This is a genomic window from Lysobacter sp. OAE881, from assembly GCF_040546665.1.
Lineage (GTDB): Bacteria > Pseudomonadota > Gammaproteobacteria > Xanthomonadales > Xanthomonadaceae > Lysobacter_J > Lysobacter_J soli.
Genome location: NZ_JBEPOG010000001.1, coordinates 4095157 through 4209963, shown reverse-complemented (window position 1 = coordinate 4209963; position 114807 = coordinate 4095157). Strand labels below are relative to the sequence as shown.

The 114807-nt window shown below is 68.4% G+C and carries 93 protein-coding genes (1 of these 93 only partly in view); 46 read left to right on the top strand and 47 right to left on the bottom strand.

All coding sequences use genetic code 11. The features are described from left to right. Window positions 1–202: 202 nt before the first annotated feature. From ABIE51_RS19285 to ABIE51_RS19270, 4 genes are all read right to left on the bottom strand, one after another. Window positions 203–931 (bottom strand): 2OG-Fe dioxygenase family protein, encoded by a 729-nt coding sequence (locus ABIE51_RS19285; RefSeq protein ID WP_192632884.1) that lies wholly within the window; start codon window positions 929–931, stop codon window positions 203–205. Window positions 932–959: 28 nt separating this feature from the next. Continuing rightward, window positions 960–1358, bottom strand: coding sequence for an MAPEG family protein (locus tag ABIE51_RS19280; protein WP_115842062.1), 399 nt, complete (start codon window positions 1356–1358; stop codon window positions 960–962). Window positions 1359–1450: 92 nt separating this feature from the next. Continuing rightward, window positions 1451–3208 (bottom strand): M28 family metallopeptidase, encoded by a 1758-nt coding sequence (locus ABIE51_RS19275; RefSeq protein ID WP_192632626.1) that lies wholly within the window; start codon window positions 3206–3208, stop codon window positions 1451–1453. A 424-nt stretch (window positions 3209–3632) separates the two neighbouring features. Further along, window positions 3633–4295 carry a DUF4097 family beta strand repeat-containing protein gene (locus ABIE51_RS19270; RefSeq protein WP_157031365.1) on the bottom strand — a complete coding sequence of 221 codons (663 nt, stop codon included), beginning with the start codon at window positions 4293–4295 and terminating at the stop codon, window positions 3633–3635. A gap of 150 nt (window positions 4296–4445) precedes the next feature. Here ABIE51_RS19270 and gpmI point away from each other — a divergent pair, with 150 nt between their 5' ends. The 3 genes from gpmI to ABIE51_RS19255 all read left to right on the top strand — a co-directional run bounded on the left by gpmI (window position 4446) and on the right by ABIE51_RS19255 (window position 8687). Then, the gene (gpmI, locus tag ABIE51_RS19265; protein ID WP_502913315.1) at window positions 4446–5984 is read left to right on the top strand and encodes a 2,3-bisphosphoglycerate-independent phosphoglycerate mutase; all 1539 of its coding nucleotides are present in this window, start codon (window positions 4446–4448) and stop codon (window positions 5982–5984) included. A 4-nt stretch (window positions 5985–5988) separates the two neighbouring features. Beyond that, on the top strand, window positions 5989–7218 hold the full coding sequence (locus tag ABIE51_RS19260; protein WP_192632628.1) for a murein hydrolase activator EnvC family protein: 1230 nt from the start codon (window positions 5989–5991) through the stop codon (window positions 7216–7218). Window positions 7219–7352: 134 nt separating this feature from the next. Further along, the gene (locus ABIE51_RS19255; RefSeq protein ID WP_192632629.1) at window positions 7353–8687 is read left to right on the top strand and encodes a S41 family peptidase; all 1335 of its coding nucleotides are present in this window, start codon (window positions 7353–7355) and stop codon (window positions 8685–8687) included. A 15-nt stretch (window positions 8688–8702) separates the two neighbouring features. On the opposite strand, the gene ABIE51_RS19250 is transcribed toward ABIE51_RS19255, so the two are convergent. The 3 genes from ABIE51_RS19250 to ABIE51_RS19240 all read right to left on the bottom strand — a co-directional run bounded on the left by ABIE51_RS19250 (window position 8703) and on the right by ABIE51_RS19240 (window position 10337). Continuing rightward, a complete protein-coding gene (locus ABIE51_RS19250) occupies window positions 8703–9233 on the bottom strand; it encodes a hypothetical protein (protein WP_192632630.1) in 531 nt (176 codons plus the stop codon). An 8-nt stretch (window positions 9234–9241) separates the two neighbouring features. Further along, window positions 9242–9562 (bottom strand): DUF1820 family protein, encoded by a 321-nt coding sequence (locus ABIE51_RS19245; RefSeq protein WP_157031361.1) that lies wholly within the window; start codon window positions 9560–9562, stop codon window positions 9242–9244. An 82-nt stretch (window positions 9563–9644) separates the two neighbouring features. Next, window positions 9645–10337, bottom strand: coding sequence for a rhomboid family intramembrane serine protease (locus ABIE51_RS19240; RefSeq protein ID WP_115842054.1), 693 nt, complete (start codon window positions 10335–10337; stop codon window positions 9645–9647). A 246-nt stretch (window positions 10338–10583) separates the two neighbouring features. On the opposite strand from ABIE51_RS19240, the gene ABIE51_RS19235 reads away from it, so the two are divergent. Beyond that, window positions 10584–11936 carry an OmpP1/FadL family transporter gene (locus ABIE51_RS19235; protein WP_115842053.1) on the top strand — a complete coding sequence of 451 codons (1353 nt, stop codon included), beginning with the start codon at window positions 10584–10586 and terminating at the stop codon, window positions 11934–11936. A gap of 58 nt (window positions 11937–11994) precedes the next feature. Here the strand turns inward: ABIE51_RS19235 and ABIE51_RS19230 are convergent, their stop codons facing one another. The 4 genes from ABIE51_RS19230 to putA all read right to left on the bottom strand — a co-directional run bounded on the left by ABIE51_RS19230 (window position 11995) and on the right by putA (window position 21557). Further along, window positions 11995–12645, bottom strand: coding sequence for a winged helix-turn-helix domain-containing protein (locus ABIE51_RS19230; RefSeq protein WP_192632631.1), 651 nt, complete (start codon window positions 12643–12645; stop codon window positions 11995–11997). 256 nt (window positions 12646–12901) lie between these two features. After that, the gene (locus ABIE51_RS19225) at window positions 12902–14674 is read right to left on the bottom strand and encodes a S8 family peptidase (protein ID WP_192632632.1); all 1773 of its coding nucleotides are present in this window, start codon (window positions 14672–14674) and stop codon (window positions 12902–12904) included. A gap of 70 nt (window positions 14675–14744) precedes the next feature. Next, the gene (locus ABIE51_RS19220) at window positions 14745–18047 is read right to left on the bottom strand and encodes a YadA-like family protein (RefSeq protein WP_192632633.1); all 3303 of its coding nucleotides are present in this window, start codon (window positions 18045–18047) and stop codon (window positions 14745–14747) included. Window positions 18048–18335: 288 nt separating this feature from the next. Then, window positions 18336–21557 carry a bifunctional proline dehydrogenase/L-glutamate gamma-semialdehyde dehydrogenase PutA gene (gene putA / locus ABIE51_RS19215; RefSeq protein ID WP_192632634.1) on the bottom strand — a complete coding sequence of 1074 codons (3222 nt, stop codon included), beginning with the start codon at window positions 21555–21557 and terminating at the stop codon, window positions 18336–18338. 353 nt (window positions 21558–21910) lie between these two features. Between putA and coxB the strand changes: the two genes are divergently transcribed. From coxB to ABIE51_RS19190, 5 genes are all read left to right on the top strand, one after another. After that, the gene (gene coxB, locus ABIE51_RS19210; protein ID WP_115842048.1) at window positions 21911–22849 is read left to right on the top strand and encodes a cytochrome c oxidase subunit II; all 939 of its coding nucleotides are present in this window, start codon (window positions 21911–21913) and stop codon (window positions 22847–22849) included. Window positions 22850–22872: 23 nt separating this feature from the next. Beyond that, the gene (gene ctaD / locus ABIE51_RS19205; RefSeq protein ID WP_115842047.1) at window positions 22873–24489 is read left to right on the top strand and encodes a cytochrome c oxidase subunit I; all 1617 of its coding nucleotides are present in this window, start codon (window positions 22873–22875) and stop codon (window positions 24487–24489) included. Window positions 24490–24558: 69 nt separating this feature from the next. Beyond that, window positions 24559–24693 (top strand): hypothetical protein, encoded by a 135-nt coding sequence (locus tag ABIE51_RS19200; protein WP_267896508.1) that lies wholly within the window; start codon window positions 24559–24561, stop codon window positions 24691–24693. Beyond that, window positions 24690–25304: a cytochrome c oxidase assembly protein gene (locus tag ABIE51_RS19195; RefSeq protein WP_277803374.1), complete on the top strand. Its 615-nt coding sequence runs from the start codon at window positions 24690–24692 to the stop codon at window positions 25302–25304. The genes ABIE51_RS19200 and ABIE51_RS19195 overlap by 4 nt, the downstream gene beginning before the upstream one ends. A 39-nt stretch (window positions 25305–25343) precedes the next feature. Beyond that, a complete protein-coding gene (locus ABIE51_RS19190; RefSeq protein WP_192632635.1) occupies window positions 25344–26222 on the top strand; it encodes a cytochrome c oxidase subunit 3 in 879 nt (292 codons plus the stop codon). A gap of 147 nt (window positions 26223–26369) precedes the next feature. Here the strand turns inward: ABIE51_RS19190 and ABIE51_RS19185 are convergent, their stop codons facing one another. Further along, window positions 26370–26585, bottom strand: a complete 216-nt coding sequence (locus ABIE51_RS19185) for a twin transmembrane helix small protein (protein ID WP_115842045.1) — start codon at window positions 26583–26585, stop codon at window positions 26370–26372. 66 nt (window positions 26586–26651) lie between these two features. Between ABIE51_RS19185 and ABIE51_RS19180 the strand changes: the two genes are divergently transcribed. Genes ABIE51_RS19180 through ABIE51_RS19160 form a run of 5 tightly spaced genes read left to right on the top strand, consistent with a single transcriptional unit; the run spans window position 26652 to window position 31515 of the window. Next, window positions 26652–27374 (top strand): SURF1 family protein, encoded by a 723-nt coding sequence (locus ABIE51_RS19180; RefSeq protein WP_192632636.1) that lies wholly within the window; start codon window positions 26652–26654, stop codon window positions 27372–27374. Between the two features lie 9 nt (window positions 27375–27383). Further along, complete coding sequence (locus tag ABIE51_RS19175; RefSeq protein WP_192632637.1) at window positions 27384–28016, top strand: redox-active disulfide-containing membrane protein; 633 nt, start codon at window positions 27384–27386, stop codon at window positions 28014–28016. Window positions 28017–28059: 43 nt separating this feature from the next. Continuing rightward, the gene (locus tag ABIE51_RS19170; RefSeq protein WP_354504915.1) at window positions 28060–29226 is read left to right on the top strand and encodes a COX15/CtaA family protein; all 1167 of its coding nucleotides are present in this window, start codon (window positions 28060–28062) and stop codon (window positions 29224–29226) included. A gap of 11 nt (window positions 29227–29237) precedes the next feature. Then, window positions 29238–30161: a heme o synthase gene (locus tag ABIE51_RS19165; protein ID WP_425477920.1), complete on the top strand. Its 924-nt coding sequence runs from the start codon at window positions 29238–29240 to the stop codon at window positions 30159–30161. Between the two features lie 28 nt (window positions 30162–30189). Further along, window positions 30190–31515 (top strand): Xaa-Pro dipeptidase, encoded by a 1326-nt coding sequence (locus ABIE51_RS19160; protein ID WP_354504748.1) that lies wholly within the window; start codon window positions 30190–30192, stop codon window positions 31513–31515. A gap of 128 nt (window positions 31516–31643) precedes the next feature. On the opposite strand, the gene ABIE51_RS19155 is transcribed toward ABIE51_RS19160, so the two are convergent. The 6 genes from ABIE51_RS19155 to rpsU form a co-directional block, all read right to left on the bottom strand. Further along, window positions 31644–32207, bottom strand: coding sequence for a COG3650 family protein (locus ABIE51_RS19155; protein ID WP_192632638.1), 564 nt, complete (start codon window positions 32205–32207; stop codon window positions 31644–31646). 250 nt (window positions 32208–32457) lie between these two features. Further along, the gene (locus tag ABIE51_RS19150) at window positions 32458–34428 is read right to left on the bottom strand and encodes a S9 family peptidase (RefSeq protein ID WP_192632639.1); all 1971 of its coding nucleotides are present in this window, start codon (window positions 34426–34428) and stop codon (window positions 32458–32460) included. A gap of 99 nt (window positions 34429–34527) precedes the next feature. Beyond that, window positions 34528–35037 (bottom strand): hypothetical protein, encoded by a 510-nt coding sequence (locus tag ABIE51_RS19145; RefSeq protein ID WP_192632640.1) that lies wholly within the window; start codon window positions 35035–35037, stop codon window positions 34528–34530. 97 nt (window positions 35038–35134) lie between these two features. Beyond that, window positions 35135–36907: a DNA primase gene (gene dnaG / locus ABIE51_RS19140; RefSeq protein WP_192632641.1), complete on the bottom strand. Its 1773-nt coding sequence runs from the start codon at window positions 36905–36907 to the stop codon at window positions 35135–35137. A gap of 127 nt (window positions 36908–37034) precedes the next feature. Next, window positions 37035–37481 (bottom strand): GatB/YqeY domain-containing protein, encoded by a 447-nt coding sequence (locus ABIE51_RS19135; RefSeq protein WP_192632642.1) that lies wholly within the window; start codon window positions 37479–37481, stop codon window positions 37035–37037. A 210-nt stretch (window positions 37482–37691) separates the two neighbouring features. Continuing rightward, complete coding sequence (rpsU, locus tag ABIE51_RS19130; protein WP_031371286.1) at window positions 37692–37907, bottom strand: 30S ribosomal protein S21; 216 nt, start codon at window positions 37905–37907, stop codon at window positions 37692–37694. A 170-nt stretch (window positions 37908–38077) separates the two neighbouring features. Here rpsU and tsaD point away from each other — a divergent pair, with 170 nt between their 5' ends. The 4 genes from tsaD (at window position 38078) to ABIE51_RS19110 (ending at window position 40990) form a co-directional block, all read left to right on the top strand. Then, window positions 38078–39109: a tRNA (adenosine(37)-N6)-threonylcarbamoyltransferase complex transferase subunit TsaD gene (gene tsaD, locus ABIE51_RS19125; RefSeq protein WP_192632643.1), complete on the top strand. Its 1032-nt coding sequence runs from the start codon at window positions 38078–38080 to the stop codon at window positions 39107–39109. Window positions 39110–39201: 92 nt separating this feature from the next. After that, on the top strand, window positions 39202–39555 hold the full coding sequence (gene folB, locus ABIE51_RS19120; RefSeq protein ID WP_192632644.1) for a dihydroneopterin aldolase: 354 nt from the start codon (window positions 39202–39204) through the stop codon (window positions 39553–39555). Between the two features lie 19 nt (window positions 39556–39574). Beyond that, complete coding sequence (gene folK, locus ABIE51_RS19115; protein ID WP_115842035.1) at window positions 39575–40057, top strand: 2-amino-4-hydroxy-6-hydroxymethyldihydropteridine diphosphokinase; 483 nt, start codon at window positions 39575–39577, stop codon at window positions 40055–40057. Between the two features lie 108 nt (window positions 40058–40165). Continuing rightward, entirely contained in the window at window positions 40166–40990 is an 825-nt protein-coding gene (locus ABIE51_RS19110) for a DUF6159 family protein (RefSeq protein WP_192632645.1), read from the top strand. Window positions 40991–41084: 94 nt separating this feature from the next. Here the strand turns inward: ABIE51_RS19110 and ABIE51_RS19105 are convergent, their stop codons facing one another. Next, window positions 41085–41834, bottom strand: a complete 750-nt coding sequence (locus ABIE51_RS19105) for a pteridine reductase (protein WP_192632646.1) — start codon at window positions 41832–41834, stop codon at window positions 41085–41087. A gap of 74 nt (window positions 41835–41908) precedes the next feature. On the opposite strand from ABIE51_RS19105, the gene ABIE51_RS19100 reads away from it, so the two are divergent. The 3 genes from ABIE51_RS19100 (at window position 41909) to ABIE51_RS19090 (ending at window position 46432) form a co-directional block, all read left to right on the top strand. Then, window positions 41909–43141, top strand: coding sequence for a class I SAM-dependent methyltransferase (locus tag ABIE51_RS19100; RefSeq protein ID WP_157031346.1), 1233 nt, complete (start codon window positions 41909–41911; stop codon window positions 43139–43141). After that, window positions 43138–43557: a VanZ family protein gene (locus tag ABIE51_RS19095; RefSeq protein WP_354504743.1), complete on the top strand. Its 420-nt coding sequence runs from the start codon at window positions 43138–43140 to the stop codon at window positions 43555–43557. Before ABIE51_RS19100 ends, ABIE51_RS19095 begins: the two co-directional genes overlap by 4 nt. 247 nt (window positions 43558–43804) lie before the next feature. After that, the gene (locus ABIE51_RS19090; protein WP_192632647.1) at window positions 43805–46432 is read left to right on the top strand and encodes a TonB-dependent receptor plug domain-containing protein; all 2628 of its coding nucleotides are present in this window, start codon (window positions 43805–43807) and stop codon (window positions 46430–46432) included. A 413-nt stretch (window positions 46433–46845) separates the two neighbouring features. Here ABIE51_RS19090 and ABIE51_RS19085 read toward each other — a convergent pair whose 3' ends face one another. From ABIE51_RS19085 to ABIE51_RS19070, 4 genes are all read right to left on the bottom strand, one after another. Next, entirely contained in the window at window positions 46846–48072 is a 1227-nt protein-coding gene (locus tag ABIE51_RS19085; RefSeq protein WP_192632648.1) for a multifunctional CCA addition/repair protein, read from the bottom strand. A gap of 13 nt (window positions 48073–48085) precedes the next feature. Continuing rightward, window positions 48086–48463: a PH domain-containing protein gene (locus tag ABIE51_RS19080; protein WP_192632649.1), complete on the bottom strand. Its 378-nt coding sequence runs from the start codon at window positions 48461–48463 to the stop codon at window positions 48086–48088. Between the two features lie 70 nt (window positions 48464–48533). After that, entirely contained in the window at window positions 48534–49433 is a 900-nt protein-coding gene (locus ABIE51_RS19075) for a complex I NDUFA9 subunit family protein (RefSeq protein ID WP_192632650.1), read from the bottom strand. A 26-nt stretch (window positions 49434–49459) separates the two neighbouring features. Next, complete coding sequence (locus tag ABIE51_RS19070) at window positions 49460–51508, bottom strand: transglycosylase SLT domain-containing protein (RefSeq protein WP_192632651.1); 2049 nt, start codon at window positions 51506–51508, stop codon at window positions 49460–49462. Between the two features lie 194 nt (window positions 51509–51702). Between ABIE51_RS19070 and ABIE51_RS19065 the strand changes: the two genes are divergently transcribed. After that, on the top strand, window positions 51703–52503 hold the full coding sequence (locus ABIE51_RS19065) for a sulfite exporter TauE/SafE family protein (protein ID WP_354504740.1): 801 nt from the start codon (window positions 51703–51705) through the stop codon (window positions 52501–52503). Between the two features lie 8 nt (window positions 52504–52511). Here ABIE51_RS19065 and ABIE51_RS19060 read toward each other — a convergent pair whose 3' ends face one another. Then, complete coding sequence (locus ABIE51_RS19060) at window positions 52512–56852, bottom strand: ATP-binding protein (protein ID WP_192632652.1); 4341 nt, start codon at window positions 56850–56852, stop codon at window positions 52512–52514. A 475-nt stretch (window positions 56853–57327) separates the two neighbouring features. Between ABIE51_RS19060 and ABIE51_RS19055 the strand changes: the two genes are divergently transcribed. The 5 genes from ABIE51_RS19055 to ABIE51_RS19035 all read left to right on the top strand — a co-directional run bounded on the left by ABIE51_RS19055 (window position 57328) and on the right by ABIE51_RS19035 (window position 65720). Then, window positions 57328–57894 carry a fimbrial protein gene (locus ABIE51_RS19055; protein WP_192632653.1) on the top strand — a complete coding sequence of 189 codons (567 nt, stop codon included), beginning with the start codon at window positions 57328–57330 and terminating at the stop codon, window positions 57892–57894. A 69-nt stretch (window positions 57895–57963) separates the two neighbouring features. After that, a complete protein-coding gene (locus ABIE51_RS19050; protein ID WP_192632654.1) occupies window positions 57964–58695 on the top strand; it encodes a fimbrial biogenesis chaperone in 732 nt (243 codons plus the stop codon). A gap of 181 nt (window positions 58696–58876) precedes the next feature. After that, the gene (locus ABIE51_RS19045) at window positions 58877–61462 is read left to right on the top strand and encodes a fimbria/pilus outer membrane usher protein (RefSeq protein ID WP_192632655.1); all 2586 of its coding nucleotides are present in this window, start codon (window positions 58877–58879) and stop codon (window positions 61460–61462) included. Then, entirely contained in the window at window positions 61459–62565 is a 1107-nt protein-coding gene (locus ABIE51_RS19040; protein WP_192632656.1) for a fimbrial protein, read from the top strand. Before ABIE51_RS19045 ends, ABIE51_RS19040 begins: the two co-directional genes overlap by 4 nt. Before the next feature lie 302 nt (window positions 62566–62867). Next, on the top strand, window positions 62868–65720 hold the full coding sequence (locus ABIE51_RS19035; protein WP_502913314.1) for a TonB-dependent receptor: 2853 nt from the start codon (window positions 62868–62870) through the stop codon (window positions 65718–65720). A gap of 107 nt (window positions 65721–65827) precedes the next feature. On the opposite strand, the gene ABIE51_RS19030 is transcribed toward ABIE51_RS19035, so the two are convergent. The 4 genes from ABIE51_RS19030 to ABIE51_RS19015 form a co-directional block, all read right to left on the bottom strand. Then, a complete protein-coding gene (locus ABIE51_RS19030) occupies window positions 65828–66586 on the bottom strand; it encodes an endonuclease/exonuclease/phosphatase family protein (protein ID WP_115842020.1) in 759 nt (252 codons plus the stop codon). A gap of 16 nt (window positions 66587–66602) precedes the next feature. Continuing rightward, window positions 66603–67430 (bottom strand): thiol:disulfide interchange protein DsbA/DsbL, encoded by an 828-nt coding sequence (locus ABIE51_RS19025; RefSeq protein WP_192632658.1) that lies wholly within the window; start codon window positions 67428–67430, stop codon window positions 66603–66605. Between the two features lie 106 nt (window positions 67431–67536). After that, a complete protein-coding gene (locus ABIE51_RS19020) occupies window positions 67537–68202 on the bottom strand; it encodes a thiol:disulfide interchange protein DsbA/DsbL (protein WP_192632659.1) in 666 nt (221 codons plus the stop codon). A 117-nt stretch (window positions 68203–68319) separates the two neighbouring features. Further along, window positions 68320–69195: a c-type cytochrome gene (locus ABIE51_RS19015; protein ID WP_192632660.1), complete on the bottom strand. Its 876-nt coding sequence runs from the start codon at window positions 69193–69195 to the stop codon at window positions 68320–68322. Between the two features lie 205 nt (window positions 69196–69400). On the opposite strand from ABIE51_RS19015, the gene yihA reads away from it, so the two are divergent. After that, window positions 69401–70021 carry a ribosome biogenesis GTP-binding protein YihA/YsxC gene (yihA, locus tag ABIE51_RS19010; RefSeq protein ID WP_115842091.1) on the top strand — a complete coding sequence of 207 codons (621 nt, stop codon included), beginning with the start codon at window positions 69401–69403 and terminating at the stop codon, window positions 70019–70021. A 457-nt stretch (window positions 70022–70478) separates the two neighbouring features. On the opposite strand, the gene ABIE51_RS19005 is transcribed toward yihA, so the two are convergent. The 3 genes from ABIE51_RS19005 to ABIE51_RS18995 form a co-directional block, all read right to left on the bottom strand. After that, window positions 70479–73256: a TonB-dependent receptor gene (locus ABIE51_RS19005; protein ID WP_192632661.1), complete on the bottom strand. Its 2778-nt coding sequence runs from the start codon at window positions 73254–73256 to the stop codon at window positions 70479–70481. 274 nt (window positions 73257–73530) lie between these two features. Next, complete coding sequence (locus ABIE51_RS19000; protein ID WP_192632662.1) at window positions 73531–75306, bottom strand: alpha/beta hydrolase-fold protein; 1776 nt, start codon at window positions 75304–75306, stop codon at window positions 73531–73533. A gap of 6 nt (window positions 75307–75312) precedes the next feature. Continuing rightward, a complete protein-coding gene (locus ABIE51_RS18995; RefSeq protein WP_192632663.1) occupies window positions 75313–76953 on the bottom strand; it encodes an alpha-glucosidase family protein in 1641 nt (546 codons plus the stop codon). A gap of 212 nt (window positions 76954–77165) precedes the next feature. On the opposite strand from ABIE51_RS18995, the gene ABIE51_RS18990 reads away from it, so the two are divergent. The 3 genes from ABIE51_RS18990 to ABIE51_RS18980 are packed head-to-tail and all read left to right on the top strand — an operon-like array spanning window position 77166 to window position 82659. Next, window positions 77166–79460: a glucosidase family protein gene (locus ABIE51_RS18990; protein ID WP_354504733.1), complete on the top strand. Its 2295-nt coding sequence runs from the start codon at window positions 77166–77168 to the stop codon at window positions 79458–79460. Next, window positions 79457–80947: an MFS transporter gene (locus tag ABIE51_RS18985; protein WP_192632664.1), complete on the top strand. Its 1491-nt coding sequence runs from the start codon at window positions 79457–79459 to the stop codon at window positions 80945–80947. Before ABIE51_RS18990 ends, ABIE51_RS18985 begins: the two co-directional genes overlap by 4 nt. Before the next feature lie 11 nt (window positions 80948–80958). Then, entirely contained in the window at window positions 80959–82659 is a 1701-nt protein-coding gene (locus ABIE51_RS18980; RefSeq protein ID WP_192632665.1) for an alpha-amylase family glycosyl hydrolase, read from the top strand. Window positions 82660–82666: 7 nt separating this feature from the next. Here the strand turns inward: ABIE51_RS18980 and ABIE51_RS18975 are convergent, their stop codons facing one another. Beyond that, complete coding sequence (locus ABIE51_RS18975; protein ID WP_157031328.1) at window positions 82667–83719, bottom strand: LacI family DNA-binding transcriptional regulator; 1053 nt, start codon at window positions 83717–83719, stop codon at window positions 82667–82669. A gap of 274 nt (window positions 83720–83993) precedes the next feature. Here ABIE51_RS18975 and ABIE51_RS18970 point away from each other — a divergent pair, with 274 nt between their 5' ends. Continuing rightward, a complete protein-coding gene (locus ABIE51_RS18970) occupies window positions 83994–85358 on the top strand; it encodes a glutamate--cysteine ligase (protein ID WP_192632666.1) in 1365 nt (454 codons plus the stop codon). Between the two features lie 154 nt (window positions 85359–85512). Here ABIE51_RS18970 and ppc read toward each other — a convergent pair whose 3' ends face one another. Further along, window positions 85513–88254 (bottom strand): phosphoenolpyruvate carboxylase, encoded by a 2742-nt coding sequence (gene ppc, locus ABIE51_RS18965; protein WP_192632667.1) that lies wholly within the window; start codon window positions 88252–88254, stop codon window positions 85513–85515. 126 nt (window positions 88255–88380) lie between these two features. Here ppc and ABIE51_RS18960 point away from each other — a divergent pair, with 126 nt between their 5' ends. Then, window positions 88381–90036, top strand: coding sequence for a tetratricopeptide repeat protein (locus tag ABIE51_RS18960; protein WP_192632668.1), 1656 nt, complete (start codon window positions 88381–88383; stop codon window positions 90034–90036). Window positions 90037–90117: 81 nt separating this feature from the next. Next, window positions 90118–90855 carry a tetratricopeptide repeat protein gene (locus tag ABIE51_RS18955; protein ID WP_181902763.1) on the top strand — a complete coding sequence of 246 codons (738 nt, stop codon included), beginning with the start codon at window positions 90118–90120 and terminating at the stop codon, window positions 90853–90855. Between the two features lie 43 nt (window positions 90856–90898). Here ABIE51_RS18955 and ABIE51_RS18950 read toward each other — a convergent pair whose 3' ends face one another. Continuing rightward, on the bottom strand, window positions 90899–91216 hold the full coding sequence (locus tag ABIE51_RS18950) for a hypothetical protein (protein WP_192632669.1): 318 nt from the start codon (window positions 91214–91216) through the stop codon (window positions 90899–90901). Between the two features lie 503 nt (window positions 91217–91719). Here ABIE51_RS18950 and ABIE51_RS18945 point away from each other — a divergent pair. The 6 genes from ABIE51_RS18945 to fghA all read left to right on the top strand — a co-directional run bounded on the left by ABIE51_RS18945 (window position 91720) and on the right by fghA (window position 97151). Beyond that, entirely contained in the window at window positions 91720–92427 is a 708-nt protein-coding gene (locus ABIE51_RS18945) for a response regulator (protein ID WP_115842005.1), read from the top strand. Between the two features lie 10 nt (window positions 92428–92437). Continuing rightward, the gene (locus tag ABIE51_RS18940; protein ID WP_192632670.1) at window positions 92438–93925 is read left to right on the top strand and encodes an ATP-binding protein; all 1488 of its coding nucleotides are present in this window, start codon (window positions 92438–92440) and stop codon (window positions 93923–93925) included. 131 nt (window positions 93926–94056) lie between these two features. Then, a complete protein-coding gene (locus ABIE51_RS18935; RefSeq protein WP_192632671.1) occupies window positions 94057–94620 on the top strand; it encodes a DUF4136 domain-containing protein in 564 nt (187 codons plus the stop codon). Window positions 94621–94736: 116 nt separating this feature from the next. Then, window positions 94737–95012, top strand: a complete 276-nt coding sequence (frmR, locus tag ABIE51_RS18930; protein WP_115842089.1) for a formaldehyde-responsive transcriptional repressor FrmR — start codon at window positions 94737–94739, stop codon at window positions 95010–95012. 28 nt (window positions 95013–95040) lie between these two features. Then, on the top strand, window positions 95041–96150 hold the full coding sequence (locus ABIE51_RS18925) for an S-(hydroxymethyl)glutathione dehydrogenase/class III alcohol dehydrogenase (RefSeq protein ID WP_192632672.1): 1110 nt from the start codon (window positions 95041–95043) through the stop codon (window positions 96148–96150). 170 nt (window positions 96151–96320) lie between these two features. After that, window positions 96321–97151, top strand: a complete 831-nt coding sequence (gene fghA / locus ABIE51_RS18920; protein WP_192632673.1) for an S-formylglutathione hydrolase — start codon at window positions 96321–96323, stop codon at window positions 97149–97151. Between the two features lie 6 nt (window positions 97152–97157). Here fghA and ABIE51_RS18915 read toward each other — a convergent pair whose 3' ends face one another. The 7 genes from ABIE51_RS18915 to ABIE51_RS18885 form a co-directional block, all read right to left on the bottom strand. Beyond that, complete coding sequence (locus ABIE51_RS18915; protein ID WP_192632674.1) at window positions 97158–97826, bottom strand: Dph6-related ATP pyrophosphatase; 669 nt, start codon at window positions 97824–97826, stop codon at window positions 97158–97160. Then, window positions 97823–98167: a hypothetical protein gene (locus ABIE51_RS18910; protein WP_115841999.1), complete on the bottom strand. Its 345-nt coding sequence runs from the start codon at window positions 98165–98167 to the stop codon at window positions 97823–97825. Before ABIE51_RS18910 ends, ABIE51_RS18915 begins: the two co-directional genes overlap by 4 nt. Window positions 98168–98261: 94 nt before the next feature. Further along, window positions 98262–99209, bottom strand: a complete 948-nt coding sequence (locus ABIE51_RS18905) for a DegV family protein (protein ID WP_192632675.1) — start codon at window positions 99207–99209, stop codon at window positions 98262–98264. Between the two features lie 100 nt (window positions 99210–99309). Next, window positions 99310–99954 carry a 2-hydroxychromene-2-carboxylate isomerase gene (locus ABIE51_RS18900; RefSeq protein WP_192632676.1) on the bottom strand — a complete coding sequence of 215 codons (645 nt, stop codon included), beginning with the start codon at window positions 99952–99954 and terminating at the stop codon, window positions 99310–99312. 10 nt (window positions 99955–99964) lie between these two features. Then, window positions 99965–100372: a DUF1761 domain-containing protein gene (locus ABIE51_RS18895; RefSeq protein WP_115841996.1), complete on the bottom strand. Its 408-nt coding sequence runs from the start codon at window positions 100370–100372 to the stop codon at window positions 99965–99967. Window positions 100373–100779: 407 nt separating this feature from the next. Next, a complete protein-coding gene (locus ABIE51_RS18890) occupies window positions 100780–102180 on the bottom strand; it encodes an amidohydrolase family protein (RefSeq protein WP_354504725.1) in 1401 nt (466 codons plus the stop codon). Continuing rightward, entirely contained in the window at window positions 102177–103661 is a 1485-nt protein-coding gene (locus ABIE51_RS18885; RefSeq protein ID WP_192632677.1) for an amidohydrolase, read from the bottom strand. Before ABIE51_RS18885 ends, ABIE51_RS18890 begins: the two co-directional genes overlap by 4 nt. A gap of 165 nt (window positions 103662–103826) precedes the next feature. On the opposite strand from ABIE51_RS18885, the gene ABIE51_RS18880 reads away from it, so the two are divergent. Next, window positions 103827–104603 carry an AMP nucleosidase gene (locus ABIE51_RS18880; protein ID WP_115841994.1) on the top strand — a complete coding sequence of 259 codons (777 nt, stop codon included), beginning with the start codon at window positions 103827–103829 and terminating at the stop codon, window positions 104601–104603. Between the two features lie 82 nt (window positions 104604–104685). On the opposite strand, the gene ABIE51_RS18875 is transcribed toward ABIE51_RS18880, so the two are convergent. After that, window positions 104686–104982 (bottom strand): hypothetical protein, encoded by a 297-nt coding sequence (locus ABIE51_RS18875; protein WP_192632678.1) that lies wholly within the window; start codon window positions 104980–104982, stop codon window positions 104686–104688. A gap of 266 nt (window positions 104983–105248) precedes the next feature. Here ABIE51_RS18875 and ABIE51_RS18870 point away from each other — a divergent pair, with 266 nt between their 5' ends. Together ABIE51_RS18870 and ABIE51_RS18865 are read left to right on the top strand one after the other, a co-directional pair. Next, window positions 105249–105815: a lysozyme inhibitor LprI family protein gene (locus ABIE51_RS18870; protein WP_181902762.1), complete on the top strand. Its 567-nt coding sequence runs from the start codon at window positions 105249–105251 to the stop codon at window positions 105813–105815. Between the two features lie 130 nt (window positions 105816–105945). Continuing rightward, window positions 105946–106491, top strand: a complete 546-nt coding sequence (locus tag ABIE51_RS18865) for a DUF924 family protein (protein ID WP_192632679.1) — start codon at window positions 105946–105948, stop codon at window positions 106489–106491. A 324-nt stretch (window positions 106492–106815) separates the two neighbouring features. Here ABIE51_RS18865 and grxD read toward each other — a convergent pair whose 3' ends face one another. After that, window positions 106816–107742 (bottom strand): Grx4 family monothiol glutaredoxin, encoded by a 927-nt coding sequence (gene grxD / locus ABIE51_RS18860; RefSeq protein WP_192632680.1) that lies wholly within the window; start codon window positions 107740–107742, stop codon window positions 106816–106818. Window positions 107743–108130: 388 nt separating this feature from the next. Here grxD and ABIE51_RS18855 point away from each other — a divergent pair, with 388 nt between their 5' ends. Continuing rightward, a complete protein-coding gene (locus ABIE51_RS18855; protein WP_192632681.1) occupies window positions 108131–108973 on the top strand; it encodes a polysaccharide deacetylase family protein in 843 nt (280 codons plus the stop codon). Here the strand turns inward: ABIE51_RS18855 and ABIE51_RS18850 are convergent. The 3 genes from ABIE51_RS18850 to ABIE51_RS18840 are packed head-to-tail and all read right to left on the bottom strand — an operon-like array spanning window position 108939 to window position 111524. Beyond that, window positions 108939–109616: a class I SAM-dependent methyltransferase gene (locus ABIE51_RS18850; RefSeq protein WP_192632891.1), complete on the bottom strand. Its 678-nt coding sequence runs from the start codon at window positions 109614–109616 to the stop codon at window positions 108939–108941. The two genes, ABIE51_RS18855 and ABIE51_RS18850, sit on opposite strands and share 35 nt — an antisense overlap. Window positions 109617–109644: 28 nt before the next feature. Continuing rightward, window positions 109645–110274 (bottom strand): SGNH/GDSL hydrolase family protein, encoded by a 630-nt coding sequence (locus tag ABIE51_RS18845; RefSeq protein ID WP_192632682.1) that lies wholly within the window; start codon window positions 110272–110274, stop codon window positions 109645–109647. After that, on the bottom strand, window positions 110274–111524 hold the full coding sequence (locus ABIE51_RS18840) for an aminotransferase class I/II-fold pyridoxal phosphate-dependent enzyme (protein ID WP_192632683.1): 1251 nt from the start codon (window positions 111522–111524) through the stop codon (window positions 110274–110276). The genes ABIE51_RS18845 and ABIE51_RS18840 overlap by 1 nt, the downstream gene beginning before the upstream one ends. Before the next feature lie 193 nt (window positions 111525–111717). On the opposite strand from ABIE51_RS18840, the gene rsgA reads away from it, so the two are divergent. Continuing rightward, a complete protein-coding gene (gene rsgA, locus ABIE51_RS18835; RefSeq protein WP_192632684.1) occupies window positions 111718–112848 on the top strand; it encodes a ribosome small subunit-dependent GTPase A in 1131 nt (376 codons plus the stop codon). Between the two features lie 61 nt (window positions 112849–112909). Next, window positions 112910–114172: a flavohemoglobin expression-modulating QEGLA motif protein gene (locus ABIE51_RS18830; protein ID WP_192632685.1), complete on the top strand. Its 1263-nt coding sequence runs from the start codon at window positions 112910–112912 to the stop codon at window positions 114170–114172. A gap of 2 nt (window positions 114173–114174) precedes the next feature. On the opposite strand, the gene ABIE51_RS18825 is transcribed toward ABIE51_RS18830, so the two are convergent. After that, on the bottom strand, window positions 114175–114807 hold the 3' end of the coding sequence (locus ABIE51_RS18825; protein ID WP_192632686.1) for a hypothetical protein. Its footprint extends 687 nt past the window's final position; 633 of the gene's 1320 nt are visible here — the last part of the coding sequence; its start codon lies beyond the right edge, outside the window — the gene reads right to left on this strand; the stop codon is at window positions 114175–114177.

The following is a 114807-nucleotide window of genomic DNA, read 5'->3' as shown; positions in this document are numbered from 1 at the left end:
CATTACGGCCTCGCAGGACAAACGGACGTTCATTTGCGCGGGGCAACCGCAACCGGGCGAGATCAGTAATCGCAGGCGCCGGTGCAAACCGGATTAGTCCACGATCACGCGTATATGCGTCGCTTCGATACACCCAGCTTCGCCGTCAGTAAAGAAGCTTGTTCGACCCAGCGCCTCGCATTCCGCGTACGCCCGTTTCTGACTAAACGCGCCGCCGGAACGTCACCACCAGCACATCCCGATGCGACGCCTGCGCCGGATCTTCCGGTTCCACCGGCGTAACTCCGTGGAAAACGCGCGAGTCGTCGACGAGCGCTGCATCGAGCGCGTGGGTGAGCGTGAAGCTCCCCAGTAGCGAGCCGTCGGCGGCGTGGATCGTGGTGGTTCCGCTGGCGATGTTCATTCGATCGATCAGCAGCACGAGGACGTAATCGACGCCATCGCGATGGACGCCCTCCGGCGTCGGCTGCCCCGGTTCGCCTGCGCGTGCTTCGATACGGAACTGGTGCAGTTCGATGTGCCAGTTCGCCACGTCCGGTGCGAGCCCGCCGAAGAATGAACGGCAGAAGTGCAGGATGCTGTGGAGGCTGGCGCTGTCGGCGACTTCGGGCAGCACCGGCGCGAACCAGCGTTCGATGCCGCCCTGCAGCGTGTTGTAGTCGCGGCTCTGATAGTGCGGTTGATGCGGCTCGCGCGCGATCGTTTCACCGGTCGCCGAAAAGACTGCATGCCGTCGACGACGATGCAAGCCGACGTTCGCGAGATACGCATCCGGCTCCAGCGAGTCCCAACTGCCCGCAAAGTCGCTCCAGTCCGACAGCGGGCCGAAGGTTTCCAGCAGGCCGCGCATCGTGTCGCCTTCGACGAAACGGAAGCCGCCGTTGCGAAGTTCGTCCTGCAATACGGCCGATGGCGGCAGCGTGTGAGGCATCGCGTTCAACCCGGCATTCCCGAAACCATCAGGGCGCGACGTGCAGCGCTGCCTGCACGAGCAGCCAGACCACGCACGCCAGGCCCAGCGCCCAGATCAGCGAACGCAGGTAATGCCGGCCGGCGATGTACACCAGGCCGTGCAGGATGCGCAGCGTGACGAATGCCAGCGACAGCGCCGCGATCTGCGAGTGCGCGACGCCGGCCAGCTGCGCCAGCACCACGCCGGCCGCAAATGGCGCGAACGCCTCGTAACTGTTGAGCTGCGCCGCGTACGCGCGTTGCGCGCGCGGGCTCTGCTGCTTTTCCTGCCAGCGTCGCGGATCGCGATTGTCGTAGCGCTCGCCGCTCGCCTTCGAAATGGCAACCCACAAGTACGGCAGCAACGCGGCGATCAGGACACAGACGTACGCGGTGGTGAGCGTCATGGCAGTTCCATGCGGCCAGGAGAGCCGCCAGCGTAGCCGAAAACGACAACGGCGCCGCATGGGCGCCGTTGCCGGTCGAACCGATCGAAGCGTTACTTCGCCGACTTCATCAGCTTGTCGTGCGCGCCGCGGAAGGCGTTGCCTTCGTACCAGTTCGGCCACTGCTCGTCGCCGGCCAGCGTGCGGCCGACGCCGTACAACGCTTCCAGGTCCTGCACTACGCCGTCCATCTTCCACGACGGATCGAACTGGTCGCCCGGCTTGTGGTAGCGGTTGTCGCGATAGTCGGATTCGGCCTTGCGGCCCCCATCGACGCCGCCTTCGAGCAGGTCGCTGCCTCCCTTGGCGTACAGCGCCGGCACGCCGGCCTTGGCGAAGTTGAAGTGATCGGAGCGGAAGTAGAAGCCGTCTTCCGGCGTCGCCTCGGCGTGCAGCACGCGCTGCTGGCTTTCGGCCTGCGTCTTGAGCAGGTCTTCCAGCTCCGAGCTGCCGAAGCCGACGACCGTCATGTCCTTCGCCTTGCCGATCACCGGCATCGCATCGAGGTTGATCACGGCGACGGTCTTGTTGAGCGGAATGGTCGGGTGCGCGACGTAGTACTTCGAACCCAGCAAGCCCGATTCCTCCAGCGTCACGGCGAGGAACAGCAGCGAGCGATCCGGCGGCGGCGTCTGCTTGCTGAAGGCCTCCGCGATCTCGAGGATGCCCGCCACGCCGCTCGCGTTGTCGATGGCGCCGTTGTAGATCGTGTCGGCATGCGGCTCGCCGCCGCTGGCACCGCCGTGCTCGTCGGCTTCATGGGCGTGGTTGCCCAGGTGGTCCCAGTGCGCCATGTAGACGATCGCCTCGTCGGGACGCTTGGCGCCCGGCAGCAGCGCGACGACGTTGCGCGACGACTTCTCGCTGGTCTTGCTCTTCAGGCCGACCGACAGCTTTCCGTCCAGCGGAATCGCCTTGAAGCCCGGCTTGTTCGCGGCCTTGTAGAGCTCGTCGAGGTTCTGGCCCAGGTCGGCCAGCAGCGAGCGCGCGGCATCGCCGGTGATCCAGCCCTGCACCGGCAGGCGCGGTTCCGGATCGTCCTTCGCCAGCAGGTCGAACTGCGCGCCCGACCAGGAGTTCTTCACCACATCCCAGCCGTAGGACGCGCCTTCGGTGTCGTGGATGATGATCGCCGCTGCGGCGCCCTGGCGGGCGGCTTCCTCGAACTTGTACGTCCAGCGGCCGTAGTACGTCATCCGCTTGCCTTCGAAGAGCTTCGGATCCTGGCTGTGGAAGCCCGGATCGTTGACGAACATGACGACCGTCTTGCCCTTCACGTCGACGCCGGCGTAGTCGTTCCAGTTCTGCTCCGGCGCGTTGACGCCGTAGCCGACGAATACGAGCTGGCTGCCGTCGACCTTCACTTCCTCGCGGCCGGTGCGCGTGCCCACGACCATGTCGTCGCCGAACTTCAGCGTGCGCGGCTTGCCCTTGGCGTCGATGGTCAGCGTGGTCGACTCGTCCGCCGTGGTTTCCACCATCGGCACCGTCTGGAAGTAGCTGTCGCCGTTGCCGGGCTTCAGGCCCATGCGCTTGAACTGCGCTTCCAGGTACTGGACGGTCTTCTCTTCGCCGGCGCTGCCGGGCGCGCGACCCTCGAACTCGTCCGACGCCAGCACCTTCACGTGCTGGGCGAAATCGGCGGCGTTGATCGCGTCGTTGAAGGAATGGTTGTCGGCCGTCGCCGGCGCTGCCGCGGGCGTCTGCGGGGCGGCGGTGCTGGGCGCGTCGGCGGGCTTGGAGCAGGCCGTAAGCGCGAGGGCGCCGACGATGCCGGCTACTGCCGTGCTGAGCAGGGAAACTCGGGACATGGGACCTCCGGAATGGACCAGGCCCCACGGCAGCCCGCGCCGGGCGGGGCCGCCGTGAAGGCGAACCCCATTCTAGGCATGCCGGCCGCGCCGTCACCGTGCATGGTCCGGCAGTTTGCCGGGACCGTCTCGCCGCGGGCCGCGGATCCAGTCCCGGAGCGCGGATCGCCAGTCTTTTCTGCTGGCGCGCCAGTCATTCCGCCTCGATCGTCAGCAATTTCGGCTGGCGCTCCAGTCTTTGCGGCTCGAACGCGAGGCTCAGGAACTGGCGCGCGAGTGAAAAAGACTCGACCGCCCGTCTCCGAGACTGGCGCGCCGGCGCGGAACACTCGCGCGCCACGCAAAAAAACTGGCGCGCCAGGCTCGGAGCCTGACGCGCCAGTCTTCGGAACTCGACGAGGGTTCTTTACGAGATCTGCACTGCTTACTGCCCCGGCGGGGTCGCGCCGTCGAACCGGACCGCGGTCGCGCCGCTGATCTGGCCGACCTTCGCCGTGCTGTGCACGTACAGCTCGACCTTGCGCTCGAAGTTCAGCGGGCCTTCGACGACCGCGTTCGGCCCGATGATGACCTTCGGGTCGCGCTTGTTGAACGAGAACCACGAGCCGCTCGGCTTGGTGTAGTGGATGCCGCCCTTCACGTGCGAATTCACGCCGACGGTCACGTCGCCGTTCACCGTGGTGATGCCGCCGGACAGGTCGGTGTCGACCAGGCCGATCGCGCCGTTCACCGTTTCGATGTCGCCGCGCACGTCGCCACCACGGTCCACGAAGATGCCGCCGTTGACCGTTTCCAGCTTGCTGGACAGCTTGCCGTTGCCCGCCACGCGGATGGAGCCGTTGACCGTCTCCAGTCCTTCGGCCTCGACGTTCTCGGCGACGGTGATGCTGCCGTTGACGGTTTCGGCCTTGCCCGCGCGCGCGCCGGCGCCGATCTTGATGGAGCCGTTGACGGTCTCCAGGTCGCCGACCGTCTGGCCGGCTTCGACGGTGATGCTGCCGTTGACTTTATCGATGTCCTGGGCGGCGAACGCCGGCGCGGACAGCGCCAGGGCGAGCGGCAGGACGCAGAGGGAGCGGATTCGCATCGTTTCGGTTTCCGTGTTGGGACGGGCTTCAATGCATCGGATGCGCTGAAGGCGGAATCGGTTTACACCGCTTCGCTACAATCGCAGCCATCGCCGGCGCCGACCCGTGCCCGAAGTCACCATTGGCCCCTCACTCTGGAATCCCCCGACGTGCCAGCCTCCCCGATGCGCCCCAAACCCGTGGTCCTGCTGATCCTCGACGGCTGGGGGCATCGTGACGACCCGACCGACAACGCGCTGGCCCAGGCCCGGCTTCCGAACTGGGACGCGCTGGTCGCCTCGGCGCCGCACACGCTGATCCACACCGAAGGCCGCCACGTCGGCCTGCCGGACGGGCAGATGGGCAATTCCGAGGTCGGCCACATGAACCTCGGCGCCGGCCGCATCGTCTACCAGGACCTCACGCGCATCGACGCCGCGATCGAGGACGGCACGTTCTTCGGCAACGACGAACTGCGCGCCGCGTGCGCCGCCGCGCAGTCCAACGGCGGCACGCTGCACGTCATGGGGCTGCTGTCGCCCGGCGGCGTGCACAGCCACGAGAACCACATCTTCGCGATGCTCGAACTCGCGCGCGAGGCGGGCGTGTCGAAGGTCGCGGTGCACGCGTTCCTCGACGGCCGCGACATGCCGCCCAAGTCCGCCGAACCGAGCCTGGCCAAGCTGCAGGACGTCTGCCGCAAGCTCGGCAATGCGCGTGTGGCCAGCGTCAGCGGTCGCTACTACGCGATGGACCGCGACCAGCGCTGGGATCGCCTGCGCCGCGCATGGGACGCGATCGTCGAAGCGAAGAGCGAGCACGTCACCACCGGCCCCATCGAAGCGCTGCTGCAGGCGTACGAGCGCGGCGAGACCGACGAGTTCGTCGCGCCGACAGTGATCGAAGGCTCGCTGCCGATGGCCGATGGCGACGCCGTGGTGTTCATGAACTTCCGCGCCGACCGCGCGCGGCAGATCACCGCCGCGTTCGTCTCGCCGACGTTCGCCGGATTCGACGCGCGCAGGCCGAAGCTGTCGCGTTTCGTGTGCCTCACCGAATACGACGCGAAGCTGCCGGCGCCGGTCGCCTTCGGCCCCGACGATCTTCGCCACACGCTCGGTGAAGTGCTCGCCGAAAACGGCCTGACGCAGCTGCGCATCGCCGAAACCGAGAAGTACGCGCACGTGACGTTCTTCTTCAGCGGCGGCCGCGAGGATCCCTACGCCGGCGAAACGCGCATCCTCGTGCCGAGCCCGAAGGTCGCGACCTACGACCTGCAGCCGGAAATGAGCTGCCCCGAACTCACCGAGAAACTCACCGCCGCGATCCGCTCCGGCGAGATCGACGTCGCCATCTGCAACATCGCCAACCCCGACATGGTCGGCCACACGGGCAATATCGCCGCGGCGGTGAAGGCCGCCGAAGCGGTGGACGTCGCGATCGGCGCCATCGCGCAGGCCGTGCGCGACACCGGCGGCGCGCTGCTGGTCACGGCCGACCACGGCAACCTCGAAATGATGCGCGACCCGTCGACGGGCCAGCCGCATACCGCGCACACCGTGGGTCCCGTGCCGTTCGTGTACCTCGGCCCGCGCGCGGCGACGCTGCGCTCCGGCGGCGCGCTGCGCGACGTGGCGCCGACCATCCTCGACCTGCTCGGTTTGCCGAAGCCGGCGGAGATGAGCGGAACGAGCCTGCTCGCAGGCTGACCGCATGCGGCGCGCCGTCGTTGCGGTGAAGTGCGCGATGCTCATCGTCGCCAGCCTGGTGCTGGCGACGCCCGCGTTCGCGCAGAACAGTCGCGAGGCCGAACGCAAGCTGGAGAAGATCCAGCGCGAGCTGAAGTCGGTCGCCGCCGAACGCCGCAAGATCGAAGGCCAGCGCGGCAGCGCGTCGCGCCAGTTGCGCGAGGCCGACGAGAAGGTCGGCGAATCGAACCGCCGTTTGCGCGAGATCGAAACGCGCATGGCGAAGGAGCAGGCCTCGCTCGCCGCGCTGCAGGAGCAACGCTCGCAACTGCAGCAGCGCATGGCTACGCAGCGGCAGGAGCTCGCGCAGCTGCTCCGCGCTGCGTACCTGCAGGGACAGGATGCGCCGCTGAAGCTGCTCCTCGCGCAGGATCGGGTCGCCGACGGCAATCGCATGCTTGCCTACTACGGTTACCTGCAGCGCGATCGCACGCGCCGCATCGCCGAACTCGACGCGCAGCTGCGCGAACTCGACGAGGTGGAGCAGGCGATCGTGCAACGTCGCAGTGAACTGGATCGCACGCGCGAACAACAGCGTTCGCAGCTTGGCAAGCTGCAGAGCGCCCGCAAGGAACGCGCGAGCCTGGTCGCGCAGCTCGACAAGCGTTACGAGGATCGCAGCACGCGCGAGCGCGAACTCGGGCGCGACGCGGCCGGCCTGGAGCAGTTGCTGAAGAAGCTGCGCGCCGCCGCCGCGAAGGCCGAAGCGCAACGCCGCGCCGCCGCCGAACGCGCCGCACGCGAAGCCGCCTCGGCCGGCAAGGACGCACCGCCGCGCCGCAAGCCCGCCGTCGTCGCCAGCGCCCCGGCGCCGCAGGTCGGTGGCCTGGGCTGGCCGGTGTCCGGTGCGTTGCTCGCCGGCTTCGGCGCGACCATGCCAGACGGCCGCGACAGCGACGGCCTGCTGATCGCCGCCGCCGCCGGCACGCCGGTCAAGGCGGTCGCCGACGGGACGGTGGTCTACGCCGAATGGATGACCGGCTACGGCCTGCTGCTGATCGTCGACCACGGCAACGGCTACATGAGCCTGTATGCGCACAACGACGCGCTGCTGAAGGACGTCGGCGACGCGGTGAAGCGTGGCGACTCCGTCGCCACCGTGGGCACCTCCGGCGGTCACGGCCGCGCGGCGCTGTACTTCGAGCTGCGTCGAAACGGGGCTCCGGTCAATCCCGGAACGTGGCTGCGGCGTTGACGCTGAACGGTCGATCCGGTTGCGGGAACGATTAACGAAAGCCTTCCATTGCGCTCCCCCGCCGTGCCCATAATCACGGCACGCCGGGCGGAAGGTCGCCCGCTTCGCCTTACGCACCACCCCGGAGTTGCCGAATGTCCCTGCGTCGCCTCGTCCCGTTCGCCCTGGCCGCTTTCGTCGCCCTGCCGGCCGCCGCGCAGGAGGCCGACGCGCCGCCCGCCGACGCGCCGATCGAGTCGCCCGACGGGGAAACGGCCGAGGCCAAGGTGCCGCTGGACGAAATCCGCCGCTACGTCTCGGTGTACAACGCGGTCAAGCAGGCCTACGTCGAACCGGTGGCGGACCAGAAGCTGATGCACTCGGCCATCCGCGGCCTGCTGTTCGACCTGGACCCGCACAGCGTCTACCTCGACAAGGAAGACGCCGAGAGCTTCGACGAACAATCGCGCGGCGCCTACGACGGCGTCGGCGTGGAACTGATGCGCCAGCCCGACGGTTCGCTGCGCGTGATCGCGCCAATCGACGACACGCCGGCCGCGCGCGCCGGCGTCAAGGCGGGCGACGTCATCACTGCCATCGACGGCAAACCCTTCAAGCCCGACGAAGGCGACCAGTCCGGCCCGCTGCGCGGCGCGCCGGGCAGCAAGGTCACGCTGACGATCGTGCGCGAAGGCAAGGACAAGCCTTTCGATGTCACGCTGACGCGCGAAACCATCCGCGTGGCGAGCGTGAAGAGCCGCATGCTCGAGCCGGGTTACGGCTACGTGCGCATCAGCGCATTCCAGGCCGACACCGCGGCCGATTTCGAAAGCCAGCTCGAGAAGCTCAAGGCGCAGGGCGGCGGCAAGCTGCGCGGCCTGGTCATCGACCTGCGCAGCAATCCGGGCGGCCTGTTGACCTCGGCGGTGCAGATCGCGGACGACCTGCTCAACGAAGGCAAGATCGTTTCCACGCGCGGCCGCATCGCGATCAGCGACGCCGAGTTCGGCGCGACGCCGGGCGATCGCCTCGACGGCGCGCCGGTCGTGGTGCTGGTCGACGCGGGTTCGGCGAGCGCGGCGGAAGTCCTCGCCGGTGCGCTGCGCGACAACAACCGCGCACGCATTGTCGGCAGCCGCACCTTCGGCAAGGGCTCGGTCCAGACCGTGCTGCCGCTGGACAACGGCGATTCGGTGAAGCTCACCACCGCGCGTTATTACACGCCCAGCGGGAAGTCGATCCAGGCGCTGGGCATTTCGCCCGACGTCGTGCTGCAGCCGGGCAAGGACGCCGACAAGAGCATCCGCAACTTCAGCGAAGCCAGCCTGCCGGGCCACCTGCGCGGCGACGGCGAGAAGGACGGCGAGGAAGGCCAGCCCGGCCAGAACGCCGGCGACGTACTCGATGGCGATGCGCCGATCGCGGCGGCGCTGGTGGAACTCAAGAAGCCGGTGGCGAGCGCGGCGACGCCCGCGGCGAAGAAGAAGTGAGGCGCGCGCGCCGCGTCAGCGCGGCGCTTCGCCAATCAACCCGCACGCCAGCCGGATCGGTGCACGCGAGGCGACCGCCAGCGTGTCCTGGAACATCGTGCAATCGAGCAGATTGTCGGGCGACGAACGCCGGCCCGAATAGACGTTGATGTTGACCTGCGGAGCGTCGGGCGCCTCCGTCCAGGCGAGTTGCTTCGCATCGAACGCGGCGGCTGGGAAATGCGCGATGGGCATGCCGTCCAGTTGTGCGCCCTGGAGTTCAACCTGCTTGCGATGCAGCGTCAGCCAGGGGTTTTCGCTGCCCTGCACGTGCTCCGCCTGCGCTTGGGCGCTCGGGTCACCGAAGTAATCGGCGCTGACGATCAGCGATTCGTGCTGTGATACGAGGCGTTCACGCGCGGCGGGCGTCAGCGTAATCTCGACACTGAAGGCGTTCGATGTCGCAGCGGGTGTCGCCTCCTTCGGTGACGACTCCGGCACGCGTTCGCACGCCGCGATCCCTGCGATTGACGCGGCGACCATCCACGCGCGCACGATCGTCCGCATCGATCGCCTCAGCGCGGCTTGCCCGGCAGCGGGAACGGCGTGACGACCTTCTCGCCCGTGGTCGCGTCGCGGATCGCCGACTGCCCTTTGCGCTCGACTTCCTCGATGCGCACGATGCTGTGCATCGGCAGGTGCAGCGCGCGCGTGTTGCCGAACTCGTCGCGCAGGCGTTCTTCGGTGGGATCGATTACCACGCCGTCGTGCACGTCGAACACCAGTTCGCTCACTTCGGTGAAACCCCACAGCGCGCCCGAGGCGACGTTGCGTGCGTAGACCTCGTACACCTTGCCGGCGTTGAGGAAGGTCACCTTGTAGAGCGGCTTGGACATGTCGGACTTCGCGATGGCGGAGCGGGTTGCACGCTGACGATGGGGTCGCGCGCCGCGTCAATCAAGCCGCTGCAGTCCCGCCTCAGAGCCCGCGCCGACGCCGCATGCGCCGCGCGATGCCGGCGCGGGCGATCAGCGCGAAGACGCCACCGAATGCAAAGCCGGCCAGGTGTGCCGACCAGGCGACCGCGCCGAAAGCCGGCCCGATGAAGGTGAAGACGAGTTGCAGCAGCGCCCACACGCCGATCAGCAGCGGCGCGGGCACCTTCACGAACTGCAGGAACAATCCCAGCGGCACCACGACGCCGAGCTTCGCGGCAGGAAACAGCGCCAGATACGCGCCGATCAGCGCCGACACCGCGCCGCTCGCGCCGATGATCAGCCGGTCCGGCGTGCCGATGGCGATCACCGCGGCCAGGTTCGCGACCGCGCCGCCGAGCAGGAACAGCACCAGCAGCCGCCACGGGCCCATCGCGCGTTCTGCCGGCAGCCCGAAGATCAGCAGGAACACCAGGTTGCCGAGCAGGTGCGCCCAGTCGGCATGAAGGAACAGCGCGGTGACCAGCCGCCACAGGCTGCCGGTGCGGATCGACTGCCACCAGGCCTCCGGCGAGGCCAAACCGCCGGAGAGGGCACCCCATTCCATCAGCAGCCGGCGCTGCTCCGCGCCGGGCATCAGCTCGACGGTGATGAAGCTCAGCCACAGCAGGCTGAAGAGGACGGGCGTGGCCCAGCGCAGCGGGATGCGCTCCCGGCCGGGGATCGTCACGAACACCGGAACGGGCCTCCCCCATTCAGCATCCGAACACCGCCCGGACGCGAGAAAAAGCCTGTTTTACAAGTGCGGACGGGCATGCCGCTATTGTTAGCCTCGGGTTAAAAGCCGGGTTATAGTGCATACGGCGTCGTACGTCGGGAGGGGTTTCCGGCGATTTGTGGCGACCGACCGGACCGGCCGGGTCGCCATGTCGATGGCGCGGCCTGAAGAAGACGAAAAAATACTCCATTGGAGACTACACGCATGCAACACGCTTCTCGTTTCATCCAGCTGTCGGCGCTCGCCTTCGGCATCGCCGGCGCGCTGGCCGTTGGCCAGGCACAGGCTTCGGGTTTCCAGCTGAAGGAAAACAGCGTCAAGTCCATGGGCGCTGCGTTCGCCGGTGCGGGCGTCAACGAGACCGACTCCTCGGTCGTCGCCAACAACCCGGCCACGATGGCGCGTTTCAGCGGCACCACGATGCAGGTCGACGTCACCGCGATCGACCTCAGCTACGAATTCAAGGGCACCGGCACCGACGCGCTCGGCCGTCCGATGACCGGCGGTAACGGCGGCGATGCCGGCGACATCGCGGCCGTGCCGGCCCTGTCGGTCATCCACAAGCTCGACAACGGCCTGGCGTTCGGCGCCATGGTCAGCGCGCCGTTCGGCCTGAAGACCGAGTACGACAACGACTGGGTCGGCCGCTACTACGCCCACACCTCCGACGTCGAGATCGTCGACCTGACCCTGGCGGCCGCGCTGGACATCGTGCCGGACCGCTTTTCGGTCGGCGCCGGCATCATCTACTCGCGCGCCGACGTGACGCTGTCGAAGTCGGTCGACTTCGGCTCGCTGCTGTTCTCCAACCCGGCCACCCGCCCGCTGCCGTTCGCGCGTCCGCAGGCCGCTGACGGCTTCGCCGAGATCCAGGGCGACGACACCGGCTTCGGCTGGACCGTGGGCGCCAACCTCAAGCCGACCGACAAGCTGGCCATCGGCGTGAGCTACCGCTCCGAGATCGACTACGAACTGGAAGGCACCGCCGACTGGACCGTGCCGGGCAACGTCGCCGCGGTGTTCGCCGCCAGCCCGACCACGCGTCCGCTGTTCCAGGACGGCGCCGCGCTGGCCAAGCTGACCACGCCGTCGGTGCTGAACGTCGACCTGCGTTACGACTTCACCGACAGCTTCTCGATGATGGCTTCGTACGCCGAGACCGGTTGGGAATCGCTGCGCGAAGTGCGCATCGAGTTCGCGAACCCGGATCCGGATTCGGTCGAGCCGTTCAACTGGAAGGACACGACGTTCGCCTCGCTCGGCGCCGAGTACAAGCTCAACGAATCGTGGACGCTGCGCGGCGGTGTCGCGTACGACGAAACCCCGACGCACATCGAAACCCGCACGCCGCGCCTGCCGGACGCGAACCGCATGTGGTACTCGCTGGGCGCCAGCTGGGCCGCCACGCAGGCGCTGGAAGTGAACTTCGGCTACACCCGCATCGAGCCGAACTCGCCGAAGATCGACCTGCATTCGGAAACCTCGCTCCAGACCCTGGTCGGTCCGTTCGACGGCGCGGCCAACCTGTACGGCGTCTCGGCGCAGTACAAGTTCTGATCCAACGCGTCATGCTGCATCGAAAGGCCCCGCTTCGGCGGGGCTTTTCTTTTGTGCTTCATTCGAAGCGGTTCGTGCGCACCGCAGCCGGCGCGAGTTTGGCGGGCGAGGCGAGGCAGCCGATCGGTTCGGAGTGCGATGTTGCTATCGAGCAGGAGGCCGGCTTGCACTCCTGCGATGCGGTGCGCACGTATGCGCCTTCATCGCAACGCGGTGCGTCCCGCGCGACGGCGGGGCCCTGCACGATCGCGCCGCTTTTCAGCAGGGTCGCGTCGCGTTGCACGGACGCATCCTGTTGTGGCCGCGGAGCCGCGCGCGCGAACAGCCATCCCGAAAACGCTGCCGCACCCGCCAGCATGAGGGCGCCCGACCATCCGAGCCATGTGCGTCGACGGTGTCGGGTAGACGGCGGCGCCGGCGTCGCATAATCCTGGGCGGGCGCGGGCGCGGGCGATGCGCTCGCCGAATCCAATTCCAGTACGGGCGCGATCCACTGGTAACCGAAGCGCGGCACGGTCCGGATCGCGCGCTGCAATGCTCCCGAATCGCCCAGCGCCTTGCGGGCGCGCAGCATCGTTTGCGCGACGACCATGTCGGTGACTTCGACGCGCCCCCACACGGCCGCGATCAGTTCGTCGCGACCCACTGCGCGGTCGCGATGCATGACGAGGTAGGCGAGGCAATCGAACGATTTCGGCGGCAGCGCCACGCGCTCGCCATCGCGGAGCAGGTCGCGCGACGGCGGATCGATCTCGAACTCCTGGAAGCGATACCTCGTGCGTCGCATGCGCCGGTGTCCTGTACATGCACCGATGCGCGATGCCTCGGGCCCGTTCCCGATGCTATGCGAGGCGTTCGTCCGCGAGGCGAGTTGAACGCCGCCTGCACGACGCAAATCGCAAAGAAAAAGTCTCACTAAACGGCGACGGGCGCAATGCAGGCCGCATCGCGCCCATGCCGTTCCATCAATTCGTTCTTGCCCGCACGAGCACGCCCGCCGCGTCGGCCGTGACCACGACCTTGAAGTAGTAGCGCCCCTTCGCGGGCGACGTCACGTTGAGGACCTGGTTCGTGCCGGGTCGTACCGACGCGCCGATGTTCGACGCCGGCATCGGTTCGGATTCGTAGTTGAGGTACGCCGCGAGCGTGCCGCGGCCGCTGTAGCTGGTGAACTCCAGACGGCTCCGGCCTTCGGGAACGTCGATCGCGTAGATCACGCTTTGACCCGCGGCCAGCGGCGGCATCGACTCGACGACGTTGTCGGTCAGCGGCACCGACTGGATCGGCTGGCCGAATCGCTTGGCACGATCCACTGCGGCCGCCGCGTCGACGATGCCCGCGCCGATGGTGCGATCCGGCTTCGTCGGGAACGGACGCGCCGACGACACCAGCAAGCCCTCGACCTGCGCCGGTGTCAGCGGCATAGCGGCCACGCTCTGCATCAGCGCGACGATGCCCGAGACATGCGGCGTTGCCATCGACGTACCGGTCATGCCGACGTAGCGGTCGCCCTCGGGCACGGTCGCGCCGGTGTTGTGCGTCGACCAGATGTAGCCGTTCGGCGAGCCTTCGACGCCCGCGCCGCCCGGCGCGGCAACGTCGACGCCGCTGCCGTAGTTCGAGTAACCCGCGCGCTGTCCGCTGTAACCGGTGGCCCCGACCGCCACCACGCGAGCGCAACTCGCGGGCGAGTGACCGACGACATCGGCGTTGTCGTTGCCCGCCGCAACCACGACCGTGGCGCCAAGCGATACCGCCTTGTCGATCGCCGCCTGCGTGTCGGCATCGCACGCGTGCGAGCCGCCAAGGCTCATGTTGATGACCTCGGCGGGATTCGGGTTGTCCGGCACGCCGTCGATGTGGCCGCCGGCCGCCCACACGATCGCGTCGTTGATGTCGGAGGTGTAACCGCCGCAGCGGCCAAGCACGCGCACCGGCACGACCTTCGCGTCGTAGGCCACGCCCGCGCCGCCGATGCCGTTGTTGGTGACTTCGGCGATGGTTCCCGACACATGCGTGCCGTGCCAGCTGCTGCTGCTCGCGGTCGAGCCCGCGCCGCACTGGCCGGCGACGGTGAAATCGCCCAGGTCCCATCCGCCCGGCACGCGATCGTCGGTAGCGCGCCCCGAGACTTCGTGGTCCGTGATGAAGTCGTAGCCCGGCAGCAGGTTCGCGGCGAGGTCGGCGTGATTCGTCGCGCCGGTATCGAGCACCGCGACCACGACACCCGCGCCGGTCGCACCCGCATTCCACGCGCTCGTGACACGCGCGCCGCCGGCGCCGGTGCCGTAGTGCCACATCTGGTGCGTGGCGAGCATCGGATCGTTCGGCATCGCGGTCGGGCGCATCAGGCGATCGACGCTCACCGATGCGACGTTCGGATCGCTGGCGATCGCGCGCATCAGCGCTTCGGCCTGCGTGCGGTCCAGGCGTTGCGATGCGCGCACGACGCGGCGGCCGGTCGCGGTGGTGCGCAGCGAGTCGATGCGCAAAGCAGCGGCGCCGCGCAGGCCCGCGATACGCGCGCCCATCTGCGGGCGCGCGCGCTCGGCGGCGGCGTTCATCGCGCGCTGGCTTGCGGCCGGCTGCGTGCGTTCGGCGCTGCCGTCGCGATATTTGACGATGAAGCGGGGAGAGACGGTGGCGTCGTCGATCGACGCCAAATCGATCGTGCCTGCGAATGCGGGGACGCAGGCAGCGGCGATCAGGAGGCTCAACAAGGTGCGGCGGAACGTCATGCGGTATTCCTCGAATGGACGTGCGGAAGGACGGCGCCCGCGACGGGCGCCGTTGCGATACGGAGCGGATTTACAGGTCGATGCCGAAGCCGACGCCGGCGGCGTTGTCGTCGCTGCTGAAGGCGCCGCCGATGGAGAACGAGGCGCGGTCGCCGATGGCCTTCGAATAGCCGATCGACAGCGCGCTTTCGCCGTTCTGCCAGCCGGCACCGACGCCGATGCGGCCGCGTGGGCTGCGCGAGTTCGCCGCGTTGATCGACATGTTCATCATCGCCGCGCTCATCGCGCCCTGGCGGTCGATGCGTTCGTCCTGTTTGCCGAGGCGATAACCCACGTCATCGCGCAGCTGCGTGAACTCGTCGCTCATCGCCTGGTAGCGGCTGTCGGTGTACGCATTGGCGCGCGAAAGCGTCTGCGCGTCGCCGGCCTGCACCTGCTGCACGTTGGCGGCGTCGTGTGCGTTGACCCCGTCGGCGACCTGCGTGACGCGGCGTTGCGTCTGCGCGTTGCCGACCGATACGGTGTCGGCCTCGTTCGCGACCGAGCCGTGGCCCAATGCGACGGCATTGTCGGCCGTGGCTGAAGCGCCCTGTCCGATGGCCGTGCCCGATTCGGCGGTGACGCTCGCATCGGCGCCGATGGCGACCGCATTCGCCGCGCGCAGGGTCACCGTGGCGTTGCTGCCCACCGCGGTGCTGCCGTCGGCCTGCACCGATGCACCGGTGCCGATGGCGGTGTCGTTGGCGCTCATCGCGACGCTGCTCTCGCCCACCGGCAAACCTGCGCCGGCGCCCACGGGCACGTCGCTGTGTGCGCCGCCCAGATGATTCTCGACGAAGGTGAGGCGATCGCCGAGGCCGGCGATTCCAGCGTCGATCGCATCGAACGCCTGCGCAACCGTGTGGTACTGCGCGCCGAACAGGTTGAACGTCGGCGCGCTCATCAGCCCGTTGGCGTCGAACGCCGCACCGCCGCCGAAGCCGGCGAGCACGGAGCCGAGCTGCTCGACGTTGACGGCGTCGGTTCCGACGATGCCCGCGCGCAGGTTGGCGATCGTCGTACCGGTCGTGCCGCCGAGCGTGACCTTGTCGCGCGTGGCCGGGTCGTCGTACTTCACCGCCGCGTCGTCGAGCGTGCCGATGGTGTCGTCGAACTGCGCGATCGCCGTGTTGAGCTGCGCGACGTTGACCGCGTCGGTGTCTTCGGTGCCGGCGGCGACGTTGGCGATCTGGCGTTCGTGGCCGGCCGAGCCGACGGATAAGGTGCCGGCGCGATCGGCAATGGCACCGGCGCCGATCGCGACGCTGTCGTCGGCGAGCGCAATCGCGCCGCTGCCGAGCGCGGTGGATCGCGCGGAATCGGCGACGGCGTAGCTGCCGACCGCGGTGCTTTCGATGCCGCCGGCGAACGCGTTGAAGCCCAGCGCGCTGCTTGCGATGTCGGTCGCGAAGGCGTTCGCGCCGACCGCTACGGCGTTGTCGGCTCCGGCGTAGGCATAGGCGCCCGTTGCGGTGGCGTAGTCGCCGAAGGCCTGCGCGCCGTTGCCGACGGCGGCAGCGTTGGTGCCATCGGCCTGTGTCGAGCTGCCGACAGCCAGCGTGCCGATGCCGGCCGCGGACGCATCGTGACCGAAGGCGACCGCGTCGTCGGACATCGCCTCGGCGTTGCTGCCGAAAGCCATCGCGTTGGAAATATCGCCGCCGCCGCTGTTGCCGACGTGCGCGCCCATGCCGATCGCCGTACTGCTCGTGCCACTGCCGCCCCAGACTTCCGCGCCTGCACCGATCGCGATGTCGTTGCGCCAGGTGCTCAGCGCGCCATTGCCGAGCGCAAGGCTGTCGACGCCCCACGCGACGCTGTCGACGCCGATCGCCACGGTGCCGGCATCGCGCGCCAGGCTGCGCAGGCCCAACGCGACGCTGGCGTGGCCTTCGCCGTGCGACAGAAAGCCGACGGCCACCGCGCCGTTGATTTTGGTCGGATCCAGGCTGCGATAGCCACCAATCGCGCTGCCCGGCGCGGGTGGATGATCGCTATCGCGGTCGTTAGTCAGCGCGGCCGGGCCGATGGCCGTGTCGTAGTTTGCGGTCGTGTATGAAGCCGATCCCAGCGCTTGCGAACCCAGTCCCGAGGCGACCGCGCGTCCGTAGGAACTCGTACCGGCCGTCGGCTTCGGGGCGGCGCCGAAGGCCGTATTCCAGTCGAGGTATCCGCCGAGCGCGGTCGAGCCGGACGCGATGGCATACGCCGATGTGCCGACGGCCGTGGACGTCTTGCCGTACGCGATGGCGCTGGCGCCGATGGCGGTGCCGTAGTTGTAGACCGCGGCCGCGCCGGAGCCGATGACGGTGTTGTACTGGTCCCTCACCGGCGCCTCGTAGGTGCGATAGCCGGTGCCGGGTTCGAGGACGTAACGGCCGTCCTCGTCCGTGATGGGCATGATGGTGTCGCCCATCGTCTGCGCGCCGTTGCCGATCACGACGTTGCTGGTGCCCTGCGACGCGGCGCCGGTACCGATCACGGTGGAGTTGGTCGCCGGACCCGGGTCGAACACCACGCCGCGGTCGCCCCAGCCGATGACCAGGCTGGCGACCTTCGCCTCCGCGCGTGCGTTCGCGCCCATCACGATGGTGCCGTTGCCGTTCGCGCGTACGCCGTTGCCGATGGCGATGGCGTTCTGCACCGGAGCCGCAAGCGACGTCTGGACGCGCGTGGTGATGCCGTTGGTGGTCGAGGTCGTGCTGCCGGCGATCACCATTTCCGTGGTCGCGCCGGTGCCGAGGGCGATGTTGTTGGCACCGTTCGTGCGGGCCTGGTTCCCGATGGCGAGGCTGCCGGTCTGGTTACCGCTGGCCGGTGTCGGTGCAGTGGTGGTGGAGGTGGTCGGCGAACCTTGTGTGGTGGTCGTCGTGGTCGTGGTGCGCTGCGCCTGGGTCTGCGACTGGTTGCCGATGGCGATGCTGTTGTCGGGTTTGGCGACCGATCGCACGCCGATGGCGACGGCGCCGTTCCCAAGGGCCTGCGCCGCCGCGCCGATGGCCGTCGCGTTGTCGCCCTTCGCCCACGTGATCTCGTCCGGGTCGACCTGGCCGTCGCCGTCGAGGTCGATCCACGAGCCGATCGCCGTCGCGTTCGTGCCCGAGGCGGTGGTTTCGTCGCCGAGGGCGACCGAGCCGGAACCGGACGCCTTGGCGTCCGGACCACAGGCGAAGGCGTCTGCGCCTGTCGCGGTGCTGTCGATGGGCACCGGATTGTTCGCGTCGTCGTACAGCTGGCAGTTGCCGCCGGCGAAAGCGGGCGTGGCGAGCGCGGACAGGAGCGCGAAGGTCAGGAGGCGGCGTTGCGGTCGGGCGTACGTCGGCATCGGGGGCATGGCGGTACTCGCTGGTAGGAAGGACGCCCGGACGGCGTCGTCCGGGCGAACCCCAACCGTTGCTTCCGCCCCCGTGCTCGGCTTGAAAGCGCCATCACAGGCGGCCTCGCCGGATCACAGACCGTTCAAAAGACCGCGACAGGCCCATCAAATCCTGTAGGAATGCCCGAAGCGCCACACGGAACTTTCCGAACCGCGGGGCAAATCCCCCACAAACGAAAACGGCCCCGGCGTGTGCCGGAGCCGTTCGGACTTCGATGCGGGCGGCCAGAGGCGCGCCCGCGAGGCTCAATCGCCCAGCGTCAGCAGCGAGGCGTTGCCGCCGGCGGCGGTCGTGTTGACGGTGATCGTCTTCTCGGTCGCAAAGCGCGGCAGGTAGTGCGGGCCGCCGGCCTTCGGACCGGTGCCCGACAGGTTCTGGCCGCCGAAGGGCTGCACGCCGACGACCGCGCCGATCTGGTTGCGGTTGACGTAACAGTTGCCGACCTTGATACGCGAGGCGATCTTCTCGATCGTCTCGTCGATGCGCGAATGGATGCCCAGCGTCAGGCCGTAGCCGGTCGCATTGATCTGGTCGATCACCGCGTCGAGCTGGTCGGCCTTCCAGCGGATCACGTGCAGCACCGGCCCGAAGATTTCCTTGTGCAGCTGGTCCAGCGACTTGAGCGTGTACGCGCGCGGGGCGAAGAAGCTGCCGTTCGCGGCGTCGGCATCGAGCGCGACCTCGGCGACCTTCGTCGCTTCACGGTCCATGCGTTCGGCGTGGTCGCGCAGCATCTTCAGCGCATCCTCGTCGATCACCGGGCCGACGTCGGTCGACAGCAGGCCCGGATCGCCGACCTTCAGCTCGGCCATCGCGCCGGCGAGCATGGTGGTGACCTTGTCGGCGATGTCGTCCTGCACGAACAGCACGCGCGCGGCCGAGCAGCGCTGGCCGGCAGAGGTGAACGCCGAGGCGATCGCGTCCTTCACCACCTGTTCCGGCAGCGAGGACGAGTCAGCGATCAGCGCGTTCTGGCCGCCGGTTTCCGCGATGAGCACGCCAATGGCCGCGTCGCGCGCGGCGAGCGCGCGGTTGATCGCGCGCGCGGTGTCGGTCGAACCGGTGAACGCGACGCCGGCGATGCGCGGATCCTTCGTCAGCGCGGCGCCGACGGTGGCGCCGTCGCCCGGCAGGAACTGCACGACCGCTTCCGGCACGCCGGCTTCGCGCAGCAGCTTCACCGCGTAGTAGCCGATCAGGTTGGTCTGCTCGGCGGGCTTGGCGAGCACGCTGTTGCCGGCGGCGAGCGCGGCGGCGACCTGGCCCAGGAAGATCGCCAGCGGGAAGTTCCACGGGCTGATGCAGACGAACACGCCGCGGCCGGACAGCTGCAGCGTGTTGGATTCGCCGGTCGGGCCCGGCAGCGGCTCGATCGCGAACTGCTTGCGCGCCTGCGCGGCGTAGTAGCGCAGGAAGTCGACGGCTTCGCGCACTTCGGCCACGCCATCGGGGATCGACTTGCCGGCCTCGCGCGTGCACAGCGCGATGTACTGCGGCATGCGCTGTTCGAGCAGGTCGGCCGCGTGCTCCAGGATCGCGGCGCGGCTCGCGGCCGGCGTCATGTTCCACGCATCGTGGGCGGCCACCGCGTTCTGCACGGCCTTCTCGACCGTGGCGCTGTCGGCGGCCTTCCACTGCCCGACGACCTGGCGGCGGTCGGCCGGGTTGGTCACGGCGATGTCGGGGCCGGCGGGATTCGCGCCCGGCACGAGCGGCGTGGCGCGCCACTCGCTGCGAGCGGCGGCGTTGACCTGCTCGGCGAGCGTGCGCAGCTGGTCGTCGTTGGCGAGGTTGATGCCCATGGAGTTGGTCCTGTCGATGCCGAAGCTGCGGTACAGATCGAGCGGCTGCGGGATGCGCGGGTGCGCGATGGATTCGAATGCGGAGACGGTGGCGACCGGATCCTGCACGAGGTCATCGATGGCGATGTCCTCGTCGGTGATGCGGTTGACGAAGCTGGAGTTGGCGCCGTTCTCGAGCAGGCGGCGCACCAGGTACGGCAGCAGGTCCTCGTGCGAACCGACCGGCGCGTACACGCGGCACGGCACGTCCAGGCGATCGGCCGGGATCACCTCGGCGTACAGGTCGTCGCCCATGCCGTGGAGCTTCTGGAATTCGAAGTGCTTCGCGCGGCCCATCGACTTCGCGCGCTGGTGGATCGTCGCGATCGTCTGCGCGTTGTGCGTGGCGAACATCGGATAGATGGCATCCGACGCTTCAAGCATGCGGCGCGCGTTGGCGAGGTAGCTCACGTCGGTGTTCGGCTTGCGCGTGAACACCGGGTAGCCAGGCTGGCCTTCGACCTGCGCGCGCTTGACCTCGCTGTCCCAGTAGGCGCCCTTCACCAGGCGCACCGGGATGCGGCGGCCGGTGCGGCGGGCGAGGTCGGCGATGAAGTCGATCGCCTCCGGCGCACGCTTCTGGTACGCCTGGATCGCCAGGCCGTAGCCTTCCCAGCCGTCGAGCGAGGCGTCGGAATACGCGGCGGCGATGACGTCGAGCGACAGCTCCAGACGGTCGGCTTCCTCCGCGTCGACCGTGAAGCCGATGCCGTAGGACCTGGCCATCTGCGCCAGTTCCAGCACGCGCGGCACCAGTTCCGACATCACACGCGCGCGCTTGGCGTGCTCGTAGCGCGGATGCAGCGCCGAAAGCTTCACCGAGATCGAGGGCGCGGCGAAGACGTCCTTGCCCTTGAAGTCGCCGCTCTTGCCGATCGCGTGGATCGCATCGCGATAGGCCTGCAGGTAACGCAGCGCGTCCTTCGTGGTGAGCGCGCCTTCGCCGAGCATGTCGAAGGAGTAGCGGTAGGCGGCGTTGCCGTTCTTCTGCGATCGGGCGAGCGCCTCGCCGATCGTGCGGCCCATCACGAACTGGTGGCCCATGATCTTCATCGCCTGGCGCACGGCCAGGCGGATCACCGGCTCGCCGACGCGGCCGAGCAGGCGCTTGAAGGCGCCGTGCACGTCGCGCTTGGTCTCGTCGGCCAGGTCGACCAGATGGCCGGTCAGCATCAGGCCCCAGGTCGAGGCGTTGACCAGCACCGAGTCCGACTGGCCCATGTGCTTCTTCCAGTCCGCATCGCCGAGCTTGTCGCGGATCAGCTTGTCGGCGGTCTCCTGGTCCGGAATCCGGAGCAGCGCCTCGGCCACGCACATCAGCAGCACGCCTTCCTCGCTGCCCAGGTCGTACTGGCGCATGAAGGCCTCGATCGCGCCCTGGTCCTTGGCGCGCGCGCGGACGCGGCGGACCAGGTCCGCGGCGGTCGCCTGGGCGGCGATGCGGTCGGCTTCGGGCAGGCGGGCGCGGTCGAGCAGGGCGCGCACGTGGCTGGCTTCGTCGCGAACCCAGCCGGCGGTGATCGCGGCACGGGGCGCGGCGGGCGGGGGCGGGAGTTCGGGGCTGATCAGCGCGTGCGGCGCCGGCGGGCCGTCGCTGGCGACGGCGTGGGCGGAATGGATGGTCATCGGGGGCCAGGGACAGCCTTGGGAAGCCCGATAGTCTAGAGCGTTCCGGTCGCCGGAGGCGTTGCGCGCCCGGGCTGCTAGGTTGCGGATGCAAGGGGGAAGATTCGTTACCGCATCGGGCGGGATTGCGAAATTTGCCTACTATTCCGCAAGCTTTGACGGCTGCGGTTGTTGGTGGCGTTCACGGTCGGTAAACTAAGCGGTTCCGCGGGGCGGTTTTTTGGTTCCCTTTCTTGGGTCCCTCCTGGGCTGTGATGCCCGCTGCCTCCGGTCGCGGATGAGCCCGCAAGCCAAGCCGAACGGCTCAGCCAGTCCAGTACATCCAACTCAGCGTCTTTCTGGGGCTCGAACAGATGAAAGCCGGTCGTTTCAAGCAGTGGGGCGCGGGCATCGCCGCGATGGCGCTGCCGGTCCTTGCCAGTGCGCAGGCGGCCGATCCCAAGCGGTGGCAGCTCAACATGGGCCAGGGCGTGACCGTCCAGTCGGCCAACGCCTACAGCGCGCACATGTTCGCCCTGTGGGTGTGCGTGATCATCGGCATCCTGGTGTTCGGCGCCATGGCCTACGCCATGTTCAAGTTCCGCCATTCCAAGGGCGCGGTGCCGGACAAGGACTTCACCCACAGCACCAAGCTGGAAGTCATCTGGACCGTGGTCCCGGTCGTGCTTCTGGTCCTGATGGCGTTCCCCGCCACCAGCAAGCTGATCAAGATGTACGACACCCGCAACGCCGAGATGACCGTCAAGATCACCGGCTACCAGTGGATGTGGAAGTACGACTACCTCGGCGAGAACGTCGGCTTCACCAGCCGCCTGGACCGCAAGAGCGACCAGATCCGCCAGTCCGGCAAGGACGCGCGCGACGCCGACCATCCGCATTACCTGCTCGACGTCGACAACGTCCTGGTGCTGCCGACCGAGACCAAGATCCGCTTCGTGATCACCGCCGACGACGTCATCCACGCGTGGTGGGTGCCGGCGCTGGGCTGGAAGCAGGACGCGATCCCGGGCATCGTCAACGAGGCCTGGACCGACATCAAGGAGCCGGGCATCTACCGCGGCCAGTGCGCGGAACTGTGCGGCAAGGACCACGGCTTCATGCCGATCGTGGTCAAGGCCGTGCCGAAGGCCGAGTACCAGCAGTGGCTCGCAGCGCAGAAGGCGAAGAATGCCCCCGCGCCGGCCCCGGCTCCGGCCGCCACGCCCGCCGCTCCGGCCCAGCCGGAAGCGACCGCCCCGAATACCGACGCCACGGCCGCGACTGCTGAAAAGCAGGCGCCGGTCGCCGGCTGATCGTCCCGAATCCTGAGGTAGCCATGGCCGTCACGCACGCTGACACCCATCACCACGATGACCACGCCCACAAGCAGGGCTTCATCGAGCGTTGGTTCTTCTCGACCAACCACAAGGACATCGGGACGCTGTACCTGATCTTCAGCTTCATCATGTTCATCATCGGCGCAGGCATGTCGGTGGTGATCCGTGCGGAGCTGATGAAGCCGGGCCTGCAGTTCGTCGAACCGATGTTCTTCAACCAGATGACCACCGTGCACGCGCTGGTCATGATCTTCGGTGGCGTCATGCCGGCCTTCGTGGGCCTGGCGAACTGGATGATCCCGCTGCAGATCGGCGCGCCGGACATGGCGCTGCCGCGCATGAACAACTGGTCCTTCTGGATCCTGCCGTTCGCCTTCACGATGCTGCTGCTCACGCTGTTCCTGCCGGGCGGCGCTCCGGCCGGCGGCTGGACGCTCTATCCGCCGCTCTCGCTGCAGGGCGGCAGCAACGTGGCCTTCGCGATCTTCGCCATCCACATGATGGGCATCAGCTCGATCATGGGCGCGATCAACGTCATCGCCACCGTGCTGAACATGCGCGCGCCGGGCATCGACCTGCTGAAGATGCCGATCTTCTGCTGGACCTGGCTGATCACCGCGTTCCTGCTGATCGCCGTGATGCCGGTGCTCGCCGGTGCCGTGACGATGCTGCTGACCGACAAGTTCTTCGCCACCTCGTTCTTCAACGCGGCCGGCGGCGGCGACCCGGTGATGTTCCAGCACATCTTCTGGTTCTTCGGCCACCCCGAGGTCTACATCATGATCCTGCCGGCGTTCGGCGTCGTGTCGGAGATCATCCCGACCTTCAGCCGCAAGCCGCTGTTCGGCTACCAGGCCATGGTGTACGCGACCGCGTCGATCGCGTTCCTCTCGTTCATCGTGTGGGCGCACCACATGTTCACCGTCGGCATGCCGCTCGGTGGCGAGATCTACTTCATGTTCGCCACGATGCTGATCGCCGTGCCGACGGGCGTGAAGGTGTTCAACTGGGTGACCACGATGTGGCGCGGCTCGATCTCGTTCGAGGCGCCGATGCTGTGGGCGATCGCGTTCGTGATCCTGTTCACCATCGGTGGTTTCTCGGGCCTGATGCTCGCCATCGTCCCGGCGGACTTCCAGTACCACGACACCTACTTCGTGGTGGCGCATTTCCACTACGTGCTGGTGACCGGCGCGCTGTTCTCCATCATCGCCGCCACGTACTACTGGTGGCCGAAGTGGACCGGTCGCATGTACAGCGAGGGTGCGGCGAAGTTCCATTTCTGGTGGACGATGATCTTCGTCAACCTGCTGTTCTTCCCGCAGCACTTCCTGGGCCTGGCCGGCATGCCGCGCCGCATCCCGGACTACAACGTCGTGTTCGCGGACTGGAACCTGGTCAGCTCGATCGGCGCGTTCGGCATGTTCGTCACGCCGTTCATGATGGCCTTCATCCTGTGGCGCTCGAAGGCCGTGGGCGTCAAGGCAGAAGCCCGCGCCTGGCCGACCGCGCGTGGCCTGGAGTGGACCGTGCCGAGCCCGGCGCCGCACCACACGTTCTCGACGCCGCCGGTCATCAAGGATGGCGATCTGGCGCACGGCGACATCACGCATTGATGCGTTGAAGGCGCGGAGGTGTTCGGCCGAACGCCGGATCCTCCGCTCCGACACGGACAGGCACCGACCATGAACCAGCCCGCCCACAACCCCGACGAAATCGCAGCGCGCCGAAAGGCCGCGCGTCGCACGGCGCTGTGGGTGGCGGCGATCGCGGTGGCGGTGTACGTGGTGTTCATCGCGATGAACACGGTGGGCAAGTGAACGGCGCGCAGGGCCAGCATGAATCCGCACCGGCAGCACCGGCGCGCAAGAGCGCGGGCCTGGCGAAGATGGTCGTCGTCGCGATCGGCGCGTTTGCACTGACCTTCGCGCTGGTGCCGCTGTACCGCATCGCGTGCGAGAAGGTGTTCGGCATCCGTCTGGAACGCACCGCGTCGGAAGGCGTGCAGGACGCGACCGCCGCCGCGAAGCGCGTGATCACCGTGCAGTTCGACGGCGGCGTCAATTCGAAGCTGCCATGGGACTTCTCGCCCAACCAGGTCACGATGCAGGTCGTGCCGGGCGAGCTGTACGAAACCACGTACCACGCGCGCAACACCTCCGAGCGCACCGTCGTCGGCAGCGCCGTTCCGTCGGTGGCGCCGGCGCGCGCGTCGGGCTACTTCAGCAAGACCGAATGCTTCTGCTTCACCGCCCAGACGCTCAAGGCCGGCGAAGTGCGCGACATGCCGGTGCGCTTCATCGTCGATCCGAACCTGCCGGCCGACGTGAAGACCATCACCCTGTCATATACCTTCTTCAAGAACGACACGCTCACCGCGCAGGCGCAGGGAACGGCACAGGCCGCGCCCGTCCCGCTGTCGGCACCGTGACCCTTTCCTTGCAATCGCATCACTGACTGGAACGCCGACATGGCCCAATCCCACTCGCCGGACGCCAACACCTACTTCGTGCCGCATAGCAGCCGTTGGCCGTTCCTCGGATCGATCGCGCTGTTCACCACCATGGTCGGCATCGCCAGCTGGTTCAACGAGGTCAGCTGGGGCAAGCCGGTGTTCTTCTTCGGCATCGCGCTGATGATCGGCGTGCTGTTCGGCTGGTTCAGCGACGTCGTGCGCGAGTCGGTGCGCGGCAACTACAACAAGCAGGTCGACACCTCGTTCCGCATGGGGATGATCTGGTTCATCTTCTCGGAAGTGATGTTCTTCGGCGCCTTCTTCGGCGCGCTGTTCTACGCCCGCCAGTACGCGATGCCGTGGCTCGGCGGTGAAGGCGACGGCGTGATGACCAACTCGCTGCTGTGGCCGGGCTTCTCGGCCGCGTGGCCGAGCAACGGCCCGGGCGATGTCGGCGGCGTGTACCAGACGATCCCGGCGTGGGGCCTGCCGCTGCTCAACACGATGATCCTGCTCACTTCGGGCATCACCGTCACCGTCGCGCACCACGCGCTGAAGGCCGGTCACCGCAAGCAGCTGCTGGTCTTCCTCGGCCTGACGGTGCTGCTGGGCGCGCTGTTCCTGTACTTCCAGGCGGAGGAGTACATCCACGCCTACACCGAGCTGAACCTGACGCTGGGTTCGGGCATCTACGGCTCGACGTTCTTCATGCTCACCGGTTTCCACGGCGCGCACGTCACGCTCGGCACGATCATGCTGGCGGTGATCTGGTTCCGCTGCCTGAAGGGCCACTTCACCAAGGACAACCACTTCGCGTTCGAAGCGGTCGCCTGGTACTGGCACTTCGTCGACGTGGTCTGGCTGGGCCTGTTCCTGTTCGTCTACGTGCTGTAAGCAGGGATTGGAGATTCGGGATTCGGGATTCGCAAGAACGACAGCCCGGATCTCCAACGCAAAAGGCGACGGCATTGCCGTCGCCCTTTTTGCTTTTGCGAATCCCTAATCTCTAATCATGAATCCCGAATCACGAATCCCGGCGTGTCACGGCCCGCCGTGGAACTTGATCCAGCCCATGTAGTTGGCGAGCACGACCAGCAGGATCAGCGCGACGGACAGCGCGATGCGACGGGTGAGCGCGTTCACCGTGCGCTTGCTCTCGCCCTTGTCCACGAGCATGTAGTAGAGGCCCGCGCCCAGGTTCCAGAGGATGACGATCAGGAAGGCGATGATCAGCAGTGTCTTGAGCGAATCGTTCATGGCGGCCTCGAACGCGCCCCCGTCTGGGGCGTGCCGGCCATTATGGCGCCGCGCGGCGGGGAAGTCGTGAGCCGCACGCGTACGCTCGTCGTCGGCTGGAGCGCGGCGCTGGTCGCGATCGCGCTGTTCGCCAACCTCGGCCTGTGGCAATCGCGCCGCGCCGTCGAGAAGCAGGCGATGCTCGATGCCGCCACCGCGGTGATGGCCGATCGCACGCCGCGTCCGCTGTCGCTCGCCAGCGACCCCATCCGTGCACGCGATTACGACTGGGCCGTCGGGAGCGGCACGTTCGATGCGCGCGATGCCCTGCTGCTCGACAACCAGCAGCGCAACGGCCGCGCCGGCGTCCGCGTCTACCGCATCTTCGTGCCGGCGCAGGGCATGCCGATGCTGGTCGACCTCGGTTGGCTGCCGCTGTCGGGCGATCGCAAGTTGCCGCAGGTGCCGAACCTCGACGGGACGATCGAACTGCGCGGGCTGCTCGTGCCGCCGCCGTCGACCGGCCTCGCGCTCGGCCCGGCGCTGGTGAAGCAGGGCGACGCGTGGCTGATGACGCGCGTCGACCTCGCCGCCATCGCCAGCGAGACCGGCCTCTCCGTGCCGCTCGCGCCCCGCGTGCTGCGCCTGGATCCCGCGCTGCGCATCGGCTACGAGCGCGATCTGGAGCTGCTGCCCAACACGCTTCCGCCGGACCAGCATCGCGGCTATGCGCTGCAGTGGTTCGCGCTCGCCGCCGCGGTGCTCGCGACGGCGCTGATCCTCACTTTCCGCAAGCGCCGTCGGCCATAAGGAGTTCGCATGAGCGACGACACGACCCCGAACGACATCCGCAATCGCAACCGCAACCGCACGCTGTTGCTGCTGCTGTTCGCGATGTTCTTCGGCAGCATGCTGATCGCCGGCGCGCTGCGCTTCTCCGGCTGGCGTCCGTCCGGCACGAAGAACGTCGGCGAACTGCTCGATCCTCCTGGCGATGTCCGTGCGCTGACGCCGCGCCTGCTGTCGGGCGGCGATTACGCATGGAAGGCGAGCGAGCGCACGTGGCGCATTGTGGTCGCGCCGCCGGCCGATTGCGGCACCGAATGCGCCACGCTGGCGCGCGAGATCGAGACCGTCTGGCAGCTGTTCGGCAAGGACGCGGACGACGTGCACGTGCTGTGGCTGTGCCCGACCGACGCCTGCGCCTGGCCTGCCGGCGTGCCGCAACCGGCCACGCTGAAGCTGCTCGCGCCCGACGCCCAGCTGCGCGCCGGCCTGCCTCGCGTGGACGACGCGACCGTCGCGGCCACCAACGCGAGCGCGAGCACCAGCGGCCGCGGCGTTCCGGCCTACGTGATCGACCCCTACGGCTTCGTGATTCTGCGCTACGCTCCCGGCTTCGATCCGTCCGGCCTGCGCACGGACGTCGCCCGGCTGGTCAAGCTGAAGTGACCGGCACGCGACGAAGGAACAACGACAGGTTCTGATGAGCAGCATGACCATGCCCACCGAAGCCCGGGCCGGCTCGCGCCCCGCGGTTTACCGACATTTCCATCGCCTCGCCTGGCTGGCCGTCGCGCTCGCGTTCGGCGTGATCGTGTTCGGCGCGTTCGTGCGCCTGTCCAACGCCGGCCTCAGCTGCCCCGACTGGCCGACCTGCTACGGCCGCGCCGCGTGGCCGACCACTGCGCATCAGGTCGTCGACCACGCCGCCACCGCGATCCGTCCGGTCGAAGTGCACAAGGCGTGGCGCGAGCAGTTCCACCGCATGATCGCCGGCACGCTCGGCGTGCTCGTGCTCGGCCTGGCGCTGCTCGCCGCGCGCCGTCGCAAGTACGGCGTGGTGCAGGTGATCGCCGCGTCGGTGCTGGTCGGCATCGGCATTCCACTGTACATGCACGGCGAGCACGTCGCCGCCTCCGTGCTCGCCATCGCGGGCGAAGCGATCCTGCTGTTCGCCGCGCTGCGCTGGAGCAACGTCGACCTCGCGCGCGTGGCGTCGATCACGCTCGCGGTGATCATCTTCCAGGCGCTGCTGGGCATGTGGACGGTGACGTGGCTGCTCAAGCCCATTGTCGTGATGGGCCATCTGCTCGGCGGCCTGCTGACGTTCTCGCTGATCCTCTGGATGGCCTGGCGCGCGACGCACATCCCGATGCGCCTGGCCGAAGCGCAGCTCGTGCGCCGTCTGGTGATCGCCGGCGTCGTGCTGCTCGGCGTGCAGATCGCGCTCGGCGGCTGGACCAGCGCGAACTACGCCGCGCTCGCGTGCGGCAACGATTTCCCGACCTGCGTCGGCCAGTGGTGGCCGCGGCACGACTTCCGAGAAGCGTTCGTCCTGTGGCGCGGCATCGGCGTGGATTACGAGGGCGGCATCCTCGATGGCGAGGCGCGGATCGCGATCCAGCTCGCGCACCGCATGATGGCGATGGTCGTGTTCGTCTACCTGCTGTGGCTGGCCGTGCGCCTGATCCGCACGCCGGGCATGCGCGGCTGGGCGACGCTGCTGGGCTTGCTGCTGTTCGCGCAGATCGGCCTCGGCATCGCGAACGTGAAGCTCGGCCTGCCGCTGTCGGTCGCGGTGATGCACAACGCCGGCGCGGTGCTGCTGCTGTTCGTGCTGGTGTCGCTGCTGGCGCGCCTGCGCCAGCCGGAGCCGTGATGTCCGCCGCCATGCCGAAGGCCACCGCCAAGCAGTACTGGGACCTCACCAAGCCGCGCGTGGTCGCGCTGATCGTGTTCACTGCGCTGGTGGGCATGTTCCTCGCGGTGCCGGGCCTGCCGCCGCTGCGCGAATCGGTGCTGGGCTTCCTCGGCATCTGGCTCGCGGCGTCGAGTGCGGCGGCAATCAACCAGCTGCTGGACTCGCGCATCGACGCGAAGATGGCACGCACGTCGTGGCGCCCGATCGTCGCAGGACAGATCACGCCCACGCAGGCGCTTGTGTTCGCGCTGATCCTCGCCGCGCTGTCGATGGTCATTCTGGTGGTGTGGGTGAACACCATCACCGCGATCCTCACCTTCGCCTCGCTCATCGGCTACGCGGTGATCTACACCGTGTACCTCAAGCGCGCGACGCCGCAGAACATCGTCATCGGCGGCATCGCCGGTGCCGCGCCGCCGCTGCTGGGCTGGGCCGCGATCACCGGCATGACCGGCGAATGGGACTGGCCGCACGCGCTGCTGCTGGTGCTGATCATCTTCGTCTGGACGCCGCCGCATTTCTGGGCGCTGGCGATCTTCCGCCGCGCCGACTATGCGCGCGCGATGGTGCCGATGCTGCCGGTCACGCACGGCGTGGAATACACGCGCTGGCAGATCCTGTTCTACACGGTGCTGCTCGTCGTGGTGACGATCCTGCCGTGGGCCGCGGGCATGAGCGGGCTGTTCTACCTCGGCGGCGCGCTCGTGCTGGGCGTGGTGTTCCTGGGCTATGCATGGCGCCTGATGAACCCGCCGGACGAGATGTACGCGATGAAGGTCTTCAACTATTCCATCGTGTACTTGATGGCGCTGTTTGCCTTCCTGTTGCTGGACCACTGGCTGATGCCGCTGCTGCAGCCGGCGCCGGTGATGGAGTTCCGGCCGCAACCCTGATTCGAACTTCGAAACACGAGACCGCCGAATGACGCGCAACCGCTTCCGCTCCGCCCTGATGTCGTTGTCCGCCGGCCTCGTCGCCGCCACCTCCGGCGCATTCGCGCAGGCACCACAACTCATCGAACCGGGCGCCCAGGCGGGCGAGGTCGTCGTCACCGCCGATCGCCTGCTCGACGTGCGCACCGGCCGCATGATCGACCACCCGCAGGTGCGTGTTCGCGACGGCCGCATCGTCGAAGTCGCACGCGCCGGCGCCGCATTGCCGCCGAACGCGCGCGTGATCGACCTGCCGGGCATGACGCTCATGCCCGGCCTGATCGACATGCATACGCACCTGGACGCCGATCCCACCTACGGTGGCTACACGGGTCTGCAGTTCAACGACCGCTTCTGGTCGATGATTTCCGTCGGCAACGCCCAGCGCACCCTGCTGTCCGGATTCACCACGATCCGGAACGTCGGCTCGGACGCATGGAACGACGTCGGCCTGCGCCAGGCGATCGACGAAGGGAAGATCACCGGGCCGCGCATCGTCACGGCGGCGTACTCGTTCGGCGCCACCGGTGGCCATTGCGATTCGACCTTCTTCCCGCCGTCGATGAACCAGAAGAGCCCGTACAACGCCGATTCGCCGGAAGAGGCGCGCCAGCGCGTGCGCGAGCTGCGCAAGTACGGCGCGCAGGTGATCAAGATCTGCGCGACCGGCGGCGTGTTCTCGCGCAACACCGAGCCCGGCCAGCAGCAGATGAGCTACGCCGAGATGAAGGCCGTCGCCGACGAAGCGCACCAGTGGGGCCTGAAGGTCGCCGCGCATGCGCACGGCACGGCGGGCATCAAGGACGCGATCCGCGCCGGCGTGGACACCATTGAACACGCGAGCCTGATCGACGACGAAGGCATCCGCCTGGCGAAGCAGCACGGCGCGTGGCTGTCGATGGACATCTACAACACCGACTACACGCAGGCCGAAGGCAAGAAGAACGGCGTGCTCGAGGACAACCTGCGCAAGGATCGCGAGGTCGCCGACATCCAGCGCGAGAACTTCAAGCGCGCGCATGCGGCCGGCGCGAAGATGGTCTTCGGCACCGACGCCGGCATCTATCCGCACGGCGACAACGCGAAGCAGTTCGCGGTGATGGTCCGTTACGGCATGACGGCGCTGCAGGCGATCCAGTCCGCGACGGTGAGCGCTTCGCAGGCGCTCGGGCGAGAGGATGTCGGCGTGGTCGAGGCCAATCGCTGGGCCGACCTCATCGCCGTCGCCGGCGACCCGACGCAGGACGTGACGCTGCTGGAACGCGTGCCGTTCGTGATGAAGGGCGGCGTGGTGGTGAAGCAGGAAGCCCGCTGAGGCATGAAGCCTGAAGCCCCTCTCCCAACGGGAGAGGGGTTGGGGTGAGGCGTAACGAAGGGGCTGCGCTTGAACTCGCGGCGTAGCAAAGCGCTACGCGGCAGCCCGCAAGAGCCGCGCGAAAAGGCTTACTGCGCCGCAATCCTCGGCGACAACTCCGCATCGATGAGCGGCGTGGACGACGGCAGGCGCGTCGGGTCCAGGAGCGCGGCCATCGTCGGATCGGCCGGATAGGCGGTTCCGTCGAACTCCAGCGCGACCGTGCCGGCTTCATCGCCGCTGCCGACATTCACCAGCAGGTCGTGCCAGCCGCGGCTCGTCCGCGCGCCGATGGCGATCGGGGCGCGCACCGACACCGACTGGCCGACGAGCTTGTAACCGTCCTTCCCGCCGTGGAAGACCAGCAGTGTGCAGCCGTCGGCCTGGCACCAGTTCTGGTCGTCGAGCAGCATCAGCAGGTCCTTCTTGCCGTCGCCGTCCAGGTCGGCCATCGCGTCGGTGCGGGCCGGGACCTCACGGATGCTGCGCGACGCGAGGAACGTCTCCAGCGCCTTGTCGGCCCGGGCCTTCTCGTTCAGCGGCGCCGGAAGCGGCGCGGTCGCCTGCGCATCGCTGCGCGCGTTCGTGCTGCAGCCGGCACACGACAGCGCGACCAGGGCAAGCGCCGTGGCCAACGTGAATGGGGTACGCATGATCAGCTCTCCACCGAAGCTGAGGCGAGCTTGCGCCCGCTTGCGTGGTGGCGGAGTGAGCACGGGAAGCGGCTTGGAGCGGCCGCGGACAGCGTGGGAGCTATCCGCCGTCATTCCCGCGAAGGCGGGAATCCATGCGTCTGATCCCGTTCCGCCATTCGAAGACGGTGACGCACGCAAGCATGGATCCCCGCCTTCGCGGGGATGACGGCAGGGGCGGGAACGACGCGCCGCTGCGGACCGCGTCCGATCACTTCCCTAGCAACGCCTGCTCCCAGAACAGCATCGTCGCCGCGTTGAAGTAATCCACGTTGGTCTTCTTCTTGAAGCCGTGGCCTTCGTCGTCGTACAGCAGGTACCAGACCGGCTGGCCGTTCGCGCGCACCGCCTTCACGATCTGCTCGGCTTCCGTGTACGGCACGCGCGGGTCGTTCTTGCCCTGCGCGACGAACAACCTCGACGCGATGCGGTCGGCATGGTTGAGCGGCGAAATCTCGTCGAACACCTTCGCCATCGCCGGATCGCGTTCGTCGCCGTACTCCGCGCGACGCAGGTCGCGGCGATAGCTTTCGGTGTTCTTCAGGAACGTGCCGAAGTGCGAGATGCCCACGATGTCGACGCCGGCCTTGATGCGATCGCTGTAGTGCATCAGCGAGGCGAGCACCATGTAGCCGCCGTAGCTGCCGCCGTACACGCCGACGCGCGAAGCGTCGAGGTCGGGCTGCGTCGCGATCCAGTCCAGCAGCGCGCCGACGTCCTTGACCGAATCCTCGCGTTTCGCCGCATTGTCGAGGCTCAGGTACGTCTTGCCGTAGCCCTCCGAACCGCGCACGTTCGGCAGCAGCATCGCGACGCCGAGTTCGTTCGCCAGGAACTGCGCGGTCGGATTGAACAGCGGCAGCGACTGGCCTTCGGGCCCGCCGTGGATGTTGATCACGACGGGAATCTTCTTTTCTGCCGGGACGTTCGCCGGGCGATAGTAGAACGCGGGAATCTCGCGCGGCTTTCCATCGACGGCGTCGAACGTCGGGTAGTGCACCAGCGTCGGCGCGACGAACTTCGATGCGTCCAGTCCGCCGACTTCGCTCTGCGTCCAGCGCGCGAGCTTCCCGCTGGCCAGGTCGATCACGTACACATCGCTAGGGGAGGTTGCCGAGTTGAGCGTCACTGCCAAGCGTTTGCCGTCAGGCGAGAAGCCCAGGTTCACCACGACGCCGACCGGCAGCTGCGGCAGCTTCACTTCGCGATGCGAGGGCAGCGAGAGCACATGCAACTTGTAGATGCCGTCCTCGTTCGTCGTGTACGCAAGGTGCTTTCCGTCGTCTGCGATCGCCAGATCCGCGACGTCCCACTGCGTCGACGCGGTAAGCACCTCGAACTTCCCGGTCTTCGGATCGTGATGGCGCAGCGTCAGGAACTCCTGCGGCTTGCCGTCCACCGGTTCGTCGGAGATGTAATACACGCCGCGTCCGTCGGGCGCGTACTTGAAGTCCTTCAACGACGCCTTGCCGCCATCGACCGGGAACATCGTCAGCTTGCCGCTGGCCACGTCGACCACGCCCGGATACGACTCGGCAGCGGAGACGTACTTCATCACCAGCAGCTCGCGGCCATCGGGCGAGAAGTCCATCGCGTTCCACTGCCCGCCTTCGGTGACGAGCACGCGCGGCTTGCGCGTGGCGAAATCCATCACCCACACGTCGGTGTCCTTCCCGTTGCGCGCGGTGCTGCTCCACGCGAACTGCCTGCCGTCGTGCGAGAACAGCGGTCCCTGGTTGCGCGCCTTGCCGTCGGTGAGCAGCGTGGTCTCGCGGGATGCTAGATCGAACCAGTGCAACTGCCAGAACTCGTTGCCACCGATGTCCTTGCCGAACACGAAGCCGTCGATGTTCGAACGCGACGGCGCCGCCTCGATCGCCGCGAGCGGTTCGGGATAGAACGTGAGCTGCTCGCGCATGCCCATCGGCGCGCACACGCGATGCGCCTGCGCGGTCTCGGCGAAGCGCGTGCTGATCAGCAGGCAGTCGTCGTTCCAGCCGGCGAACGTCGCGCCGCGCGTGTTCTGGTAGCGGCTCAGGCGTTCGGTCAGTTCGGGCGGAATCGCGGGGATGTTCTCGCTGGTGCGATTGCCGACCTGTTCGCGTGCCACGGCGGGCGGGGCCGTCTTCTTCTGCGCGATGGCCGGCGTGGCGCAGGCGAGGAGCAGGGCGGACAGGAGCATGGAACCACGTGGCGACATGGGCGTTCCCCGGATGGAAAGCCCGAGCTTAGCCCGCGCCGCCTTTGCCGCGCCGGGCCGCTGTCGCGAATGCGGCCGGCGTCAGGCCGGGCGGCGTGAACGCCGCCAGAGCGCGCGGGCGCCGAACCGCACCGCTGCCGAGAGGCCGGCGAACACCAGCGCGACGATCAGCGGCAGCACGCCGCCGAAAGTGAAGGCCATGCCGGCGACGAAGCCGGCGATGCATTCGGCGCGATACACCGGCGCCAGGATCGCCAGGCCGAACAGCCCGAGGAAGAGCGCCTGCGTGATGGCTCCGGCGCCTAGCTTGAAGCCCGTCGCCATCGCCGTGCCGTAGAGGAACGAGACGATCAGGCCGGCCCACATCGCACGCGTGACGCCGCCGAGTCGGCGCGCGCGCCAGCCGAACGCAAGGCCAACCGCCGGCAACGTCAGCAGCCCGAGCCAGTTCGAGATGGCGGGCATGTCCGCGCGGTTGAGCAGGTGGTGGCTCTGCACGCCGCCGCCGGACCATTCAAGCGCCAGCTGCACGCAGGCGTAGAGCAGCCCGACCAGCGCGGGTATGAACAGCAGGCGGGACGAAGACGGCATCGGACACGCTCCCATCAGGATGACGCCACTGTCGCCGTCCGCGATGGCGACGGCCCATGCAGGAAGTGCGGATGACCTTCCGCCCACCCGCGCGTCGTCAGTGGCGACTCAACATCCGTAGCGACAGCAGTTCGCGGAGTTCCTGCTTCTCCGCGTCGACGAGCGACGTCATGCGCGCCTGCAGCGATTCGATGCGCGCCTGCAGCGCCTGCGCATCCAGGCGCGCGATGGCGTCCAGGAACGCCTGCTGCCGGCGATCGGCGTCATCGAGCACGCGCGCATCCAGCGGCGTCGACGCGGTGGTTTCCACCGCGCCGGCCGTGGCGAGTTTGGTCAGCGCCGGCGCTTCGCTTCGATCGGCGAAATGCTCCAGCACCATGCCGGTGGAGATGTCAGGCCGCTGGTGCACCAGTTCGATGATCTCCACCAGCAGGCCGATGCCGGGCTGGTCGAGCGAGGCGAAATGCAGCGACGCCGGCAACGCGAGCGCCACCTGCGGCTGCTGCATCAGCATCGTGATCGCGCTGCGCACGAGCGACGGTTTCGATCCGTGCGGCGCGTTGCCGGCCGCGCGCGCGCGCTGCGCGGGCACGTGAGTTTCCGGCGTGCTCGCGCGTGCGCCGACGCCGGTGAGTTCGGTGAGCCGCTGCTTCATCAGGTCGCCGAATGCGCCGTCGGGAATCTGCGCCAGCAGCGGCTTGGCGCGTTCGGCCAGACGACCCTTGCCTTCGAGCGTGTGCAGGTTCACGTCGCTGGAGAGCGAATCGAAGAAGAACTGCGACAGCGGCGTCGCCTGCTTCAGGTGCGCTTCGAAACCCTCGCGGCCTTCGTTGCGCACCAGCGAATCCGGATCCTCGCCGTCGGGCAGGAACAGGAAGAACGCCTGGCGGCCGTCCTTCATGCGCGGCAGCACCGATTCGACCGCCTTCCATGCGGCGCCGCGACCGGCGCGATCGCCGTCGAAACAGAAGTAGACGTCGGGCGCGTTGCGGAACAGCAGTTCGGCGTGGTCGGGCGTCGTCGCGGTGCCGAGCGTGGCGACCGCGGTCTCGAAGCCGTTCTGGAACAGCGCGATCACGTCCATGTAGCCTTCGACGACGATCAGGCGCTCGATCCTGCTGTTCGCCTGGCGTACCTGCCACAGGCCGTAGAGTTCGCGGCCCTTGTGGAAGAGCTCGGTTTCCGGCGAATTGAGGTACTTCGGACCGTTTTCCTTTTCGAGCACGCGGCCGCCGAACGCGATGGTGCGACCGCGGCGATCGTGGATCGGGAACATCACGCGATCGCGGAACTTGTCGTAGACGTGGCCGCGATCGTTCTTCGAGAACAACCCGCCGCGTTCGAGCAGCTTCATGCGTCGCGGGTCGGTGCCGAGCGCATCGCGCAACGCGTTGAACCCATCGGGCGCATAGCCGAGCGAGAAGCGCGCGCGCGTCTCCGCATCGACGCCGCGGCTGTCGAAATAGCCCAGTGCGCGGCCGTTGTTCGCCAGCTGTTTCTGGAAGAACTTCGACGCCGCATCGAGCGCGCCGTACAGATCCTGGCTGTCGGGATTCGCATTGCGCTGGTGCGTGTCGCGCGGCACTTCCATGCCAAGGCGCTTGGCGAGTTCTTCCACCGCGTCGAGGAACTCGAGGCGGTCGTAGTTCATCAGGAAGCTGATCGCGGTGCCGTGCGCGCCGCAGCCGAAGCAGTGATAGAAGCCCTTCACCGGCGAGACGGTGAAGCTCGGCGAGCGCTCGTCATGGAACGGACAACGCGCCGAGTATTCCTTGCCCTGGCGCTTGAGCTGCACGCGCGAGCCGATCACCTCGACGAGGTCGGTGCGCGCGAGCAGGTCATCGATGAAAGCGTCGGGGATGCGGGCCATTGGACGGTAAGGATGCCATGCGCTCACCCTTCTCCCGCTTGCGGGAGAAGGTGCCCGAAGGGCGGATGAGGGCGGCGGTTGCCCCCACCCAAACCCGCTCCCGCACGCGGGAGAGGGGACAGCGGAATCAGTTCGCCAGACGCCTCTTCACCAGCGCCGACACCTGGCCCATGTCGGCCTGGCCGGCGAGCTTGGCCTTCAGCGGGCCCATGAGCTTGCCCATGTCGGCCGGGCCGGTGGCGCCGGTTTCGGCGATGGCGGCGTCGATCGCGGCCAGGATCTCGGCTTCGCCCATCTTCGCGGGGATGTAGCGCTCGATCACGACGATCTCGTCGCGCTCGACCTGCGCCAGGTCCTCGCGGTTGGCGGCTTCGTACTGGGTGACCGAGTCGCGACGCTGCTTGACCATCTTGTCGAGCACGGCGATGACCGCGGCGTCGTCCAGTTCGATGCGCTCGTCCACTTCCTTCTGCTTGATGGCGGCGTTGATCAGGCGGATCACGGCGAGGCTGTGCTTGTCGCCGCCCTTCATCGCGGCCTTCATGTCGTCGGTGAGTCGCTGCTTGAGGCTCATCGGGCTGCTCCTTGGCTGGGGATCGCGCGGCGGGCGCGCGGAATCGGGGTGATGGGGGCCGGTCCGGGCATCCGGCGATGGCCCGGGTACGGGGCGGTCATCGTCGGAATCCGAAATCCGGAAACACAAAAAGCCGGCAGCGCAGGGCGCGGCCGGCTTGTGTGATGCGTCCGGAAGCAGGTCGCGCGGTGCGCGGACCCGCCAGGGCGATCAGTACAGGCGCTGACGCTTGGTCACGTCGCGCGAGGCGCGGCGCGCCTGGCGCTTCACCGCGGCTGCGGCCTTGCGCTTGCGTTCCTGGGTCGGCTTCTCGTAGAACTCGCGCTTGCGGGTCTCGGCCAGGACACCGGCCTTCTCGCAGGTGCGCTTGAAGCGACGCAGAGCAAACTCAAAAGGCTCGTTTTCGCGGACTTTGACGCTGGGCATACGTAATCTCGTTTCGGTAACCGGCCCGGGCAGGCCGGGGAAGAGCCGCGCATTATAGCGGCGGCCTTCTTGAAGGTGCAACATAGGGCCCTACTTTGGATGCAGGTCCTTGAATCCACACGCTTCCGATCCCCCGGAAGCCGCCCTGCGCCCCCTCGCGGAAGTCCATCTTGAAAGTCCTCGGCATCGAAACCAGCTGCGACGAGACCGGTGTGGCCGTCTACGACACCGAATCCGGCCTGCGCGCGCACGCCCTCTACAGCCAGATCGCCCTGCACGCCGAATACGGCGGCGTGGTGCCCGAACTGGCCAGTCGCGACCACGTCCGCAAGCTGCTGCCGCTGGTCCGCGAAACCCTGCGCGAAGCCGGCATGACCACCTCCGACCTCGACGGCGTGGCCTACACGGCCGGTCCCGGGCTCGTCGGTGCGCTGCTGGTCGGGGCGGGCGTGGCCCGCTCGATGGCCTGGGCGCTGGACGTCCCGGCCATCGGCGTCCATCACATGGAAGGCCACCTGCTGGCGCCGCTGCTGGAGGACGACCCCGAGCGCGGCCGCCCGGAGCCGCCGTTCGTCGCGCTGCTGGTCTCCGGCGGCCACACGCAGCTGGTGCACGTGGAGGCGATCGGCCGCTACCGGCTGCTCGGCGAAACGCTGGATGACGCGGCCGGCGAGGCCTTCGACAAGACCGCCAAGCTGATGGGCCTGCCGTACCCGGGCGGCCCGCAACTCGCCGCGCTGGCCGAGCAGGGACGCCCGGGCGTGTTCAGGTTCGCCCGGCCGATGACCGATCGCCCCGGCCTCGATTTCAGCTTCAGCGGCCTGAAGACGCAGGTCCTGCTGGCATGGAAGGACAGCGACCAGGGCGGCGAGGTCCGCGCCGACATCGCGCGCGGCTTCGAGGATGCGGTGGTCGACACGCTGTCGATCAAGTGCGAACGCGCGCTGGAAGCGGCCGGTTGCGACACGCTCGTCGTCGCCGGTGGCGTCGGCGCGAACAAGCGCCTGCGCGCGAAGCTCGACGAGATGACGCGCAAGCGCGGCGGCCGCGTGAGCTTCCCGCGCCCGCAGTTCTGCACCGACAACGGCGCGATGATCGCCTACGCCGGCGCGCTGCGGCTCGCCGCCGGGCAACATGGCGACCTCGCGGTGCGCGTCACGCCGCGCTGGGACATGGCGACGCTGGAGGCGGTGAATTCGTGAATCGTGAGGCGTGATTCGCGGGCGCAGCCGGTGCGCGCTGTAAGCTTTCGCTTCTGCGAATCCCCAATCACGAATCACGAATCACGGCTCCCATGGACCACGTCTTCATCGAAGGCCTCGAAATCGAGGCGCTGATCGGCATCTACGACTGGGAGCGCCGCGTCCGCCAGCCGCTCGTGTTCGACATCGAGATGGCCTTCGACAACCGCATTCCGGCGGCGACCGACGCGATCGCCGACACGCTCAACTACAAGGCGGTGAGCAACCGCATCGTCGAGTACGTGTCGCAGTCGAGTTTCGAACTCGTCGAAACGCTGGCCGAACGCGTCGCGCAGATCGTGATCACCGAGTTCGGCGTGCAGCGCGTGCGACTGAAGCTGAGCAAGCCCGGCGCGGTGCGCGGCGCGCGCGCGGTCGGCGTGATGATCGAACGTTCCGCGTCCTGACATCGGCACCGCGTTCCGCATGAGCCGCGCCTACCTGAGCCTGGGCAGCAACGTCGATGCCGTAACGCACCTGCGTGCGGCCGTGCGCGCATTGCGCGAGCGTTTCGGCGAGGTCGTGATGTCGCCGGTGTACCGCACGCGCGCGGTGGGTTTCGACGGGCCCGATTTCCACAACGCCGCGGCGATCATCGAGTCCGACCTCGATCCGCACGCGCTCAACGCCTGGCTGCACGCGCTGGAAGACGCGCACGGGCGCGACAGAAGCGGCCCGCGTTACGGCGACCGCACGCTCGACATCGATATCGTGCTGTTCGACGGACTCACGCTCGAAGGCGCCGGCAACCTGCGCATACCGCGTCCCGAGCTGAAACACGCGTTCGTGCTGCGGCCGCTGGCGGAGATCGCGCCCGACGTCGTCGTGCCCGGCACCGGTCGCACGCTCGCGCAGCTGTGGGCCGCCCATCCCGAACACGGCGCGACGCTGGAAACGGCGCCACTCTGAGCGACGCGGACCGCGCCGGCCGTCCGAATTCGCGCGTCTTCCCCTTGCCACCGCGGCCGCACCGGCCCGAGGATGCGCGCTGGTCCATGGGGGACTGGGGAAATTGCGATGTTCGATAAGTTCTCGCGCAGTTGGGAGCTGGTGAAGGCGAGTGCGGCCGTGCTGCGCTCGGACAAGGAGCTGATGGTGTTCCCGGTCGTCTCCGCCATCGCCACGCTGGTGGTGCTGGCGACGTTCCTGGTGCCGATGATTGGCTGGCGCGTTTTCAGCCAGGGCGCGGCATCGAGCGTGATCTGGGTGTTCCTGTTCTATTTCTGCCAGTACACGGTGATCGTGTTCTGCAACAGCGCGCTGGTGGCCGCGGCGATGATCCGCCTGGACGGCGGCGATCCGACGCTGGCCGACGGCTTCAACGCGGCGAAGGCACGCCTGCCGTCGATCCTCGGCTACGCCGCGATCGCGGCGACCGTCGGCGTGCTCCTCAAGCGCATGAAGGACGACGACAACCTGCTGATGCGGCTGGTCGGCGGCGGCCTCGGCGCGGCATGGACGCTGGCGACGTTCCTCGTCGTGCCGGTGCTGGTGCACCAGGAAGTCGGCCCGTTCGAAGCGCTCAAGCGCAGCGCGAACCTGCTCAAGCGCACGTGGGGCGAGAACGCGATCGGCAATGTCGGCATCGGCATGGCGTTCGGCCTGATCTCGTTCGCCATCATCGTGGTGGGCGCGCTGCTGGCGTTCGTGGCCGCGCAGCTGTCGGTGGCGCTGGCGGTGTCGATCGCGGTGTTGTTCGTGATCGGCCTGCTGCTGCTCGGCGTGTACCAGGCAGCGCTGAGCGGCATCTATGCGGCGGCGCTGTACCGCTATGCGATGGAAGGCGAGGCGCCGCCGGCGTTTCGCGCGCTGCAGCTGGAGACGGCGTTCGCGGCGAAGTGATGTCCGGGCGGCGCCGGTGTCACGACCGGCGCCGTCAGTTCTTCCCGGCTGGTGGCGAAGGGCCTGTTCGAGCCGGCAGTTCCAGAAAAAACCGTCATCCCGCCAGCAATCGTCCGCCATCCAGATGCAGCACCTGTCCCGTGCTGTAGTGCGCGTCCTGCAGCAGCCAGCGCACGGCCTCGGCGACTTCCTCCGGCGTTCCGGTTCGGGCCAGCGGCGTGCGCGCAAGCATCGCCTGCTGCGCGGCGGTGTCGCTGCGATTTTCCGGCCACAGGATCGCGCCCGGCGAGACCGCGTTGACGCGCACCTCGGGGCCGAGTTCCAGCGCGAGCGAGCGCGTCATCATCAGCAGCGCGGCCTTCGCCATGCAGTACAGCGTGTGTTCGCGCAGCGGACGCTCGGCGTAGAGGTCGGCGAGATTCACGATCGCGCCACGCGAGGCGCGCAGATGCGGCGCGGCGGCCTGCGCGAGGAAGAACGGCGCGCGCGCGTTGCTGGCGAACAGCGCGTCCCATTGCGCCGGCGTCGCGGTGCCGATCGGCGTCGGCGTGAAGGTCGACGCATTGTTCACCAGCGCATCGAGCCGGCCGAAGCGGCCCACGCATTGCGCGATCAGCTCGGGGAGGCGGTCGAACTCGGCCAAATCGGCCTGAAGCAGCACCGTGCTGCCGGCGCGCGCGCGTTCCAGTTCCGCCGCCAGCGCGTTCGCCTCGTCCGACGAGCCACGGTAATGCAGCGCGATGTCGTAACCCGCGCCGTGCAGGCGACGCACGATCGCGGCGCCGATCCGTCGCGCGGCGCCGGTCACCAGCGCCACGGGCGCGGCGGAGCGGGGCGTGCTCATGAAGATGCGTCCATGACGGGTCTCTCCGGGGCGTGGCGTATCCTGAGCGGCCAGTGTTCCCACGGCGATGCCGCATGTCCACCGATTCCCCTTCGCATCGTCCCGACGCGCAACAGCGCCAGCGCGAAGCCAACGCCCTGCCGACGCCCGACGCCGACGCGCTCGCGCACAGCGCGCGCGTGGACGAGCTGATCCGCGCGCAGATCGCCGGGAACGGCGGCGCGATTCCGTTCTCGCGCTTCATGGAGCTGGCGCTGTACGCGCCGGGGCTCGGCTATTACAGCGCCGGCGCGAGCAAGTTCGGCGAGAGCGGCGATTTCGTCACCGCGCCCGAACTCGGCCCGATCTTCGCCGCATGCGTGGCCGAGAGCGTCGCGCCGGTGTTCCAGCAACTCGGGCCGCAGGCGCGGTTCTTCGAGCTCGGCGGCGGTACGGGCGCGTTCGCCGAAGTCGCGCTGAAGCGGTTGATGGAACTGGACGCGTTGCCCGATCGCTATTGCATCCTCGAGCCAAGCGCGCAGCTGCGGCATCGCCAGCGCGAGCGCCTGCAGGAGCGTCTCGTGCCGCCGCTGTTCGAGCTGGTCGAGTGGCTCGACGGGCCGTTCGACGACGAGTGGGATGGCGTGCTGTTCGCCAACGAAGTGATCGACGCGCTGCCGACGCCGCGCTTCGCCATCGAGGCGGGTGAGGTGTACGAGGAACATGTCGCGGTCGAAGGCGGCGAGCTGAAGCGCGTGCTGCGTCCGGCCGACGCGTTCCTCGGCAACGCCGTGCGCCATCTGGAGCGCCAGCTCGGCCGCGAGTTCGAGCACGGCTACCGCTCCGAAGCGTTGCCGCAGCTGCCGTACTGGGTGCAGGCGGTGTCCGGCGGCATGCGCAATGGCGCGATGCTGTTCGTCGACTACGGCTATTCGCGCGGCGAGTTCTACCTGCCCGAACGCAGCGACGGCACGCTGCGCGCGTTCTATCGCCACCGCATGCATGCCGAGCCCCTGCTGTGGCCGGGCCTGCAGGACCTGACCGCCTCGGTCGACTTCACCGCGCTCGCCGAAGCCGGCGTGGCGGCGGGTTTCGACTTCGCGGGCTACTGCTCGCAGGCGAGCTTCCTGCTCGGCAACGGGCTGGCCGGCGTACTCGAACGCATCGAGCGGATCGCCGACGAAGGCGAGCGCATGAAGCGCACGCAGGAAGTGAAGCGCCTCACGCTGCCCAGCGAGATGGGCGAGCGCTTCCAGGTGATGGGCTTCGAGAAGGGTGTCGAGTTCGGCGCGGCCTTCCTCGTCGGCGACCTGAGCTTCCGCCTGTGAGCGCGACGGCGAGCCGGCGCCCCTGGCTGCGCGAATTCCGCTGGCCCGCGCTGTGGGTGGCGATCTGGATCGCGATGATCGCCGCCGTGGTGGCGTCCTCGCTGCTGCCGGCGCATGACCTGCCCGAGGTGCCCGACGGGTTCGACAAGGTCGAGCACTTCGTCGGCTACCTGATCCTCAGCGCCTGGGCGGTGATGCTGTTCGCGCACCGGCGGGCGCAGGCGATCGCGGCGGTGGGGCTGATCGCGCTCGGGGTCGCGCTGGAATTCGCCCAAGGCGCGTGGACGGTGAGCCGCATGGCCGATTCGGCCGACGCGCTGGCCAATTCGCTGGGCGTGCTGGCGGGGCTGATGCTCGGGCCGACGGCGATCGGCGGGTTGCTGGTCTGGATCGAAGAGAAGATCCGAGGTCGCTAGTGGCGTTTGGCGGCATTCGATCCCGTTTGCACGCGATTCGAAGCCGATGCGCGATGTTCGCGACCGGGACGCGCGCCTGGTGAACAGCGTCCGCCTGAGATGAGATGGCGGTCGCAGTACAAAAGATCGCCATAAAAGCAGATTAGGCAAAGCGACGGTAGGTATTGCGCAAAGGTTAAAGGCCGGTTAAAGCTCGGGGCTGGGCTCGACAGGGGGAGTCCGCCCACCCTGAGTAAGGAAACCGCCAATGCTCGTTGCCAACCGACATCGCCTGACCACGGCCGTCCTCGCCGCGCTGTTCTCGACCGTCGTATCGCCCGCCTTCGCACAGGACACCGCGCAGACGCCTCCGGCCCCCGCCGCGGCGCCCGCCGACCGCCAGGAAGCCGTGGACCTCGACAAGCTCGTGGTCACCGGCACGCGCGTGCAGGGCCGCTCGCCCACCGAATCGATGTCCCCGGTCGATGTCTTCCGGCCGGCGGACCTGGAGAAGCAGGCCTCGGCCGACTTCACCGACCAGCTGGCCAACATCGCGCCGTCCTTCAACACCCAGCGCTTCCCGATCGCCGACGGCACCGCGTTCGTGCGCCCGGCCAACCTGCGCAACCTGCCGCCGGACCAGACGCTGGTGCTGATCAACGGCAAGCGCCGGCATCGCTCGGCGCTGGTGAACCTGCAGGTCGAACCGTTCGGCACCGTGAACCAAGGCTCGCAGGCGGTCGACTACAGCCTGATTCCCTCTGCCGCGATCCAGCGCGTGGAAGTGCTGCGCGACGGCTCGTCCGCGCAGTACGGCTCCGACGCCATCGCCGGCGTGATCAACGTGCTGCTCAACGACTACTCCGACGGCGTCCGCATCGACGGCCAGTACGGCTCGACCTACGAGGGCGACGGCGACCGCTGGCGCACCTCGTTCAACGCCGGCGCCGAACTCGGAGATGGCGGCTTCTTCAACATGACGGTGGAGTACTTCGATTCCGACCACACCTCGCGCGGCATCCCGCGTGCGGACGCGGCGGACGTTGGCGCGGCCGTCGGCACAAACCTGGTGCCGTTCGAAGGTTTGGGCCAGCGCTGGGGCGATCCGGACGGCGAAGGCCTGCGCTCGTTCTTCAACGCCGAATACCCGATCAACGAGAACGTCAGCCTCTATGGCTTCGGCAGCTACGCCGACACCGAGTACGAATCGAGCTTCTTCTACCGCACGCCCGTCGGCGTGCCCGGCGTGACGCCGCGCGGCACGCTGATGGTGGACAGCGACGGCAACGGCGTCGCCGATCCGGTCGAGCAGGCGCTGGTGAACGACATCGTCGCGCGCGGGCTCAATCCCGCCGACTACCTCACCGCCGATGCATCGAGCCCGTCGGGCTGGATCGCGCTCAACCCGATCTACCCGCTGTTCCCGGGCGGCTATACGCCGACCTTCGGCGCGGAGATCACCGACTACGAAGGCGTGTTCGGTGCGAAGGGCGAAACCGCCGGGAGCCTGCGCTGGGACGTCAGCCTGCGCCAGGGCGAGAACCACATGATTTACAAGATGACCAGCTCGATCAATCCGAGCCTGGGCCGCCTGAGCCCGACCAGCTTCGAGCCGGGCGATCTCACCCAGCTCGAGCGCGGCGCCAACGCCGACTTCGTCTGGCCGTGGCAGAACGACGTGTTCGCCACGCCCGTCAACGTCGCCTTCGGCGCCGAGTGGCGCGAGGAGACCTACAAGATCCGCGCGGGCGACACGGCTTCGTGGGAGAACGGCCCGACCGGCGCGCTGTTCGGCGTGGGCTCGGACGGCTTCCAGGGCGACTCGCCGGAAGCGGCGGGCGATTTCAGCCAGTACAGCCGCGCCGCGTACCTCGACCTGGAAACCGACGTGGTCGAAGACTGGACCGTCGGCGTCGCGGGCCGCTACGAGGACACGTCGAAATTCGACAGCACCTTCGACTGGAAGGTCTCCACGCGCTTCGCCTTCACCGACGCCTTCGCCGTGCGCGCCACCGTCAACACCGGCTTCCGCACGCCGACGCCGGGCCAGCTCAACACGCTGGACGTGACCACCACGGCCGACTCGTCGGGCAACCTCGTGCCGCTGGGCACGTTCCCGGTGGCGAGCGAGGCGGCAATCGCGCTCGGCGCCACGCCGGTGACGGCGGAGGAATCGCTGTCGTACTCGGCCGGCTTCGTGTGGGCGCCCAACGACGTCTTCAGCCTCACGCTGGACTACTACAACATCGAGGTCGAAGACCGCATCGCATTGCAGACGATCAACGTCGCCGACGGCTCGCCGCAGCAGCAGGCGCTGATCGACGCCGGCGTGCCGGGCGCGGAACTGCTGCGCCAGGTGTCGTACTTCGTCAACGGCTTCGACAGCACGGTGCAGGGCGTCGACCTCGTCGCGGTCTATCGCGCCGACTTCGGCGGCTGGGGCACCGGCGTGTTCGACTTCCGCCACAGCTACAACAAGCAGGAAGTGGACTCGGTGGCGGTGATCCCGGGCACGACGACGCCGGTCATCGACGCCGAGCGCGTGGCCGACCTGGAGAACCAGCTGCCGAACAACCGCAGCGTCATCACCTTCGACTGGCGCTCGCCGTGGAACGTGAACTTCACCGCCCGCGCGAACTACTACGACAGCTGGGAGGACTTCACCTTCGGCGAGCGGGGCGAGTTCGGCTCGGAATGGCTGTTCGACCTGTCGGCGACCTTCGCCTTCATGGACGACAAGCTGCACGTGACCGTCGGCGGCAACAACGTCTTCGACAACTACCCCGACCGCGAGACGAACACCACGCTGACGTTCCTGGGCGCGAAGTACCCGCTGTCCTCGCCGTTCGGGTTCAACGGCGGCGAGTGGTACGTGAAGGCGAGCTACCAGTTCTGATCGACCGGCCGCGCGGTGCGACCGTGTTCACGGTTGCCCGCGCGGTGCGTTGGCGGGGCGCAGGGGCGTGTGGAATCCTGTGATCGCCGCACGGTTCCTAACGGAAGCTTCACGTATCGTGGCGTCGCGATGCCGCTAAACGGCGGCGCGAAACGCGGACTCCCGGTGCCAGGGGGCGAGGGAGCCGCGGTCAGAGGATCAGGAAACGCCGGGCGACTGGGGAGTCGGCCGGCGTTTTTCTTTGGGCGGCCACGGCGACTCGACTCGTGCGGTACGAGCAACGCTGAAAGCACCGTTGAAAGCCCCGTCATCCCGGCGAAAGCCGGGACCCAGGCCCGTACCGCATGGGCACTCCAACAACGGGGAACCATGTCTCCGCCGTCATTCCAGCAAACGCTGGAATCCACCATGGCCTAAGGCTTCTTCCCCGTAGCCTCCGCAATCGCCCGGATCCGCGCCTTCCTCATCGCCTCGCCGACCTCCGGCCCGCTCAGGCCGCGCGCGACGTCCTCCGCGCGCACCGTCATCGCTGCCGCCAGCGCTGCCTTCAGTGCCTCGCCCTGCGGATAGGGCACGTCCTGGAGGCCGGCGCGGCCGCGCTTGTCGGCTTCGCACACGATCGCCATCTGCGCGATGCGCGCCGGCTTGCGGAACCCGTCGCAGCGCGCGAGCAATTCGTACACCGTGCTCGCGCGCAGTTCGTCGAAACGGTGCACGTTGAGGTGTTCGCGGCACACCGCTTCGGCCAGCTGGCGATGTTCGGTCGGCACCTTCAACCGGTCGCAGAGCCCGCGCAATGGCGCAAGGCCGGCGTGTTCATGGCCGAGGTGCTTGGGCAGCACGTGCGAAGGCGTCAGCGCCTTGCCGAGGTCGTGCGTCATTGCGGCGAAGCCGATCAGGTCGTCGCCGGGCGCCAGGCGCGCGGCCATGTCGCAGACCAGTTCGACATGCACGCCGGTATCGACTTCCGGGTGGTACTCCGCGCGCTGCGGCACGCCGTACAGCGCATCCACTTCCGGCAACACGACGGCCAGCGCCCCTGCGTCGTGCAGCGTCCGCAGGAAGGCCGACGGCGTCTGGCACGCAAGCGCGCGCCGCGTTTCCTGCCACACGCGCTCGGCGGTGAGTTCGGCCAGTTCGCCGGACGCGGCCATCTCGCGCATCAGCGCCATGGTTTCCGGCGCGACGGTGAAACCGAGCGAAGCGAAGCGCGCCATGAACCGCGCCGCGCGCAACACGCGCAGCGGATCCTCCGCGAAGGCAGGGCCGACATGACGCAACACGCGCGCCTCGATGTCGCGCGCGCCGCCGTAGGGGTCGACCAGCGCGCCGTCTTCGTCCTGCGCGATGGCGTTGATGGTGAAATCGCGACGCTGCAGGTCGTCTTCCAGCGTGACCGACGGATCGGCATCCACCACGAACCCGCGATAGCCGCGGCCGCTCTTTCGTTCGGTGCGCGCGAGCGCGTGTTCCTCGCCGCTCTCGGGATCGAGGAACACCGGGAAGTCGCGCCCGACGGCGCGGAATCCCGCGGCTTCCATCGACGCCTGCGTTTCGCCGACGACGACCCAGTCGTTGTCGCCGTGCGACAGGCCGAGCAGGCGGTCGCGCACGGCGCCGCCGACGAGGTATCGCTTCATCCAGCGCTGCCTGTCAGCGCGGTGCGTGCTGGGCGAGCAGGGCGAGGATCTCGCGCACGCCGCTGTCGCGGCCGAGCGTGCGGGAGATCGGCGCCGACTGCCCGGACAGCCAGATGCGCAGTTCGGAATCCATGTCGAAATGCCCGGCCGTTTCGACCGAGAACATCACCACGCTGCGGTACGGGATGCTCAGGTACTGCACCTTGCTGCCGGTGACGCCCTGCTTGTCGACCATGATCATGCGGCGGTCGGTGAACACGATCAGGTCGCGGATGAGCCCGAACGCGCGCTCCAGGGTTTCGCCGGGCGCGAGCAGCGGCGCGAATTCCTCGGCGATCTTCTCCACGGGCTTCTCGCCCGCATGGCCGAGCAGGGTGTCGATCAGGCCCATCTGCGTGTCTCCGGAACGGTGCAGGCGCGATGCTAGCGCACCGGCGCGATGCGCTCCGTGTTCGGGCGCATCAGCAGCCGGCGAGGATCTCCGCCAGCTTCGGTTCCACCGGCGTCGGCGTGAGGTTCAGACGGCGCAGGCCGTCTTCCATGCTCACCGAGTCCAGCTGCAGCGAACGCCAGTTGTCGCGGCTGATCGGCTTGCCGGGTAGCCATTCACCGACTTCGGCCTGCAGCTTGCCGAGCGACGTCGGCAGCCCGAGCACCACGCGGTGCCGCCCCCGACCGCGCGCAGCGAGCTTCACGATCTGCTTCAGCGTCATCACGTCCGGACCGACCAGATCGTAGGACTGGCCAATGCTGCGCGGCTCGTCGAGCGTCTTGGCAAAGGCCTCGACGACGTCGCCGACCCACACCGGCTGGAAACGGGCGTCCGCCCGACCGATCGGCAGCACCGGCGCGAACTTCAGCAGCCCGTCGAAGCGGCAGAACAACCCGTCGCCGGGTCCGGCGATTACCGACGGACGCAGCAGCGTCCAGTCGAGCCCGGACGTGCGAACGTGTTGTTCGGCACGACCGCGCGCCTGCAGGTAGTGGCTTTCGCCGCGCCCCGCATTGAGCGCGCTCATCTGCAGCAGGCGGCGCACGCCCATGCGCTGCATCGCGTCGATCAACGCATCGGTGATGCCGACGAACACGCGCTCGAAGCCGTCGCCGCGATCGCCCTTCTCGTTGAGGATGCCGATGAGGTTCACCACCGCATCGGCGTCGTCGAGCACGGCGGCCAGGAAATCCGCGTCGGCGACGTCGCCTTCGATCAGGCTCGCGCCCTGCGGTTTGAGGCGGCGCTTGGCGGCGTCCGCGCCGCGACTGAGCACGGTCACGCGGTCGCCGCCCTGCAACAGGCGCGCGACCAGATGCCGGCCGACGAAGCCGGTGCCGCCGAGGATCACCACGTGACGTTGTGTCATGGCGAAAGTCTAGGCGAGGCCGGACTTCAACGCTGTGATCGGGAACTGGATTGTGTCGCCGGTGCGGCCGGCGGTGCCGCGGCGGGCGTCGGGCACGTGAAGCGTGTGCGCGCACCATCGGTGCGGCCGATCAGGCGATTGCTCAGGCGCAACGCGTCGCCGTTGAGGCGCCAGTCGTACAGCACGCTGAAGGCCAGCACGCGCGCGACATACTCGCGCGTTTCCTTGTAGCTGATGGTCTCGATCCAGAACGGCGGCTCCATGCCGGGCCGCTGCGACTGCCAGCGCGCGAGCGGCGCCGGGCCCGCGTTGTAGCCGGCGATGACCTGGTACGGCTGGCCGCCGTACTTGTCCATCAGCTGACGCAGGTAGGCGGTGCCCAGGATGATGTTGGTGTCCGGGTCGTACAGGCTCTCCGCGCCGCCCCAGGGCAGGCCGATGCGGCTGGCGACCCCCGAGCCGGTCCCGGGCAGGATCTGCATCAGCCCCATCGCGTTGGCCGACGACCGCGCGCGCGGGTAGAAGATGCTCTCCGCGCGGATCTCCGCCGCGACCCATGCCGGATCGAGGTTGTTCTTCGCCGCCTCGCGCCGGATCGTCGCCTCGTGGTGCAGCGGGAAGCGCAGGCCGTACAGGCGCGACTCGTCGGGATTCTTCCCGAGCGAGAAAACCGCGCGATCGAACCAGCCGTTGCCCTGCGCGACTTCCACCGCGATGCGGCGCTGCTCGTCGTTGAAGCGCGACAGCGCGTCGTCCCATTCGCGCACGGCCCAGCCGATGCGGTCGAGCTGGAACAGGCCCATCGCCCGCACCATCGCCGGATCGCGCGCGATCGCCTGTTGCGCGGCGGAGGTGGTTTCCGGCAGCCACGGGCACAGCGCGTAGGGCAGATCGAGGCGGTCGGCGGCCAGGAATCCATGGAAGTCGGGCTTGTTCGCGGCGTCGCGGAACAACCGCTCGGCCTCGGGCTTGCGGCCGGCGATCTCGTTCAAGCGCGCTTCGAAATACATCCAGCGCGAATCGCTGCGCTGCTTGGCGCCCATCTTCTGGATCGCCGCCAGCGCCGCGGGCCAGTCCGAACGCGACAGCGCTTCGCGCACGCGCCACTCGTGCAGGCGTTCGTCGTACGCCGAGGCGGGCACGGCGTTGAGGCGACGCGCCGATTCGGGCTCGTACGACGCCACGGTCCACAGCGCGATCTGGTACAGCACGCGACCGCGCTGCGCTTCGCTCAGGCCGAGCGCGTCGGCGTACTTCGGCAGGATCGCCTCGGCGCCCGCCGGCGAGGTCTTGCCGTACTTCGCCAGGCCCTGCGATGCGATCTCGCGGCTGCGCTCGGTTTTCGGCCAGTTGAGCGCGCGCTCGTGCGGCGTATCGAGGAAGGCGGCGTAATCGTTGGCGAGCGTCGCCTGATCGGCGGGCAAACCGCGCGCCGCGGCGCGCATCACGCCGGGCTGCCATTCGGCGGCGGCGAGCTCGATGCGTTCCCAGCGCAGCTCCGGCGTGAGTCCGCCCTGCGCCGCGAGCGCCATCATCGGCGCGTCGCAGGCATCGGGCAGCGACTTGCCGGTGCGCCAGATCGACTGCGCATCGCGTGTCCATTGCGCGTCGGCGCGGCCGAGCGCCTGCCGCGCGTCGAGCTCGTTGCAGCGCAGCGCGGTGCTCTTGATCGAGGGACTCCACGCGGCGAGCACGGAGGACCAGTCCTGGCGTCGTGCGGCGGCGGCGATCCACGTCTCGCGGAACGCGTCGGCGACCGCCTTTCCCTGGTTGCGCGACAGGAAGGCCTGCGCGACGGCGGGCGACAGGTTGTCGATATCGCGCCGCAGCGATGCGTACTCGATCCATCCGTACAGCGGATGCTGCGCGAGGTCGGAGAACTGCGCCGCGTCGATCGGGCCGGTTTCGGCGGCCTGCAACGCGGTGCGCACGCGATCGAGCTTCGGATCGGCGAGCGGCTTCGGCAACGGTGGGATGGACACGGCGCGCGCGGCCGCGGGCGTCTGCGCACAGGCAGATGCCGCAAGGGCCACGCTGCACGCAGCGAGTACGATGATGAATGGGCGGGGGACCATTGGCGGGACTATAGCCCAGCATCGTGAAGCGGCCGTCTCCATGATCCGCACTGCGGTCAGGCGTCGTTTCGGGTATGACGCATCGTGTGTGGCGCGACGTTCTGGCCGGACGCGCGTGATGTCTGCATCTGTCGTTCCGCGTGCCGTGTCGACGCGTGGCGTCCCGCAGCGCAGGGTTTCAATCGGGAGCTTCCATGTTGTTGTCACTCTTCGTGTTCCTCGGGCTTGGCGCGATCGCCGGCATCCTCGCCGGACTGCTGGGCGTGGGCGGTGGGCTGGTGCTGGTGGCGGCGCTCGCGTGGCTGCTGCCCGGCATGGGCGTGCCGAAGGAGGCCGCGATGCACGCCGCGCTGGCCAGCTCGCTGGCGAGCATCGTGCTGACGGCCGCAGCGTCGGCACGCGCGCACGCGCGGCGCGGCAGCGTGCTGTGGCCGACGGTGGCCTGGATGGTGCCCGGGCTTCTCGTCGGCGGCTGGGTGGGCAGCGGCATCGCGGTGCACATCGATGACGACGCGCTGCGCTGGATCGTCGCGGGTTACTGCTTCCTCGCCGCGGCGCAGCTGATCTTCGGCGGTTCGCGCGAGGCGCGCGGCACGGAAGTGCCAGCGCCGCGCGGCGTTCCGATGACCGCCGCCGGCGTCGGTATCGGCGCGCTGTCGGCGGTGGTCGGCATTGGCGGCGGGAGCATGACGGTGCCCTTGCTGGTATGGCGCGGGGTGGTGCCGGTGCGGGCCGTCGGCACTTCGTCCGCATGCGGCGTCGCGATCGGACTGGCGGCCGCTATCGGCTACGCGATGCACGCGCCGCCCGGCGCGCTGCCGCAGCATGCGGTCGGTTACGTCTACCTGCCCGCGGCGATCGGCGTAGCGGCCGCGTCGGTGTTCGCCGCGCCGTATGGCACGCGTCTGGCGCATTACCTGCGCGGCGACACGCTCAAGCGCGTGTTCGCCGCATTCCTCGTGCTGGTGGGCACCAGCCTGCTGTTCAGCGGCTGACGGCCGCATCACCCGATCGCGTTGCTGCTCGCATCGCGGAGCGACGAGGCGATGCTGTCGAGTGTCGCGACGATCGCCGCGCGGCGCAGCGCGACATCGCGCGGTGAGTCGTCCGGCGGGGCCATGTGCGCGCCGACCAGCACCAGCGCGCCTTCGATGCGGTGCAGGAGTTCGCGCTGCCGCGCGGGATCGCCCGCGTCGATGGCCTCGTCGAGTTCGGCCAGCTCACGGCGACTGATCGCGAGCAGTTCGCCGAGGACGCGCCGGTAGTCCGATTCGTCCTCGTACACCGTCCGCAGGCGATCCAGCCCCGCGGGTTCGCCTCCGACGAACAACGCGTGCGCCGCGCCCGGCGACAGCAGCAGCGACGAAAGCTTGGCCGCGAGCGCATCCATCTGGATGGGCTTGCCGAGGAAATCGTCCATGCCGGCATCGCGGCAACGCTGGATCTGTTCCGGAAGGACGCTCGCGGACAGCCCGACGATAGGCAGATGCGTGCCGCCGGTCTCCGACGCGCGTACGGCGCGCGTCAGCGCGTAACCGTCCATCACCGGCATGTGGCAGTCGGTGAGCAGCAGGTCGTAGTGCGCGCGCTGCAACTCCGCGAGCGCCTCCTCGCCATTCGTCGCCATCGCGAAGGCGTAGCCCAGACTGTCGAGCTGCCGCCCGATCACCGCGCGATTGATCGGATGGTCTTCGGCGACGAGGATGCGCGCCTCGTGCGTCGCGCTCGCCAGCGTCGAGTCCGTGGCGCCTGCATCCGGTACGACCAGGCCGAGGGCTTCGTGGCATGCGCGCGCGAGTGCGCGCGTGGTCTGGGGATCGCCGGCCATTCGCACGCGGTCGTCGTCCGGCGTGTTCGGGGCGTCGTCGGACGTGACGAGAACCAGCGGACGGTCCGCAAGTGCGGCGGGGATCGCCATGGCCGCGTCGGCGAACAGCAGGTCCATGTCGCCCGCGTCGAATTCGACCAGGTCCGACGCTTCGGCTTCGATCAGGCTGAAGCCGAACGAGCTCAGGCCGTTGCCGATTTCCTGCGAGCGCAGTTCGTCGGCGACGCATACCACGGCCGTGCGTCCCTCGAACTCCGGCCGCCCCTGCAGCGGCTGGACGACCGCAAGCGGAAGTTCAAGCACGGCACGCGTGCCGTCGCCCGGCTCGCTTTCCAGGTGCAGGCTTCCGCCCATCATCTCGGCGAGACGGCGGCTGATCGACAGGCCCAGCCCGGTGCCGCCGTAACGGCGCGTGGTGGATTCCTCCGCCTGCGTGAACGGCTGGAACAGCCGCGCGAGGTTCTCGCGCGCGATGCCGATGCCGGTATCGACGACTTCGATGCGCAGCTGCTGCCCGTGGTCGGATTCGGCGAGCAGCCGGACCTGCAACGCGACGTGGCCCTGCGCGGTGAACTTGAGCGCGTTGCTGAGCAGGTTCGCGATGATCTGGCGAATGCGCATCGCGTCGCCGCGGAAGCGCGTCGCCAATCGCCAGTCGACGATGGAATACAGACGCACGCCGCCTTCTTTCGCGCGCACGCCGAACAGGCCGGCGACGCTGTCGACGAGTTCGCGCAGATCGAAGTCGGTGTCGCTGATGGCCAGCCGTCCGGATTCGATGCGCGAGTAGTCGAGGATGTCGTCGAGGATCTGCAGCAACGCGCGCGCCGAATCGCGCGCCATCATCGCCATGCCGGACTGCTCGTGGTCCAGTGGCGTGTGCGCGAGCAGTTCCATCAGGCCGAGCACGCCGGTCATGGGCGTGCGGATCTCGTGGCTCATCGCGGCGAGGAAGATGCTCTTCGCAGCGACGGCCGATTCCGCCTGCGCCTTGGCTTCGCCCAGCGCTTGGGCCTGCGCGTGAAGTTCGGTCGTGTCGACCCAGTAGCCGCTCCATTCCACCGCGCCGTCGTCGAGGCGCCGCGGCGTGCCGCCTTCGGTTCGCAACCAGCGCCAGCCGTCGCCGATGCGGATGCGGACATCGAAGGCCGGGATGGGCCTGAGCGTGCGCACCGCGGTGTCGATCGCCTGCTCGACGCGCGGCTGGTCGTCGGGATGAAGGCGCGCGAACACGAGCGACTCGCGATGCAGCACTTCGTCCGGCGGAAGCCCGAGCATGCCCGCCGTGTCGCCGGCGACATACGTGAAACGACGCTGTCCGTCGGGCGACACGCGAGCCTGGAACACCGTGCCCGGCATCGCCTGCGTGATGTCGTGCAGTTGCTGTTCGGACGCGCGTGCGCGGGCTTCGGCCTCGCGGATGTCGGTGACTTCCACGATCGTGCCGATCAGGCGCAGCGGACCGTCCTCCGCCGCGGCGAGCGGGTGGCGCCACACGATCAGGTGGCGGAGGCCGTCGCGGCCTGCCTGCGCGGGCACGGTGAGTTCGCGCCGCGTGCCCTGTCCGGTCGCCAGCACGTGCATGTCCTCGCCGGTAAGGACGTCGTCGTCGATGGCGCTGGCGTGCGCGCTCTGCCGCGCGGTGCGACCGACGAGCTGCTCGCGCGCGATGCCGAACATCGCCTCGTACGCGCGGTTCACCGTGATGTAGCGGCCCTCTCGATCCTTCACGAACACCGCGTAGGGAATGTTCTCCAGCAGCGCCTGCTGGAAGTGCAGCTGCGCGGCGAGCGCGGCTTCCGCGCGGGCCTGCAGGCGCGATGCGCGCCGCAGTCGCGCATACGCCAGGCCGATCGCCCCGAGCACGAGCAGCGCCGCGACGGTCGCCAGCAGCACCCAGCGCCATGGCAGGCCGTAGACGTAGTCGGTGGTGAGCCAGCGCGCGCGGATCGCCTGGCGCTGGTCTTCCGCCGTGCTGTCCAGCACGCGGTCGATGAGCGGGATCAGCGGTTCGTACTGGCGCTGCACGCCGAACGCGAGCTCCGTATCGAAACCGGCCGGCCCGACGACGCGCAACTCGCCGGCGTAGCGGTTGCGGATCAGCGCGTCGATGGCCGGCAGCGTGCCGATGTAGGCGTCGGCCCCGCCGTTGGCGACGAGCGCGAGGCCGGCTTCGTTGCCGCCGACGGTGCGCAGTTTCGTCTGTGGAAGCAGCGCGTGAAGCGACGCCAACACGCCGGGCTCGTCGCGCACGGCGACCGTGAGGCCCCCCAGATCGGACGGACTTGCGATGGCCGGTCCGTGCAGCCGTGCGACGATGACCTGCGGAAAGTCCTCGTACGAGCGGCTGAACACCATTTCGTCGCCGTCGATGTCGCCGGTGCTGCCCGCGGCGATGAGGTCGATCTCGTTCGCCAGCGCCATGCGCTGCAGGCTGTTCCAGTCCGCGGCGGGTACCAGTTCGACGCGCAGGCCGAGCTTGCGCTGGATCAGTTCCAGGTAGTTCGCCGCAATGCCGTCGAAGCCGCCTTCGCGCGCGAGGAAGCTGTAGGGGAAGCGATCGACTTCGTAGCCCACGCGCAGCACGGGCAGCGAGGCGATCCATTCCCGCTCCGCGCGCGTGAGGCCGACGGCGTGCGACGTTGCCAGCGAAGGCACGTCGCTCGCACCCCAGCGCAGGCGCATCTGTTCGACTTCGCGCTCGGGGATCGCCGCTTCGGCCTTGCGCAGGATGCTGGCGAGCTCGTTACGGTCGCGACGCACCGCGGGCGCGAGTTCGAACGTCGGAAGGTCCAGGGGCCCGAGGATCGCCACGTCGTCCGCGCGTCGTTGTCGCACCAGCGCGGTCGTGCGCGGCAAGGTGACGCCGAGGTAGGCGTCGGCCTGTCCGCGCGCGAGCATGTCCAGCGCTTCGTGGCCGTCGGCGGCGTAGACGAGCGTCGCGCGCGGATGGCGCTCGGCGAACACCTTGGCCGATAGCAGGAAGCGGCGTTCGATCGTGACGCGGGCCGAGTCCAGGTCGCGCGCACTGCGGATCTGCACGTCTCCCTTTCGCGCCACCAGCATGATCTGCTGCGACGACACGAACGGCCGCAGCATGTGGAAGCGCTCCATGCGCTGACCGATCACCGGCTGCGCGAGCAGCACGTCGTACGGGGGCGCCTGCTTCGACTGGCCGACCGCGATGCCTTCCCAGTCGGTGTACGGATGGAATTCGAGCTGCATGCCGGCGCGCGCGGCGAGCATGCGCATGTAATCGACGCCCAGGCCCTCCGGACGGCCGCCGCGCCACGCCTCGAACGGCACGAAATCGCCTGCGAACACGCCCACCTGTACGACCGGGTGCGCGCGTCGCCACGCCTGCTCGGACGGCGTGAGCGAAATGCGCGGCGCGGCCGTCGCCTGCGAGCGTCCCGGCGCGGGCTGCGCATGCGCCCATGCGGACAGGAACAGGCTGATCAGGAGCAGACAAGGCCACGCGAGCCGGTGGCGATGCCAGGAGGTGCCCAGGCTCATGGGGGTCTCGTCGTGAAAGGTCGTGCTTCCACCGCAGACTAGGTGGCCCCCGGAAGGGCAACCATCAGACTGGTCTGAATCTGCCTGCTATGCCGACGCAGCATGTCAAGGCTGCGTGAAATGCTTCTTTCCGGCCATGCCGGACGACCGAGATCGGGCTTTGCCTCGCAATGCTGCCAGCGCAGTAAGAAACAGTCGCTGGGGAGCCACGCGTACGCACCTCTTCCGCAGGTGGAACGACGCGGCGGAAATCTCCTCCGTCGCGCAATGAAACCCTTTCAGCGCGCACATGAGCATCCAACTGTCGGTGGGCGATTCGGCTCGCCGTGGTTGCGTTCCGCGAGATTTATCTGATTTCCAGTCCCGCCCCTGCGGGCCAGCATGCGTGCCGTCGCTGGGGAGTGGCGAAGTGGGCAGCAACCGAACAACTGCCCTCCAAACGGCGATACCTCCAAACAACAGGACATATGGACGCATGAGCAAGACCCTGATTTCCGCCGCACTCTTCGCGGCCGTCGGCATCACGTCGCTGTCGGCCGCCGCCGCGGACGGCAAGATCACCTTCACCGGAAAGATCTCGGACGTCACCTGCACCATCAAGGGCGGCGACAACACCGACGGCGGCACGTCGAACTTCACCGTCACGCTTCCGAGCGTCTCGACCACGGCGCTCGCGACGTCCGGCCAGAGCGCGGGCGACACGCCGTTCAGCGTGGTCGTCGGTGGCAGCGGCCAGACGGGCTGCACGAACGGCAAGATCGCGAAAATGTGGTTCGAGACCAGTACACCGACCGTCGATGCCGCGCACGGCGGCCGCCTGAAGAACACCGCCACCGGTGGCGCATCCAACGTGCTCGTCGGCCTGCTGAACAAGGCCGGCGCGACGATCGATCTTTCGAACAACGCCGGTGGCGAAGGCTCGAAGGAAGAAATCGCCAGCAACACCGCCACGCTCAAGTACACCGCGCAGTACTACGCGATCGGCGCCGCGGGCGCCGGCGACGTCAACACCTACGTGAACTACTCGGTCGTCTACAACTGAGTCGCGCGTGACGCATCTGGGCGGGGTCCGCGCGACCCCGCCGCTTCGGGGAAACTCCAGGAACTGCTCATGAAACTGCTCGCACGAGTGGGCTGCGCGTTCGCGTGGATGGCCGCTGGCCTCACGCCAGCGCATGCCGACGTCCAGATCGCCGGCACCCGCGTGATCTATCCGGCCGGCGAATCGCAGGTCACGGTCCAGGTTGACAACAACGGGCGGAGTCCGCGCCTGCTCCAGGTCTGGACGGATGCGGGCGATGCGAATGAAACCGCCGCGAACAGCACGGCGCCATTCCTCGTGACGCCACCGATGTCGCGCCTCGAACCCGGAAAGGGTCAGGCGCTGCGCCTGATGTTCAACGGAGCGGATGTACCGAAGGATCGCGAGTCGGTCTATTGGCTCAACGTGCTGGAAATACCGCCGCGTCCCAAGGGACAGGACGGCGGTGACAACTTCCTGCAGTTTGCGGTGCGTACGCGCATCAAGATCTTCTATCGTCCGCAAGGCCTGCGCGGTGCGCCGCTGGATTCGATCGCGCAATTGCAGTGGCGGCTCTTGCGTTCGGGCGGCGCCCCGTCGCTGGAGTGCACCAATCCCACCGCCTACAACGTCTCCTTCGCCGAGGTCCGCGTCGAGCGCGGAACAAGGGAAGCGATGCCAAAAGGTGGCATGTGTCCGGCGCTGGGCAGCGCGATGTTCCCCGTGGACGGCGAGCCCGGGAAAGGCAGCGGAACCGTGCTGCTCACCGCCATCAACGACTACGGCGGCTTCGTCGAAAGCCGCGCGTCCTACACGGACTGAGGCCGCAAGCCCGGCGTTCGAATCGAGCCTTCCTCCCGCAACGGGCGCATGACGCGCGCACGGGGTGCCGCCGCGAGCGCACGCCGACCGCGGGCCGCCAGCAACGCGAGATCGAAACATGCATTCATTTGATTCATGCATCCTCGCGCCAGCCGCGCGAGGCTACAGGCGAAGGCGCATCGTGGTTGTCGTGCTGGCCGCGCTGGGGCAGGTGCCGTTCGCCGCAAGTGCATCACCGGATCCCTCGCCATTGCCCGCGCCCGAACCGGCGCCGGATGCCGTCGAGTTCAGCCCGCTGTTCCTCGGCGAAAGCGCGACGTCGACCGACCTGACGCGATTCGAACACGCCAACGCGGTGGCGCCCGGTGAGTATCCGGTCGACGTCTACCTCAACGGCTATCGGCTCGCGCGCCGCACGATCGAACTGCGCGCTTTGGCGGACGGCGCTGTGCGGCCATGCCTGTCAGGCGAGGCGCTGGATGCGCTCGGTGTCGATACCGCCCGCCTCAAGTCAGAGGGCGTGGACGTCTCGCAGACGTGCATCGACGTCGAGCGGGTGATTGCAGACGCGCGTGCAAGCTTCGACATGAACCAGCTGCGCCTCGATCTGTCGATTCCGCAAGTCGCGCTCCGCCGCAGCGCGCGCGGGCAGGTCGACCCGGCGCTGTGGGAGCGCGGCGTCGATGCGTTGACGCTGGGCTACAACGTCAGCGCCAACCAGCTCGATTACGACAGCGGCGGCCACACGACCGGCGCCTATGCCGGACTCACGATGGGGTTGAACCTGGGTGGCTGGCGCCTGCGCAACCAGTCGTCCTGGCGCCGGGAAAGCGGGGCAGGCGAGGATTTCCAGAACATCCGCAGCTATGCGGAGCACGACGTCACCGCACTGCAATCGCAGTTCACCCTCGGCGATACGTTCACCTCGGGCGAGCTGTTCGATTCGACCGCCCTGCGCGGCATCAAGCTGGCCACCGACGATCGCATGCGCCCGGATTCGATCCGTGGCTACGCACCTGTCGTACGAGGCATCGCCGAGACCAATGCCCGGGTGGTGATTCGCCAGGCGGGCTTCGTGATCCTCGAAACCAACGTCGCACCCGGCGCATTCGAGATCGATGATCTGTACGCGACCGGCTACGGCGGCGACCTGGAGGTGACCGTGATCGAGGCCGACGGCCGCGAGCGGGCGTTCTCGGTCCCGTACGCCGCCGTGCCGCAGCTGCTGCGCCCTGGCGTGTGGCGCTATTCGGCCGCGGCTGGGCAGGTCCGCAATGGCGCGCTCCACGGCGCGGCACCGAACTTCATCGAGGGCACGTTCCAGCGCGGACTGGGCATCCTGCTCACGACGTACGCCGGCGTGCAGGCCACCGACGGCCACCTCTATCGCAGCGTGCTGGTGGGCGCTGCCTTCAACACGCCGGTGGGCGCCGTGTCGCTCGACGTGACCGGGGCGAAGACGAAGTTCGCCCTTCCCGACGAGGACGCCGCCGGCTACAGCGCGCGCCTGACCTACAGCAAGAGCATCCCGCAGACGAACACCGACTTCGCGCTCGCCGCGTACCGGTATTCCAGTCGTGGCTACCTGTCGCTGGACGATGCGGTCCGCCTTGACGACGAGGTGCGCAATGGCGAGCTGCGCGGCGGCGTGGGCGATGGTGCGGGGAACCAGCGAAGCCGCTTCCAGCTGACGGTCAGCCAGAGCCTCGGGGAGCGCGGCGGATCCTTGTTCGTCAGCGGTTCGCGAAACGACTATTGGAGCGGCTCGCTGCCGGTGGATTCGAGCTACCAGGTGGGCTGGAACCGGCAGTTCCGCAACGTGTCGCTGGGCGTGAATGCCAGCCGCACCCGACTGGCGGGCCGCGGGTACGACAACCAGGCCAACCTGAGCCTGTCCATGCCGCTCGGAAGTTCCGGCTTCCGCAGCACGCCGCCGCAGGTCACGCTCGCCGCGGGCCACGACCACGACGGCAACTCCGTCCAGGCGGGCGTGACCGGCAATGCAGGTGATCGTCGGCAGTTCAACTACGGCGTGAGCGGCAACTTCAACGATCGCGACACCGATACGGTTGGCATCAATGCCGGCTGGCGCGCCGCGCTCTCCACATTGGGCATGTCGTACTCGCGCAATGCACAAAGCCGGCAGGCGTCAGTGTCGGCGAGTGGCGGCATGGTGGCGCATGCGGGTGGCATCACGCTGGCGCCGCAGCTCGGCGACACCATCGGCGTGGTGGATGCCCGGAATGCGGCAGGCGCGCGGCTGCAAAGCGATCCGGCCATCCGCGTCGACCGGCGTGGTTACGCGATCGCCTCGAGCCTGATTCCCTACCGCATCAACGACGTCACGCTCGATCCCAACGGCCTGGCGGCGGATGTCCAGCTCGATACGTCCCGGCTGCAGGCGATCCCGCGCGCGGGCGCGGTGGTGGCGCTGAAATTCGAAACGACGATCGGCCGGTCGATCCTGATCCGGGCGCGGACGGAAGACGGTCGCACGCTGCCGTTCGGCGCACAGGTCGTGGACGGCGCTGGCAAGGACGTCGGCATTGTCGGTCAGGGCGGTCAGGTCTTCGTGCGGCTCTCCAGGGAGGACCGGCGCCTGCTCACTGTCAGCTGGGCGAGCGACGGCCAGTGCACTCTCGATGTTTCACCACCGCCTGCCGCCCCGCACGAACCTGCCGGCCTGCCGGTCGTCGACGCGGTATGCCATGCGTCGGTGCCCGCGCCCATCGCGCAACTGATGGGCCCTAGGGAGGAAACCAGGTGAATCGAATCCACTGCGAAGACGAACGGGCGACGCAAGGCGCGGCCACGGGCCATGTCGCCGCGACTCCATCGGCGGGATCCATCACGGGACGAAAGATGAAGACGTACAGGTGTCTGCTGGGAAGCGTGTTGTGGGCGTGCGCCATCCTGTTGTTGCCCGGCATGGCGTCTGCGAGGTGTTCCGGCACGGTGTCGACCACGCCGTTTTCCCCGGCCGTGGTGTCGATCAACAAGAACACTCCCATCGGACAGGTGGTCGCCTCCGCGACGGTCACGCTGTCCGTGGTCTGCACCGCCAAGGATGCGGGGGCATCCAGCGGCTGGAAGATGAACTACACCCCACAGGCGCCGCTTGTCGCCACATCGCTGGACCAGAAGACGTTTGCGACCGGCATGGGCGGACTCGGCTTCCGGATGTACACGAATGTGGGCGGGCTGATCGCACCGACGTGGTACGGCACCAACGGCGGCGACAACTTCTATCCGGGAGGTTGGGGCCCCGGCGGGCTGGCGCCGTTGAACTCCACCAACACCTACACCTTCAAGCTTGACCTGGTGCGCACCGACACCTCGCTGAAGGCCGGAACCTTCAGCGATTCGCTCGTGCGTTTCGGTTATCAGTTCGCCGGCAACGACTGTCCCGAAGGCAAGGAGTGCACGCGGCAGTTCGGCAATCAGACCACCACGCCGGTGACTTTCCAGTTCATCGACCCGACCTGCGCAATCACGACCGGCACCGCCAACCAGACCGTGGCGCTGGACGAGGCGCGCGCGATGGAGCTTCCTTCGATCGGGTCCACTGCGCGCCCCAAGGACTTCAAGGTCTCGTTCGAGAACTGCGCCCTCGCCACCGCGGTCCGGATGCGCATGGACGGCGCGCCGGCCACCCCTACCGTCCTGGCCAACACGGGCAGCGCCGCGGGCGTGGGTGTGCAGTTGCTCTTCAAGGGCAATCCGCTGGAACTCAACACTACGTTCGAAGCGGGCAGCTCGGGGAGCGGTTCGACCCTGGACGTCCCGTTCCAAGCCCGCTACTTCCGCACCGGGGGCTTGACCGGCGGGACGGTTTCCAGCGCGGTCACCATCACCGCCTCCTACTACTGACCCCGACGTATCGGGGCATCCGCCGCCGGCCGATCGGCCCCGCAAGGACGCTTTCGCGACCGCCCGAGCCCGCGCCGGGCCGGAATTGGGCTGCCCGGAGCGCTGACTGGGGCAACACTCCCGCCAGACTGTGCCGATCGTTGGTCAACGCTTTGCCGCTTGTGGCCGATTCACGAATTGTTTACAACTCTGGGGTGCCGCCCGGGCAGGGGAGGCGGCCGTTGCTGCTGTTCATTCATTCGAGGGAGAGAGTAATGAGAGCCATGCGCCGTCAATCGCTCACGCGAGCGATCCAGCTTTCCTTGTTGTTGACCCTGCCGGGCCTCGCGGCCGCGCAGGACGCCACGCCGGCCCCGCAGGGTTCGGCCACCACGCTCGACACCGTCACGGTGACGGGTTCGCGCATCAAGCAGACCAACGCCGTCACGGCCCAGCCCGTGTTCGTGCTCGACAAGGCCAAGATCGACCAGACCGGCCTGCAGACCGTGGGCGATCTGCTCCAGCAGATGACGTCCAGCGGCAAGGCGCTGAACGCCAAGTTCAACTCCTCCGGCAACTTCGGCTATCCGCCGGATGGCGGCGGCATCGGCGCGGGTTCGGCGCAGGTCGACCTGCGCAACCTCGGCTCGCAGCGCACGCTCGTGCTGGTCGATGGCGTCCGTTGGGTCAATGAGTCCTCCGCCTCGGGCGTGAGCGGCAGCGCCGACCTCAACACCATCCCGCTGGCCATCGTCGAACGCGTCGAAGTGCTGGAAGACGGCGCCTCGGCGATCTACGGCTCCGACGCCATCGCAGGCGTGATCAACATCATCACCCGCCGCAATTTCGACGGCGCCGAAGTGCACGCCTACTACGGCGAGTACGAGGACGGCGGCGACACCACCGAAGCCAGCCTGACGCTCGGCGGCAGCGGCGATCGCTGGTCGGCGGTGTTCACCGCCAGCTACTTCGAGCAGCAGGAAATCAGCTCCGGTTCGTGGGAACAGTCGCGTTATCCGACGCCGGGCACCGGCGTGCGCGGCGGCAGCTCGGGCATCCCGCAGGGTCGCTTCTTCTTCTGCGATCCGACGCGCCCGACCACCGGCGTGGGCGGTTGCGATGCCGATACCGAGAACTGGTACGACATCACCCTCAACAACGGCACCACCACGCCGGTGTTCGATCCGAACAACCCGAACGGTGGTACGTACAACTCGTTCGACGGCAGCGACCGCTTCAACTTTGCGCCGTATAACCTCCTGCTGACGCCGCAGAAGCGCAAGGCGATCTTCGCCAGCGTCTACTACGACGTCACCGACAACACCCGCCTGCACGTCAAGGGCCTGTACAACAACCGCACCTCGACCAACCAGGCGGCACCGGAACCGATCTTCGTCGGCCCGGGCGCGGGCACGGGCGGCATCGCCGACACCATCAGCATCCACGCCGACAATCCGTACAACCCGTTCGGCTACACGCTCGATGCCAACTCGAACTTCCTCGTCGCGACGCGTCGTCCGGTCGAAGTCGGTCCGCGCATCTTCAACCAGGACGTCGACACGCTGTACTTCAACGTCGGCCTGGATGGCACCTTCACGCTGGGCACGAGCAGCTTCGGTTGGGATTTCAACTACGCGCACGCCGACAACAAGGCGACGCAGGAATTCCTCAACGGCTACAACGTCGCCAAGATGAAGCTGGCGCTGGGTGATCCGGCGGTGTGTGCGCAGGTCGCGGGCTGCGTGCCGCTCGACATCTTCGGCGGCCAGGGCCGTCCGATGACGCAGGCGATGATCGACTACATCCGCACGCGCCAGATCGACTCCTCCGAACAGGTGCTCGACCTGTACTCGGCGAACGTCACCGGCGACATGTTCAACATCGGCGATCGCACCGCCGGCTTCGCGACGGGCGTGGAACACCGCCGTTACCGCGGCGACTTCAACCCCGATCCGCTGCGCCAGAGCGGCGAGTCGCAGGACTCCTTCGCCGCGCCGGTGTCGGCCTCGTACGACGTGGACGAGGTGTACGCCGAATTCCAGTTCCCGGTGCTGTCGACCCTGGACCTGCAGGCGGCGATCCGCTACTCCGACTACTCCACCTTCGGCAGCACGACGACCGGCAAGGCCGGCTTCCGCTGGCAGCCGATGGAGGACATCGTGGTCCGCGGTACGTACTCGCAGGGCTTCCGCGCGCCGAACCTGGGCGAGCTGTACGGCCTGACGCAGTTCGGCGCCACGCTGGTCGACCCCTGCGGTTCGACCGGCAGCCCGGGCCCGGCGGATCCGTCCTTTGCGGCGGGCTGCGCGGCGCAGGGCGCGCCGCCGAACTTCGAGCAGGCCAACACGCAGATCACCACCTTCACCGGTGGTAATCCGGACCTGCAGCCGGAAGAGTCCGACAGCTACACCTTCGGCGTGGTGTACGCGCCGAGCTGGGCGAGCGGGCTGGACTGGTCGCAGCGCCTGGACTTCGAGGTGAGCTACTACCACCACAAGATCGACGACGCGATCCAGGCCCGCGACATCCAGGCGCTGCTGGAAACCTGCCTGCGCGAAGGCGGCGTCGGCTCGGTCAACTGCACGCCGTTCACCCGCGGCGCCGGTGGCAACCTCAATCCGCCGGAGAACTTCCTCGACAACCTGGGCCGCATCGAAACCGACGGTGTCGACTTCAAGGTCAACTGGTCGTCGAGCGACTTCAGCTGGGGCCGCCTGAGCGCGTCGCTGCAGTCCACCTACGTCAACGACTACGAGGCCGTCGACGTCGACGGCAACAAGTCGCAGCGCGAAGTGGGCATCGAGGTCAACGACAGCGCGATCCCCGAGTGGCAGACCAATCTGCAGACCAACTGGACGATGGGCCAGTTCAACGTCGGCTGGACGGTGCGCTACATCTCGTCGGTCGACGAGCTGTGCTCGAACGTGCCGGTGTCCGAGGCCCCGGGCTGCATGGGCGGCGTGGAAACCAACAAGCTCGGCTCCACGACCTATCACGACCTACAGTTCAACTGGGACAACGCGATGGTCGACAAGCTCAAGCTCACCGTCGGCGTGAACAACGTCTTCGGCAAGGAGCCGCCGGTGTGCCTGACCTGCTCGCTCAACGGCTACGACGCCGGTACGTACGACCTGCCGGGCGCGTTCTGGTACGTCAGCGCGGACTACCGCTTCTGATCGCCTGATCGTTCCGCAGTCCGAAAAACGAAACGGCCGATGGTTCGCCATCGGCCGTTTCTGTTTGTGGTGTCGTGGAAACCGTTTGTGCCGACGAACGCGAGCCTTCAGCGCAACGCGGCGTCCGGCACGTGAAGGTCGAGCGACAGCGCCAGATGGTCCGACGCCGCCGCCGGTCGCGCCCGTGCGTTCGACGTCTTGAGCCCGTCGCCGACCAGGATGTGGTCGATCGCGCGCTGCGGGCGCCAGCTCGGGAATGTATGGACTTCGCCGTCCGGTGGCTGCAGGCGCGTGTTGCGGAACAGCGCGCGCATCTCGGGCACGTCGATGGAGCAGTTGAAGTCGCCCATCAGCACCGCGTTGGGGTGGTCGTGCAGGAGTTCGGCGATGAAACCCAGCTGCGCGGCGCGCGAGTTCGCGCCGAGCGAAAGGTGCGCGACCGCGATCAGCAGTCCCTTGTCGCCCTCGCCATAGCGCGCGAGCAGCACGCCGCGCCCGGCGATGCGGCCGGGCAGGGCGTGATCGATGACTTCCTTCGGTTCCAGCCGGCTCAGCAGGCCGTTCGCGCTGGAGGCGACGCCGCCGACGCGACGGTTCGGCTGGTGGCTCCAGTAATCGAAGCCGGCGCGCTGGGCGAGGTAGTGCGTCTGGTTGGTGAAACCCGACCGCAGGCTGCCCGGATCGCTCTCGTTGAGGCCGACGATGTCGTGCTCGCCGGCCAGCTGCGCGATCGCGTCCAGGCTGCCGCGCTTGTTGCCCGCGGGCAGCACGTGGGACCAGCTGCGCGCGACGTAATCGTGGTAGCCGCGCGTGCTGGACCCCGCCTGGATGTTCGCGCTGAGCAGGCGGAGCCGGCGGGTGTCCATTCGATCTTGCGGAGGCTTACTGGGCGCCGCCGGCGTTGGTCGCGCCGCCCTTCGCGGCACGCTCCTGCGCGATCAGATGATCGGCGATGCGCAGCGTGTCCTCGAAGCCCTTGCCGGTGACCTTGTACTTGCCGTTGATCACCATCGTCGGGGTCGAATCCACGCCGCTGCGCGCGATGAACTGGCTGGCGCGCTTCATCTTTCCTTCGATGGCGAAGCTCGACATCGTGCTGGCGAACTGCTTTCCGTCGACGCCGTACTTGGCGTAGAACGCGCCGATCTGCTCGTTGGTCGGCAGCGGCTGGACCGGCAGGACCTTGTCGACGTGGATCGCATTGAAGACCGCCTCATGCGTCTTGTCGAGCACGCCCATGGTCTGCGCGGTGTAGAACGCGCGGGCATACGGCTCCCAGTAGCCGCCGAACGGAGCGGCCAGGGCGACGAACTTCACGTCGGCCGGCTGCTTGGCCTTCCAGGCTTCGACCAGCGGTTCGAAGTGCGCGCAATGCGGGCAGGTGTAGCCGAACACCTCGACCACCTCGATCTTGCCGCCGGTGGGCTCGGAGGGCTGGCCGCCGGCGATTTCGACGTAATCGGTGCCGGCGACAGGGGCCGGACCCTGCGGCGGGGCGGCTTCGGCGGTGGGGGCCGGGGCCGGAGCGGCGGCGGTCTCGGCCGGCGTGGCGGGCGCAGCCGGGGCTGGCGCGGTTTCAGCCGGGGCGGCGGGTGCCGTCGGGGCCGCCGGAGCGGCGGTCTCGGCCGGGGCCGGAGCCTGCTTGGAGCAGGCGGACAGGACCAGCAGTCCGGTCAGGACCACGGCGAGACGGGGCAGACGCGAATTCATGCAGACGATCTCCGCAAAGGTCGGGAAGCGGGGGGCCGCGCGGCGTCGGGCCGGGCGGCGGGGCACAGCCAAGAATACCGGCCGCGCACGGCCGGCGACACTCGACTCAGCGCGTTTTGCCGTCGCGTTCACGCGCGACGAGCTGGTCGGCGATGCGCAGCACGTCGGTGAAGTCGTGGCCCATCACGCGGTAGCGGCCGTTGATCACCAGCGTCGGCGTGCCTTCCACGCCGCTGCGCTTGATGAACTGTTCGGCCTTGGCGATGCGGGCGGCGACGTCCGCGCCGTCGTAGGTCGCCAGGAACTTCGCCTGGTCGACGCCGTAACGTGCGTAGAACGGCGCGATCTCGCCCGGCGTGGCGTTGCGCAGCGGCAGCGAGCCGTCCGTGTGCAGCGCCAGGAACATCGCGTCGTGGCTCTTCTCCGCCACGCCCAGGACCTGCGCGGCGTAGTAGGCCTGCGCGTAGGGCTGCCACGAGCCGCCGAACGGCGCGGCCATCGGAATGAAGTTCACGACCTTCGCGTTCTTCTTCGCCCAGGCCGACACCGTCGGCTGGAAGTGCGCGCAGTGCGGGCAGGTGTAGCCGAACACCTCGACGACCTCGACCTTCCCCTTCACCGGCGCGAGCGGCGTGCCGCCTTCGATCACCTCGTAATCCGTGCCCTCCACCAGTGCCGGCTGCGGCGTGGCCGCGGCGGCGGCGAAGGGAAGCAGCGCGACGAATACCAGGAGCGATGGGAGCAGCGAACGGAGCAGCGGGCGGCGGGTCATCGGCGTTCTCGAAAGGGTGGGCCGGAAACTAAAGCGCCGGCCGTGGGGACACGGCCGGCGCAGCAGGGATCTGGAAGGTTCCGCCTCGGACCGCGGTCACCGGCGGAAGTTCACCGATCAGGAGCCGGTGGTCGGCTCGGCCGGCGTCGTCGGAGCAGCCGGTGCCGCGGCGGGCGCCGGAGCCGGGGCGGCCGGGGCAGCGGCCGGAGCCGGCGCGGCCGGAGCGTTGGCGACGGCGACGTCGTCGCGGCTCGGGTGCAGGCCCTGCAGGTAGCTCGACAGCGAACCGATTTCCTCGTCGGTCAGCTGCTTGGCCACGGCGGCCATGATGTTGAACAGGTGCGCGTCGCGCTGCACGGTCGTGCCGGCGCGGTATTCCTCCAGGCGGCGCTGCGTGTACGGCGCCTGCTGGCCGGCGATGTGCGGGTAGGCCGGGCCGGGGTTGCCGGCGCCGTCCGGGCCGTGGCACGCCATGCACGCCGGGATGCGGCGCGCCGCGTCGCCCGAGCGGAACAACTGCTGGCCGATCTCGAAGTACTTCTTGCCGGCATTCGGGCCGGTGGCGACGGCCGTGTCGTCGGCGACGCCCGCGCCGGCCTTCTGCGTGGCGAAGTAGGCGCCGATGTCGCGCGCGTCCTGGGCCGACAGCGCGTCGGCGAACGGCTTCATCACCGCCGCCATGCCGGTGTTGCGCTCGCCGGTCTTGAACAGGTGGATCTGGTTGGCGATGTAGCGCTCGCTCTGGCCGGCCAGGCGCGGGTACTGCGGATCGGTCGGATTGCCGTCCAGGCCGTGGCACGCGGCGCAGGTGCCCGCCTTGGTCGCGCCGGCCTTCGCATCGCCCCACACGGTCTTTTCCGGCGCGGTGTTCAGCGGCGCCTGCTGGACGGGCGCGTTGTTCGGGACCGGGGTGACGGTGGTCTGGGCATAGGCAACGGCGGCGGCCGCGAGTGCGACGACGCCGACAATGCCGAGGATGCGGGCTTGGCTCATGTAGCTGGGCTCCGGAACACAGATGAGGCGACCGCCGGGCGGACGCCGGAACCGCGGAATTATCGTCGGGCGTTCAGGGGCGGTCAACGCGCGCTGCGTGCCGAAAGCGGCCGCAGTCGTCGGTTTGGCGCGATCGCAGGGCAGAATTCCGATGCCTTCGCACGTCCGCGGCGGGGTTTCGCGCGCGCCGTGCGATCCTAATGCGATGGCCAATCCCTTCGTCCGCGCCCGCTACCTGCTGTCGGCGCACAACCACAAGCAGCTCCCGCCCGATGGCGCCTTCGAGGTCGCCTTCGCCGGCCGCTCCAACGCCGGCAAGTCGAGCGCGCTAAATGCGCTGTGCCAGCAGAATGCGCTGGCCCGTGTCTCCAAGACGCCTGGCCGCACGCAGCAACTGGTGTTCTTCGACATGACGCCGCCGGAAGTGGAGCCGCCGCGATACCTCGTCGACCTGCCCGGCTACGGCTACGCGAAGGTCCCGCAGGACCTGCAGGCGCACTGGCAGGCGTTCATCGACCAGTATTTCCGCACGCGCGAGGCGCTCAAGGGCCTGGTGGTGGTGATGGACATCCGCCATCCGCTCAAGGACTACGACCGCCAGATGCTCGGCTACGCGGTCGAACGCGGTCTGCCGGCGCACGCGCTGCTGACCAAGGCCGACAAGCTAGGTCGCGGGCAGCAGTCGCAGGCGCTGCATACGGTGAAGCGCGAGCTGTTCAGCGCGTTCGGGGATACGGTCAGCGTGCAGGCGTTCTCGGGCGAGTCCAAGCAGGGCGTGGACGAGGCGCGGGCGGTAGTGGCGGGGTGGCTGGGGTTGTCTGTCTAGCGATCTGGTGCGGGCGCTGGTGGTTGATGCGCGTTCGCCGGCAAGCACCTGCGCCGTCATCCCGGCGAAGGTCGGGAGCCGGGCCCGTAATTTTTGGGCACCCGATGGCGGGCGCGTACGCCTAAGCCCCTCTCCCATCGGGAGAGGCTTTGGGGTGAGGGGCAACGAAGCCGTATCGGTGAACGAACCTTCCCGCACAGTGCTGCGCGTTGTTGCGCGAAGTGCTTCAGGCGCAGAAGCAGGATGGATTCCAGCTTTCGCTGGAATGACGGTGACGTGGTTCAACAAGAAGGGAGTGCCCGAAAGCCGCGGGCCTGGATCCCGGCCTTCGCCGGGATGACGAGTTCGGACACGTTCCCGCGAATCCCGAATCCCGAATCCCGAATCCCGAATCCCCAAAAACAAAACCCCCGCCGATGCACCGGCGGGGGTTTGAGAGGCACCGCGGGAGGGCGGCTTAGAACTTGTAGTTCGCACCGATCAGGTAGGTGCGGCCCCACTCGATGTACTCCAGCGGGCGATCCTTCGTGCCGGCGTAGGTCTGGTACGGCGAGTTGGTGAGGTTGCTGGCTTCGAACAGCAGCGTCAGGCCGGCCAGGCTGCTCGCCTCGCCGAAGCTGTAGCTGATCTGCGCGTCCAGCTGGTCCTCGCCGACGACGTAGCGCAGCGTGCGGTTGCCGTCGAAGTTGCCGATCTCGCCGATGAAGTCCGAACGCTTGCGCTGGCTCACGCGGGCTTCGAAGCCGGCGCGCTCGTAGTACGCGGTGAAGTTGTACACCTCGTCCGACAGGCCCGGCAGGCTGATCGGATCGCTACCCACGCTGCTGGCGCTTTCCGGATCCAGGATCTCGATGTCGCTGTCGTTGAAGCTCGCGCTGGCGACGATGCCGAAGCCTTCCAGCGGGGCCCACAGCATGTCCAGCGGCAGCGACGCGCTCAGCTCGATGCCCTGCAGCTTGCCGCCCTTGCCGTTGTACGGCGCGGTGAAGTTGCCGATGGTCTGCGTCGGCGGCTCGTTCGGGCCCGGCACGTAGTCGGCGACGAACGCCGAGAAGTCGTAGTTGTCGTTGGTCTGCGTGTAGATGTAGCTGCGCAGGTCCTTGTAGAAGTACGCAGCGGCCACGTAGGCCTTGGTACCAAAGTACTTCTCGTACGAGATGTCGAACGCGTTGGCGCGCCACGGATCCAGTTCCGGGTTGCCGCCGCTGGCGCCCGGACGACCGGTGCTGGTGTCGACGCCGAATTCCAGCGACGCACGCAGCTGGTCCACGCGCGGACGCGCCACCTGGCGCGCGAGCGCCATGCGCAGCGTCTGGTCGTGCGGGAACAGGAACGCTAGGTTCATGCTCGGCAGGTAGTCGGTGTAGGTCTTGCCGTTCTCGTATGGCTGGACCTCGCTGCCCGGCGGCTGCGTGGAATCCCAGAAGTTCGCGCGCGAGGACTGGTCGGTGTGCTGGATCTGCACGCCGATGTTGCCGCGCACGCCGACCGAGCCCCACTCGGTGTCGATGTTGCCCTTGACGTAACCCGTGGTGAGCTTCTCGTCGACCGTCCACGCCTTCGGGATCAGGTAGGACAGGTTGTCCACCGGATTGAAGGTCATGTAGCGGTCCACGGCGCCCGGCACGTTCCACGCCGGGATGTAGCCCATGCCCGCGAAGCCCAGGTTCACCAGCCCGTACTGCAGGTCGCGCGCGATGGCGGTATCGCCCTGCGCGCCCAGGTTGATGTTGCCTTCCGGCTGGGTCTTCTGCTTCTCGCGATCGGCGTAGTTGATGCCGACGTCGATGTCCGACAGGAAGCCGCTGGCGAACTGCGGCGCGGGCAGCGCGGCGGCCAGCGTGTAGGTCTTCAACTCGTCTTCGACGCGCGGCACCTTGCCGTAACCGGAGCCGTAGATCGTGTTGGTGAGGAACAGCGTTTCCGGATTGGAGTAATCGCGACCCGGCACCAGCCACGAGAAACCGTTGCTGTTGTACGCCAGATTGAGATTGTCCAGCTGCAGGCGCGGAACCTGCTGCGTGTTGTTCTCCAGCAGCAGTTCCTCACGCTCGGCGCGCGACCAGCCGATGTCGGCCTTCACGCGGGCCAGGCCGACGTTGAAGTCGTTCGCCCAGCCGAACGCGTCGATCTTGTCTTCGCGCTTGCGGTACATGCCGCGCACGAGCGGATAGACGTTCACCGCCGTACCGCCCGTGAATGAGCCGTTCTCGTTCACCTGCGGATTGACGATCACCACGCGCGGATCGTTTTCACCGCCGCCGTTGTAACCCGACAGGTTCACCTCGAACTGGTTCGCGGTGTCTTCCTGGTCGGCCTTCGTGTGGAACAGGTCGAGCGTGCTGGTCCAGTCGTTGGACGGGCGGTACTGCACCGTCGCCATCACGGCGTCGCGCTCGATCTCGCCAGTGCGGCGCAGCGCCTTGATGCCGTCGGCGAAGAACGTGCCTTCCGGCACGCCGTTTCGGAAACGGTCGCCGTCCGGACCGGTCGTCGCGCTCCACGGCTCGTACAGGCCGACCTGGTTCTCCTGGATCGGCAGCTCGGTGTGCGAGTAACCGATCGAGAAGCCCAGCGTGCGGTCCATGAACTGGCCGATGTAGCTGGCGTTGATGCGGTTGCCATCGCCGTCGGCGTTGGCGGCATCGCCCAGCGAATTGCGCTGGTAGCGGCCGCTGACCGCGATCACCGGCTTGTCGTAGTCGAGCGGACGCACGGTACGCATGTCGATCGTGCCCGACAGGCCCTGGCCGACGAGGCCGGCATCGGGCGTCTTGTACACGGTCACGCCGCTCATCAGCTCGGCGGGGTACTGGTCGAACTCGACGCTGCGGTTGTCGCCGGTGGACACCATCTCGCGGCCGTTGAGCAGCGTGGTGGCGAAGTCGGGCGACAGGCCGCGCACGCTGATCACCTGCGCGCGACCGCCCACGCGCTGCGCGGACAGGCCGGGCAGGCGGGCGATGGATTCGGCGATGCTCACGTCCGGCAGCTTGCCGATGTCTTCGGCCGATACGGCTTCGACGATCGAGGTCGATTCCTTCTTGGTGTCGATCGAGGTCTCGATGCCGGCGCGGATGCCGGTGACGACGACCGAATCGAGCGTCTTGGTTTCATCCGTACGCGACGGCTCGCCCTGCGGCGATTGCGTGGCCACCTGGGCCTGCGCGCCGGCGGCGACCAGCATCGTTGCCGACGCGAGCGCCACGCTCAGCAGATTGCGCTTGAGTTGCATCTCCCCTCCCTCTCGAATCCGGTTTCTAATCGTTGTGTGTCGGCCCGCGTACGTCGCGACGGATGCCGCGCTCGCCGGGAGCCCGCGCCAGAGTCGGCAAGAAAAAACCGCTCAGGACGTAGCGGCGATGGTAGTTCGGCCCATCGCTGCACAAATTCCTTTGCATACGTATTCATCGGCTGTATGCGCGGGGAAAACCGCATGCAAGCGTTTTCCCGGCGCACGGAACTCCGCCCGCCCTGCGTGGCGGGAGCGGGTGTTGGGCGCTGGTCCGTCAGCGGCCGAGCAGGAACTGCAGCGGTACGTCGAGCCGGTCGCGCCAGGCGCGCTCGTTGTGCTCTGCGCCGGGGAATTCGCGGCTCATGAAGTCGCGGCCTTCGCGCCATCCCGCCTCGCGCAGGACGGCGTCCATGCGCTGCTGGTAGGGCGCGTAGCTCGCGTCGAGCGTCGCCGTGCCGTGGTCGAAATAGAACCGGTGCGTGCGACGCGCGGGCAGGTGCGCGGCGAGGTAATCGATCACTGCGCCGTCATTGGCGGGCCAGTGCGTCGACAGTCCGCCGGCCGCGCCGAAGACGTCCGGGTATTCGCTCATCGCATAGGCGGAAATCAGGCCGCCCAGGCTGGAGCCCATCACCAGCGTGTCCTCGCGCGACGGCTTCGTGCGGTACGTCGCGTCGATCGCCGGCTTGAGTTCGTCGACGATGAAACACAGGTAGCCGTCCGACAGCAGCTGCGCGCGCTGTTCAGGCGAAATCGCGTCGGCGGGAATGGCTTTCGCGGGCCAGTATTCGTTCGAGCGCAGCGGCGTGTTCGAGATCGCCACGACGATGGCCTCGCGCACGCGATGGGCGTCGATGAGCTTCGTCATCGTGCCGTCGACGTCCCAGTCGATGCCGGTGAACGACAGCGATGGGTCGAACAGGTTCTGGCCGTCGTGCATGTACAGCACGGGGTAACGGCGCTTGGGATGCGTCGCATACGACGGCGGCAGCCAGACGTCGACATTGCGCGAGGGAACGTGCGCCGAAGGCACGTCCTGGTAGCTGTCGACGCGACCGGTGGCCTGCAGCGCCGGCGCATTCACCGCATACGCCCAGCGCAGGAACACCGGCAGCATCCGCGCCCACGCCGCCTGTTCATGCTTGCCGTCGGGCAGCAGGTAAAGCGACGCGTCCGCACGCGTCGGCCTGGCCGCGTAGTCGTCGTTGGTGCTGTAACCGAGCTGCTTCAGGCCCTTCATGCCGCCGTTATCGGCGTTCCAGCCATCGAGCATGTCGCGCGTGTCGTCCACGGCGTCGTCGATGCCGTCGCCGTCGCGATCGGCGGCTTCCTCGGCCGTGCCCACGGCGAAAAACCATCGCGCGCCATTGCGCGGTTCGCTCGCGTCCACCATGTGCTGCGCCATGCGCGTGCGCTGCATGCTCGCGTTGTCGGTGGTATCCGACGCCGGCCAGAAGGACGGCGAGAACGCGCCGACGCGGCCGAAGATTTCCGGATACTGCCAGCCGAGGTTGAACGCGTTCAGCCCGCCGAGCGACCAGCCCAGGATCGCGCGCGCATCGGGCGTGGTGCGCGTGCGGTAGCGCGCGTCGATCGCCGGCACCAGCGTGTGCGCCAGCCATTCCGAATACGCGTGCGCGTTCGTGCCGATGCCGCCGTAGCGCGTCTTCGCAACGAGGTTCGCGCCGGCCTTGCGATCGGACAATCCGTACGCGCCCATGCGGTCGGGCGGCATGTCGATGGCGACGACGATCGGTGCGCGGATGTCGCCCGACACGATGAGTTGCTGCAGCGTTTCGCGCAGCTTCACCGCCTCGCGATCCTGCCCGTCGTTGACGTACAGCACGGGATAACGCCGCGTGCCCGTCGCGTAATCCGGCGGCAGGTAGACGGTCGTCTTCATGCCCTGCGGCGCGAACAATGTGGCATCCAGCGCGAACGGTTCGACGACGACGTCGCCCTGCACGGGCGCCGGCGAAAGCGGTTCCACCGCCGTGGCCGTCTGCGCGATCAGCAGTGCGAACGCGGCGCAGGCGAGGCGAAGGCGCATGGTCTGTCAGTCCACCCGCGCGTAGAAAACGCCGCGCGGCGGAAGGTGCAGCGTTCCGCCCTGCAGTTCACCGGCGCGCAGCCCGTGGTCGATCAGCGGGGTCGGCGTGCCGATCGACGCGGGTACGGCCCACGTCTGCGCGCTCGCGGAAAGATTGAACACGACCAGCAACGATTCTTCCGCGTCGCGACGCGTGAACGCGAGCACCGGCTCGTCCGCATCGAGGAACGCGATCTTGCCCGTCACCAGCGCCGGATGCGACTTGCGCCAGCGCAGCAGGTGGCGAACGCCGTTGAGCACCGAGTCGTCGCTCGCATCCTGCGCGGCGACGGTCAGCGCGCCGTGTTCGGCCGGCACCGGCAGCCACGGGCGCGTCATGCTGAATCCGCCGTGCGGCTGGTCGTTCCACGGCATCGGCGTGCGGCACCCGTCGCGGCCCTTGAAGGTGGGCCAGAACGTGATGCCGTAGGGATCCTGCAGCGCTTCGAACGGCACGTCGGCTTCGGTCAGGCCGAGCTCCTCGCCCTGGTAGAGGCACACCGAACCGCGGAGCGAACACACCAGTGCGACGAGCTGCCGCGCGAGGTCCGCATCGTACGCAGCGCCGGGATTCCAGCGCGTCACCGCGCGCTGCACGTCGTGGTTCGAAATCGCCCAGCACGGCCAGCCGTCGCGCATCTTCGCTTCGAGGTTCTCGACGGTGCCGCGGATGTACGCCGCGCTGGCGTCGTCGGTCAGCAGTTCGAAGCTGTAGCCCATGTGCAGGCGGCGATCGTTGACGTACTCGGCCATCGTCGCCAGCGAGTCTTCCGACGAGATCTCGCCGAGTGTCGTGGCGCCCGGATAACGGTCGAGCAATGCACGCAGTTGTTCGAGGAACGGGATGTTCTCCGGCTGCGTGTTGTTGTACCAGTGGTACTGGAACGCATACGGATTGTCCGGGCTGAAGCCGCGACCGGTGCGCAATTCCAGCGGTTTTGCCGGGTTGTCGCGCAGCTGCAAATCGTGGAAGCAGAAGTTGATCGCATCCAGGCGCAGGCCGTCGACGCCGCGGTCGAGCCAGAACTTCACGTTGTCCAGCGTCGCTTCCTGCACCGCGGGATTATGGAAATTCAGGTCTGGCTGCGAGGCCAGGAAGTTGTGCAGGAAGTACTGCTGCCGGCGCGGCTCCCACTGCCACGCGACGCCGCCGAACAGCGACATCCAGTTGTTGGGCGGCGTGCCGTCGGGCTTCGCGTCGGCCCACACGTACCAGTCGGCCTTCGGATTGTCGCGGCTTTCGCGGCTTTCCTTGAACCAGGCGTGTTCGATCGAGGTGTGGCTGAGCACCTGGTCGATCATCACGCGGATGCCGAGCGAGTGCGCCTTGGCGAGCAGGCGGTCGAAGTCGTCCAGCGTGCCGAACAGCGGATCGACATCGCGGTAATCGGCGATGTCGTAGCCGAAATCGGCCATGGGGGACTTGAAGAAGGGCGAGATCCAGATCGCGTCCACGCCGAGGCTGGCGACGTAATCCAGTCGCGCCTCGATGCCGGGCAGGTCGCCCACGCCATCGCCGTTCGTGTCCAGGAAGCTGCGCGGGTAGATCTGGTAGATCACCGCGCCGCGCCACCAGTTCGTCTGTCCTGCGTTGCTGCCTGCCGCCATCTGCCTTCCGTCCCCGACGCCGTCCTGCGTGTGTCTGCCGTGTCGTCCATGCCGAACCGGACGCGCGCCCCGGGCGCGCGATGGGGTGCACTATTCCACGGTGCGCCATCGCCGCGCATTGCCCCGGACCGCCGTTGGCCATGAATACGTATGCAGCCCGAACCCCCATCGCCCCCGCCGACTACCATGGGCCACCGAGTTGGGGACGCTGCATGAAACAAGCCCGCCCGGCGCCGTCGATGCGCCGCTCGCCACGTCTTGCGCCCGCCATCGCGATTGCGATCGCCGGTCTGGTGTCGGCCGGAAGTGCGCTTGCCGGCGATGCGGCCTGGCGCGATTCGATCGCGTGGCACGGCGCCAGGGCGCGCATGCAGGCCGACGGCGATGGATGGCGATTGCAGCCGAAGGCCGGCGATGCCATCGACATCGCCGCGCAGCCCATGAAGACGGATACCGCGAGCCCGATGTTCGATGGCCTGTTCGCACTCGCGCAGGCGGAACTGTCGAAGGCGCAGGTCGAGGCCATCTCCGACAACGCGTACGACAACGGCCGGCCGATCCCGTGCTCGTGTTTCGAGACCGGAGAGAAATGGCGCTACGTGTGGACGCGCGACCTGTCCTTCGCGGCGGACCTGTCGCTGGCGAAGCTCCGCCCGGAACGCACGCGCAATGCACTGCGATTCAAGCTCTCCGACCTGCGCGCCGGTGCGCCGCAGGGTACGTACGTGGTGCAGGACACCGGCTCCGGCGGCAGCTGGCCGATCAGCAGCGATCGCGTGGTGTGGTTCCTCGCCGCGCGCGGGCTGGTCGATGCGCCGTTGGGCGATGCCGACGCGAAGCGTTTCAACGATGAGGTCTGGCACGCGTTGACCGACACGCTCGCGCAGGATCGCGCGTTCGTCTTCGACCGGGAAACGGGCCTGTATCGCGGGGAAACCTCGTTCCTCGACTGGCGCGAGCAGTCGTACCCGCGCTGGACGGCCGACGACGTCGCGTTCATCGCGCAATCGTTCGCACTGTCGACCAACGTGCTGCATTACGAAGCATTGCGCCTGGGCGAACGCATGGCGCGCGAGCGCGGCGATGTGCGCGCGGACGAGTACGCGACGCAGGCGAAGGCGCTCGCCACGCAGATCGAGCGCCGCTTCTGGCGCGAGGATCGCGGCCTCTACATGAGCTACATCGGCACGGCGGCGCATCCGGTGCCCTTCGAAGCCTACGACCTGCTCGGCCTTTCGCTGCTGATCGACAGCGGCATCGCACCCGGAGCACGTGCGCGTCGTGCGCTGGCGACCTATCCGATGCTCGATTCCGGAAGCCCGGTGATCTGGCCGCAGCAGCCGGGCATCGCGATCTACCACAACCGCGCGATCTGGCCATTCGTCAGCGCGTACTCGCTGCGCGCGGCGCGCAAGGTGAACGACATCGCGCGCATCGAGCATGAGGTCCGTTCGATCCTGCGTGGCGCCGCGCTCGCCGGATCGAACATGGAGAACTACGAGCTCGTCACGCAGGCCGTGCACGTGGATGAGGGCGCGCTGAGCGGGCCGGTCGTCAATTCGCCGCGTCAGCTGTGGTCGGTGGCGGGCTATCTTGCGATGGTGATGGAAGGCGTGTTCGGGCTGGAGCCGGATGGCAACGTCGCGCCGAAGATCCCGGCGACGCTGGTGCCAATGCTGTTCGGCCAGCGCGACCGGATTTCGCTGCGGTTGCCCGATCGCGAAATCGTGCTGGTCCGGCCGGCGAAGATCGATGGCGATCTGCTCGTCGCGGGGAAGCGCGAACACAATGGTTCACGCGAAACGGTGCAGCTCGTTGCGCAACGCAGCGCCACGAAGGCGGCGACGCCGCCGCTCGACGCCGCCGCGTTCGCGCCGGCTTCGCCTGACGCGCCATCGATCGTCCAGTCCGGAAGCCGCTGGACCATCGACGTGCCTGTGAACCATCGCCTCTACATCGATGGCGCGCTGCGTTCCGACGTATCGCCGCAGGTCCGTACGGTGCAGCTGCCGCAGCAGGACGCGCAGCAATGCGCGAGCCTCGCGCGCGTCGAACACGGCATCGAATCGCTGCACTCGCCCACGCGTTGCATCGGTGTGGACATCGCCATAGACGGCGCATGGCCGCGCAGCTGGCGCGCACCGAAGGCCGGGCGTTATGCCGTCAGCGTCGACTTCACCAACACGCACGGCCCGATCAACACCGGCATCACCGCCGCGGTGAAGACGCTGGTCGCCGCGTGCGACGGCGTCGAAGAGCGGCGCGGCACGCTGGTGATGCCGCACGGCGCGGCGCGTCAGCGCTCCAGCGCGGTCGTCGTCGACGTGCCCGCCGGCGCGACCTGTCGCTTCACGTTGCGCGACGGCGTCAACATGTCCTATCTCACCCACAACGCCCGCTACACCGGCGGCGCCGGCGGCATCGACGGTCCCCTCAACGACGCCACCCTCGGCGCGCTGCACGCCGTTCCGCTGCGTACCGCCCAACAGGAGAAGTCAGCGCGATGAGCACGAAACCGCAGCTGTCGTTCTGGCAGATCTGGAACATGTGCTTCGGCTTCCTCGGCATCCAGTTCGGATTCGCCCTGCAGAACGCCAACGTCAGCCGCATCTTCCAGACGCTGGGCGCGAGCATGGACGACATCCCCATGCTGTGGATCGCCGCGCCGCTAACGGGGCTGATCGTGCAGCCCATCGTCGGCTACCTGTCCGACCGCACGTGGACGCCGCTGGGTCGTCGCCGACCGTACTTTCTGGTCGGTGCCGTGCTGGCGACGCTGGCGCTGTTCTTCATGCCGAACTCGCCCACGCTGTGGATCGCCGCCGGCCTGCTGTGGGTGCTCGACGCCTCGATCAACATCTCGATGGAGCCGTTCCGCGCGTTCGTGGGCGACCAGTTGCCGACGTCGCAGCGCGCAAGCGGCTATGCGATGCAGAGCTTCTTCATCGGCGTGGGTTCGGTGATCGCGAGCCTGCTGCCGTGGGTCCTCGCGAAAGCCGGCGTCGGCAACACCGCCGGCCCCGGCGAAGTGCCGGATACCGTGCGCTACGCGTTCTATTTCGGCGGCGCGGTGCTGCTGCTCTCGGTGGGCTGGACGGTGCTGCGCACGCGCGAGTACGCGCCGGAGGAACTACGCGCGCATGACACGACCGTGCGCATGCCCGCGAGCGAGTTCGACGGCGCACGTGCGCGGCTCAGTGGCGTGGCGTGGCTGCTCGCGGGCGTGATCGGCGCGCTGGCCGTGTGGCGGTTCGCGCTCGACAAGCAGCTGTACATCCTCGCCGGACTGCTCGCCGGCTACGGTATCGCGCTGATCGGCGCCAGCGTCATGCGGCGCGATCGCGCGCTGGCGCAGATCGTCGGCGACCTGCACGACATGCCGGCCGAAATGCGAAAGCTCGCGGTCGTGCAGTTCTTCTCGTGGTTCGCGTTGTTCGCGATGTGGATCTACACCACCGGCGCGGTGACGCAGGTGCATTTCGGCAGCACCGATACCGCGTCGACCGCATACAACGAAGGTGCGAACTGGGTCGGCGTGCTGTTCGCCGCGTACAACGGCTTCGCGGCCCTCGCGGCGATCGCGATTCCGCTGATGGTGCGGCGCCTCGGCCTGCGCGTGAGCCACCTCATCAACGTGACGCTGGGCGGGCTCGGCCTGCTGTCGTTCCTGGTGATCCGCGATCCGCAGTGGTTGCTGCTGTCGATGGTCGGTGTCGGCTTTGCATGGGCGTCGATCCTTTCGCTGCCGTACGCGTTGCTGTCCGACAGCGTGCCCGCCGCGAAGATGGGCGTGTTCATGGGCATCTTCAATTTCTTCATCGTCATCCCGCAGCTGGTGGCGGCGAGCCTGCTCGGCTTCCTGCTCAAGCATTTCTTCGGCGGCGCGCCGATCCACGCCTTCACCATCGGCGGCATCAGCCTGATCGTCGCCGGCCTGTGCGTGCTGCGCGTGCAGGAGCCACGCGTGGCTGCTGTCGCCGCTACCGGTCATTGAGGAGTTTTCGAATGCGTTTGAAGGTGCCGTTCCGCGTCCGCTTCCGTCGTCGCGCGCTGGCGTTCGCGCTCGCCGCCTCCATCCCGGCCGCGCATGCCGCCGACGCGCCGGACTACTACGGCACGCTGGAGCCGTTCGCGAAGGAAGCGGTGTATTTCGTCGTGACCGACCGCTTCGTCAACGGCGATCCGTCGAACGATCATCGCGACCAGGGCGGCCCGGATCCCGCGACGCGCACGTTCGATCGTCCCACCGCGGGCAGCGATGCGGGCGACAACGTCGGTTACCTCGGCGGCGACTTCAAGGGCATCGTCGATCACCTGGACTACATCCGCGGCATGGGCTTCAGCGCGCTGTGGATCACGCCCATCGTCGACAACCCGGACGAAGCCTTCACCGGCGGCAAGCCCGCGCAGAAGGGCGGCTTCCTCACCGACGGCGGCAAGACCGGCTACCACGGCTACTGGGGCGTGAACTTCTACAAGCTCGACGAACACCTGCCGAGCAAGGGCCTGGATTTCAAGGGTCTGGCCGATGCGGTGCACGGGCAGGACATGAAGCTGGTGCTCGACATCGTCGGCAACCATGGCTCGCCCGCGTATTCGATGCCGAAGGCGCAGCCGCAGTTCGGGCAGGTCTTCGATCGCGACGGAAAGCTCGTCGCCGATCACCAGAACCTGCCGCCGGCCAAGCTCGATCCGAAGCACGATCCGCTGCATCGCTTCTACAACACGACGCCCGGTCTGGCGGAGCTGTCGGACTTCAACGAGAACGAACCGGCGGTGATGGATTACCTCGCCGGCGCGTACGCGCAGTGGATCGGGCAGGGCGCCGACGCGTTCCGCATCGACACCATTGGCTGGCTGCCGCATCCGTTCTGGCACGAGTTCGTCGCGCGCATGCGGCGCGAGAAGCCGGGCATGTTCATGTTCGGCGAGGCGTTCGAGTACGACGCGAAGAAGATCGCCGAGCACACCTGGGCGCGGAACGCGAACGTGAGCGTGCTGGATTTCCCGCTGAAGCAGGGGCTGGAGAAGGCCTTCGGCCACGAGCGCGCCGGCTTCGAAGTGCTGGCCGACCGGCTCTATCTCGACGGCGGCCCGTATGCGAACCCGTACGAACTGGCGACGTTCTACGACAACCACGACATGGCGCGGCTGGATGCGACCGACGAAGGTTTCATCGATGCGCACAACTGGCTGTTCACCGCGCGCGGCATTCCGGTCGTCTACTACGGATCGGAAATCGGCTTCATGCGCGGCAAGCCGGAGCACGACGGCAACCGCAACTACTTCGGCGCCGAGCGCATCGCGTCGGCCGCATCGCACCCGATCCATCGCAACCTGTCGCGCATCGCGCACGTGCGTGCGGCCTCGCCGGCGTTGCAGCGCGGCCTGCAGGTCAACGTCGAACTGAAGGGCGGCCGCGCTGCGTTCTACCGCGTGTACCAGCACGAAGGCGTGTCGCAGATCGCGCTGGTGCTGCTCAACAAGGGCGATGCACCAGCCGCGTTCGACGTGAAGCAATACGTGCAACCGGGCACGTGGCGCGCGACAATCGCCGGCAACGACACGAAGGTACGCGCCGGCGGTTCGCTGAAGGCAACGGTGCCGGCGCATGGCGTCGAAGTGTTCCTGCTCGACGCCCCGGTGGCGCAGCCGCAACTACGGGCCGAACTGGACCGCTTGATGAAGGTGAAGCGGCCGGAGTGACGCCGGCTCAGGCGCCGCTGGACTTCCGCACCACCAGCGAGGCGGGCAGCGTGATGCTCTGCGTCTGCTCGCCGCCGATCTGGCGCAGCAGCGTTTCGACCAGCAATTCGCCGGCGCGTTTGGTGTCCTGGAAGACGGTGGTGAGCGGCGGGCTGGTGAAGCGCGCCATCGGCAGGTCGTCGAAGCCGACCACGGCGATGTCTTCGGGCACGCGCAGGCCGGCGTCGGCGAGCGCGCGCATCGCGCCGACGGCGATCAGGTCGCTCGCGGCGAACACCGCATCGAATGCCCCGCCGCGCGCGAGCAGTTCGCGCGCCGCCGCGTAGCCGTCTTCCTCGGAGCTTTCGGCATCGACCTGGAGGATGGCCTCCATCGCACCGCCGACTTCGCGCAACGCGGCATCGCAGCCGCGGAAGCGGTCGAAGAATTCGGGGCAGTGGCTCGACGCCCCGCCGAGGAAGGCGATGCGGCGACGGCCCAGGCCGACGAGGTGTTCGCCCGCGATGCGACCGCCGTTGAAGTTGTCGCAGCCGATCGACAGCCCCGGCTGGTCGTGCAGCACCGCGCCCCAGCGCACGAAGCGCGTGCCCTGGGCGACGAGCTTCTCCAGCTTGCCGGTGTAGGCGAGGTAATCGCCGTAGCCCAGGAGGATCAGGCCGTCGGCCTTCATGCTGTCCTCGTAGTCGGCGTGCCAGTCGTCGGAGAGCTGCTGGAACGAGATCAGCAGGTCCTGCCCCTCGCGCGCGCAGGCGCGGGTGATCGAACCGACCATCGACAGGAAGAACGGGTTGATGTGCGACTCGTCCGGCGTCGGATCCTCGAACAGCAGCAGTGCCAGCGTGCCCGAGCGCTGCGTGCGCAGGCTCGACGCGTGGCGGTCGACCTTGTAGTTGAGCTCGCGGACGGCGTCCTCGACGCGTCGTCGCGTCTCGGCGTTGACCAGCGGGCTGCCGCGCAGCACGCGCGACACGGTCGCCTGCGACACGCCCGCGCGGTGGGCGATGTCCAGCGAGGTGATCTTGGTCTTCTTGCTGCGGCCGAGGTAATGCACTTGCGACATGCCGGCAGTATGTAAGCCCTTGTACGCAAAGGCTTGCCGCAGTGCGGCATCGGCATGCGCCGCATCGCATGCACGGCAGTCCAGAGGCGATCGGGTCCGCGACGTCCGCGGACGCCCGCTCCATCAACGCCTCCCCGAGATGGTTCATTCCGGATTACTGCGTTGCATGGCCGTGGATGGGGTCATTCACGCCGCCTCGCTACACTGGCGTGATCGCCGCCACAGTCTGGGACGTCGTCCCGCTGCAGCCAGTCTCCATTCAAACGAGGTGTGTGTGTCCGGTCCCAGCCAGGTCAAGGATGTTCCAATCGAGGGTCGGGCCCAGCTCGTCGAATACCTCAGCTCCGGCATCCGGGCCCGCGAGGACTGGCGCATCGGCACCGAGCACGAGAAGTTCGGGTTCCGCAACGACGACCTGCGTCCGCCGACCTTCGACGGCGAGCGTGGCATCGAGGCGCTGCTGAAGGGCCTCACCCGCTTCGGCTGGACGCCGGTCACCGAGCACGACCGCGTCATCGCGCTCACCCGCGACCAGGCCTCGGTCTCGCTGGAACCGGCGGGGCAGCTGGAGCTCTCCGGCGCGCCGCTGGAGAACCTGCACCAGACCTGTTCGGAAACCAACAGCCACCTGCGCGAAGTGCGCACCGTCGCCGAACCGATGGGGCTGGGCTTCCTGGGCGTCGGGTTCCAGCCGAAGTGGCGTCGCGACGAAATGCCGTGGATGCCCAAGGGCCGTTACAAGATCATGCGCGAGTACATGCCGAAGGTCGGCTCGCTCGGCCTGGACATGATGACGCGCACCTGCACGGTGCAGGTGAACCTGGATGTCGGCTCCGAGGCCGACATGGTGAAGAAGTTCCGCGTGTCACTCGCGCTGCAGCCGGTCGCGACGGCGATGTTCGCCGATTCGCCGTTCAAGGAAGGCAAGCCGAACGGCTACCTCAGCTACCGCTCGCACATCTGGACCGATACCGACGCTGGCCGCACCGGCCTGCTGGACTTCGTCTTCGACGACGGTTTCGGCTACGAGCGCTACGTCGATTACCTGCTCGACGTGCCGATGTACTTCGTCTACCGCGACGGCAAGTACATCGACGCGTCGGGGCAGTCCTTCCGCGATTACCTCGACGGCAAGCTGCCCGCGTATCCCGGCCACCGCCCGGTGCTGCGCGACTGGGCCGACCACAGCACCACCGCGTTCCCCGAGGTCCGGCTGAAGAAGTACCTGGAAATGCGCGGCGCCGATTCGGGTCCGTGGAACCGCATCTGCGCGCTGCCGGCGTTCTGGGTCGGCCTGCTGTACGACGACACCGCGCTCGATGCCGCCTGGGATCTGGTCAAGGATTTCTCGATCGAAGAACGCCACGCATTGCGCGATGGCGTGCCCAAGCACGCGCTGAAGCTGCCGTTCCGCAACGGGACGGTGCTCGATCTGGCGCGCCGTGCGCTGGAGATCTCGGCCGAAGGCCTGCGTCGTCGCGCGCGTCGCAACGGGAACGGTGCGGACGAGTCGGTGTTCCTGGAGCCGATGATGGAATTCGCCGAAGCCGGCATCACGCCCGCCGAACGCAAGCTCGACCTGTACCACGGTCCGTGGCAGGGCGATATCGACCGCGTGTTCCGGGAGTTCGCGTACTGAAGCTCTTGGCTGTCATTCCCGCGAAGGCGGGAATCCATCGGGCCGCCATCATTCCGGCCTTCGGGGGCGGTTGAGGTTTGCAAGCATGGATTCCCGCCTACGCGGCAGCAAGAAGCCCGGCAGGCCACGCGGCAGTGCCGGTAAGCGACCTGCCTCACCCCGTGTTCTGAATCCCCGCCGAAATCCCGTTCACCGTCGCGACCAGCGCCTCATAAAGCGCATCGTCCGGCCGGTCCGCCGCGCGCCAGCGTGCGAGCAGGTCCACCTGCAGCAGGCTGATCGGATCGACGTAGGGATTGCGCAGGCGGATCGACTGGCGCAGGCGGTAGTCGCCCGCCAGCAGTTCATCGCTGCCCTTGATCGCCAGCACGGCCGCGCGCGTGCGCTCGAATTCCGCCGCGATGCCGGGATGGAAGCGCTCGTGCAATTCGCCCGCGAGCAGCGAGTAGCGCTCGAAGATGCCCGGCTCCGACTTGGCCAGCATCATTTCCAGGTCGTCTATCAGCGTGCCGAAGAACGGCCAGTCCTGCGCCATTTCGGCGAGCGTGTCGCGGCCGTGCGTGTCGAGCGCGCGCTGAAGTGCGGCGCCGACGCCGTACCACGCGGTGAGGCCGGCGCGATTCTGCGACCACGCGAATACCCACGGAATCGCGCGCAGCGAACCGACATCGCCCGTGCCCGCGCGCTTGCTGGGACGCGAACCGATGCGCAGGCGCTCGATCACGTCGATGGGCGTCGCGGCGCGGAAATACGCGGGGAAGTCCGGGTTCTCGTGCACCAGCGCGCGGTAATGCGCGCGTGCGTCGCGGGCGAGTTCGCTCGCGATCGCGCGCCATTGCTCCTCGCGCGGTTCCGGCGCGCGCGGGCGCAACGTCGCGCGCAGCACGGCGCCGGTCGCCTGTTCGAGGTTGCGCAGCGCGATGGCGCGGATGCCGTACTTGCGGTGGATCACCTCGCCCTGTTCGGTCAGGCGCAGGTAGCCGTCGACCGAACCGCGAGGCGCGGCGATCACGGCGCGCTCGGTCTTGCCGCCGCCACGGCTGATCGATCCGCCGCGGCCGTGGAAGAACGCGATGCGCACGCCGCTGTCGCGCGCGAGTTCGGTGAGCGCGATCTGCGTGCGTTGCAGCGCCCAGCGCGAGGCGAGCATGCCGCCGTCCTTCGCGCTGTCCGAATAGCCAAGCATCACGACCTGACGATCACCTCGCGCGGCCAGGTGCGCGCGATACACAGGATCGGCGAACAGCGCGCGCAGCGTGTCGCTCGCGGCGTCGAGGTCGTCGACGGTTTCGAACAGCGGCGCGACGTCGAGCGGCACGCGGCCGTCACCATCGACGCAGCCGGCCACGCGTGCGAGTGCGAGCACCGCCAGCGCATCGGCCGCGCTGCGGCTCATGCTGACGATGTAGGGGCCGAATGCCTGCGCGCCGTAACGCGGGCGCAGTCGCGCGACGGCGCGGAACACGTCCAGCGTCGGTCGCGCGGTACCGTTGCCGACGCCGCGCACCGGCTCGCTGCCGTCGAGCAGGCGATGCAGGCGCTCGGCGCGTTCCTCGCGCGAATGTGACTCCCACTGCGCGTCGCCCAGCACTTCGGCGAGCGCCGCATCGTGCGTCGCCGAATCCTGGCGAAGATCCAGGCTCGCCAGATGGAAGCCGAAACACTGAACGCGTCGGCGCAGGCGCCGCACCGCGTGGCCGCCGGCGTGTTCGCCCTGATGCGCGCGCAGGCTGTCCTCGATCATGCGGATGTCGGCGAGGAACGCGGCGGCATCCTGGTACCCGTGCACATGGTCGTCGGCCGTCGCGCGCAGTCGGGCGGCGATAAGCGCGAGCAGATTGCGATACGGCATGTCGGCGTGGCGCGGCTTCAGCGCGGCGGCAGCCTTGGGCAGCAGGTAGCGGTATTCCTCGATGCGCGCGAGCACCGCGTCGGCCACGCCGATGCGCTCCAGCGATTGGCTCAGCATTTCGCCGAGCGCGGCGACTTCCTGCCGGTACGCGCGCAGCACGAGCGAGCGTTGCCCGGCAAGCGTCGCGGCGATGGTATCGGCGCCGACGTTCGGGTTGCCGTCCATGTCGCCGCCCACCCACGTGCCGAAGCCGATGACGGTCGGCATTGCCACATGCTCGCCATACGTCTCGCGCAGCGCGTCCTCGAACAGTTCGTAGAACACCGGCAATACGCGATACAGCACGTCGGACAGGTAGAAGCCGACGTGCTCGAACTCGTCGGCGACGCTGGGCTTCACCGGCGGCGTTTCGGCCGTCTGCCAGCTCGCGGTGAGCGCCAGCCGCATGCGTTCGAGGTCGGCGCGGTGTTCGTACGGCGTGCGCGTGCGGTCGATGTCGTCGATCAGGCAGGTGACGATCTGGCGCTCCTTCTCCAGCAGTGCGCGGCGCACGGCTTCGGTCGGATGCGCGGTGAACACCGGCTCGATGCGCAGCCGCTGCAGCAACGCGACGACTTCCTCCAGGCTCACGCCCTGCGCGGCGAGCGTCGCGAGCACGTCGCGCAATCCGCCGGGCTGCCGGCTCGCGCCCTGTCGCTCGTAATCGCGGCGACGGCGGATGCGGTGCACGCGCTCGGCGACATTCACCGCCTGGAAATACGTGGCGAAGGCGCGCACCAGATCGCCCGCGTGTTCGAGTTCGACGCCGGCGAGCGCATCGGCCAGTTCGGCCACCGGCGCGTTTGACTCGCGGCGACGGATAGCGGCACGGCGCAGGTTCTCCACTTCGGCCAGGAACTGCGGCCCGCGCTGCTCGGCGAGGATGTCGCCGACGAGGGCGCCGACGGTTTTGACGTCTTCGCGCAGCAGGGCGTCGTGCGGTGCGAAATCGACGACGCGGAGGGGGTCGTTGGCGGACTCGGCGGGCGGGTTTTGTCGGGTCATCCGCCGAGCCTACCGCACTGCAACATGGGGCGGCGCGACGGTTGCGGCTGCAACGGTCCGGCGGTGACCGCCCGGCTGCGCCGGTCGCGTTGTCTTTTCCTGATGACCCTCGCGCTGGAGTGCGCCATGACGCTGCGGATCCGCCTGTTCGGCCTCGCCGTCGCCTGCCTGGCCCTGGCCGGCTGCCCGAAAGCCTCGAAGGAGGACGCCGCGCAGGCGGACGCGCCGCCGCTGTTCGACACGTTCGGCGAGCAGCATCGCGACATCGCATCGAAGGTGCCCGAGGCGCAGCGCTATTTCGACCAAGGGCTGCGGCTGGCGTACGGCTTCAACCACGAGGCCGCCGGTCGCGCGTTCGCCGAGGCCGAACGGCTCGATCCCACCTGCGCGATGTGCGCATGGGGACAGGCGCTGGTGCTGGGGCCGAACATCAACCTGCCGATGTCGCCGGATCTGGCCGCCGATGCGACCACGCTCGCGCTGCGCGCGCAGAAGCTGTCGAAGAACGCGACGCCCGCCGACCAGGCGCTGATCGCCGCGCTGGTCAAGCGTTACGAAACGCCCGCACCGGCGGATCGCGCGCCGCTCGACAAGGCCTATGCGCAGGCGATGGGCGAGGCGCACAAACAGTTTCCGGAGGACGACGACATCGCCGCGCTCTACGCCGAGTCGCTGATGGACCTGACGCCGTGGGCGTACTGGAACGCGCAGGGCGAGCCGACCGAATACACCGACACCCTGCTGGCCACGCTGGAAGGCGTGCTGAAGCGCAACCCGCGCCACATCGGCGCGGTGCATTACTACATCCACGCGGTGGAAGCCTCGCACCAGCCCGAACGCGCCGAGCCGTACGCCGATCGCCTGGCGTCGCTCGCGCCCGGCTCGGGGCATCTGGTGCACATGCCGGCGCACGTCTACATCCGCGTGGGCCGTTATCACGACGCGACGCTGAGCAACCTCGCCGCGAGCACCGCCGACAAGGCCTTCCTGGCCGTGTGTCGCGGCAGCAACGGCGCGTATCCGCTGGGTTACGTGCCGCATAACTGGCACTTCGCGGCGATGACCGCGGCGCTGCACGGCTCGCGCACGCTGGCGATCGAAGCCGCCGACCAGACCGCGCAGCGCGTCGACGCGCAGCAGCTCGAGGCGATGCCCTTCATGCAGCAGTTCCTGGTCGCGCCACTGTTCGCGCGCGTGCGCTTCGGCGAATGGCAGCAGATCCTCGCCGATGCCGCGCCGCCGTCGGAGGTGCCGTTCCCGAAGGCGATCTGGCATTTCGCGCGCGGCATGGCGTTCGTGCGTACCGACAAACCCAGCGACGCCAGGAAGGAACTGAAGGCCTTGCAGGCCATCGCTTCGGACCCGGCGCTGGAGAAGGTCGTGCTGTTCGACATCAACCGCGCCGACCGCGTGCTCGACGTCGCACAGCACATGCTCGCCGGCGAGATCGCGCTGGCGACGAAGCAGACGAAGGCGGGCATCGCCTCGCTGCAGAAGGCCGTCGCGGCCGAGGACCTGCTCAACTACAACGAGCCGCCGGACTGGCCGCTGCCGGTGCGGCCGTTCCTCGGCGCGGCGCTGCTCGATGCCGGCCGCGCGAAGGAAGCGGTCGCGGTATACGAGGAAGACCTCAGGCGCTTCCCGCACAACGGGTGGTCGCTGTACGGCCTGGCGCAGGCGCAGCGCAAGCTCAAGCAGAAGGACGCCGCCGCCGAGACCGAACGCCGCCAGGCCGCCGCATGGCAGTGGGCCGACGTGAAGCTGGTGGCGTCGCGGTTCTGAGGGCGGACGTCCGTCCGGATGCCGCTGGCGTCGCGCGCGCCGATTCGGGAAACTCTCCCCACTCTGGGGAGAGCAACGGACATGCCCGTACTTGGTCTGCACGTCGTCATCGCACTGTGCTTCGCCGTCCACGCCGTTCGTAGCGGACAGGATCGCTACTGGTTGTTCGTGCTGTTCGCGTTCCCGCTGCTGGGCAGCGTCGTGTACGGCGTCGCGATCTGGTTGCCCGAATGGCGCCACAGCCACGCTGGCCGTCAGGTCGTGCGCGGCGTGCAGCGCCGGCTCGACCCCACGCGCGAGCTGCGCCAGGCGCAGGACGCGTTCGAGACCGCAGCCACCGTGGACAACCGCGTGCGCCTGGCGGACGCGCTGATCGAAGCCGGCCGCGCCGACGAGGCCCTGACGCAGTACGAGGCCACGCTGCGTGGCGTGTATGCCGACGATCCGGAACTGCACGTGCGCATTGCTCGTGCCGAACTGGAGGCGGGCCGACCGCAGGCGGCGCGCCAGCGGCTTGATGACCTGATCCGCCGCAAGCCCGATTTCCGGTCGCCCGCCGGGCATCTGCTTTACGCCCGCGCGCTTGCCGCGGAGGGTTCGCGCGCGAAGGCCCGCGAGGAGTTCGACACGCTGGTCGGCTATTTCAGCGGCTTCGAAGCGCAGGCGCATTACGCGCAGGTGCTGGCCGGTTGGGGCGAGATGGACTCCGCGATCCGGCTGCGCGACGAGGCGCTGCGCAAGGCCAGGCGTCTGCCCGCCTACGCGCGACGCATGAACCGCGAGTGGCTGCAACGGCTGGGGAAGATCGGCGCGCGCTGAGGCGATCGCGCCGGCGCGCCGCGACTTCTGCGCGCGACCGTTCTCACCACTCCTCTTCCTCGTCGATGTCGTCCTCGTGCGGGCGCGGGCGTCCGCCGCCTGCCGGCGGCTTGAAGCCCTTGGCGCTCATACATTTGTCGAGCTTCGCGTGGTCCGGACGCTGGCCGTCCTTCGGCTCGCGGCGTTCGCCCGGCGGCGGCGGCGGCAGGCCCTGCTCCGCGGCGCAGGCGGTGATCGCCTCGCGGAAGGCGTCGCGGTCGGCGGACGGGCGTTCGCCCGCGTGCGCCAGGGCGGCCACGCCGAGCGAGGCGACGGCCAGCGCCTGGCGCAGGCGCAGTTGGCTGGGGAAATCCTGTTGCATCGGATGGTCTCCTTCGAACGTGGGGTGGCGAGGGGAGGAGGACGCCCGCCGGCCGGGAAGTGGAAACCGGCGGACGCCACCCTCGGCCCGGGCGCTGCGCATGGAGGGCATGCACGGCCAGCGACCGGGTGCCGCACGGTGCGATGGCGGTGTTGCCCGCGATTGCCGGGGCGTGTCGATGGCGCCATGTCGGCGCGCGCGTTCATCGGTCGTTTCGCCGAGCGCACGGCTGCGGCATGCGAAGAGTCACCGGATCCGCCGTCCCGCCCCGCATTCATCCAGCGCTGCGCGGCTCGATGTGTCAGCGCTGACATAAAGCGGCATCGGCGAACAACATCGCGTCGGCAGGATCGATGGCGAGTCGTGGACCCATGTGTCCCGTTGCCGCCATCGGAGATCCCCCGATGGCGGCATTTTTCTGTCCGATTCGCGGTCCGGCGAGAACCGAGACATCCGGTTCGCGGTCTGCCTACACTCCGTTACGTCCTTCTGTCCGTGGTGGCATGGATCTGCAGTCGCTCCTGCTCGTCGTCGACGACGACCCCGACCTTCGCCGGCTCATCTCCGGCTTCCTGACCGAACACGGCTACCGCGTGGAGACGGCCGAAGACGCCGTGCAGATGCGGCGCGTGCTCGACGAACAACGTCCGGACCTGGTGATCCTGGACGTGATGATGCCCGGCGAGGACGGCCTGAGCGCCGCGCGACGGCTGACCTCCGAACGCGGGCCAGCGCTGATCATGCTCAGTGCGCTGGGCACCGACACCGATCGCATCATCGGGCTGGAAATCGGCGCCGACGATTACCTCGCCAAGCCGTGCAATCCGCGCGAACTGCTCGCTCGCGTTCGCGCGGTGCTGCGGCGACGGCAGCTCGCGGCCGATGCGGCGAGCGGTCACCTGTACGAATTCGCCGGCTGGCACCTCGACGTCATCCGCCGCGCGCTGCGCGATCCGCACGGCACGTACATCAACCTGTCCGATGGCGAGTTCTCGCTGCTGCGCACCTTCGTCGAACATCCGCAGCGCGTGCTCAGCCGCGACCAGCTGCTCGATTGCGCGCGCGGTCGCGACAGCGAGGTGTTCGATCGCGCGATCGACAGCCAGATCAGCCGCCTGCGCCGCAAGATCAACGAGCGCGGCCACACCGAACTGATCCGCACCGTCCGCAACGAGGGCTACATGCTGTTGCCGACCGTCACCCGTCTGTGAGCACGCATCGGTGAACACCCGCGGCCTTCCGATCTTCGCCCGCACCTTCCTGGTGCTGCTGGCGGCGCTTGCGGTGGCCTACGGCATCGGCATCGCGCTGCTCGCCCTGCGCGAGCCGCCGCCGGCGGTGCGGTTGTCGGAAGTGGTCGCGCTGCTGTCCACGCGCATGCCGTCCGGCAATCCGCTGCTGGCGGTGAGCGAATCCGACGAAGCGCCGCAGCCGGAGCACGGCTTCATAAGCCCGCCGCCGCTGCGCACGCTGCTGGCGCGCTGGCTGGACGTGCCCGAGGACCGCGTGCGCTTCTTTGTGGCCGGCGCGAACATGCTGCCGCCGTTCCGGCGCATCGTCGTCATGCCGGGCACGCCGATGGCGCGGATGGACGGGGCCGATCCCGGCCGCCTGGGCGACTACGTCGTCCCGCCGCCCCTGTCGCCGCCACCGCCGCCGGACGCGGCGCGCACCGAACCGGCCCGCCAGCGCCAGGCCGTGCGCGTGGGTGAGCCGCAGCGCGTGGGCGGTCCGCCGTTCGCGCACGACCGCGACTGGCGCGCCGATTCGCACCTTCCGTTCGCCTTCGTCGCCGCGCTGCGCCAGCCCGATGGCCGCTGGCGCCGCGTCGAACGCATGGACCACGGCGTCGGCATCGGCCGCACGTTCGCGCTGATGTTCGCGATGGGCCTGATCGCGCTGCTGCCGCTGGCATGGTGGTTCTCCAGCGCGCTGGCCACGCCGATCCGCCGCTTCGCCGCGTCGGCCGATCGCATGGGCCAGGACGCACACGCGCCCGCGGTGCCGCTGGAAGGGCCGGCGGAAATCCAGCGCGCGGCGGCGTCGTTCAACGCGATGCAGGAACGCATCAACCGCCTCGTGCGCGAGCGCACGCAGATGGTGGCGGCCATCGCGCACGACCTGCGTACGCCGCTGGCGCGATTGTCGTTCCGCCTGGACGGGCTGCCCGCCGACGCGCGCGAGAAGGCCACGGCCGACATCGCGGAGATGTCGCAGATGATCGAGGCGGCGCTGGAATTCATCCGCGAACAGCATCGCGAACGCGTGCGCGAGCGCCTGGACCTGCGCCTGCTGGTGGAAAGCGTGGTGGACGAGGAAGCCGACGTCGGCCACGCGGTGGCGCTCGCGCCGGGCGCGCCGGCGCCGCTGCGCGGCGATCCGCTCGCGCTGCGGCGCATGGTCGGCAACCTGGTCGACAACGCGATCAAGTACGGCCGCAGCGCGCGGGTGTCGCTGCACGACGATGCCGACGGCTACTGCCTGCGCATCGACGACGACGGCCCGGGCGTGGACATGACGCGCAGCGAACAGCTGTTCATGCCGTTCGTGCGCGGCGAAAGCTCGCGCAATCGCGAAACCGGCGGCATCGGGCTGGGGCTCGCCACCGCGCGCGGCGTGGTGCTCGCGCACGGCGGCGACATCCGGCTGGACAACCGCGACGAGGGCGGCCTGCGCGTCACGGTGACCCTGCCGCACGAGGTCGGGTGATCGGGTCGTGACGCGATGCGCGATCAGGTTCCGAACGCCCTCCTGAACGGTTCAGCAAAACCCGCAACGCTTCACGCCTGGCGCGCCGCGCCGGGCGTATTCTGCAAACGCCGTCACCGTGGGAGCCGGCCATGAAACGATTCGCCATCCTCCTCGCCTTCTCGCTGCTGGCCGGGTGCGCCACCACGCCCGCCGTGTTCACCGATTACGACCCTGGCGTGAACTTCGGCCAGTACCAGACGTATCGCTGGGAAAAGCGTCCTGAAGGTTTCTCTCCGTTGCAGACGCAGCGCCTGGTCGCCGCGATCGACGCCAAGCTGCGCGAACGCGGCTGGACGCAGTCGACCAACGCGCAGGTCACGCTCGCCGGCAGCATCGTCACCGAACGCCGCGTACGCGTGGATACCTGGAACAACGGCCCGATGTGGGGCGGCTGGGGCTGGGGCGGTTGCTGCTGGGGCCCGGGCTGGGGCGCGTGGGGCGGCTGGAACACCTCCACCACCGTGCGCGATTACACCTACGGCACGCTGGTGCTCGACATGTTCGACGCGCAGACGCAGCGTCCGCTGTGGCGCGGTATCGCGATGGGCACCGTCCCGGACTCGCCGATCGCGCAGACCAACGCGATGCAGTCCAGCGTCGACCGGATCTTCGCGCAGTTCCCGCCGACCTCGGCCGCCGCGCAGATGCCCTGACGCAACGCCCAAACCTCGCATCCACGAACGGGAGCCTCGCGCTCCCGTTTCGTTTTTTGCGGCGCGGGCGGTCGGCTGACGTATACTCCACCCCAGTACCCGAGCGGGTGGCCGTCGTGCCCCATTCCCCCGAAGAAAAGAAGCGCGTCCAGGCCCGCATCCGCCGCATCAAGGGGCAGGCCGACGCGCTGGAGCGCGCGCTGGACGCCGGCGCCGAATGCGGCGCCGTGCTGCAGCAGATCGCGGCGATCCGCGGCGCGGTGAACGGGCTGATGTCCGAAGTGCTCGAAGCGCACATCCGCGAGGAATTCGGCCAGGCCGCGTCGTCGCAGGAAGAGCGCGCCGAACGCGTCGCCGAACTCGCCGGGCTCGTCCGCTCGTACCTCAAGTAATCGTCCTTCCCCATTTCCAGGAGTCGCCATGAAATCCCGTGCCGCCGTCGCCTTCGCCGCAGGGCAGCCCTTGCAGATCGTCGAGATCGACGTCGCGCCGCCCAAGGCCGGCGAGGTGCTGGTGAAGATCACCCACACCGGCGTGTGCCACACCGATGCGTTCACGCTCAGCGGCGACGATCCCGAAGGGCTGTTCCCGTGCGTGCTCGGCCACGAGGGCGCGGGCGTGGTGATCGAAGTGGGCGAGGGCGTCACCAGCGTGAAGCCGGGCGACCACGTGATTCCGCTGTACACCGCCGAATGCGGGCAGTGCCTGTTCTGCAAGTCCGGCAAGACCAACCTGTGCGTGGCCGTGCGGGCGACGCAGGGCAAGGGCGTGATGCCCGACGGCACCACGCGCTTTTCGTACAACGGCCAGCCGCTGTACCACTACATGGGCTGCTCGACCTTCAGCGAATACACGGTCGTGGCCGAAGTCTCGCTGGCGAAGATCAACCCCGAGGCCAACCACGAGCACGTCTGCCTGCTCGGCTGCGGCGTGACCACCGGCATCGGCGCGGTGCACAACACGGCCAAGGTGGCCGAAGGCGATTCGGTCGCGGTGTTCGGCCTCGGCGGCATCGGCCTTGCGGTGATCCAGGGCGCGCGCCAGGCGAAGGCCGGTCGCATCATCGCCATCGACACCAATCCATCGAAGTTCGACCTCGCGCGCAGCATGGGCGCGACCGACTGCGTGAATCCCAAGGAGCACGACAAGCCCATCCAGCAGGTGATCGTCGAGATGACCGGCTGGGGCGTGGACCATTCCTTCGAATGCATCGGCAACGTCAACGTGATGCGCGCGGCGCTGGAATGCGCGCATCGCGGCTGGGGCCAGTCGGTGATCATCGGCGTCGCCGGCGCGGGCCAGGAAATCAGCACGCGTCCGTTCCAGCTCGTCACCGGGCGCAAGTGGATGGGTACGGCGTTCGGCGGCGTGAAGGGCCGCTCGCAGCTGCCGGGCATGGTCGAGGACGCCATGCGCGGCGACATCGAGCTGGCGCCGTTCGTGACGCACACGATGCCGCTGGACGACATCAACGACGCCTTCGACCTGATGCATGAGGGCAAGTCGATCCGCAGCGTGATTCATTACTGAGAGGCGTCACGCTGGAAGCTGTCATTCCCGCGAAGGCGGGAATCCATTTCTCCGCCGCAATTCCGCTCTTCGTCAGCAGTGACGTCCGCACGCATGGATTCCCGCCTTCGCGGGAATGACAGCAACAGGAGCGAAGCGCGGGGTCACACATCAGTAAGCACGGAAGGACCATGGAACGCATCGAACACCGCGCCTGCTTCGGCGGCTGGCAGCACGTTTACCGGCATCACGCGAAGTCGCTCGACTGCGAGACGACGTTCGGCGTCTACCTGCCGCCGCAGGCGGAGCAGCGTTCCTGCCCCGTGCTGTACTGGCTGAGCGGGCTGACCTGCACCGAGCAGAACTTCATCACCAAGGCCGGCGCGCAGCGCTATGCGGCCGAGCACGGCGTGATCCTGGTTGCGCCGGATACGAGCCCGCGCGGCCCGGGTGTCGCGGATGCCGAAGGCTACGACCTCGGCATCGGCGCGGGTTTCTACGTCGATGCGACGCAGGCCCCGTGGTCGAAGCACTACCGCATGTTCGACTACGTCTCGCGCGAGTTGCCCGACCTGATCGAAGCGCAGTTCCCCGCCACGAAGGCACGTGCGATCAGCGGCCATTCGATGGGCGGACACGGCGCGCTTGTCGTCGCGCTGAAGAACCCGGGGCGGTATCGCAGCGTCTCGGCGTTCTCCCCGATCGTGGCGCCGACGCAGGTGCCGTGGGGACAGAAGGCGTTCGCGGCGTACCTGGGCGAGCATCGCGAGGCATGGAAGGCATGGGACGCGACGGCGCTGATCGCATCGGCGCCCGAGCGCCTTCCGCTGCTGGTCGACCAGGGCGAGGCCGATGAATTCCTCGCGACGCAGCTGCAGCCGCAGCGCTTGCGCGAAGCCTGCGAAGCGGTGGGGCATCCGCTCGAACTGCGCATGCAGCCGGGCTACGACCACAGCTACTACTTCATCGCCAGCTTCATCGGCGACCACATCGCGCACCACGCCGCTGCGCTGGAGGCGTAGCGGCGCTCAGGCCAGCGTGAAGTCGGTATAGGCGAAGCGTCCGTCGCGCAGCACCGTTTCGCCTTCGCGCACCTGCAACGGTGCGCGGAACATCGGGCCGTCGTGCACGAGCGTGTGGAACTCGCCGTTCTCGCCGCACGGATCGCAACCATCGGGCAATTGCGCGATGAGCGCCGCGTCGAACTCGAGGCCGGCGAAGCGCACGTCCAGTTGCTCCGTATCGACGCAGCACAGGCGTGCGCGCAGGCCGCCGTCGCGCATCTCGCGCGCGAGGCGCGCGGTGTCGCATCCGAAGAGCGGCGTGTCGATCTTCCAGCCGAGGCGCGCGCACAGCGATTCGCGCCACGCGCGTACATCGGCGAGGAACAGGTCGCCGAACGCGATGGTGTCCATCTCGGGCCAGCGCTCGCGTGCGCGCGAAAGTGCCTCGGCGAACGAGGCTTCGTACGTCGCGTTGTCGCATTGCGCCGGAATTCGCGCTTCGATCAGCGCAAGCCCGGCGGCGTCGGCCTGCGCGTGCAGGATGTCGCGGCGGATGCCCTGCATCGACACGCGGTCGTATTCGTCGGTGATCGTGGTGAGCAGCGCGACGACCTCATCGCCGCGATGGCGCATGGCGTGGAGCGTCCATGCGGCATCCTTGCCGCCGCTCCACGACAGCAACCGCGGGCTCATGCCGCGGTGACGTCCCTCAGTTCCCATGCGCTGCCGGCCAGCCAGCGCAGGCGCTGGCGGAGGATCTCGCCGCCGATGCGCGTGGTCGCGACCAGGTCGATGTGCAGGTCGTGCTGCGCACCCTGCACGACGGCATCCGGATCGGTTTCGCCCAGCGCGGGGTCGACCGCGTCCGGATCGTCCTGCTTCATCTTCCAGCGTTCGAAGAGCGACGGCTCGCGCAGCGCGGCCTGCAGCTGCTCGGCGAAACCGTCGGGGCTGACCGCGGTGAAAGACAGCGACGAGTCGCCGCCGCGCGCACGCTGCGCGTCGGGAAGGCGGATGTAATAACGCGTGGCCATCGTGGGTCTCCTGATAGGAGCGTCCAGTTTATGGACGTGAATATCCCCGCGCCGTGATGGATGCGGCGGACGCCGAAGCCGCCCGCCGCGTACGTCACGCAGTGAACTTCTGCCCTTCCGCCGCGAAGCCCACCACCACCGCGCCCTTGCCGACGTTGACCATGCCGGTCAGGCTCATGACGCTTTCGAACAGCTCGACGTTGTTCGACGCGCAGGCATCGCGCAGGCGTTCGTAGCCGGGCAGCGCGCGCAGGCCTTCGAGTTCGCCGCCGTAGCTCAGGCACATCGTCGGCGTCAGCAGTTCGCCGCGTTCCACGCGCTGGGAGACATGCTCGAACAGCTTCTGCACCGCCGGCTCGAAGCCCTTGATCTTCGCCACCGGGCCGGTTTCGCCGCGGTTGGCGTGCAGGATCGGCTTGATGTCCAGCGCGCTGCCGAGCGCCGCGCTCAGGAAACCGACGCTGCGATCGCCCTTGGCGCGCGCACGGTTGCGCAGGTAATAGAGATCCGGCGGCACCATGTAGCCCTGCGTATGCAGCGCGAGGTGCTCCAGCCGTGCGCGGATCTTCGGCGCGCCTTCGCCCGCAGCGCGCAGGCGGATGGCCTCCACCGCCGTCACGCCCTGCGCGGCGAACAGGTTCTGCGTATCCACCACGCGCAGCGCGAACGGCGTCGTGTTGCCGGCGGCAGCGCGCACGGGCTTGTAGTCGTTGAGGATCGCGAAACTCGCCTGCTGCGCGTTGTCGAAGATCGGACTGCGCGTCTTCGTGATCGTCATGCAGAAGACGTAGTCGTAATCGATCACCAGCCGCTGCAGGAACAGGTCCTGGATCTGCTGGACCGTGTACGGCATGGTCTGCGCCTCGTGGCCGCGTTCGGCGACGTGGGCGTGCAGGAACTCGAGCGTGGCTTGCTCGTCGCGATGATCGGCGAGCACCGCCTCGCCGATGCGGACGGTGATGGGCAGCACGGAGACCTCGTGCTGCTCGAGGTATTGCAAAGGCAGGTCGCAGGCGGAATCGACGACGAGACCGATGCGCATGGTTCCCCTCCCGGAAAGAGCGCTGGCTTTCGAAGTGTGACGGCCAGCATACCTTGTCCGAGACGGATGTCCGTGCGGCGCCGCCGCATGACGCTGCGCGTCAGCGTCGGCGCTGCAGACCCACCGGTAGCCCGCTCACGCGGCGCATTTCCTCGTCCTGCAGCAGCGAGGCATCGTGCATCGCGGCGAGGGCGAAGTCGGTGGCGTCGTACCCCCAGAACAGCTCGTCGCCGACCGACAGCGTCGGCACGCCGTAGACGCCGGCGGCGATGGCCGCATCGGTGTTCGCGCGCAGGGCGGCCTTGGTCTGGTCGGCGTCGAGCGCGTCGGCTGGGACGTCCAGCGCGGCCATCAGCGGCACCAGTGCCTCGACGCTGTCGCCGGGGCGGCCGTGGGTCCATATCCAGTCGAAGATCGAGTCCACCGCCTCGGGCGTGTCGCCGGCGGCGATGCTCAGCCGCAGCGACGCCAGCGGATTGAACGGATGCGCCGGCGGGAAGCGCAGCGTCACGCCCGCCTGCCGCGCCAGCCACAGGACGTGGCGGTAGGTGAATTCGCGCTTGCCGGGGATTTCCGCCGGACCCTTCTGCCCGCGGGCGTCGAGCACCGCGGCGAACACGATCGGCACCAGCCGCACCGGCGTGCCGGCCGCCTCGCGCTCGCGCAGCAGCGGTTTCAGCCGCTGCCACTGCAGGTACGAGAACGGCGAGATGAAGTCGAAGTACCAGGTCAGCGAGGCGTCCATGCAGGCGTCCTCAATGCCACGCGCCGAGGATCAATCCGTACAGGCAGAACTGGGCGATGTGGTAGCCGGCGTCGATCATCCACAGCTTCAGGCTGCGCTGGGCGAAGGCGTAGTTGATGCCGAAGCTCATCGCCACGAAGAACAGGCCGACCACGAAGCCCGCGCCGAAGCCGTCGGCGGCCGTCGCGGTGGGCGGCAGGAAGTTGGCGAACATCACCGCCGCCAGCAGGCTGCACACGAACGCGGTGGCGAAGATGCGCGCGGGATGACGCGGCGCGGTGTCCGGATCGATGCCCGCCTCGCGGCACCAGGCGCGCTTGAACAGCGGCCCATACCAGAGGCCGCCCAGGACGAAGGAAGACACGGCGGCGGCGATCGCCGCGACCCAGTTGAAGTCGACGTGCGGAAGCGGAGGCATGGCGGGCGTCCTGTGCGTGGCGCGCGGGTGTGTGGCGCGAGGCGGTCAGGATAAGCCGGCGTCGGTATGGCGGCGAAGGCCGCCGCTTTCCGAGAAGTCGGAAGCCTCGAATTTCCGTCATCCCGGCGGAGGCCGGGATCCAGGCCGAGTGCGTGGGGGCACTCCCGTAGTGCGCACCCACGTCACCGTCATCCCCGCGAAGGCGGGGATCCAAGTCCGGCTATGTCACCTCTTCCGTCACGTGTGATGTACGGAAAGATGGATTCCCGCCTTCGCGGGAATGACAGCAGATGGCTGACGCCGGATATATCGCGTGGGTCGCCCTCACCCGAACCCCTCTCCTGTGGGGAGATGGGTTAGAGACGTCGCCGACGCCGCGCGTAAGGGGCTGCTATCTCGCCGCTACCTCACCGCCCCGACGCCGGATACGCCCGCGGCAGTCCGCCGTCGGCGGCCGGGGCGGCGGTCTTGAGGTAGCGGTCGCGCAGTTCGGTCTGGCGGCTGCGCATCGGGATCGCGCGGCCGTCCATCCATACCTGCAGGGCGACGGCGTTCACTTCCAGCGGATCGCCGCTCCACAGCACCAGGTCGGCGCGCTTGCCCGGCGCGATGGTGCCGAGCCGGTCGGCGACGCCGAAGGCTTCGGCGGGCACGCGCGTCAGGCCGGCAAGGCCGTCCTCCCACGCCAGGCCATTGGCCACCGCATTGCCGGCGAGCTGGCGGATCTTGCGCGCGTTGTGCGACGCATCGCCGGCCTGCGTGAAGCCGACCTGCACGCCCGCCGCGCGCAGCCGGGCCGCGTTCTCCATCGTCGAGCCGAGCTTGTCGAAATCCGACGGCAGGTTGCCCAGCGGATTGACGAACACCGGCACCTTCGCCGACGCGAGCATCGGCGCCACGCGCCACGCTTCGGCGCCGCCGGCGATGGCCACGCGCACGTTGTGGCGCTGCGACCAGCGCAGCAGCTGGCGGATGTCGGCGGCGCGATCGACCTCGACCACCACGCGACCGCCGCCGCCGATGTACTTCGCCAGCGCGGCGCGACCGGCGGGCGTCAGCAGCGCGGCGTTCGCGTCGGGCGAAATGCGCCCGCGCACTTCGTCGATCAGCTGGTCCAGGATCATCCACTGCGCCGCGCGCGAGTTGCCCGACAGCCCGGCCGCGTCGCCGCCGATGCGCAGGAACAGCTCGCGCGGGCCGATCGGATCGGCGCTGCCGTCCAGGCGCACGATGCCGCCCTGGCCGGCGACGATCGAACCACCCGTCGCGGTGCCGGCGCCGAGCAGCGTCCAGCCGATGCCCTCGATGCGCGTCACCGGCACCAGGATCGAATCCGGGTTGTAGGCCAGCGTCACGTCGAACTCCGGCCGCACCGTCATCTGCTTGGTGTCGGCGCCCAGCGCGAGCGTGTTGTCGACGGTGTCCTTCTCGCCGGAGACTTCCTCCAGGCCGATCTCGGTGATGCCGCCGAACAGCGTCGGCGTCACCGAGCGGCCCTGCGCGTCGACCACCTGCGCGCCCGCCGGTGCGGACAGCCCGGTGCCGACGGCGCGGACCGTGCCGCCGGAGACGAGCACGTCGGCGTTCTTCAGCGTGCCCTGCGCACCGGCCGTGTGCACGGTGGCGTTGCGGATCAGCAGTTCCTGCGCGCCGGCGCCCATCGACGCCAGCAGCAGGCCGATGAAGAGGAAGCTGCGCGTGGGCGAATACCACCGCGACCAGCCCGCGTCGCGTTCGCAGCACGCCAGTTCGAAGGTGTCGACCGGGCGGTTGTGCCGCGACCGACGGAACTCGATGAAGCGCCTCATTCCACACCTCCTGCGCTCGTGCCGGCGGCCGCGCCCTGTCCGAGCATGAAATCCGAGACCGGCTGGCGCGAGCGGTCGTTGCGATCGAACACGCGCGCACCGTCGATGTACACCTGCTCGGCGTGCGCGTAGACGCTGAAGGGACTGCCGTTCCACACCACGACGTCGGCCATCTTGCCGGGCTCCAGCGTGCCGGTTTCCGCGTCGATGCCCAGCGCCTTGGCGGCGTTCTGCGTCATCCAGCGGATCGCGCGCTCGGGCGGGATGTCCATGCCGGCGAGCTTCGCGTGCGCCATCACCTTGGCCGCTTCCTGGTTGAGGCGCTGGATGCCTTCCTCCGAATCCGAATGCACGATCGCGCAGCTGTTGGGCGGGCGATCGACCAGCGCGATGTTTTCCTGGATGCCGTCGAAGGCTTCCATCTTGAAGCCCCACCAGTCGGCCCACAGCGCGCCGCAGACGTTCTCGGCGGCGAGGCGGTCGGCCAGCTTGTAGGCCTCCACGCCGTGGTGGAACGCGGCGACCTTGAAGCCGAATTCCTTCGCCAGGTCGAGCATCACCGCCATCTCGTCGGCGCGGTAGCAGTGGATGTGCACGCGGATGTCGCCGTTGATCGCGCCGGCCAGCGTGTCGAGCTTCAGGTCGCGCTTGCCGCCGGTGTCCTTGTCGCTCTCGCCGGCGTCGTTGGCCGACTGCCACCAGCGGCGCTTCTTCTCCGGCTCGTCCTTCTTCTTGCCGCCGTTCTTGGTGAGGTATTCGCTGGCGTCGATGAATGCGGCGCGATAGCCGGCGACGTTGCCCATGCGCGTGGCCGGGCCGCTCTTGCCGCCGTAGACGCGCTTGGGGTTCTCGCCGCAGGCCATCTTCAGGCCCCACGGCGCGCCCGGGAATTTCATGCCCTGGTAGGTCGTGGCCGCGACGTTCTTGAGCGTCACGCCGCGGCCGCCGATCAGGTTCGCGCTGCCGGGCAGTACCTGCAGCGACGTGATGCCGCCGGCCAGCGCGGTGGCGAAGCCCGGATCCTGCGGCCACACCGAATGCTCGGCCCACACGTTCGGGGTCACCGGCGCGGTCATCTCGTTGCCATCGCTGTGCGCGCTGACGCCGGGGCTCGGGTAGACGCCCAGGTGCGAGTGCACGTCGATCAGGCCCGGCGTCACCCACTTGCCGGTGCCGTCCACGCGGGTTGCGCCGGCCGGCGCCTGCAGTCCGGTGCCGACCGCGACGACCTTGCCGTCCTGCAGCAGGACGTCGGCGCCCTCCAGCCGCTGGCCTGTGCCGGTGAGCACGGTCGCGCCGGAGATCAGCACCGGCGCGGCGGCGATGCGCTGGTAGGTGCTGGGATAGGGGTCTTCGGTGAAGCGGGAGCGGGATTTGGCCGACGAGCCGGCCTGCGGGTTGCCTGGCGAATCCGGCGGCGCGGCGTGCGCGGCGCCGATCGCCAGCGCCGCGATCAACGCGGCGGCGAGAGGTCGATGCATGGAGGTCCCCGGGTGAGTACGGCTCACAACGTCCCACCGTAGCCGCGCCGGCGCGGCGATGCCAACCCTGACGATGGTCATGGACGGCGTGACACAATGCCCGATTAGGCGCATCGGACTCGATGCGTACTGCAGCACACACAACTACAAGAGGAGCCATCCCCCATGAAAGACAAGGAACAGATCGTCGACAACTGGCTGCCGCGCTACACCGGCGTGCCGCTGGACCAGTTCGGCGAACACGTGCTGCTGACCAACTTCGGCGGTTACGTGAACATCTTCTCGCGCATGACCGGCGCGCCGGTGGTCGGCATGGACCGCCCGATGCCCAGCTGCACGCACGACGGCATCACCATGATCAACTTCGGCATGGGCAGCCCGAATGCGGCGACGATCATGGACCTGCTCAGCGCCATCTCGCCCAAGGCCGTGCTGTTCCTGGGCAAGTGCGGCGGCCTGAAGCGGAAGAACCAGCTGGGCGACCTCATCCTGCCGATCGCGGCGATCCGCGGCGAGGGCACCAGTGACGACTACCTGCCCCCGCAGGTGCCCGCGCTGCCGGCCTTCGCGCTGCAGCGCGCGGTGTCGACGATGATCCGCGACCTCGCGCTCGACTACTGGACCGGCACCGTCTACACGACCAACCGCCGCGTCTGGGAGCACGACGAAGCCTTCAAGGAACGCCTGCGTGCGATGCGCTGCATGGCCATCGACATGGAAACGGCGACGATCTTCGCCGCCGGCTTCGCCAACCGCATTCCCTGCGGTGCGCTGCTGCTGGTATCGGACCAGCCGATGATCCCCGAAGGCGTTAAGACCGAAGCGTCGGATGCGCGCGTATCGGCGGACTACGTCGACAACCACATCAACGTCGGCATCGAGGCGCTGAAGCTGATCCGTCGAAACGGAAAGTCGGTGCGTCACCTCCGCTTCGACGAGTGACGAACCCGATACGGGCACCGCAACGAACGAAGGCCGGCAATCGCCGGCCTTCGTGTTTTAGTGCGACGTGCGAACGATCGCGTCAGTCGCAGACCATCTGCCACTCGTAGGTCTGCGTGTCTTCATCGAACACCTGCTGCGCCGTGCACGCCGGCGGCGGCGCCTGCGACGCATCCGACGTGTCCAGCGCCGTGGCGAACGACTGCATCGCCAGCGAATTGGCGCCGCAGAGTTTCGCGATGGGCGGCGCGGGTGCGCCCGAAGGCTGGCAATAGACACGCGCAGGCGTGCAGATCAGGAAGCAGTCGTACTGCGCGAAGGCGAAACCGGGAACGAACAGGCCCGCCAGCAGGATGGCGGCGAGGAGCATCTGTTTCATGGGATTTCCCTCAGGGAAACGGGAGCGGGGCGGTGTACTTGCGGGAATCGGACCAGGGGGACGGTCCATCCGAGCGTAACCAAGGGCCCGTTCGCTCGGCACGAAGACCGTCCGTTCAGTCTTGTGGAGATCGTGTCAAGGCGCCGTGGAGGCCCCGGAATCGGCCCCGCGCACGCCCTTTCAAGGTTCGCCACAGGTCGCAGTGCATGCGACCTCCCGCAGGCACACTGTCCTCCGTGGAAAGGAGCGTGCCGGGGAGGCCCAAAATGGAGAAGTTGCTGTATCTGGCGCTGGGCGCCGTTCTGACCTGGGGGTTCTATTTCCTCCAGCGCCGCGTCGAACGACGCAGCGCGGTGGAGGCGATCGAACGCAACCAGAAACTGCTCGACCTCAAGCAGGGGCTCGACGAATCCAACACCAATCTCGACGACCTGCGTCGCCTCGAACATCGGCTGATCGGCAAGGCCGAAACGGCGGCGCGCATCGCCGACAACTACTTCACCAAGGCCGAGGAAGTCGCGCGACAGAGCGACGATTCGGCCGTCACGCAGCGCGACATGAACCAGCAGGCCCTCGAGGAATTCCACAGCGCCGACGCGCGGCTGACGACCGTGGTCGCGCACCTGCGTCGCCAGCTCGACGAGGAAACGCTCGCCGTCTTCGACGACGCGCACCGCAGCTGGCTGCAGTTCCGCGAGCGCTACGCGCGGTTCGTATCGCAGTCCTACGCCGGCGGCGCGATCCGCCCGCTGATCCACGCCGTGACGCTGGAAAGCATCACGCAGCTGTGGACGGAGGAACTGGAGACGCAGCTGGGCGACGAGTCGTTGTGAATGCGGTCGACTGATCCAGGCGCCTCTCCTGCATGCGGGAGAGGAGTTGGGGTGAGGATGCGACGCGCGAACACCCGATCACCAGAACGCATGCATTAGCCTTTCGGCTTTCGCCATCCATCCCGCGCCCATGCACACCACGCCCCAGGACCTCCTCACCTTCTGGCACCAGGCCGGCTACGAACGCTGGTTCGCGCGCGACGACGCGTTCGACGCGCGCTGCGGCGATTTCCTCGATGCGCACTTCGCCGCGGCGCGACGCGAGCTCGATCACTGGATGGACACCGCCGACGGCGCGCTTGCGCTGTGCCTGCTGCTCGACCAGATCCCGCGCAACGCCTTCCGCGGCAGCGGCCACGCGTTCGCGACCGACCCGCTCGCGCGCCATTACGCGGCGCGCGCGATCGATCGCGGCGACGACCTCGCGGTCGATGCGGCGCTGCGTCCGTTCTTCTACATGCCGTTCGAACATTCCGAGTCGATGGAAGACCAGGAGCGCTCGATCGCGCTGGCCTCGACGCTGGGCGGCGATGCCGGCAGGGGCTATCTGGAATACGCCATCAAGCATCGCGACGTGATCGCCCGCTTCGGCCGGTTCCCGCATCGCAACGCGATCCTCGGTCGCGAAACGACCGCCGAGGAACAGGCCTATCTCGACGCCGGTGGCGGCTTCTGAAACAAAGAAAAACGCCGTAGCCGGGGACGCGAGGGTCCGGGGAGCGGCTACGGCGTTCGGGAAACGTGCGCGGCAAGCGCCGCAGGCCTGAGGCTAAGCGTTGCGGCCCGCACGTTGCGGTTCCACGCGGCGAAGCGTGGCGGGGATGCGGTGAGGCGAGCGGTGTCGTTCAGAAGAAGCGCCGTCATCCCCGCGTTTGCGGGAACGACGGTGACGTTGTTCACCGGCGCGGGAGTGCCCGCGGGTTACGGGCCTGGATCCCGGCTTTCGACGGGATGACGGCTTCGGACACGTTCCTGCGGACCCCGAATCCCGAATCCCGCCTCAGTACTTCGGGATCGCCGCGTCGAAGTCCGCCCACGCGTCGATGCCGCCGACGACGTTGTAGACCTCGCGGAAACCCAGGCCGCGGAAGTGTTCCGCCGCCTGCTGGCTGCGGCCGCCGTGATGGCACAGGAAGGCGAGCGGCGTGTCTTTCGGCAGCCCCTGCAGGGCCTCGATGCCGCCGTCGAGCGTGTCGAAGGCGACCGGCGAGGCGGCCAGCGAGCGCTCGTCGGCCGGTCGCACGTCCACCAGGCGCAGCGCACCGGCGCGAACGCGCGCGTCGGCCTCGTGCGGCGACAGCGTCCGCACCGGCGGCGCGGCGAGCGGATGCGTCACGGCCAAGCCGCGGCCGCGTTCGTCGTCGACCCAGTCGATGCTGATGCCGTCGGCGCGACGCACCTGCAGCGCGTCGGTCTGCAGTCGCACGCCTTCGATCTCGATCGCCACCGCGTTCGCGTCGATCGGCGCCAGCTGCAGGCGCACGTTGTGGCGCGCGTCGATGTCGATCTGCACGGCGTAACCGCCGCCGGCGTTGTCGATCGCGCTGCGCAGCATGTCGAGCGCTTCGGGCGTGATGGTGAACTCCGGCGGACGGCGGTCCGGCGGCGGCAGGCCGAGCGCGGTGTGCAGCTCGCCGCTGCCGGCCATCTGCTCGACGATGTCGCTGCCGCCGACGAGCTCGCCGTCGATGTACAGCTGCGGGATCGTCGGCCAGTTGCCGTACTGCTTGATGCCTTCGCGGATGTCGGCGTCGGCCAGCACGTTCACGTGCGCGTAGCCGTCCGGCAGCAGCGCGTTGAGCACTCCGACGGCCTTGGCCGAGAACCCGCACTGCGGCGCTTCGGGCGCGCCCTTCATGAACAGGACGACGCGGTTGGACTGCAGCAGGGTTTCGATGCGCGAACGCAGCGCGGGGTCGAGCGACATGGGCGGACTACCGGGTGGGAATGGGGTGCATGTGGGGGCGGGGACGGGGTTTGGCAAGGTAAGGGTCGCGTGGCCGCGCTGCCGCGCAGCCGCGCAGCCGTCAGAGCCGGTTGCCATGATCACCGTCATCCCGGCGAAAGCCGGGACCCAGGCCCGCAGCCTCCGGGCACTCCGGGCTCGGCGAACCACCATGCTCGTCATTCCAGCGAAAGCTGGAATCCATTTGACCACGATGCAAAGGGCACGAAATTCGGGACGGAAGCTCCGCAAGTTCGGGCGGTCGTACTTGGCCGACCCTCACCCCAACCCTCTCCCGCAGGGAGAGGGGGTCAGACGCCCAGCCCCGTGCCGTCGCGGCGATATTCCAGTCTTTGCGTACCATCCCCCCATGCTCACGCCCCTCCACCAGCCCCCCCGCCACCCGCACGCATGGGCCTGGATCTTTGGACTCTCGCAAGTGGCCGTCGTGGCGATCTGGTGGCTCTGGGGCTGGAAGGCCGGGCTGCCCGCGCTGCTGGTCACCCATGGCGCGCTCGTCTGGGCCACGTTGCGCCCGCAATCCCGGCTGCTCAGCCCGGTGTTGAGCCGGTTGCCGACGAACGAGCGCGTCGTCTGGCTGACCATCGACGACGGCCCGTCCGACGACACCCGCGCGGTGCTCGACCTGCTCGACCAGCACGATGCGAAGGCCACGTTCTTCCTCGTCGGCGAGCGCGCGCAGGCGCGGCCGGAGCTGGTCGCCGAGATCGTCCGCCGCGGCCACGGCATCGGGCAGCACAGCCACACGCACCCGCAGGCGTGGTTCTGGGCGCTGCCGCCACGCGCGATGCGCGAACAGATCGACCAGGCGCAGGCGGCGCTTACCTTCCTTACCGGAACGCGGCCGCGCTGGTTCCGCGCGGTGGTGGGCATGTCGAATCCGTTCGTCGCCGCATCGCTGAAACGTCACGACCTCGCGCGCGTGGCGTGGTCGGCACGGGGTTACGACGCCGTGCTGCGCGATCCGGCCGGCGTGGTGGCGCGCATCGAACGCGACCTTGCACCCGGTGCGATCGTGCTGCTGCACGAAGGCGCCGCCCACGGCCGCAACGTCGAAACGCTGGCGACGCTGCTGATGCGATTGAAGGCGCTCGGTTTCGGGACGGTGTTGCCGGAGGAACTGGAACCGGCTCCTGCAACCCGAGGCGGCGAACCGCTCAATCGCGCGATGCCACGATCCGGAAATTGTTGAACGGCGTGTTGCCGCGCAGCGACACGAACTCCGAACGCAGGCCGGCGGCATCGAAGCGCGCGCGCAGCATGTCCGCGTCGGGATAGTGGATCGGCGCGGCGTTCATCCAGCCGACGACCTTGGCGAACACGTCCACCGCGCGGGTGACCTGGGCGCGATGGCTGCCGTCGGCCAGGCCCGTGCGGATCACGAGCTTTGCGCCGGGTTCGAGCATGCCGATGCAGGTGTCGATGGCGCGCATCTGCGCGTCTTCGGGCACGAACTGCATCACGTCGAGCAGCGCCACGCTGCCGCGATGCGCCGGCAACTGTGCGCCGAGGTCCGCCGTGCCGAATTCCACGCCGTCGAGCCCGCAACGCGCCGCGGCGCGACGGCCGCGTTCGACCTTGCTCGCGTCGTTGTCGAACCCGCGATACGACATGGTTTGACCTTCGGCACGCAGCGCATGCGCGAGCAGGCCGAGCCCGCAGCCGATGTCCAGCAGCGGCGCGCGCGTGCCGCGCAGCACGTCGCACACGCCGGGGTATAGCGGATCGGTGCCGAGCTTGGTGCGCGCGTAGTAGTAGTCGTACCGGATGTACCAGCGCGGCAGGAACGCGCGCGCGATGTCGTCCGCGCGCTGCGGTGGAAGCGGGCGGACCATCAGGCCGTCTGCGTTCACGTGGGCTCCTTCAGCGTTGCAGCAGCGAACGCGCGGCCGGCAGCGCCAGCGCGGTCCACAGCGTGTACATCGCGGCAGACGGATGCAGCCCGTCGTCGGCGAGCATCTCCGGCTCGGCGCCGCGTTCGCGCGAGATCGGCGTGATGTCGACGTACGCAACCTCATGCGCCTCGCACACGACCTGCGCGGCGGCGTTGTAGGCGTCGAGCTCGGTGGCGACCTGTTCCGGCGTCGCCTGGGTCGTCTTCACGAAGGGCGTCACGCCCCAGTCGGGAATCGACAGCACGAGAACGCGGTTGGCGCGGCCGCGCGCGTAGCGGATCGCGCGCTGCAGCAGCGTCTCGAACTCGCCGCGGAAGTCGATCGCGCTGCGCCCGCGGTACTGGTTGTTCACGCCGATCAGCAGCGTGACGAAATCCCATTCGCCCAGCGGTTCGGCGCCGTCGATGCCCCACGCGAGCTCGTCGGTCGTCCAGCCGGTGGTCGCGATGATGCGCGGATCGGCCAGCGCGATGCCCTCTTCGCGCAGCGCCTTGGCCAGCTGCACCGGCCAGCGGCCGCTTTCGGGCACGCCTTCGCCGATGGTGTAGCTGTCGCCCAGGGCGAGGAAGGACAGCGCGGTGGCGGGCGCGTTCGCCATCAGGCCACCGCGACCTGCGCGTCGGCATCGGCCTGCGCGTAGCGGTCGAGCAGGCGTTCGACGCGGCGGAACACTTCGCGCAGGTCGTCGGGCTGCGGCAGCAACGTCACGCGGAAATGGTTGCGGTACGGCACGTTGAAACTCGAACCCGGCACGACGAGCACGTCTTCGGTTTCCAGCAGTTCCAGCGCGAAACGGTGGTCGTCAAAGCCCTGCGCCGCCGCGCCCGTCACCGCCGGGAACGCATACAGCGCGCCGGCCGGCGCGACGAGTTCGAGGTGGCGGCTCTGCTCGATGCTCTCGATCACCGCGCGGCGCGCCTCGAACAGGCGACCGCCCGGCGCGCATAGCGGCGCGATGGTGTCTTCGCCGTGCAGCGCCGCTTCGATCGCGAACTGGCCCGGCACGTTGGCGCACAGGCGCAACGCGCCAAGCAGGTCCATCGCGTGGTGCAGGTTGCCGCTGGCGACCGGGTCGCCCGACAGCACCGCCCAGCCCACGCGCCAGCCGCAGGCGCGATGCACCTTGCTCAGGCCGCCGAAGGACAGGCACGGCAGGTCGCCGGCGATCGGCGCGATCGGCTCGAACCTGGCGTCGCCGTAGAGGATCGAGTCGTAGATCTCGTCGCACATCAGCAGCAGCTTGTGGCGCTGCGCGATGGCGACGATCTGCTCCAGCAGCTCGCGCGGGTACGCTGCGCCGGTCGGATTGTTCGGGTTGATCAGCACGATGGCGCGCGTGCGGCTGGACACCAGCGACGCGATTTCATCCGGATCGGGCAGGAAGCCGTTTTCCGGCAGGCAGCGGTAATAGACCGGGCGCCCGTCGTTGAGGATGGTCGCGGCCGACCACAGCGGGTAGTCGGGCGAGGGCAGCAGGACTTCGTCGCCGGGATTGAGCAGTGCGCGCAGCGACAGGTCGATCAGCTCGCTCACGCCGTTGCCGACGAACACGCGCTCCGGGCTCGCGTTCGGCGTGCCGCGCTGCTTGTGGAAAGCGGCGATGGCCTCACGCGCCTGCGGCAGGCCCTGCTGGTGCGTGTAGGGGTCGGTGTCGGCGATGCGGTCCGCGATGGCGCGCTGCAGGTGCTCCGGCGCGCGGAAACCGAACGCGCCCGGGTTGCCGATGTTGAGCTTGATCAGCTTGCGCCCCTGGCCCTCCAGCTCGCGGGCTCGCCGTGCCAGTTCACCGCGGATCTCGTAACGGACTTCGGACAGGCGTTCGCGGGTCTTCACGGGGGGCAGGGACATTGCAGCGGCAGGAATGGGATTCGGAGGGCCAGACTAGCCCAAACCGGGCGCGAGAACAGCGAAACGCGCCATTTCGGAGGCGATCTCCTTCGAAACTTCCAACGCGATTCGCACAAGCGTGCGTCCGCGCGCCCACCGTCGCGCGCGGCGCACTAGAATCCCGGGCCATGGCCCCGACCTTCCGACGCGCTTGATGTCCTCTTTCGACGCCCTCCAGGCGATCGGCTGGCCGCTGTCCGCGGACGCGCCGGCGCCGGAGGGCGCATCGGCTCCCGAGGCCCAGTGGCGCGAGCTGATGGCCGCCCATCCCCAGGCCCGGCCGGCGCGCGTGGTCGAGCAGCATCGCAGCGGCTACATCGTCGCCGACGGCCCCGACACCGGTTTCCCCGTCGAATCGCTGCCCGAATGGCAGCGGCCGCCGGGCTATCGCAAGGGCACGGTCACCATCGACCAGCGCCCGGGCGTGGGCGACTGGCTCCTGATCGAAGGCAAGAAGGCCGTGGCATTGCTGCCGCGGCGGACCACCATCAAGCGCGGCGCGGCGGGCGAGCACTACCAGCAGCAACTCATCGCGGCGAACGTCGACACCGTTTTCGTCGTGTGCGGGCTGGACGCGGACTTCAACCCTCGCCGCATCGAGCGCTACCTCTTGCTGGTCCGCGGCGGCGGCGTGGAGCCGGTGGTTGTGCTGACCAAGGCCGACCAGGCCGAGGCGGCCGACGCGGACGAGGCGATGTCCACCCTCGTTGAACTGGCCGCGCAGGGTGTCGCCGTGCGCGCGGTCAACGCGAAGGATCCGGCCAGCGTCGCGACGCTCGACGAATGGCTCGGCCCGGGCCGCACGGCGGTGCTGGTCGGCAGCTCCGGCGCCGGCAAGTCCACGCTGACCAACACGCTGCTGGGCATCGAGAAGATGAAGACCGGCGAGGTTCGCGAACACGATTCGCGCGGTCGCCACACCACCACGCACCGCGCGCTGATCCCGTTGCCGTCGGGCGCCTGCCTGATCGACACGCCCGGCATGCGCGAGCTCAAGCCGACCGGCGAGGAAGACGTAGCCGAGAATTTCAGCGATATCGAAGCGCTCGCCGAGCAGTGCCGCTTCCGCGACTGCAAGCACGCCAAGGAGCCCGGTTGCGCGGTGCGCGCGGCGATCGAGGCCGGAAAGCTCGATCCGCAGCGCTTCGCCAACTACCTCAAGCTCAGCGATGAAGTGGCGGGCGCGGCGAACAAGCTCGCGAACCGCCGCGCGCAGAAGGCCGACGAGAAAGTGCAGGGCAAGGCGCTGAACAAGCGGCTGGACGAGAAGTATGGGCGGCACTGAGCGCGCGCTCTGCTGCAGCTTTGCTTCCTCCCCCTGCACGCAGGGGGAGGAGTAGGAAGCGATGGACAACGTCTCCCCCGACATCGCCCACCACGCCGCACTCGACGCGCGCATGGTCGACGCCGTGAGGGACATCCGCCTGCTCGCGCTGGTGAGCTGGCCGGCCGGGCAGGAAGTGAACTTCCTGGCCGATTACGCCCGCGGCGTCGTCCGCCTGCCGCAGCCCGAATACCCGAAGCTCGACTTCAGCCACGCGCGTGCCGAACTCGACGCGATCGCCAGCGCCGCCGATCCCTCGCACCCGCTCGGCATCTACCTGATGGAATCGGCGCGCAGCTGGTCGATCGCCGCCTCGCTGTGCGAGAACGTCGGCACGACGACGGTCGGCGATCTCTCGATCCAGCTGTTCGGCCGCCCCGACCAGCGCCTGCCCGGCGACGGCCCGACCACGCGCGATGCGGCAAGGCATTTCATTTCCATCGCCGACGAACTCGACCACGAGCTGATGGCGCCGGCCGAGCACGTCACCATTTCCGCCACCGCGCTGCAGTTGCAGCTGCAGCGCGAGCTGGACGACTACTTCGACGGACGCGTGATCGACGTGGTGCTCGATCCGGACCTGATCGCGAAGGCCGCCGCCGGCGCCACCCGCATCCGCCTGCGTTTTGGCGCCGCCTTCAGTGATTACGACCGCCACCAGCTGCTGCAGCACGAGGCGTTCGTGCATTCGCTCACCGCGCTCAACGGCCGCGAGCAGCCGCTGATTCCGAGCCTGGCGCTGTCCTCGCCGCGCGTCACCGCCACGCAGGAAGGGCTGGCGACGTTCGCCGAACAGATCACCGGCAGCATCGACATCGGCCGCATGAAGCGCATCAGCCTGCGCATCGAGGCGGTGGCGATGGCGCTCAATGGCGCCGATTTCATCGAGGTCTTCCGCTTCTTCCTCGATTCGGGGCAGAAGCCGGAGGACAGCTTCGCCTCGGCGCAGCGCGTGTTCCGCGGCGTGCCGACCACCGGGGGCACCGCGTTCACGAAGGACGTCGTCTACCTGCGCGGCCTGCTGGGCGTGCACACGTTCTTCCGCTGGGCGCTGCGCGAACGCAAGCTGCAACTGTGCCGCTGGCTGTTCGCCGGCAAGATGACGCTGGCCGACGTGCAGCGCTTCGAGCCGCTGTTCGCCAGCGGCGTGCTCAAGCCTGCGCGCTGGCTGCCGCACTGGGTCGCGCGCGCGAATGGCCTCGCCGGCATGCTCGCGTTCTCGCTGTTCGCCAACCGGATTCGCCTCGACAAGATCGTCGCCGACGGCCACGTGCCGGATCTGTAGCGCTACTTCGCCCGCGAGAGCGTGCCGTCCTTCGCGATCACGTAATCGGCCGGCGCGTCGGGCGCGACCAGCTGGACGCGATCGCCGATCGGCACGCCGTGGTACTGCGGGATGTCGTGGGTGAGCCGCAGGTAGATCCAGTGCTGGCCGACATCGACGGCACGGATACGCACGGGGTACGCGGCCGCATCCTCCAGCACGTTCGCCACGGCCGGCGAGAAGCGCGACTGGATGGTGCCAATCTCGTGCATGCGGCGCATGACGTTCACGCCGTGCCAGACGCTCAGCACCGCGCAGAGCACCAGCACGATCCGGCCGCCACGACCGACGCGCGACCACGCCGCAGCGCCGAGGCCCGCGACGACCGCGGCGAATCCGTAGCCGTACTGGTTCGCCGACTCGGCCAGCACGAGCACAGGCCCGAGCGCGGCCCCGCCCACCAGCAGGAACGCGCACAGCCAGCGCGCGCCGGCACGCCAGAAGGTCCAGGCCAGCGCCAGCCACAGCACCGCGGCCACGAGCACGCGCGGCTCGGTGGCCGAGCCCGGAAGCAGTCCGGTGATGGCCGCACGCGTGGCGAGCGGCGGAAACAGCTGGTATTCGAGCCAGCGCAGCGGGATGAGCGCGAAACTCCA

Excerpts from the sequence above, each read along its gene's own strand:
- ABIE51_RS19285 (WP_192632884.1), bottom strand. The coding sequence starts at position 931 with ATGCCTCACACGCTGCCGCCATCGGCCGTATTGCAGGACGAACTTCGC.
- ABIE51_RS19280 (WP_115842062.1), bottom strand. The coding sequence starts at position 1,358 with ATGACGCTCACCACCGCGTACGTCTGTGTCCTGATCGCCGCGTTGCTG.
- ABIE51_RS19275 (WP_192632626.1), bottom strand. The coding sequence starts at position 3,208 with ATGTCCCGAGTTTCCCTGCTCAGCACGGCAGTAGCCGGCATCGTCGGC.
- ABIE51_RS19270 (WP_157031365.1), bottom strand. The coding sequence starts at position 4,295 with ATGCGAATCCGCTCCCTCTGCGTCCTGCCGCTCGCCCTGGCGCTGTCC.
- ABIE51_RS19260 (WP_192632628.1), top strand. The coding sequence starts at position 5,989 with ATGCGGCGCGCCGTCGTTGCGGTGAAGTGCGCGATGCTCATCGTCGCC.
- ABIE51_RS19255 (WP_192632629.1), top strand. The coding sequence starts at position 7,353 with ATGTCCCTGCGTCGCCTCGTCCCGTTCGCCCTGGCCGCTTTCGTCGCC.
- ABIE51_RS19250 (WP_192632630.1), bottom strand. The coding sequence starts at position 9,233 with ATGCGGACGATCGTGCGCGCGTGGATGGTCGCCGCGTCAATCGCAGGG.
- ABIE51_RS19245 (WP_157031361.1), bottom strand. The coding sequence starts at position 9,562 with ATGTCCAAGCCGCTCTACAAGGTGACCTTCCTCAACGCCGGCAAGGTG.
- ABIE51_RS19235 (WP_115842053.1), top strand. The coding sequence starts at position 10,584 with ATGCAACACGCTTCTCGTTTCATCCAGCTGTCGGCGCTCGCCTTCGGC.
- ABIE51_RS19225 (WP_192632632.1), bottom strand. The coding sequence starts at position 14,674 with ATGACGTTCCGCCGCACCTTGTTGAGCCTCCTGATCGCCGCTGCCTGC.
- ABIE51_RS19220 (WP_192632633.1), bottom strand. The coding sequence starts at position 18,047 with ATGCCCCCGATGCCGACGTACGCCCGACCGCAACGCCGCCTCCTGACC.
- putA (WP_192632634.1), bottom strand. The coding sequence starts at position 21,557 with ATGACCATCCATTCCGCCCACGCCGTCGCCAGCGACGGCCCGCCGGCG.
- coxB (WP_115842048.1), top strand. The coding sequence starts at position 21,911 with ATGAAAGCCGGTCGTTTCAAGCAGTGGGGCGCGGGCATCGCCGCGATG.
- ctaD (WP_115842047.1), top strand. The coding sequence starts at position 22,873 with ATGGCCGTCACGCACGCTGACACCCATCACCACGATGACCACGCCCAC.
- ABIE51_RS19200 (WP_267896508.1), top strand. The coding sequence starts at position 24,559 with ATGAACCAGCCCGCCCACAACCCCGACGAAATCGCAGCGCGCCGAAAG.
- ABIE51_RS19190 (WP_192632635.1), top strand. The coding sequence starts at position 25,344 with ATGGCCCAATCCCACTCGCCGGACGCCAACACCTACTTCGTGCCGCAT.
- ABIE51_RS19185 (WP_115842045.1), bottom strand. The coding sequence starts at position 26,585 with ATGAACGATTCGCTCAAGACACTGCTGATCATCGCCTTCCTGATCGTC.
- ABIE51_RS19175 (WP_192632637.1), top strand. The coding sequence starts at position 27,384 with ATGAGCGACGACACGACCCCGAACGACATCCGCAATCGCAACCGCAAC.
- ABIE51_RS19170 (WP_354504915.1), top strand. The coding sequence starts at position 28,060 with ATGACCATGCCCACCGAAGCCCGGGCCGGCTCGCGCCCCGCGGTTTAC.
- ABIE51_RS19165 (WP_425477920.1), top strand. The coding sequence starts at position 29,238 with ATGCCGAAGGCCACCGCCAAGCAGTACTGGGACCTCACCAAGCCGCGC.
- ABIE51_RS19160 (WP_354504748.1), top strand. The coding sequence starts at position 30,190 with ATGACGCGCAACCGCTTCCGCTCCGCCCTGATGTCGTTGTCCGCCGGC.
- ABIE51_RS19155 (WP_192632638.1), bottom strand. The coding sequence starts at position 32,207 with ATGCGTACCCCATTCACGTTGGCCACGGCGCTTGCCCTGGTCGCGCTG.
- ABIE51_RS19150 (WP_192632639.1), bottom strand. The coding sequence starts at position 34,428 with ATGCTCCTGTCCGCCCTGCTCCTCGCCTGCGCCACGCCGGCCATCGCG.
- ABIE51_RS19145 (WP_192632640.1), bottom strand. The coding sequence starts at position 35,037 with ATGCCGTCTTCGTCCCGCCTGCTGTTCATACCCGCGCTGGTCGGGCTG.
- dnaG (WP_192632641.1), bottom strand. The coding sequence starts at position 36,907 with ATGGCCCGCATCCCCGACGCTTTCATCGATGACCTGCTCGCGCGCACC.
- ABIE51_RS19135 (WP_192632642.1), bottom strand. The coding sequence starts at position 37,481 with ATGAGCCTCAAGCAGCGACTCACCGACGACATGAAGGCCGCGATGAAG.
- rpsU (WP_031371286.1), bottom strand. The coding sequence starts at position 37,907 with ATGCCCAGCGTCAAAGTCCGCGAAAACGAGCCTTTTGAGTTTGCTCTG.
- folB (WP_192632644.1), top strand. The coding sequence starts at position 39,202 with ATGGACCACGTCTTCATCGAAGGCCTCGAAATCGAGGCGCTGATCGGC.
- folK (WP_115842035.1), top strand. The coding sequence starts at position 39,575 with ATGAGCCGCGCCTACCTGAGCCTGGGCAGCAACGTCGATGCCGTAACG.
- ABIE51_RS19110 (WP_192632645.1), top strand. The coding sequence starts at position 40,166 with ATGTTCGATAAGTTCTCGCGCAGTTGGGAGCTGGTGAAGGCGAGTGCG.
- ABIE51_RS19105 (WP_192632646.1), bottom strand. The coding sequence starts at position 41,834 with ATGAGCACGCCCCGCTCCGCCGCGCCCGTGGCGCTGGTGACCGGCGCC.
- ABIE51_RS19100 (WP_157031346.1), top strand. The coding sequence starts at position 41,909 with ATGTCCACCGATTCCCCTTCGCATCGTCCCGACGCGCAACAGCGCCAG.
- ABIE51_RS19090 (WP_192632647.1), top strand. The coding sequence starts at position 43,805 with ATGCTCGTTGCCAACCGACATCGCCTGACCACGGCCGTCCTCGCCGCG.
- ABIE51_RS19085 (WP_192632648.1), bottom strand. The coding sequence starts at position 48,072 with ATGAAGCGATACCTCGTCGGCGGCGCCGTGCGCGACCGCCTGCTCGGC.
- ABIE51_RS19080 (WP_192632649.1), bottom strand. The coding sequence starts at position 48,463 with ATGGGCCTGATCGACACCCTGCTCGGCCATGCGGGCGAGAAGCCCGTG.
- ABIE51_RS19075 (WP_192632650.1), bottom strand. The coding sequence starts at position 49,433 with ATGACACAACGTCACGTGGTGATCCTCGGCGGCACCGGCTTCGTCGGC.
- ABIE51_RS19070 (WP_192632651.1), bottom strand. The coding sequence starts at position 51,508 with ATGGTCCCCCGCCCATTCATCATCGTACTCGCTGCGTGCAGCGTGGCC.
- ABIE51_RS19065 (WP_354504740.1), top strand. The coding sequence starts at position 51,703 with ATGTTGTTGTCACTCTTCGTGTTCCTCGGGCTTGGCGCGATCGCCGGC.
- ABIE51_RS19060 (WP_192632652.1), bottom strand. The coding sequence starts at position 56,852 with ATGAGCCTGGGCACCTCCTGGCATCGCCACCGGCTCGCGTGGCCTTGT.
- ABIE51_RS19055 (WP_192632653.1), top strand. The coding sequence starts at position 57,328 with ATGAGCAAGACCCTGATTTCCGCCGCACTCTTCGCGGCCGTCGGCATC.
- ABIE51_RS19050 (WP_192632654.1), top strand. The coding sequence starts at position 57,964 with ATGAAACTGCTCGCACGAGTGGGCTGCGCGTTCGCGTGGATGGCCGCT.
- ABIE51_RS19030 (WP_115842020.1), bottom strand. The coding sequence starts at position 66,586 with ATGGACACCCGCCGGCTCCGCCTGCTCAGCGCGAACATCCAGGCGGGG.
- ABIE51_RS19025 (WP_192632658.1), bottom strand. The coding sequence starts at position 67,430 with ATGAATTCGCGTCTGCCCCGTCTCGCCGTGGTCCTGACCGGACTGCTG.
- ABIE51_RS19020 (WP_192632659.1), bottom strand. The coding sequence starts at position 68,202 with ATGACCCGCCGCCCGCTGCTCCGTTCGCTGCTCCCATCGCTCCTGGTA.
- ABIE51_RS19015 (WP_192632660.1), bottom strand. The coding sequence starts at position 69,195 with ATGAGCCAAGCCCGCATCCTCGGCATTGTCGGCGTCGTCGCACTCGCG.
- yihA (WP_115842091.1), top strand. The coding sequence starts at position 69,401 with ATGGCCAATCCCTTCGTCCGCGCCCGCTACCTGCTGTCGGCGCACAAC.
- ABIE51_RS19005 (WP_192632661.1), bottom strand. The coding sequence starts at position 73,256 with ATGCAACTCAAGCGCAATCTGCTGAGCGTGGCGCTCGCGTCGGCAACG.
- ABIE51_RS19000 (WP_192632662.1), bottom strand. The coding sequence starts at position 75,306 with ATGCGCCTTCGCCTCGCCTGCGCCGCGTTCGCACTGCTGATCGCGCAG.
- ABIE51_RS18995 (WP_192632663.1), bottom strand. The coding sequence starts at position 76,953 with ATGGCGGCAGGCAGCAACGCAGGACAGACGAACTGGTGGCGCGGCGCG.
- ABIE51_RS18990 (WP_354504733.1), top strand. The coding sequence starts at position 77,166 with ATGAAACAAGCCCGCCCGGCGCCGTCGATGCGCCGCTCGCCACGTCTT.
- ABIE51_RS18985 (WP_192632664.1), top strand. The coding sequence starts at position 79,457 with ATGAGCACGAAACCGCAGCTGTCGTTCTGGCAGATCTGGAACATGTGC.
- ABIE51_RS18980 (WP_192632665.1), top strand. The coding sequence starts at position 80,959 with ATGCGTTTGAAGGTGCCGTTCCGCGTCCGCTTCCGTCGTCGCGCGCTG.
- ABIE51_RS18975 (WP_157031328.1), bottom strand. The coding sequence starts at position 83,719 with ATGTCGCAAGTGCATTACCTCGGCCGCAGCAAGAAGACCAAGATCACC.
- ppc (WP_192632667.1), bottom strand. The coding sequence starts at position 88,254 with ATGACCCGACAAAACCCGCCCGCCGAGTCCGCCAACGACCCCCTCCGC.
- ABIE51_RS18960 (WP_192632668.1), top strand. The coding sequence starts at position 88,381 with ATGACGCTGCGGATCCGCCTGTTCGGCCTCGCCGTCGCCTGCCTGGCC.
- ABIE51_RS18955 (WP_181902763.1), top strand. The coding sequence starts at position 90,118 with ATGCCCGTACTTGGTCTGCACGTCGTCATCGCACTGTGCTTCGCCGTC.
- ABIE51_RS18950 (WP_192632669.1), bottom strand. The coding sequence starts at position 91,216 with ATGCAACAGGATTTCCCCAGCCAACTGCGCCTGCGCCAGGCGCTGGCC.
- ABIE51_RS18945 (WP_115842005.1), top strand. The coding sequence starts at position 91,720 with ATGGATCTGCAGTCGCTCCTGCTCGTCGTCGACGACGACCCCGACCTT.
- ABIE51_RS18935 (WP_192632671.1), top strand. The coding sequence starts at position 94,057 with ATGAAACGATTCGCCATCCTCCTCGCCTTCTCGCTGCTGGCCGGGTGC.
- ABIE51_RS18925 (WP_192632672.1), top strand. The coding sequence starts at position 95,041 with ATGAAATCCCGTGCCGCCGTCGCCTTCGCCGCAGGGCAGCCCTTGCAG.
- fghA (WP_192632673.1), top strand. The coding sequence starts at position 96,321 with ATGGAACGCATCGAACACCGCGCCTGCTTCGGCGGCTGGCAGCACGTT.
- ABIE51_RS18915 (WP_192632674.1), bottom strand. The coding sequence starts at position 97,826 with ATGAGCCCGCGGTTGCTGTCGTGGAGCGGCGGCAAGGATGCCGCATGG.
- ABIE51_RS18910 (WP_115841999.1), bottom strand. The coding sequence starts at position 98,167 with ATGGCCACGCGTTATTACATCCGCCTTCCCGACGCGCAGCGTGCGCGC.
- ABIE51_RS18905 (WP_192632675.1), bottom strand. The coding sequence starts at position 99,209 with ATGCGCATCGGTCTCGTCGTCGATTCCGCCTGCGACCTGCCTTTGCAA.
- ABIE51_RS18900 (WP_192632676.1), bottom strand. The coding sequence starts at position 99,954 with ATGGACGCCTCGCTGACCTGGTACTTCGACTTCATCTCGCCGTTCTCG.
- ABIE51_RS18895 (WP_115841996.1), bottom strand. The coding sequence starts at position 100,372 with ATGCCTCCGCTTCCGCACGTCGACTTCAACTGGGTCGCGGCGATCGCC.
- ABIE51_RS18890 (WP_354504725.1), bottom strand. The coding sequence starts at position 102,180 with ATGAGGCGCTTCATCGAGTTCCGTCGGTCGCGGCACAACCGCCCGGTC.
- ABIE51_RS18885 (WP_192632677.1), bottom strand. The coding sequence starts at position 103,661 with ATGCATCGACCTCTCGCCGCCGCGTTGATCGCGGCGCTGGCGATCGGC.
- ABIE51_RS18880 (WP_115841994.1), top strand. The coding sequence starts at position 103,827 with ATGAAAGACAAGGAACAGATCGTCGACAACTGGCTGCCGCGCTACACC.
- ABIE51_RS18875 (WP_192632678.1), bottom strand. The coding sequence starts at position 104,982 with ATGAAACAGATGCTCCTCGCCGCCATCCTGCTGGCGGGCCTGTTCGTT.
- ABIE51_RS18870 (WP_181902762.1), top strand. The coding sequence starts at position 105,249 with ATGGAGAAGTTGCTGTATCTGGCGCTGGGCGCCGTTCTGACCTGGGGG.
- ABIE51_RS18865 (WP_192632679.1), top strand. The coding sequence starts at position 105,946 with ATGCACACCACGCCCCAGGACCTCCTCACCTTCTGGCACCAGGCCGGC.
- grxD (WP_192632680.1), bottom strand. The coding sequence starts at position 107,742 with ATGTCGCTCGACCCCGCGCTGCGTTCGCGCATCGAAACCCTGCTGCAG.
- ABIE51_RS18855 (WP_192632681.1), top strand. The coding sequence starts at position 108,131 with ATGCTCACGCCCCTCCACCAGCCCCCCCGCCACCCGCACGCATGGGCC.
- ABIE51_RS18850 (WP_192632891.1), bottom strand. The coding sequence starts at position 109,616 with ATGGTCCGCCCGCTTCCACCGCAGCGCGCGGACGACATCGCGCGCGCG.
- ABIE51_RS18845 (WP_192632682.1), bottom strand. The coding sequence starts at position 110,274 with ATGGCGAACGCGCCCGCCACCGCGCTGTCCTTCCTCGCCCTGGGCGAC.
- ABIE51_RS18840 (WP_192632683.1), bottom strand. The coding sequence starts at position 111,524 with ATGTCCCTGCCCCCCGTGAAGACCCGCGAACGCCTGTCCGAAGTCCGT.
- rsgA (WP_192632684.1), top strand. The coding sequence starts at position 111,718 with ATGTCCTCTTTCGACGCCCTCCAGGCGATCGGCTGGCCGCTGTCCGCG.
- ABIE51_RS18830 (WP_192632685.1), top strand. The coding sequence starts at position 112,910 with ATGGACAACGTCTCCCCCGACATCGCCCACCACGCCGCACTCGACGCG.